Source organism: Acidobacteriota bacterium (genome assembly GCA_028874215.1).
Taxonomy (GTDB): Bacteria; Acidobacteriota; UBA6911; order RPQK01; family JAJDTT01; genus JAJDTT01.
This window is the reverse complement of the sequence record JAPPLF010000006.1, coordinates 1-82026: the sequence shown is the minus strand read 5'-3', so window position 1 is coordinate 82026 and position 82026 is coordinate 1. Positions and strand designations below refer to the sequence as shown.

80 protein-coding genes, 2 tRNA genes, 1 other RNA gene and 1 pseudogene are annotated in these 82026 nt (G+C 63.7%); 47 read left to right on the top strand and 37 right to left on the bottom strand.

All coding sequences use genetic code 11. From position 1 onward, the window contains the following. Nucleotides 1–153: 153 nt before the first annotated feature. Nucleotides 154–441 carry a hypothetical protein gene (locus OXT71_01340; GenBank protein ID MDE2925025.1) on the top strand — a complete coding sequence of 96 codons (288 nt, stop codon included), beginning with the start codon at nt 154–156 and terminating at the stop codon, nt 439–441. Nucleotides 442–461: 20 nt separating this feature from the next. Here the strand turns inward: OXT71_01340 and OXT71_01335 are convergent, their stop codons facing one another. The 10 genes from OXT71_01335 to OXT71_01290 form a co-directional block, all read right to left on the bottom strand. Then, nucleotides 462–755 carry a HigA family addiction module antitoxin gene (locus OXT71_01335; protein MDE2925024.1) on the bottom strand — a complete coding sequence of 98 codons (294 nt, stop codon included), beginning with the start codon at nt 753–755 and terminating at the stop codon, nt 462–464. Between the two features lie 46 nt (nt 756–801). Continuing rightward, nucleotides 802–878 (bottom strand) — tRNA-Ala (locus OXT71_01330). Between the two features lie 38 nt (nt 879–916). Next, a complete protein-coding gene (locus OXT71_01325) occupies nt 917–1918 on the bottom strand; it encodes a P1 family peptidase (protein ID MDE2925023.1) in 1002 nt (333 codons plus the stop codon). Between the two features lie 24 nt (nt 1919–1942). Beyond that, nucleotides 1943–2346, bottom strand: an RNA gene (gene rnpB, locus OXT71_01320) — RNase P RNA component class A. A 101-nt stretch (nt 2347–2447) separates the two neighbouring features. Then, entirely contained in the window at nt 2448–3335 is an 888-nt protein-coding gene (locus OXT71_01315; GenBank protein MDE2925022.1) for a DUF3108 domain-containing protein, read from the bottom strand. Continuing rightward, on the bottom strand, nt 3332–3871 hold the full coding sequence (locus OXT71_01310; GenBank protein ID MDE2925021.1) for an isoprenylcysteine carboxylmethyltransferase family protein: 540 nt from the start codon (nt 3869–3871) through the stop codon (nt 3332–3334). The genes OXT71_01315 and OXT71_01310 overlap by 4 nt, the downstream gene beginning before the upstream one ends. Next, on the bottom strand, nt 3868–4977 hold the full coding sequence (locus OXT71_01305) for a glycosyltransferase family 9 protein (GenBank protein ID MDE2925020.1): 1110 nt from the start codon (nt 4975–4977) through the stop codon (nt 3868–3870). The genes OXT71_01310 and OXT71_01305 overlap by 4 nt, the downstream gene beginning before the upstream one ends. Nucleotides 4978–5006: 29 nt before the next feature. After that, on the bottom strand, nt 5007–6059 hold the full coding sequence (waaF, locus tag OXT71_01300) for a lipopolysaccharide heptosyltransferase II (GenBank protein ID MDE2925019.1): 1053 nt from the start codon (nt 6057–6059) through the stop codon (nt 5007–5009). Between the two features lie 22 nt (nt 6060–6081). Next, entirely contained in the window at nt 6082–7122 is a 1041-nt protein-coding gene (gene lpxK / locus OXT71_01295) for a tetraacyldisaccharide 4'-kinase (GenBank protein MDE2925018.1), read from the bottom strand. A 6-nt stretch (nt 7123–7128) separates the two neighbouring features. Then, complete coding sequence (locus tag OXT71_01290) at nt 7129–8517, bottom strand: 3-deoxy-D-manno-octulosonic acid transferase (GenBank protein MDE2925017.1); 1389 nt, start codon at nt 8515–8517, stop codon at nt 7129–7131. A 228-nt stretch (nt 8518–8745) separates the two neighbouring features. Between OXT71_01290 and rpsL the strand changes: the two genes are divergently transcribed. From rpsL to OXT71_01105, 37 genes and pseudogenes are all read left to right on the top strand, one after another. Beyond that, nucleotides 8746–9120, top strand: coding sequence for a 30S ribosomal protein S12 (gene rpsL / locus OXT71_01285; protein MDE2925016.1), 375 nt, complete (start codon nt 8746–8748; stop codon nt 9118–9120). Between the two features lie 69 nt (nt 9121–9189). After that, on the top strand, nt 9190–9660 hold the full coding sequence (gene rpsG, locus OXT71_01280) for a 30S ribosomal protein S7 (GenBank protein ID MDE2925015.1): 471 nt from the start codon (nt 9190–9192) through the stop codon (nt 9658–9660). A gap of 52 nt (nt 9661–9712) precedes the next feature. Beyond that, nucleotides 9713–11821: an elongation factor G gene (fusA, locus tag OXT71_01275; protein ID MDE2925014.1), complete on the top strand. Its 2109-nt coding sequence runs from the start codon at nt 9713–9715 to the stop codon at nt 11819–11821. 64 nt (nt 11822–11885) lie between these two features. Continuing rightward, nucleotides 11886–13073: an elongation factor Tu gene (tuf, locus tag OXT71_01270; protein MDE2925013.1), complete on the top strand. Its 1188-nt coding sequence runs from the start codon at nt 11886–11888 to the stop codon at nt 13071–13073. Between the two features lie 10 nt (nt 13074–13083). Then, nucleotides 13084–13410 carry a 30S ribosomal protein S10 gene (gene rpsJ / locus OXT71_01265; GenBank protein ID MDE2925012.1) on the top strand — a complete coding sequence of 109 codons (327 nt, stop codon included), beginning with the start codon at nt 13084–13086 and terminating at the stop codon, nt 13408–13410. A gap of 2 nt (nt 13411–13412) precedes the next feature. Beyond that, nucleotides 13413–14060, top strand: a complete 648-nt coding sequence (gene rplC, locus OXT71_01260) for a 50S ribosomal protein L3 (GenBank protein MDE2925011.1) — start codon at nt 13413–13415, stop codon at nt 14058–14060. Then, nucleotides 14057–14698, top strand: coding sequence for a 50S ribosomal protein L4 (gene rplD, locus OXT71_01255; GenBank protein ID MDE2925010.1), 642 nt, complete (start codon nt 14057–14059; stop codon nt 14696–14698). The genes rplC and rplD overlap by 4 nt, the downstream gene beginning before the upstream one ends. Beyond that, on the top strand, nt 14695–14991 hold the full coding sequence (locus OXT71_01250; protein ID MDE2925009.1) for a 50S ribosomal protein L23: 297 nt from the start codon (nt 14695–14697) through the stop codon (nt 14989–14991). The genes rplD and OXT71_01250 overlap by 4 nt, the downstream gene beginning before the upstream one ends. Nucleotides 14992–14996: 5 nt before the next feature. Next, entirely contained in the window at nt 14997–15821 is an 825-nt protein-coding gene (gene rplB / locus OXT71_01245) for a 50S ribosomal protein L2 (GenBank protein MDE2925008.1), read from the top strand. Between the two features lie 8 nt (nt 15822–15829). Next, the gene (gene rpsS / locus OXT71_01240) at nt 15830–16114 is read left to right on the top strand and encodes a 30S ribosomal protein S19 (GenBank protein ID MDE2925007.1); all 285 of its coding nucleotides are present in this window, start codon (nt 15830–15832) and stop codon (nt 16112–16114) included. Between the two features lie 39 nt (nt 16115–16153). Beyond that, nucleotides 16154–16501, top strand: coding sequence for a 50S ribosomal protein L22 (gene rplV, locus OXT71_01235; protein MDE2925006.1), 348 nt, complete (start codon nt 16154–16156; stop codon nt 16499–16501). 10 nt (nt 16502–16511) lie between these two features. Continuing rightward, entirely contained in the window at nt 16512–17165 is a 654-nt protein-coding gene (gene rpsC / locus OXT71_01230) for a 30S ribosomal protein S3 (protein MDE2925005.1), read from the top strand. A gap of 18 nt (nt 17166–17183) precedes the next feature. Further along, nucleotides 17184–17600, top strand: a complete 417-nt coding sequence (gene rplP, locus OXT71_01225; GenBank protein MDE2925004.1) for a 50S ribosomal protein L16 — start codon at nt 17184–17186, stop codon at nt 17598–17600. After that, nucleotides 17597–17794, top strand: a complete 198-nt coding sequence (gene rpmC / locus OXT71_01220; protein ID MDE2925003.1) for a 50S ribosomal protein L29 — start codon at nt 17597–17599, stop codon at nt 17792–17794. The genes rplP and rpmC overlap by 4 nt, the downstream gene beginning before the upstream one ends. A gap of 61 nt (nt 17795–17855) precedes the next feature. After that, nucleotides 17856–18134, top strand: coding sequence for a 30S ribosomal protein S17 (gene rpsQ, locus OXT71_01215; GenBank protein MDE2925002.1), 279 nt, complete (start codon nt 17856–17858; stop codon nt 18132–18134). 7 nt (nt 18135–18141) lie between these two features. Continuing rightward, nucleotides 18142–18510, top strand: a complete 369-nt coding sequence (gene rplN, locus OXT71_01210; GenBank protein MDE2925001.1) for a 50S ribosomal protein L14 — start codon at nt 18142–18144, stop codon at nt 18508–18510. Nucleotides 18511–18529: 19 nt separating this feature from the next. Beyond that, a complete protein-coding gene (gene rplX, locus OXT71_01205) occupies nt 18530–18850 on the top strand; it encodes a 50S ribosomal protein L24 (protein MDE2925000.1) in 321 nt (106 codons plus the stop codon). A 33-nt stretch (nt 18851–18883) separates the two neighbouring features. Beyond that, complete coding sequence (rplE, locus tag OXT71_01200) at nt 18884–19447, top strand: 50S ribosomal protein L5 (protein MDE2924999.1); 564 nt, start codon at nt 18884–18886, stop codon at nt 19445–19447. A gap of 77 nt (nt 19448–19524) precedes the next feature. Continuing rightward, the gene (locus OXT71_01195; protein MDE2924998.1) at nt 19525–19710 is read left to right on the top strand and encodes a type Z 30S ribosomal protein S14; all 186 of its coding nucleotides are present in this window, start codon (nt 19525–19527) and stop codon (nt 19708–19710) included. A 55-nt stretch (nt 19711–19765) separates the two neighbouring features. Beyond that, entirely contained in the window at nt 19766–20164 is a 399-nt protein-coding gene (gene rpsH, locus OXT71_01190) for a 30S ribosomal protein S8 (GenBank protein MDE2924997.1), read from the top strand. 53 nt (nt 20165–20217) lie between these two features. Next, on the top strand, nt 20218–20778 hold the full coding sequence (gene rplF / locus OXT71_01185; protein MDE2924996.1) for a 50S ribosomal protein L6: 561 nt from the start codon (nt 20218–20220) through the stop codon (nt 20776–20778). 5 nt (nt 20779–20783) lie between these two features. Then, complete coding sequence (gene rplR / locus OXT71_01180) at nt 20784–21149, top strand: 50S ribosomal protein L18 (GenBank protein ID MDE2924995.1); 366 nt, start codon at nt 20784–20786, stop codon at nt 21147–21149. A 13-nt stretch (nt 21150–21162) separates the two neighbouring features. Further along, on the top strand, nt 21163–21654 hold the full coding sequence (gene rpsE / locus OXT71_01175; GenBank protein MDE2924994.1) for a 30S ribosomal protein S5: 492 nt from the start codon (nt 21163–21165) through the stop codon (nt 21652–21654). Then, a complete protein-coding gene (gene rpmD, locus OXT71_01170) occupies nt 21655–21876 on the top strand; it encodes a 50S ribosomal protein L30 (GenBank protein MDE2924993.1) in 222 nt (73 codons plus the stop codon). Continuing rightward, nucleotides 21873–22322 carry a 50S ribosomal protein L15 gene (gene rplO, locus OXT71_01165; GenBank protein ID MDE2924992.1) on the top strand — a complete coding sequence of 150 codons (450 nt, stop codon included), beginning with the start codon at nt 21873–21875 and terminating at the stop codon, nt 22320–22322. Before rpmD ends, rplO begins: the two co-directional genes overlap by 4 nt. Beyond that, a complete protein-coding gene (secY, locus tag OXT71_01160; GenBank protein ID MDE2924991.1) occupies nt 22322–23728 on the top strand; it encodes a preprotein translocase subunit SecY in 1407 nt (468 codons plus the stop codon). The genes rplO and secY overlap by 1 nt, the downstream gene beginning before the upstream one ends. A 21-nt stretch (nt 23729–23749) precedes the next feature. Beyond that, complete coding sequence (locus OXT71_01155) at nt 23750–24397, top strand: adenylate kinase (protein MDE2924990.1); 648 nt, start codon at nt 23750–23752, stop codon at nt 24395–24397. Nucleotides 24398–24441: 44 nt separating this feature from the next. Beyond that, entirely contained in the window at nt 24442–25248 is an 807-nt protein-coding gene (gene map, locus OXT71_01150; GenBank protein ID MDE2924989.1) for a type I methionyl aminopeptidase, read from the top strand. Beyond that, complete coding sequence (rpmJ, locus tag OXT71_01145) at nt 25245–25358, top strand: 50S ribosomal protein L36 (GenBank protein ID MDE2924988.1); 114 nt, start codon at nt 25245–25247, stop codon at nt 25356–25358. Before map ends, rpmJ begins: the two co-directional genes overlap by 4 nt. Nucleotides 25359–25391: 33 nt before the next feature. After that, on the top strand, nt 25392–25766 hold the full coding sequence (gene rpsM / locus OXT71_01140) for a 30S ribosomal protein S13 (protein MDE2924987.1): 375 nt from the start codon (nt 25392–25394) through the stop codon (nt 25764–25766). 153 nt (nt 25767–25919) lie between these two features. Beyond that, on the top strand, nt 25920–26327 hold the full coding sequence (gene rpsK, locus OXT71_01135; GenBank protein MDE2924986.1) for a 30S ribosomal protein S11: 408 nt from the start codon (nt 25920–25922) through the stop codon (nt 26325–26327). 67 nt (nt 26328–26394) lie between these two features. Then, the gene (rpsD, locus tag OXT71_01130; protein MDE2924985.1) at nt 26395–27030 is read left to right on the top strand and encodes a 30S ribosomal protein S4; all 636 of its coding nucleotides are present in this window, start codon (nt 26395–26397) and stop codon (nt 27028–27030) included. 159 nt (nt 27031–27189) lie between these two features. Continuing rightward, nucleotides 27190–28173, top strand: coding sequence for a DNA-directed RNA polymerase subunit alpha (locus tag OXT71_01125; GenBank protein MDE2924984.1), 984 nt, complete (start codon nt 27190–27192; stop codon nt 28171–28173). A gap of 5 nt (nt 28174–28178) precedes the next feature. Beyond that, nucleotides 28179–28526 (top strand): annotated as a pseudogene (gene rplQ, locus OXT71_01120) (50S ribosomal protein L17). Nucleotides 28527–28530: 4 nt separating this feature from the next. Further along, entirely contained in the window at nt 28531–30828 is a 2298-nt protein-coding gene (locus tag OXT71_01115; GenBank protein ID MDE2924983.1) for a DPP IV N-terminal domain-containing protein, read from the top strand. Between the two features lie 74 nt (nt 30829–30902). Beyond that, nucleotides 30903–32219: an aspartate aminotransferase family protein gene (locus tag OXT71_01110; protein MDE2924982.1), complete on the top strand. Its 1317-nt coding sequence runs from the start codon at nt 30903–30905 to the stop codon at nt 32217–32219. Between the two features lie 13 nt (nt 32220–32232). Continuing rightward, nucleotides 32233–33156: a hypothetical protein gene (locus OXT71_01105; GenBank protein ID MDE2924981.1), complete on the top strand. Its 924-nt coding sequence runs from the start codon at nt 32233–32235 to the stop codon at nt 33154–33156. A 185-nt stretch (nt 33157–33341) separates the two neighbouring features. On the opposite strand, the gene OXT71_01100 is transcribed toward OXT71_01105, so the two are convergent. Both OXT71_01100 and OXT71_01095 read right to left on the bottom strand, forming a co-directional pair. Next, nucleotides 33342–34346, bottom strand: a complete 1005-nt coding sequence (locus tag OXT71_01100; GenBank protein MDE2924980.1) for an exodeoxyribonuclease III — start codon at nt 34344–34346, stop codon at nt 33342–33344. Nucleotides 34347–34415: 69 nt separating this feature from the next. Further along, entirely contained in the window at nt 34416–35474 is a 1059-nt protein-coding gene (locus OXT71_01095) for a Gfo/Idh/MocA family oxidoreductase (protein MDE2924979.1), read from the bottom strand. Nucleotides 35475–35554: 80 nt separating this feature from the next. On the opposite strand from OXT71_01095, the gene OXT71_01090 reads away from it, so the two are divergent. From OXT71_01090 to OXT71_01075, 4 genes are all read left to right on the top strand, one after another. Then, entirely contained in the window at nt 35555–38353 is a 2799-nt protein-coding gene (locus tag OXT71_01090; protein MDE2924978.1) for a PSD1 and planctomycete cytochrome C domain-containing protein, read from the top strand. 111 nt (nt 38354–38464) lie between these two features. Continuing rightward, entirely contained in the window at nt 38465–39913 is a 1449-nt protein-coding gene (locus tag OXT71_01085; protein MDE2924977.1) for a DUF1501 domain-containing protein, read from the top strand. A gap of 43 nt (nt 39914–39956) precedes the next feature. Further along, complete coding sequence (locus OXT71_01080; GenBank protein ID MDE2924976.1) at nt 39957–42521, top strand: PSD1 and planctomycete cytochrome C domain-containing protein; 2565 nt, start codon at nt 39957–39959, stop codon at nt 42519–42521. 106 nt (nt 42522–42627) lie between these two features. After that, on the top strand, nt 42628–44115 hold the full coding sequence (locus OXT71_01075) for a DUF1501 domain-containing protein (GenBank protein ID MDE2924975.1): 1488 nt from the start codon (nt 42628–42630) through the stop codon (nt 44113–44115). Between the two features lie 12 nt (nt 44116–44127). Here the strand turns inward: OXT71_01075 and OXT71_01070 are convergent, their stop codons facing one another. The 6 genes from OXT71_01070 to OXT71_01045 all read right to left on the bottom strand — a co-directional run bounded on the left by OXT71_01070 (nt 44128) and on the right by OXT71_01045 (nt 50754). Then, entirely contained in the window at nt 44128–45759 is a 1632-nt protein-coding gene (locus OXT71_01070) for a PQQ-dependent dehydrogenase, methanol/ethanol family (protein ID MDE2924974.1), read from the bottom strand. 5 nt (nt 45760–45764) lie between these two features. Beyond that, nucleotides 45765–46574 (bottom strand): c-type cytochrome, encoded by an 810-nt coding sequence (locus OXT71_01065; protein ID MDE2924973.1) that lies wholly within the window; start codon nt 46572–46574, stop codon nt 45765–45767. 178 nt (nt 46575–46752) lie between these two features. Next, on the bottom strand, nt 46753–47796 hold the full coding sequence (locus OXT71_01060) for a Gfo/Idh/MocA family oxidoreductase (protein ID MDE2924972.1): 1044 nt from the start codon (nt 47794–47796) through the stop codon (nt 46753–46755). Nucleotides 47797–47803: 7 nt separating this feature from the next. Continuing rightward, a tRNA-Gly gene (locus OXT71_01055) sits at nt 47804–47878 on the bottom strand. A 153-nt stretch (nt 47879–48031) separates the two neighbouring features. Then, complete coding sequence (locus OXT71_01050; GenBank protein ID MDE2924971.1) at nt 48032–48754, bottom strand: Abi family protein; 723 nt, start codon at nt 48752–48754, stop codon at nt 48032–48034. Nucleotides 48755–49107: 353 nt separating this feature from the next. Continuing rightward, complete coding sequence (locus OXT71_01045) at nt 49108–50754, bottom strand: TolC family protein (GenBank protein ID MDE2924970.1); 1647 nt, start codon at nt 50752–50754, stop codon at nt 49108–49110. A gap of 213 nt (nt 50755–50967) precedes the next feature. Here OXT71_01045 and OXT71_01040 point away from each other — a divergent pair, with 213 nt between their 5' ends. The 5 genes from OXT71_01040 to OXT71_01020 all read left to right on the top strand — a co-directional run bounded on the left by OXT71_01040 (nt 50968) and on the right by OXT71_01020 (nt 59068). Continuing rightward, nucleotides 50968–53286: an efflux RND transporter periplasmic adaptor subunit gene (locus tag OXT71_01040; GenBank protein ID MDE2924969.1), complete on the top strand. Its 2319-nt coding sequence runs from the start codon at nt 50968–50970 to the stop codon at nt 53284–53286. A 91-nt stretch (nt 53287–53377) separates the two neighbouring features. After that, nucleotides 53378–55636: a hypothetical protein gene (locus OXT71_01035; GenBank protein ID MDE2924968.1), complete on the top strand. Its 2259-nt coding sequence runs from the start codon at nt 53378–53380 to the stop codon at nt 55634–55636. Nucleotides 55637–55694: 58 nt separating this feature from the next. Continuing rightward, nucleotides 55695–56999: an efflux RND transporter periplasmic adaptor subunit gene (locus tag OXT71_01030; GenBank protein MDE2924967.1), complete on the top strand. Its 1305-nt coding sequence runs from the start codon at nt 55695–55697 to the stop codon at nt 56997–56999. A gap of 4 nt (nt 57000–57003) precedes the next feature. Further along, the gene (locus tag OXT71_01025; GenBank protein MDE2924966.1) at nt 57004–58239 is read left to right on the top strand and encodes an ABC transporter permease; all 1236 of its coding nucleotides are present in this window, start codon (nt 57004–57006) and stop codon (nt 58237–58239) included. Nucleotides 58240–58300: 61 nt separating this feature from the next. After that, nucleotides 58301–59068 carry an ABC transporter ATP-binding protein gene (locus OXT71_01020; protein MDE2924965.1) on the top strand — a complete coding sequence of 256 codons (768 nt, stop codon included), beginning with the start codon at nt 58301–58303 and terminating at the stop codon, nt 59066–59068. Here OXT71_01020 and OXT71_01015 read toward each other — a convergent pair. The 19 genes from OXT71_01015 to OXT71_00925 form a co-directional block, all read right to left on the bottom strand. After that, nucleotides 58988–59989 carry a KpsF/GutQ family sugar-phosphate isomerase gene (locus OXT71_01015; GenBank protein MDE2924964.1) on the bottom strand — a complete coding sequence of 334 codons (1002 nt, stop codon included), beginning with the start codon at nt 59987–59989 and terminating at the stop codon, nt 58988–58990. The two genes, OXT71_01020 and OXT71_01015, sit on opposite strands and share 81 nt — an antisense overlap. Then, the gene (kdsA, locus tag OXT71_01010; GenBank protein ID MDE2924963.1) at nt 59979–60833 is read right to left on the bottom strand and encodes a 3-deoxy-8-phosphooctulonate synthase; all 855 of its coding nucleotides are present in this window, start codon (nt 60831–60833) and stop codon (nt 59979–59981) included. Before kdsA ends, OXT71_01015 begins: the two co-directional genes overlap by 11 nt. 125 nt (nt 60834–60958) lie before the next feature. Continuing rightward, nucleotides 60959–62611 carry a CTP synthase gene (locus tag OXT71_01005; protein MDE2924962.1) on the bottom strand — a complete coding sequence of 551 codons (1653 nt, stop codon included), beginning with the start codon at nt 62609–62611 and terminating at the stop codon, nt 60959–60961. Between the two features lies 1 nt (nt 62612). Further along, nucleotides 62613–63386 (bottom strand): 3-deoxy-manno-octulosonate cytidylyltransferase, encoded by a 774-nt coding sequence (gene kdsB, locus OXT71_01000; GenBank protein MDE2924961.1) that lies wholly within the window; start codon nt 63384–63386, stop codon nt 62613–62615. A 42-nt stretch (nt 63387–63428) separates the two neighbouring features. Further along, nucleotides 63429–65144, bottom strand: coding sequence for a VWA domain-containing protein (locus OXT71_00995; GenBank protein MDE2924960.1), 1716 nt, complete (start codon nt 65142–65144; stop codon nt 63429–63431). 11 nt (nt 65145–65155) lie between these two features. Further along, nucleotides 65156–65941 (bottom strand): hypothetical protein, encoded by a 786-nt coding sequence (locus OXT71_00990; GenBank protein MDE2924959.1) that lies wholly within the window; start codon nt 65939–65941, stop codon nt 65156–65158. Between the two features lie 125 nt (nt 65942–66066). Then, nucleotides 66067–67167 (bottom strand): DUF697 domain-containing protein, encoded by a 1101-nt coding sequence (locus OXT71_00985; GenBank protein ID MDE2924958.1) that lies wholly within the window; start codon nt 67165–67167, stop codon nt 66067–66069. Nucleotides 67168–67275: 108 nt separating this feature from the next. After that, nucleotides 67276–69561 carry a primosomal protein N' gene (gene priA, locus OXT71_00980; protein MDE2924957.1) on the bottom strand — a complete coding sequence of 762 codons (2286 nt, stop codon included), beginning with the start codon at nt 69559–69561 and terminating at the stop codon, nt 67276–67278. Between the two features lie 93 nt (nt 69562–69654). After that, entirely contained in the window at nt 69655–70305 is a 651-nt protein-coding gene (locus OXT71_00975; GenBank protein ID MDE2924956.1) for a uracil-DNA glycosylase, read from the bottom strand. Nucleotides 70306–70378: 73 nt separating this feature from the next. Then, nucleotides 70379–71269 carry a GTPase Era gene (gene era / locus OXT71_00970; protein ID MDE2924955.1) on the bottom strand — a complete coding sequence of 297 codons (891 nt, stop codon included), beginning with the start codon at nt 71267–71269 and terminating at the stop codon, nt 70379–70381. 7 nt (nt 71270–71276) lie between these two features. Then, nucleotides 71277–72482, bottom strand: a complete 1206-nt coding sequence (coaBC, locus tag OXT71_00965; protein MDE2924954.1) for a bifunctional phosphopantothenoylcysteine decarboxylase/phosphopantothenate--cysteine ligase CoaBC — start codon at nt 72480–72482, stop codon at nt 71277–71279. A gap of 6 nt (nt 72483–72488) precedes the next feature. After that, nucleotides 72489–72722: a DNA-directed RNA polymerase subunit omega gene (gene rpoZ / locus OXT71_00960; GenBank protein MDE2924953.1), complete on the bottom strand. Its 234-nt coding sequence runs from the start codon at nt 72720–72722 to the stop codon at nt 72489–72491. Further along, complete coding sequence (gene gmk / locus OXT71_00955) at nt 72719–73345, bottom strand: guanylate kinase (GenBank protein MDE2924952.1); 627 nt, start codon at nt 73343–73345, stop codon at nt 72719–72721. The genes rpoZ and gmk overlap by 4 nt, the downstream gene beginning before the upstream one ends. Before the next feature lie 66 nt (nt 73346–73411). Continuing rightward, complete coding sequence (locus tag OXT71_00950) at nt 73412–74284, bottom strand: YicC family protein (GenBank protein ID MDE2924951.1); 873 nt, start codon at nt 74282–74284, stop codon at nt 73412–73414. Nucleotides 74285–74300: 16 nt separating this feature from the next. Then, nucleotides 74301–76085, bottom strand: a complete 1785-nt coding sequence (locus tag OXT71_00945; GenBank protein ID MDE2924950.1) for an ABC transporter ATP-binding protein — start codon at nt 76083–76085, stop codon at nt 74301–74303. 161 nt (nt 76086–76246) lie between these two features. Then, on the bottom strand, nt 76247–77242 hold the full coding sequence (locus OXT71_00940; GenBank protein ID MDE2924949.1) for a phosphoglycerate dehydrogenase: 996 nt from the start codon (nt 77240–77242) through the stop codon (nt 76247–76249). A gap of 44 nt (nt 77243–77286) precedes the next feature. After that, entirely contained in the window at nt 77287–78537 is a 1251-nt protein-coding gene (locus OXT71_00935) for an FAD-dependent oxidoreductase (protein ID MDE2924948.1), read from the bottom strand. 116 nt (nt 78538–78653) lie between these two features. After that, the gene (locus OXT71_00930) at nt 78654–80306 is read right to left on the bottom strand and encodes an HAD-IA family hydrolase (GenBank protein MDE2924947.1); all 1653 of its coding nucleotides are present in this window, start codon (nt 80304–80306) and stop codon (nt 78654–78656) included. Beyond that, a complete protein-coding gene (locus OXT71_00925; GenBank protein ID MDE2924946.1) occupies nt 80303–81571 on the bottom strand; it encodes an amidase in 1269 nt (422 codons plus the stop codon). The genes OXT71_00930 and OXT71_00925 overlap by 4 nt, the downstream gene beginning before the upstream one ends. Nucleotides 81572–82026: the final 455 nt, after the last annotated feature.

Below are 82026 nucleotides of genomic sequence, written 5' to 3'. Positions count from 1 at the left end.
AACCAGGATCACGTCAGGCAGCCGACCGGCGAACCGCAACGCGACGCGGTGCCGGGCAAGAGGAAATAGTGGACTCCGTTCACACCGCACGTACGGACGGATTTCGAGATCGGTTCGCCAGCCCATCTGCTGGTCAGGATGGGGCCGGCGAAGGTGCGAATCACCGAGACCGTCTCCGCGTTCGAAGCACCCCGGCTCATTGCTTGGGGCAAGATATTCGGAGCGCGCTGGCTCCTGGCTGCAGTGCGGGAGCAGCATCTGGAACCCGTGAGCGAGACGAGCTGCCGCTACCACAACACGGACCGGTTGACCGGTCTGCTTGCGCCGCTGGTGTTGCTTTGTGCTGGCGGTTATATGCGCGTCGGTTTCACCGATGTTGGCGAGGGATTGAAGCGTCAATCTGAGGCGCTGTACAAGAGGTCGAATTCGCGAGGCAGATGATCTTCGAGGGGAACCACCGATTACCGGGGCTGGACACGCTCGGCAATCCGGCGGCCAGACTCGATTTCTTCCCGCCGCAGCTCCCAGGTCTTTTGCAGGTTCAGCCACACCTGCGGGATTGTCCCGAAATAACGCGCCAAACGCAATGCCGTATTGGCCGTTACACCCCGCTGCCTATTCAGGATCGCCGTAATTCGATTCACGGGCACATCCAATGCCTTCGACAGCGCATTGGCCGACATCCCAAGCGCATCCAGTTCATCCCGTAAGATCTCTCCCGGGTGCACCGGTCTCATCCCATTCCTGAAGCTCATCGCCTCGACCTCCGGACTCCGGCGATCCCATGCTGATTGAAAATAATGGTGGAGACGATGGGATTCGAACCCACGACCTCCTGAGTGCGATTCAGGCGCTCTTCCGAGCTGAGCTACGTCCCCACCTGAGAGGGGGGCTATCTTACCAGAAAGGGGAATCCCTACAGGTAGTCCGACGCGCAAGGGTACCCGGGAAGCGGCTCCGCGTGGAGGACGGCGCGGACCACGGCCCTGGCGGTGACCTGGGCGGCCAGTGCCCCCACCAGACCCAGTTCCTGCCCTCGCACCGATTCGGTTGAGAGGGCGAAGACGGTATCACCGTCCGACGGCATGTGCACCGGCCGGACGGTCCGGGCCAGTCCGTCGTGGGCCATCTGGGCAATCTTGGTCAGCGACGCCTTGTCGAACTCGGCGTTGGTGGCGACCACGCCCAAGGTCGTGTTCTCGCCCTCGCCGGAGCGGCGCTTTGGAAGTCCCCGTTCCTTCAGGACCGCCATGGTGTCGGCGAATCCTCTCCCGCCGGCGCCGCGGGCACCGGCAAGGATTCTGCCGGTCTCCGGATCGAGGACGTCACCCACCGAGTTGACCGCCACCAGGGCCGCCACCACGAGGGGTCCGGTCCGGATGGCCGCCGAACCCAGGCCGCCTTTCATGGCGCGTTCGTGACCCAGTATTTTGCCTACGGTAGCCCCGGCTCCCGCGCCGGCGTTGCCCTCGGGGACCGGTCCGGCCGCGGCGTTCCGGCAGGCTTGGCGTCCCAATTCGGGACCCGGGCGGACGGATGCGTCTCCCAGCGCCAGGTCGAAGAGGATGGCCGACGGCACGATGGGGACCCTGGCCACCGGCGTTTCGTACCCCACCCCCCGTTGCTCCAGGTACCGGACCACTCCGGAGGCCGCGTCCAGACCGAAGGCGCTGCCGCCGGAGAGCACCAGGGCGTGGATGCGCTTCACGGAGCGCACCGGATCCAGCAGGGCCGTTTCGCGAGTGCCGGGAGCGGAGCCGCGAATGTCCACTCCGGCCATCACTTCCCGTTCCGGGAGGACGACCGTGACTCCCGTGGGCCGCCGCGGGTCTACGGCGTGCCCGACACGAATTCCTTCGATGTCCGTGAGGCCCCCCTCGTAGGCGGGGGACCCTGATGAATGCGAATCACTGCTCATGCCGGAAGTGGATCAATGCAGGTCCTGAAAAGCAGGGCTGTAAGCCGAATTCTGTACCCCGCCCGAAAGGACGGGGTGGCGATCATTCCTCTGGGAGCCGGGTCGCCCCGGCCCTCGGGCGGCCTACCCGCTCCGCTTCCGCCCGGCCCGGGGGCCGGCGAATGAGCCGGGCCGACTCGTACGGAGCCTATTTGGCCTTGCACCGCGTGGGGTTTACCGTGCCTCCGATGTCACCATCGAAGCGGTGGGCTCTTACCCCGCCATTTCACCCTTACCCGCGGTCCCGGTGACGGAACCGAAGGCGGTATCTTTTCTGTGGCACTTTCCGTAGGGTCACCCCCCCTTCCCGTTAGGAAGCACGCTGCCCTGAGGTGTTCGGACTTTCCTCCGTCCGGCGGCTGCCGGAAGGCGATCGCCCACCCTGCTTTTCAGGCCGGCGACATTCTATCACCGGAAGATCGGATGGAACCCGCTTGACCCGGCCGCCTCGACCTGCCCACCCGCAAAATCCCGCGGATCGGGCACGCGGCTACCGGCTCCGGATCAGCCCCCGCCCCACGGCGCCCGCCTCCAGCCCGATGAGTTCGCCGTAGACCCGGCCGAACTTGACCTCGGCCTCGAACTTGACGGGAACTCGAAGACGGTCCCGCGAGTACCAGACCCGGAGCGTCCTGCCCTTGGAGAGGATTCCCTCCTCGACCCGGAGCCGGACCGTGTCGAAAGCCCCGACCCGGAGTTCGACTCGCTCCGTATCCTCCACCCGGACCAGCATCTCCTTGAACTTGCCGCGCTGGGCCAGATGCGCACGGTATCGGCTCCCGTCCTCCAGCCGATGGAGCCGCGCCACGTAGATGACCGAAAGCAGGTCCGCGACCGGCCCCGGTATCCCATCGGAAGTGCGGTTGTGAAGCTCCCGCGGCGGATCTTTTGACACGTCCAGGTCACGGAAGAACGCGGTGTCCCTGCCGTAGTCGAAGACGGAGAGCAGATCGCGCTTGCGTCTTCCCTCGCGATGCTCCCGGAAGATCCGATAGGAATGAAAACTCCGGGCGTCGACAATGGACTCGAAACGATTCCGCACCGAGATCTTGGCGACTTCCACCAGCCGGCCGGCCGATATGGCCTCCATGGTGATGGTCCAGGCCGGCCTCTTTCGATACCGGGAACGTTTCACGGTGAAGGCCAACTCCCCCGCCTTGAAGGCCGGAGAGGCGAACAGGGGCTTCCAGTTGACCTCGTATCGCAGGCTCTCTCCGGCTTGGAAAGGGGCGCTGTAACGAGTCCCCCGGTCCAGGAGCGGCCGTGGCGCCCCGGGCCCGGCCGGGAGCGGGAAGCAGTAAAGGGCGGGCGCCAGGATCAGGGGGAGGACCGGCAACAGGCGCGTCCACCGCCGGGAGTCGGGCATTGGGCGCTTCATCCCATTTTCCAGAAGAAAAAGATCGCTGCCAGGACCACCGAGATGAGAAAACGGTATTCCCGGTTCCGGAGGAAGAGCTTCCACTGGAAACGAGCGATCGCGCCGGCTCCGGCGGCGATGGGGCCCGGGAACCGAACCGGACAGAATCGGGGCACGCCGGCGGCATACCCGGCGTAGTCGTCCCCATAGTGGCTGAGCATTTCCCGCTCTTCACGAAGTATCACCGGCCAATAAATGCCCGGGAACAGGACGAGATAGACCAGGAGCAGCCAAAGCTCCGCCGCCGCCACGGTGAAACCGAGCCCGGCCAGAAAGGACCCCAGGTAGAGAGGATTCCGGGTCAGGCGGTAGGGTCCCGTCCGCGCCACCCCGCGCCACTTGTCCAGGTATCCCGAGGCCCAAAGGCGGATGCCGGCTCCCAGCGCCGCCACCGGCATTCCGAGCCAGAACAGGTCATGACGCGGCTGGGCGAACACGAAAAGCAGGAACCCGAAGGCGAGACCCGCGGGGACCCGGATTCTCTGAACCACGGTCATGGGGATGCCGGTCCTTCCACGGCCGCCGACAACCGCCGGCGCACGGCCCGGAAGACCTGTTCCACGGAAATGTTCATGCAGATGAACTCCCCGCAGCTCCGCTTGTTGCAGTCCGAGCAGTAGAGGTAACGCTTGACGATCCGGTCTTCCGGGTGAAAGGGTCCGTTGCGCCGGGCGATGGAGGGACCCATCACCGCCACCGCCGGGGTTCCCACCGCCACCGCCAGATGCAGGGGACCCGTGTCCCCCGCCACCATCAGGCAGGCGCGCCGGCAGAGCGCCGCCAGTTCCAGGATCGTGGTGGGAAAGGTGACCACGGACCCGGGCCGGGAGCAGTCCCGGATCTCACGGACCAGTTCCTCCTCTCCCGGACCGTAGGTGATGAGCACGGGAAGATCCAGGCGCCGCCGGATCTCCGCGCCCAGACGGGCGAACCTGCGGGCGGGCCAGAGCTTGGTGGGCCATCCGGCGCCCGGATTCAACAGGACCGGACGGACGTTGCCGACCGCCTGCAACCGGGAGTCGACATAACGCTTCGCCTCGGCGGGGATCCGAAAAGGCACCCGGGCCGTGGACTCTCCGGCGCAGCCCAACGACCCTGCCAGCTCCAGGTTCAGATCGATGACGTGGCCGATTCCGCTGGTCGGGACGGTGTCGGTATAGAAACCGGCCGCCGCCGGCTCGCGGCATCGTTCCCGGCAGAATCCCATCCGCCTCCCGGCGCCGGAAAGACGGGCCAGGAATGCCGACTTGATCAGGCCCTGAAAGTCCAGCGCCAGGTCGAAGCGCTCCCGCCGCAAGGCCCGGATCAGGTGGACCAGATCCCACGCCGTCCGGGGCCGGCGCCGCCAACGCTTGGTGTCGGCGGTCCAGATTCGATGGATTCCGGGAACTGTCTTCAGCAGGGCGCGGTAGTGGGGCTCGACCAGCCAGTGAATCTCACAATCGGGGAAGCGGCGGTGGATCTGCTGTTGGGCCGGCAGGGCGTGAACGATGTCGCCCAGCGCGCCCAACCGGACGATCAGGATCTTTTCCGGGCGGTTCAGCAAGGTAGAGGACGCGGGGCGGGTGCTGCCGGAAGCAACGGAAGAGATGTTTCGGAGCATAGGGCCCCTCGAGACGGAAGGCCATCGTATCACGGGCGTCCCGGAGCCTGATTTCGGGTCAACAGCCTTCGGGCCGCCCGGTAGACCTCCCCGGAGTGAATGCGATCGAAACAGCGCAGGTCGATGGGACACTCCCGGAGCAGGCAGGGGCTGCACTCCACGTGCTTGTGGATGACGGTCGCCTGGGGGCTCAAGGGTCCCGTGGCCACTTCGTCGGTGGATCCGAATACCGCCACCAGCGGCACTCCCAGCGCCGCCGACAGGTGCATGGGACCCGAATCGTTTCCCAGAAACAACCGGCACCGGGCCAACACGCCGATGAGGGCGGAGAGCGAGGTCCGTCCCACCAGGAATCGGGGAGTCTGTTTCATCTGCTCCCGGACCCGGACCGCAATCGGCGTCTCCGAACTGGAGCCCAGGAGCACGACCTCGGCGCCCGCCTCCTCGATCAGGCGATCGGCCACTTCCGCGTAGCGCTCCGGAAACCATCGCTTGGCGGAACCGAAGGCGGCTCCCGGATTCAGGCCCACCAAGGGCCTGCCGCTCTCGACGCCCGCCTCGCCGAGCAGGGAGTCGGCCGACTCCAGTTGCGCCCGGGAGGGCGTGAGATGGATGTCGGGCCGGAACGAAGAGTCTTCCAGGTAGTCGATGGAAGAGACGCCCGCCTGGAACAGCAGGTCCAGATAGTAGTAGGTCTGGTGACGGCCAAGGTCCTTGATTCGGGGGCGCACGCCTTGAGTCAGCAGGAGCCGCCGTCCGTCGGTGGTGTAGCCGATCCGGTTCGGAATGCGCGCCGTCAGCGCCAGCAGCGCCGCCTCGAACGCGTTCTGGAAGAGAACCGCCGTATCGAATCCACGGAGCCGCCGTCCCACACGGAATACTCCCCGTACCCCCAGGGACCGGTTCTCGAGCGTGACCACCTGATCCGCGACCCCTTGCCCTTCGAAGATCGGGGCCACCCATTCCCGGGCCAGGAGAGTCAGCCGGGCCTGGGGCTGCAGCCGGCGCAGCTCCCTCAGGGCCGCCAGCGACATGACGGCGTCTCCGATCCAGTTGGTGCAGCGAACCAGGACCTGCTTCATCGCTCCTGTCCGAGGCCCTCCTTCAGTGCGGATTGGGAAGGCCCGCCACCTCATCCAAGAGAAACTTGCGGTACTCCGCCGGGTCTTCGGGCAACGCTTCGATCTTCAACACGTAGATCTGTCCAGCGCCGAATTCCAGGCCCTGGAGGCGGACCGCGTCCTTCTCCGTCGTCATCAACGCCTCGGCTCCGTGTTCGTCCAGATTTTCCAGGGCCTGGTCCAGATCGCTCTGGCTGTACGGATGATGGTCGGGGAACAGGAGCTGGCGCCGCACGTCCATCTGGTAGTGCTCCAGGTCCTGGACGAAGATTCCGGGATTTCCGATGGCCGCCAGGGCGATGACCCGCCTTCCCACGAAATCCCGGGTCCGGAATTGCGTCCGGCTCTTGAGATCGAAGACGCCGACGGCATCGTGATAGAAGTAGGAAATGGGAGTCAGCTTGTTGTGTCTCCGGATGACCGCTTCCAGATCGTCCATCTCCCCCATCAGGTGGGACCGCGTGATGACCACCAGATCGGCGCGTCCCATGGCGGCCAGGGGCTCCCGGAGCCTCCCCGCAGGCAGGAGTTGACCGCCGCCGAAGGGATCGGTGGCATCCACCAGCAGAATGTCCAGGTTGCGCTTGAGCTTCAGGTGCTGGAAACCGTCGTCCAGAATGTGGATGACCCTGCCGACCGCGTCCTTTTCCACCAGCGTTCCTGAACGGTGCCGATTCTTTCCGACGGCGACCCGGACTCCGGGAAGCTGACCGGCCAGCAGAAAGGGCTCGTCCCCGCTGCTGGCCGGGTCGCACAGCACCTTCCTGCCGTCGCTGACCACCAGGGTCGAGTGCTCGGCCCTGCCCCGGTAGCCGCGGCTCAGGACGACCGGCTGATAGCCCGCCTTCTGGAGAACGCCGGCCAGATAGGCCACGAAGGGGGTCTTTCCGGTCCCGCCCACGGTCAGGTTCCCGACACTGATGACCGGGTTGCGGAGGCGGTTTCGCGAAATGAGGCCGCGCCGGTAGAGCAACGCTCTGAGCCGCATGACCAGGGAGTAGAGTTGGGAGAGAAGAACCCACATGCGTTCTCAGGATCCGGCGACCGGAGTCAGGTACTCGTCCACGATGCGGGCCGTTCGGGCCACGGCGCCTCGATTCTCGCGAAGGATCCGCCGGGCGTTTTCGCCCAGCCCCCGGCGAGCCGCCTCACTTTCCAGGAGTTCCCTCAGCCGCCGGGCCAATTCCCGCGAGTTTCGGACCTGCAGCGCAGCGCCCCCTTCCAGGAAATTGCGAGCCATTTCCCGGAAATTATGCATGTGAGGCCCCACCAGTATCGCCTTGCCGAAGTGCGCCGCCTCGATGATGTTGTGTCCCCCCCACGCCACCAGGCTGCCCCCCACGAAAACCACCTGGGCCAGTTCGTAGAGATGGGCCAACTCGCCGATGGTGTCCAGGACCAGCACATCGGGCCGGACGGGCGGGCCCGCATCCTGGAAACCGTTGAGACCGCTGCGTTTCAGGTGGACGACGCCCCGCTGCCGAAGCAGGCCGGAGATCTCGTCCGATCTCCGCGGGTGCCGGGGAGCCAGAACCATGCGGAGATCGGGGAATTCCCGCCGGGTCTCCTGGAAGGCGTCCAGAAGCTGCTCCTCCTCTCCTTCGCGGGTGCTGCCGCAGATCCAGATGGGGTCCGCTCCGAACAGGCTTCGAATCCGCCGCGTCAATGCCGCCGGTCCGGCGTCCGGGCCCAGGCTGTAATCGTATTTCAGATTTCCGACGGAGCCGGTTCTGGAAGCAACGGATCCCAGTTCGACGATCCGGTCCCGGTCTTGGACCGACTGCATGCAGAGACGATCCAACTGCCGGAGAAAGGGCCGCAGCGGGCGCCGGAAGCGCCGGTAGCGAGCGAACGACCGGTCGGAGATCCTGCCGTTGACCAGGACCACGGGTACGCCCGACTCCCGGGCGGCGACGATGAACCCGGGCCAGATCTCAGTTTCGACCACCAGTACGGCCGCCGGATCCAGCCTCCTGAGATACTTCCTGCAGAGCCAGGGCCAGTCCAGGGGAAAATAGAAGATCCGGGCCCGGTCCCGGAAAAGCTGGCGGGCCAGACGCTGCCCCGTCTCGGTCGTTGTGGAAATGCACAGTTGAGACGATTTCAGGTTCAGCGCATCTATCAGGGGGCGAATCGAGTTGACCTCTCCCACCGAGACGGCGTGGACCCAGAGCCGGGCCCGGCCGGAAGGGAGCGGCGAGACGCAATCGGGAACCATCATCCTTTTCCTGAAGGGAACGGGACGATGGCCCCGGAGATAACGAAGGAGGCGCAAAGGGAGCCACAGGATCAGGCCGAGCGTATAGGCCAGCGCATAGGCGGCGATCAGCGGCGTCGGAACGGCCGTGGGGCCGCTCGAGTCCCGGCCGGGACGCTTCGGAGCCGTTCCGGCGTCTCCGTCGCCGGCTCCACGGATCATCCGTGGAGCATGTTTTGTCAAGGCGGTCACGGACGCATATAATAACTTGTTTCCCGGCTTGACAGGGGGCCGGCCCTGAGGCTAAGATTCATCCGCCTATCACGGCGTGGGTGGGTCGAGTGCGGATGCCTCAAGGGCATCCTTTTTTTGTCTTATAGGGTTTGTTCTGCTCTCACGCCAAGCGTCGAAAGCGGCGGCGGCGGGCAGTTCCAGGAGTGGATGGCATCGATGCCGACGTTCAATCAGTTGGTGCGCAAGGGTCGCAAACCGGTGCGGACCAAGACCAAGAGCCCGGCGCTGCAGGGTTGCCCTCAAAGGCGCGGAGTCTGCGTGCGTGTGTACACGCAGACGCCGAAGAAACCCAACTCGGCGCTTCGAAAGGTGACCCGGGTACGGTTGACCAACGGGATCGAAGTGACCACTTATATTCCGGGTGAGGGACACAATCTGCAGGAGCACTCCATTGTGCTCATTCGTGGCGGCCGGGTTAAGGACCTGCCGGGCGTGCGATACCATGTGATCCGCGGGACCTTGGACACGGCCGGCGTAGACAACCGTAACAACAGCCGGTCCAAGTACGGCGCCAAGCGCCCCAAGGGTTAGCCGGATCTCCAACAACTGCATCGACGCCGAGTTCCATCGCAGCTTGCTTCGTGTCCAGGAGCCATCGAGATGTCTAGAAGAAGGGATGTTCCCAAGAGAGACGTGGCTCCCGATCCCGTATTCAAGAGCCGCCTGGTGAGCCGATTCATCAATCAGGCCATGGTGCGGGGAAAGAAGAGTGTTTCCGAGAGAAATTTTTACGCCGCCATGAACCTGATCCAGGACAGGACGGGAGAAGATCCATTGCGGATCTTCAAGAAGGCGGTGGACAGGGTCAAGCCCATGGTGGAGACCAAGTCCCGCCGCGTGGGCGGATCGACCTATCAGGTCCCCATCGAAGTCAGCACCCGGCGGCAGACCTCGCTCGCCATTCGCTGGCTGGTGGGCTATGCCCGGGCCCGTCACGAAAAGACCATGAGGGAGAGGCTGGCCAACGAGCTCGCAGACGCCGCGAATGACCGCGGCGGAGCCGTTCGCAGGAAGATGGACGTGCACCGGATGGCCGAGGCCAACCGTGCCTTCGCACACTACCGATGGTGAGAGGGAAGGACTCGATTACCAACGGAAGCTGCATCCAGGGAAAACCAGTACAGTGGCAACTCAGTCTGCGCTCGAAAGGACGCGAAATATCGGCATCATGGCCCACATCGATGCCGGTAAGACGACCACGACCGAGCGGATTCTCTACTACACGGGAATCACCTACAAGCTGGGTGAAGTGCACGAAGGCACCGCCACCATGGACTGGATGCCCCAGGAACAGGAACGGGGCATTACCATCACCTCCGCCGCCACGACCTGCCTCTGGAAGAATTTCCGCATCAACATTATCGATACCCCGGGCCACGTAGACTTCACGGCTGAAGTCGAACGATCCCTGCGGGTTCTGGACGGCGCCATTGCCGTGTTCGACGCCGTCGCGGGCGTCGAGCCCCAGTCCGAGGCCGTCTGGCGCCAGGCGGACAAGTACCGGGTGCCGCGGATCGCCTTCATGAACAAGATGGACCGGCTGGGAGCCGATTATTTCGCGGCCATGGAGTCCATGACCCAAAAGCTGGGCGCAAATCCGGTCCCGGTCCAGATTCCGTTGGGACAGGAGGAGTCCTTCGAAGGCGTCATCGACCTGATCTCCCGCAAGGCCATCCGCTACGAAGCCGAGACCCTGGGCGCCAATTTCGTGGAGGGCGACATTCCGGAGGAATGGCGGGAGGCGGCGGAGCACTGGCGCGAGAAGATGGTGGAGACGGTCGTCGAGGTGGACGAGGAGCTGCTGGAAAAGTACGTGCACGGCGAGCCCATCGATCCCGGCTCCCTCAAGCGCGCGCTGCGATTGGGAACCTGTCAGGGCAGATTCACACCCTGCCTCTGCGGCGCCGCTTTCAAGAACAAGGGGGTGCAACCCTTGTTGGACGGCATCGTCGATTTCCTGCCCTCACCGTTGGAGGTGCCCCCACCCGAAGGAACCGACCCGGTCACGGGAGATCCGGTGACTCCCCGAGCCTCCCAGGACGACCCTTTTTCGGCCCTCGTATTCAAGATCATGGGCGACCCCTTCGTCGGCAAGTTGGCCTTCGTCCGCGTCTATTCCGGATGCCTGCAGGCCCGCTCGAAGGTCTACAACCCGGTTTCCGGGCGGGCGGAGCGGGTGGGACGGTTGCTCAAGATGCACGCCAACAAGAGGGAGGAGCTCAAGGAACTCGGCGCCGGGGACATTGCTGCCGTGGTCGGACTCAAGACGGCGGCGACGGGAGACACGATTTGCGATCCGGTCCGGCCCGTGTTGCTGGAATCCATGGAGTTTCCGGCGCCGGTGATCTCAGTGGCCATCGAGCCCAAGACGCGTCCCGACCAGGATCGGCTGGGATTCGCGCTGGAGAAGCTGGTTCAAGAGGACCCGACGTTTCGGACTCACACCGATCCGGAAACCGGACAGACCCTGATCTCGGGCATGGGAGAGCTGCACCTGGAGATCATCGTAGATCGCCTGCTGCGCGAGTTCGGCGTCGGCGCCAACGTGGGCAAGCCGCACGTGGCGTACCGGGAGAGCATTCTGGGGACAGCCGAAGGGCACGGGCGCTACATTCGCCAGACCGGAGGCCGGGGCCAATATGGGGACGCCAGGGTCCGGGTCGAGCCGCTGGAACCGGGCGAGGCCGAAAACGGGTTCCTGTTCGAGGACCTGAGCGTCGGCGGCGTGATCCCTCGAGAATTCGTTCCGGCGGTGAAGGCCGGTGTGCGGGAGGCCATGGAGGGCGGAGTCCTGGCCGGCTGCGAGATGCAGAACGTCAAGGTGACCCTTCTGGACGGCTCCTACCACGACGTGGACTCGTCGGAGATCGCGTTCAAGATCGCGGGCTCCCTCGCCTTCAAGCAGGCCGCGCGCAAGGCCGGGCTCGTCCTGCTGGAACCGGTCATGAAGGTGGAAGTGGTGGTGCCCCAGGAATACATGGGCGATGTCATCGGCGATCTCAACGCCCGCCGGGGCCGGGTCGCCCAGTTGGAACCGCGGGGAGGAAGCCAGGTGATCACGGCCTACGTGGCCTTGGAGACCATGTTCGGCTACGCCACCGGACTGCGGTCGCTCACCCAGGGGAGGGCGACCTACACCATGCATTTCGAGCAGTACGAGCAGGTCCCCAGACAAGTGGTGGAAGAGCAGGTGGCGCGTACCCACGGCCGGATTTTGACCCGGTCAGGTTGAACCGTCCCGAAGGGACACGAAAGCGACGTCGATCAGGATCGACTGAATCGGAAAAGAGGACGAGATGGCGAAGGAGAAGTTTCAGCGCACGAAGCCGCATGTGAACATTGGAACCATCGGGCACGTGGACCACGGCAAGACGACGTTGACGGCGGCCATCACGCAGGTGTTGAGCGCCGAGAATCCCAGCGTGGAGATCCGGGATTTCGATTCCATCGACAACGCGCCGGAAGAGCGGGAGCGGGGGATCACCATCGCGGTGGCCCACGTGGAGTACGAGACGGCCGAGCGCCACTACGCGCACGTGGACTGTCCGGGACACGCCGACTACATCAAGAACATGATCACGGGAGCGGCCCAGATGGACGGGGCGATCCTGGTGGTCTCGGCGGCGGACGGGCCGATGCCGCAGACCCGCGAGCACATCCTGCTGGCGCGGCAGGTGGGAGTGCCCTCCATCGTGGTCTTCCTGAACAAGGTGGACATGGTGGATGACGAGGAGCTGCTGGAGCTGGTGGAGCTGGAGGTGCGGGAACTGCTGAGCCAGTACGAGTTTCCCGGGGACGACATTCCGGTGGTGTACGGGAGTGCCTTGAAGGCGATGGAGGGAGACGCGGGGGCGCAGGACCAGATCCGGGAGTTGATGGACGCGGTGGACGGGTACGTGCCGATGCCGGAGCGGGACGTGGACAAGCCGTTTCTGATGCCGATCGAGGATATTTTCTCCATCAGCGGCCGGGGCACGGTGGTGACGGGCCGGGTGGAGCGCGGGAAGATCAAGGTGGGGACGGAGATGGAGATCGTGGGGATCCGGCCCACGATGAAGCGGGTGGTGACGGGCGTGGAGATGTTCCGCAAGCTGCTGGACGAAGGTCAGGCGGGAGACAACGTGGGGTTGTTGCTGCGGGGGACGCCGAAGAACGAAGTGGAGCGTGGACAGGTGGTGGCGGCCAAGGGGTCGATCACGCCGCACACGAAATGCCAGGCGGAGGCGTACATATTGACCCGGGAGGAAGGCGGGCGGCACACGCCATTTTTCACGGGGTACCGGCCGCAGTTTTACTTTCGGACGACGGACGTGACGGGGAACGTGACGTTGCCGGACGGGACGGAGATGGTGATGCCGGGGGACAACGTGACGATCGAGTTCAACCTGATCACGCCCATCGCCATCGAGCGGGGCCTGCGCTTCGCCATCCGCGAAGGCGGCCACACGGTGGGCGCCGGCACCATCACCCGGATCCTGGAGTAGGCCCAAGAGAATGAACAACGAGAAGATCCGCATCCGACTCAAGGCTTACGACCACCGGGTCCTGGACCACTCCACCGGTGAGATCGTGGACATCGCGCGCCGCACCGGGGCCCGGGTTTCGGGTCCGATCCCGCTGCCCACCCGCATCGGCCGCTACACCGTGCTGCGTTCTCCCCACGTGGACAAGAAGTCCCGGGAGCAGTTCGAAATCAGGACCCACAAGCGCCTTGTGGACATCCTGGAGCCGACGCCGCAGACGGTGGACGCCTTGATGAAACTGGATCTTCCGGCTGCCATCGACGTGGAGATCAAGGCCTACGGAGCCGAGAAGGAATAGCCATGCTCCAGGGGATGATCGGCAGGAAAGTGGGAATGACCCAGCTCTTCGACGAAAGGGGCCAGGTCATTCCGGTGACGGTGCTTCAGACCGGCCCTTGCATCGTGGTCCAGAAGAAGACCCCTGAGAAAGAGGGCTATTCCGCACTTCAGTTGGGTCTCATCGAGCCCGGAACCCGGTCCCGGCGCCTCACCCTGGGCGAGAGGGGGCATTTGCGTCAGGCAGGTTCGCCGCCGACCCGGATCCTGCGCGAGTTTGCGTACGAAGAGACTGAAGGGACGGCATTGAAAGTCGGCGATGAAGTTCTGGCCCACCAGGTCTTTCAGGCCGACGACACCGTCAACATCGTGGGCACCAGCAAGGGCCGCGGATTCCAGGGCGTGATCAAGCGCCACGGATTCGGCGGCGGCCGGGCGACCCATGGATCCATGTTTCATCGGGCTCCAGGCTCCATTGGCCAGAGCGCTTCGCCCAGTCGAGTCTTTCCCGGGACCCGCGGGCCCGGGCGGATGGGGAACAAGCGGGTCACCATCCGAAACCTGCAAGTGGTCAAAGTGGACGAAGAGAACCACCTCTTGCTGGTCAAGGGGTCGGTGCCGGGCAGCCGGGCCCACACCCTCGCCATCGTCCGTTCGGGGAGGCGGAATTGACTGAGTCGTCGCCGGAAATCCAGGTCAGAAACCTGAGCAACGAGGTTGTGGAGACACTGCCCCTCTCCCGCCGGGTCTTCGACTACCAGGCATCCGAATCCCTGTTGTGGGAAGCGGTGACCGCCTTTCTGGCCGGACGGCGCAAGGGTTCCCATTCCACCAAGACTCGCGCCGAAGTGCGGGGAGGCGGCCGGAAACCATGGCGGCAGAAGGGCACCGGACGGGCCCGTGCCGGGACCATCAGGAGTCCCCTCTGGAGATCGGGAGGCGTGACCTTCGGTCCCAAGCCGAGAAACTACGCACAGTCGCTGTCCAAGAAGAAACGGAGAGGCGCCGTCAAGCTGGTCCTCTCGGACAAGCTGAAGAACGATAACCTTCTGGTTTTGGACTCGTTGGAGATGTCCAGCCACAAGACCAGGAACTTCGTGGAGGTCATGGGCGCCTTCGACCTGACCCGGAAGCTGCTGGTGGTGGATTCGAGGGAGAACCGGAACTTGTTCCTGAGCACTCGAAACCTGCCGGGAGTCAAGATGGTTCCGGCCCTCGGCGTCAACGTCTACGACCTGGTGAACGCCGAGGTCCTGATGATCAGCAAGGCTTCATTGCTGGAGCTGCAGGAGGTGTTGCTGAGGTCATGAGCAGTTACGATATTCTCAGGCTCCCCCACATTACCGAGAAGGCCGCCATTCAGAAGGACGATCTCGACGGCCGGGTCGTGGTCTTCAAGGTCCGGCCCGAGGCCACGAAGCAGCAGGTGAAGGCGGCGGTCCAGAGGATTTTCGACGTCGAGGTCAATTCCGTTCGAACCGCCAACTTCAAGGGCAAGGTCAAGAGAATGGGCAAGTACCGGGGACGGCGGGCCGCTTGGAAAAAAGCCTATGTGACTCTGAAACCCGGCCAGGATATGCCGGAATTTTTCGACACGGTGTAGAACCGATGCCATTGAAAAGCTACAAACCCACGTCGCCCGGCACCAGATTCCGAACCGTTCAGACCGGCGAGGATCTGACCGACATCAAGCCGCTCAAGCGCCTGACCCGGGGCAAGAAGCGGATCAGCGGCCGCAACAGCGACGGAAAGATCTGCGTCCGGCGCCGGGGAGGCGGCCACAAGCGGCGCTATCGAGTCATCGACTTCAAGCGAAACAAGGATGACGTGCCGGCGCGAGTCGCCGCCATCGAATACGACCCCAATCGGAGCGCCCGCATCGCCCGGCTCCATTATCTGGACGGAGAGAAGCGGTACATCCTGGCGCCCAACGGGCTGAAGGTGGGCGACGAGGTGATCTCGGGACCGGCGGTGGACATCATGCCGGGCAATTGCCTGCCCATCGCCAACATCCCGCTGGGAACCATGATCCACAACATCGAACTGACCCAGGGGCGGGGCGGCCAGATGGTTCGTTCCGCCGGCGGAAGCGCACAGTTGCTGGCCAAAGAGGGGAAATACGCCCAGATCAAACTGCCTTCGGGCGAAGTGCGCAAGGTCCATGTCCTCTGCCGGGCGACCATCGGCCAGGTGGGGAACGTCGATCACGAGAACGTCTCCCTGGGAAAGGCGGGAGCCAACCGTTGGCGCGGCCGGCGGCCCAAGGTCAGAGGCGTGGCCATGAATCCCGTCGACCATCCCATGGGCGGCGGCGAAGGGAAGAGTTCGGGCGGACGGCATCCCACGTCACCCTGGGGCTGGAAGACGAAAGGCTACCGGACCCGGAAGAACAACCGGACCGGAAAGATGATTGTCCGGCGGAGAAAGAAGTAGGAGGCTCCATGCCCAGGTCGGTCAAAAAGGGTCCCTTCGTGGACGCTCACTTGGTCAAGAAACTGCGCCACCTCAATGAGACCAACGAGAGGGCGGTGATCCGGACCTGGTCCCGGAGGTCGACCATAACGCCGGAGATGGTGGGACACACGATTGCCGTTCACAACGGCAAGAAGTTCATTCCCATCTACATCACCGAGAACGTCGTGGGCCATAAGCTGGGAGAATTCGCTCCCACGAGAAATTTCAGGGGACACATTCGCAAATCCGAGCGCATGGCCAGGATGCGGTAGCTTCATGAGGATGAATTCGAAGGTTCCGGAGCAGAACTAGTGGAAGCATCGGCTACGGCAAAATTCGTAAAAGGGTCGCCCCAGAAGGCGCGTCTGGTCATCGACCTGATTCGGGGCCGGAAGGTGGAGGCGGCGCTGGACATCCTCCGATTCTCGGGGAGGAGGGCGGCTCGCTCCATCTCCAAGGTGTTGCGTTCGGCCATCGCCAACGCCGAGCAGAAGGAGCCGATGGTCGACGTGGATGATCTGTTCGTGAAGGAGGCCTTCGTCGACCTGGGACCGACCAAGTGGCGTTTCAGAACGCGCCCCGTTCCCATGGGGCGGGCCTTCCGCGAGCGCCGGCGGCAGAGCCACATTACGATCCGGGTTTCGGACGGAGAGTCATAGGAGGCGAATTTTGGGTCAGAAAGTCCACCCGTACGGGTTCCGCCTGGGTTACATCAACACGTGGCGCTCCCGCTGGTATGCGGAAAAGAACTACGGGGATCTGCTGCACGAGGACCTTCAGATCAAGAAGAATCTGAAGCGGCAGTTCTACCATGCCGGGATCTCCTCCATCGAGATCGAGAGGATGGCGGCCAACAAGCTCACGGTCATCGTGAGAACGGCTCGGCCCGGGATCATCATCGGCCGCAAAGGCAGCGAAATCGACAGGTTGAAGAGTGATCTCCAGGCCGCCACCGGACGGGAGGTCTACATCAATATTCAGGAGGAACAGAAGCCTGAGACGGATGCCCAGTTGGTGGCCGAGTCCATCTGCCAGCAGCTCTTGCGCCGCGTGGCCTTCCGCAGGGCCATGCGCCGCGCCGTCGAGACCGCGGTGCGATTTGGAGCCCAGGGGATCAAGGTCCGTTGCGGCGGCCGGCTCAACGGCGCCGAGATCGCCAGAGCCGAGTGGTATCTCCACGGCCGGCTGCCTCTCCATACCCTGCGGGCCCGGATCGACCATGGCTTCGCCGAAGCCTTCACCACCTACGGCGTCATCGGCGTCAAGGTGTGGGTCTACAAGGGTGAGGTCTTCGGGGACGAGGAAACGTCCCGGTCCAATTGAACGGGAGTCATAGCAGTCATGTTGATGCCGAAGAAGATCAAGTACCGGAAGCAGCAGAAGGGGAGAATGACGGGCAAGGCCATCCGCGGCAGCACCATGTCGTTCGGCGAATACGGCCTCAAGGCCGTGCAGCCCGGTTGGATCACGGATCGGCAGATCGAGGCGGCCAGAATCGCGATGACCCGTTATGTCCGGCGGGGAGGGAAGATCTGGATCCGGGTCTTTCCCGCTAAGCCGATCACCAAGAAACCGGCGGAGACCAGAATGGGCAAAGGGAAAGGGGCTCCCACGGGATGGGTGGCGGTGGTGCGGCCCGGAACCATCCTCTATGAAATGGAGGGGCTGCCCCACGACATGGCGAAGGAAGCCATGCGGCTGGCAGCCAACAAACTGCCGTTGCGGACTCGCTTCGTGACCCGTCTGGATTCGGCATGAACCCATCCAAGCTGAGAGAAATGTCATTGGAGGACCTGGAGTCGGAGGGGCAGGCGCTCTCCGAGCAGATCTTCCGGCTGCGGTTCCAAAAGGCCACGGGACAACTGGAGAACCGCACCAGGATCCGTCAGATCCGGCGGGATCTGGCCCGGGTCAAGACGATTGTGGCGGAGAGACGGCAACAGCGGCAGTGAGTCGAGACGGGGCGGAGTTGCCCGGAACCATCCGCTCCAGGGTCTATCGAGGGAATGAGTCATGGCGACTGAGTCGGTGGAAACGCGAAGGCGAAAGAGGAATCGGAAGACCGGACGGGTGGTCTCCGCCTCCATGACCAAGGGAATCGTCGTGGCCGTCGACCGTCTGGTGGCCCATCCCCTCTACAAGAAGACCATTCGGCGCACCAGCAAGCTCATGGCCCACGACGAAGAGAACGCGTGCCGGCCGGGCGACAAGGTTCTGATCGAGGAAACCCGGCCTTTGAGCAAGCGGAAGCGCTGGACCCTGGTGCGGGTCGTGGAGAAAGCCAAGGGGTAGGTGGATCATGATCCAGATGCAGACCGTTCTGAACGTTGCCGACAATTCGGGAGCCCGAAGGATTTCCTGCATCTCGCCCTTGGGCGGAGACGTGGGACGGGGCGCCAGCCTGGGAGAGGTCATCACGGCCTCGGTGAAGGAGGCCAGCCCCAACGGCGCGGTGAAGAAGGGACAGGTGGTGAAGGCTGTGGTCGTCCGGATGCGCAAGGAGAACCGGCGGCCGGACGGCTCTTACATCCGCTTCGACGAGAACGCGGCCGTCGTCATCAACAACGCGCGGGAACCGGTGGGAACCCGCGTCTTCGGTCCCGTGGCGAGAGAATTGAGGGAAAAGCGATTCATGAGGATCGTTTCGTTGGCTCCCGAGGTTTTGTGACCGGAAGAGGGTTTTTCGGATGCTCCACGTGAAGGCGAATGACCAGGTGCTGGTGCTGGCCGGGAAAGACCGCGGCAAGACGGGGCGCGTCCTCCAGGTATTGTCCGATGGGAAACGAGCCGTGATCGAGAGGATCAACATGATCCATCGGCACACCAGGCAGAATCCGCAACAGAACGTGCAAGGCGGAATCCTGGAAAAGGAAGCCCCCGTGGCTCTCTCGAATCTGCAGGTGATCTGCGGGGAGTGCAACCGGGCGAGCCGGGTGGGATATACGCGGCTCTCGGACGGAAAGAAGGTCCGAACCTGCAAGAAGTGCGGAGGCACCATCGACAAGTAGCGTCCCGGCGGGGCGGCAGCAAGGGTAGAAACAGTGGCTCGGCTCAAACAGAAGATCAAGGAAGAGGTGGTCCCGAAGCTGGTGGAGGAGTTCGGCTATGACAACGTCATGGCGATCCCCAGGCTGGTGAAGGTCGTGGTCAATCTGGGCATGGGACAGGCGATCCAGAATATTCGCCTGCTGGACTCGGCGTCGGCCGAGCTGACCGCCATCACCGGGCAGAAGGCGGTGGTGACCCGCGCCAGGAAATCCATCGCCGGGTTCAAGCTGCGCCAGGGGATGCCCATCGGAGTGATGGTCACGTTGCGCGGCAACCGGATGCTCGAGTTCCTGGACCGGCTCATCAACATCGGTCTGCCCCGGGTCCGGGATTTTCGAGGCGTTCCACCCAACGCTTTCGACGGACAGGGCAACTATACGCTCGGAATCCGGGAGCACTTGATCTTTCCGGAGATCGACTTGGGCCGTGCCGAGACGACGCACGGAATGAACGTCACCATAGTGACGACCGCCAAGTCGGATGAAGAGGCGCGCGTCCTGCTGGCGGGACTCGGCGTGCCCTTCGGCCGGGAGGAGGACCGCCAACTGATTTTTTGAACCGCCAGGGGACTTTCGCAGGCGAAAGTCTCGACTCTGGTTCGTTGCCGGCACGCCGGCAGGGGAGGTGTAGGAGGATGGCCCGAAATGGTTTGATTGCGAAACAAAGAAGACCAGCCAAGTTCTCCACGCGGCGCTACAACCGATGCCGGCGTTGCGGGCGTGCTCGCGGTTATCTGCGCAAGTTCCAGCTCTGCAGGATCTGTTTCCGCCAGTTGGCTTTGTTGGGAGAGATTCCGGGAGTGATCAAGTCCAGTTGGTGACGCCGCTGCAGCGGCGTCCGACGACGATTGCGGACGAAGGCGAAAGTAGATTCTCATGTCAGTCACGTATCCCATAGCCGATCTTCTCACCCGGATCAGAAACGCCCTCGTGGCCCGGCACGATGCGGTCCGGATCCCCCACTCCAGGCTCAAGGCGGAAGTGGTGAAAATCCTCCATCAGGAAGGCTACATCTCCGGCTACACGACCGACGGAGAACCGCCGTTCCAGAAGCTGACGGTCCGCCTCAAATACGGTCCCGACAAAATGCCCGTGATCCAGGTCCTTCGCTGTGTCAGCACTCCGGGGCGCCGCAGATACGTGGGCAGGAACGAGATTCCCCTGGTTTTGGAGGGACTGGGCATCAACATCCTTTCCACCTCTCAGGGAATCCTGACCGGCAAGAAGGCCCGGGAGTCGGGTATCGGTGGAGAGTTGCTCTGCGAGGTGTATTGAGCCGGCCAGCCCGGCCGGTTTACGGCCGTGTCCAAGATTGTGAGTAAGACGTCATGTCGCGCGTAGGCAAAATGCCCATCCCCATACCCAGCGGGGTGAAGGTTTCGGTTCTGGGTGGTCAGGTTCGAGTCCAGGGCCCGCTGGGGTCCATGTCGACCGCGGTTCCGCGAGGGATCACCGCCGCGGTGGAGAACGGCGAGCTCCGAGTCCGGAGGGGCGGCGAGGACAAGACCTCCCGGTCGCTGCACGGATTGGCCCGGTCGCTGCTGGCGAATTCGGTGACGGGCGTCACCAAGGGCTTCCGCAAGGAGCTGGATATAGTCGGAATCGGTTTCCGTGCCGAACTGCGAGGCCGATCTCTGATCCTGTCGCTGGGGTTTTCCCATACCATCGATTTCCCCGTCCCGGACGGCATCACCATCCGGGTGGAGCGGACCAACCGCCAGATCCAGAACTACGTCGCGACGATTCAGGTCGAAGGGGTGGACAAGTACCGTGTCGGACAGGTTGCCGCCGACATCCGCGCCCTGAAGCGGCCGGATGCCTACAAGGGGAAGGGGATCCGGTACAGAAACGAGCAGATTCACCTGAAGGTGGGCAAGAAGGGAGCCTGAGGGGAATGGCGAAGCAGGCGAGTCGGACTTATCGAAGATCCCGGATCCACCGCCGGATCCGGAAGGCGCTGTCGGGAACGCCCGAGCGGCCCCGCCTTTGTGTCTTTCGCAGCCTGAAACACATGTATGCCCAGATTATCGACGACCAGCACGGCCGGAGTCTGGTGAGTGCTTCGACCTTGAAGGTGAACGGCGAGAAAATGCCCAACGGAGGCAATATCGACGCCGCTCGCCGCGTCGGGACCAGCATCGCCCGACAGGCTCTCGCCTCCGGGATCAACGAGGTGGTCTTCGACCGCGGCGGGTACAGGTATTTCGGCCGGGTCAAGGCTCTGGCGGACGCCGCCCGGGAGGTGGGGCTCAAGTTCTAGACACGGAGTGCTCATGGCGCATAAGGACTACAACGACGAACTGAAGGATCAGGTCATCTCAATCAACCGGGTCACCAAGGTGGTGAAGGGAGGAAAAAACCTCAGCTTCGGCGCACTGGTGGTCGTGGGAGACCAGAACGGGAAGGTCGGTTGGGGCATGGGCAAAGCGCGCGAGGTCCCGTCGGCCATCAGAAAAGGAATGGAGAAGGCGAAGAAATCCATGATCGGCGTTCCGCTGAAGGGGTCGACGATCCACCATGGCGTCAAGGGACGTTTCGGCGCGGGACTGGTCATTCTCAAACCGGCTCCGGAAGGGACCGGCATCATTGCCGGCGGCCCGGTTCGGGCAGTGATGGAATCGGTCGGGATTCGAGACGTGGTGACGAAGAGCGTGGGAACCACCAATCCCCACAACGTGGTCAAGGCCACTTTCGATGGGTTGTCCCAGTTGCGCAGTCCGGAGGCGGTGGCCCTGAGCCGCGGCATTTCCGTGGAGGACCTCTAGGTGGCTGAAGAGAGGGAGCCGCAGGGACGCCGGACGGGGACCATCCGAATCCGCTACGTTCGCAGCGCCATCGGGCGCTCGAAACACCAGAAGCTGGTGGTTCGGGGATTGGGCCTGAGGAAGTTGCATCAGGTGGTGGAGAGGCCCGACACCCGGGAGATCCGGGGAATGGTGGCCAAGATTCCCCACCTGGTGCAGATCGTCGAGGGGAACGAGCGATGAGTCATGCACTCCACACTTTGAAGCCGGCTCCGGGGACGCGTCACGTTCGCAAGCGGGTCGGCCGCGGACCGGGCTCCGGAACCGGAAAGACCGCCGGCCGCGGTTTCAAGGGTCAGAAGTCCCGCTCCGGATACTCGGCCCGGGCCGGTTTTGAAGGCGGCCAGATGCCCCTCTATCGAAGGATTCCCAAGCGCGGTTTCAAGAACCCCTTCCGCAAGCGGTTCGCGGTGATCAACGTTCGGGACCTGAATCGTTTCGAGGACGGAACCGCCGTCGGTCCCGAGCAGCTCATGGAGCGGGGTATGATCAAAAAGTTGGGTGACGGCCTGCGCATCCTGGGCGAAGGGGAACTGGAACGCAAGTTGACGGTTCGCGCGCACCACCTCAGCCAGTCGGCCCGGGAGAAGATCGAGCAGGCCGGAGGCAATGTCGAGGTTTTGAGCTGATGGCCGATTTCAGTCCGGTTCTGGGCAGTTTCCGGAACATCTTTCATATTCCCGATCTGCGGAGGCGGGTCCTCTTCATGCTGGGGCTCCTGGCCGCGTACCGGGTGGGGAGCTGGATCCCGACTCCGGGAGTGGACAGCGGCGCCCTGGAACTGGTCTTCAACCAGCAGGCCGGGACCGTCCTGGGCTTCCTGGACATGTTCTCGGGGGGCAACCTGAGCCGGTTCTCCATCTTTGCCCTGGGCATCACTCCCTACATCACCGCGTCCATCATCCTGCAGTTGCTGACGGTGGTCTGGCCCTTCCTGGAGCGGCTCTCCAAGGAAGGTCAATTGGGCCGGAAGAAGATCAATCAATACACCCGGTACCTGACCGTGGGCCTCTGCCTGTTCCAGAGCCTGGCTTCCGCCTCGGTGCTGGAGCGGATGGAGGCGGTCCCGCCGGTGGTGCCGCATCCGGGCTGGGGCTTCCGGCTCATGACCATGCTGACCCTCACCACCGGAACGACGCTGGTGATGTGGCTCGGCGAGCAGATTTCCGAACGCGGCATCGGCAACGGGATCTCCCTGATCATCTTCGCCGGCATCGTGGTCGGCCTGCCGTCCGCCGCCTACTCCCTGTGGCAGGACTGGATGCTGGGAACCCGGTCCGTCTTCACCATCATCCTGCTCCTGGTGATGATGATCCTGGTGGTGATCGGGATCGTCATCGTGGAACGGGGGCAGCGGAGGATCCCCATCCAGTACGCCAAGCGGGTGGTGGGCCGGAGAATGTACGGCGGGCAAGCCACGCACCTGCCTCTCAAGGTGAACTCGGGCGGAGTCATCCCGGTGATCTTCGCCGCCTCCATTCTCGCCTTCCCGTCCACCATGGGCCTGGTCTTCGAGGCCGAGTGGGTCCAGAGCCTTGCCACGCAGCTTCAACAGGGCTACCCCCTCTACAACCTCATCTACATCGCCGGGATCATGTTCTTCTGCTTCTTCTACGTGAGCATCATCTTCAACCCGGACGAGGTGGCCGACAACATCCGCAAATACGGCGGCTATATTCCGGGGATTCGGCCCGGCCGGCGAACCGCACAGTACATCGACCGGACCTTGAGCCGCCTCACGGCGGCCGGCGCCGTCTACCTGGTTCTGGTCTGCCTGCTCCCTGAATTCCTGATGACCGGATTCAAGGTCCAGCCGATTCCCTGGGTGGGTCCGGTTATGGACAACTTCCTGATCGACAACAATCTGGATTTCTTCACCAACGGGTTGGGGGTGACCTTCTATTTCGGAGGAACGTCTCTCCTCATCGTGGTGGGAGTGGGGATGGACACGGTCAAACAGATCGAGTCGCAACTGATCATGAGGCACTACGAGGGCTTCCTCAAAAAGGGCCGGATTCGGGGACGAAGAGGGTAACGGACCGGAGATGCGATTCTGATGTCCGAGAATCCGGTGACCATTCTGCTCGGCCCCCCCGGAGCCGGGAAAGGGACCCAGGCCAAGCGCCTCGCGGGCCGCTTCGGCTACCTGCACGTCTCCACCGGGGACATCCTGAGAGAGGAAGTAAGGGCCGGCACCGATCTGGGCGGCCGGGTGGAAGCCATCATGAACTCGGGAGAGTTGGTTCCGGATGAGTTGGTGGCCGAGATCGTGGGAAAGACGCTGGCGCGGAACACGGGCAACGGAATCCTGTTGGACGGATTTCCCCGAACCCTCGCTCAGGCCACCTACCTGAGTCGAATCAGCAACGGTCTTCCGCCCGTGGTGATCAATTTGAAACTGGAGGACGCGGAGGTTGTCAGGCGCCTCAACGGGCGCCGCCACTGTGTCGGCTGTGGTAATATCTACAACCTGTATTACTCCCAGCCCCGGAAGGAGGGCGTCTGTGATTCGTGCGGCGGGGAATTGGTGCTCCGTCGCGACGACCGCGAATCGGTGATTCGGGAGAGACTGCGAGTCTACCGGGATCAGACTCAGCCGCTGGTCGATTACTACAAGACAAAAGGCCGTTACGGAGAGGTGGAGGCTTCCGGAGGAATCCGCGAGGTCTTCGACTCCGTCGTCGAGACCATGTCGCGGAAGTGACGTTCGGTCTTGCGGATTCGTTTCGCATCAGGAACCCGATTGGGATGATCGTCTGCAAAGGCGCTAAGGAACTGGACAGGATGCGCGAGGCCAACCGCCTGGTGTCCAAGACATTGGACCTTCTGGGGACCATGGTCCGGCCCGGCATGACCACGCGGCAACTGGATGCCGCCGCCGAGGACTTGATCCTCGGGAGCGGGGCCAGGCCCGCCTTCAAGGGCTACCGGGGATTCCCCGCCAGCGTCTGCGCCTCCGTCAACAATCAGATCGTCCACGGGATTCCCAACGACCAGCCTCTCGAAGAGGGAGATATCCTGTCCCTGGACGTCGGCGTCTACTACAAGGGATTCTACGGCGACTCCGCCTGGACCTTCTGCGTGGGCGAGGTTTCGCCCGAACTGAGGAAGCTGTTGGACGTGACCCGCGAGTCCCTCTACCTGGGGATCGAGCAGGTGGTGGTGGGAAACCGCATCTCCGACATCTCTCATGGCATTCAGAAGTACGTAGAAGCCTACGGTTTTTCGGTGGTGCGGGAATTCGTAGGACATGGGATCGGCAGATTCCTGCATGAGGAACCGCAGGTTCCCAACTACGGCGATCCGGGAAAGGGCCCCCGATTGAAGCCGGGTATGGTTCTGGCGATCGAGCCCATGGTCAACAGCCGGGGCCCCGGCGTCAGAGTGTTGGAAGACCGGTGGACGGCGGTGACGGCGGACGGGGGTTACAGCGCCCATTTCGAGCATTCGGTCGCCGTCACTGAAAACGGCCCCTGGATCCTCAGCAACTCCAGCGGCAGGACCCGCCTCGGCGCATCCAGTCCCGATTCGGCGATGGCAGGGGGCGAAGAATGAAGGTTCGAGCTTCGGTCAAGAGAATCTGCAGGCAATGCAAGATCGTCCGGCGCAAGGGTGTGGTCCGAGTCATCTGCAGCAACCCGAAACACAAGCAGCGTCAGGGGTAATCGTCCAGCGACCACGGAGCGGGGATCGGCACAATGCGGCTAATTGGAGTGAACATACCGGACAGGAAACGGATTCTGATTTCGCTGACCTACATCTACGGAATCGGACAGTCCCGGTCCCGGAAGATCCTGGACGCGGCGAGAGTGGATGCGGACAAGAACACCGGGGACCTCACCGAGGAGGAGGCCACCCGGCTCCGCCGCGTCATCGAAGACGCGGGGCGGATCGAAGGGGACCTGCGCAAGGAACTCCAGATCAACATCAAGCGTCTCATGGACATCGGCTGCTACCGGGGGCTTCGGCATCGCCGGGGACTCCCCACCCGGGGCCAGCGAACCCACACCAATGCCAGGACCCGAAAGGGCCCGCGCAAGATCCGCATCATGCGGAGAAAGAGGGGGCGCTAGAGGCTTTCGAAAACCGCGGGCGCCGGGGTCCGGCGATGACCTGCTCCGCAGGTTTGCCGACGGCGCATGTCCGCACGGAATACGCGGGGAATTCGCGCACGGAGCCGGTGAACGGCGGACTCGAACCAGGGGACCGATCAGAGGAACAGGCAGATGGCCAAGGGTAAAAAGACAAAACGACGGAAGTCGGTCAAGAGGAAGGATCGCCGAACCGTTCTTCACGGCATCGTCCACGTGAAGGCGACGTTCAACAATACGATCATCACCATCACCGATCAGGACGGGAACGTTCTATCGACCGCCACCGCCGGTATGCAGGGCTTCAAGGGGAGCCGCAAGAGCACTCCCTTCGCCGCCTCTCAGGCCGGGCACACGGCAGCCAATCGGGCCCGCGACCTGTACGGAATTCGCACCTGCGAGGTCTGGGTCAAGGGACCCGGCGGAGGCCGCGAGGCGGCCGTGCGGGCCATTCAGTCGTCCGGAATCGATATCAAATCAATCCGGGACGTGACGCCGATCCCCCACAACGGTTGCCGTCCACCCAAGCGGCGCCGGGTTTAGGGGTCTTTGGCAACGGACCGGGAGTACTGCATGTCATCGGCAGGTGAGTTCGGGAAGGAGAAAGAGCTTGGCACGCTATAAGGGCCCTGTCTGCCGTCTCTGCAGACGCGAGGGGATGAAACTGTTCCTGAAGGGAAATCGCTGCTTTTCGGACAAGTGCGCCATCGAGAAGCGGAACATCGTTCCGGGAGAGCATGGGCGCGACATGCGGGGCCGGCCCAGGATCATGGGTTACGGCCAGCAACTCCGTGAAAAACAGAAGGTCAAGCGAGTCTACGGCGTCCTGGAGCGCCAGTTCCGCAGCTATTTCGCCAAGGCCGCCAAAAAGAGGGGCGTCACCGGCGAACTCCTGTTGCAGTTTCTGGAACGGAGACTCGACAGCGTCGTCTATCGGCTCGGTTTTGCCTCCTCCAGGAATCAGGCCCGGCAGTTGGTCCGGCACGGCCATATCCGGGTCAACGGACGGCGGGTCGACATCCCGTCCTTTCTGGTCAAGGCGGGGGATGAAGTCTCGCTGCAACAGAAGATCTGGAACAATTTGCTGGTTCGCGCCGCATTGGACGCCGCCGCCGGACGCGGGGTTCCCGCGTGGCTGAGTCTGGAAAAAAATCAATTCAAGGGCCAGGTGTTGGAGCTGCCGACCCGGGAACATATCTCGCTGGCTATCGAGGAGTCCCTGGTGGTGGAACTCTATTCCAAGTAGCCGCCGGCCGGCGCCGGCCCGCTCGGACAGATTCCCCATGATTTCGTCTGGGCTCTGCCGGCAGCCGCAGGTTTGAGTCATGCCCCCCGCGAGGGCGGTGGGCGCGGACCGGAGCCTCGTCGAGGCGGCAGTTTAAAGAATCGTCGGAGAATTAGATCCATGAGAGAGTTTCAAAAACCGAACAAGCTCTTTTATGACCCGGATACCTTGACCGCGACCCTGGGCCAATTCCATGCCCAGCCGTTCGAGCGTGGCTTCGCCACCACGGTTGGGCATTCCCTGCGGAGGGTCCTGCTCTCCGCTATCGAGGGAGCGGCCCTGACGGCGGTCAAGATAGACGGAGTCCTGCACGAGTTCTCGTCGATCCCGGGTGTCCGGGAAGACGTGACCGACATCATCATGAACCTGAGGCAGATCCCCTTGATTCTGCACTCCGGTGAGCCCAAGACCCTCTACCTCGAGGCCGCGGGAGAAGGGGAGATCAAGTCCGGAGACTTCAAGCCGGACCCGGACGTGGAGATACTGGACCCGGACGTCCACATCGCCACCCTGAACCAGGAAGCCAGCATCAGCATGGAGGTGCGGGTCAAGAACGGCCGGGGCTATGTCCCGGCGAACGAGAACCACGATGAGGACTTGAGTCTGGGATACATCGCCATGGATTCGGTCCATTCGCCGGTTCGGCGGGCCAACTTTCATGTGGAGGCGGCGCGCTTGGGGCAGTCGACCGAATACGAGCGACTCAATCTGGAAGTGGTGACCAATGGGAGTGTCGCTCCGCAGGATGCCGTGGCACAGGCCGCGCAGATCCTCAAGGAGCACCTGTTCATGTTCATCAATTTCGAAGAGGACTCGGAAGAGGACGTGGTCGAGGAAGACGAGGACCAGGCCGTCAACGAGAACCTGATCAAACCGGTCGAAGAGCTGGAGTTGTCGGTTCGGGCCTACAATTGCCTCAAGAACGCGAGTGTGGAGACCATCGGCGAGTTGGTCGTCAAGACCGAAGCCGAGATGCTCAAGACCAAGAACTTCGGGCGGAAGTCCCTGAGCGAGATCAAGGAACTGCTGGCTGAGATGGGCCTGTCGTTCGGCATGAAGATCGACAGCAAGGGGCGGCTGGTCCGCGAAACCACGGAGGTCTGACGGTCATGAGACACCGTCGAAAGGGAAAAAAGCTGGGGCGGACCGCGAGTCACCGGAAAGCGATGATGCGCAATATGGTGACCGAGTTCCTGGACAACGAGCGGATCGTCACCACCATTTCCAAGGCCAAGGCGTTGCGTCCGGTGGCCGAGAAGATGATCACGTTGGGCAAGCGGGAGAACCTGCATGCCCGGCGGCGAGCTCTGAGCTTCATCCGGCGCAAGGAGGTGGTGTACAAACTCTTCGACGAAATCGGCCCCCGTTTCTCCGAGCGCAACGGCGGCTACACTCGCATTCTCCGCCTCGGGTTCCGCCAGGGAGATCAGGCGGAGATGGCTCTTCTGGAGCTGGTGGGGAGTGAGTTTGAACCGGTGGTGCCCGACAAGAAATCGAAGTAAGCGGCCAACTCGAAGAGACACGTCTCGTATTGACCCGCCCGATTGGAAATCGTCCGCCGGACCCTTCCCAATTCTCCCGATTCGCGGCTGGCTGGCGTGTTTCCTGTTTCTCTCCCTCTTCTCTTCTCTCGCCGGATCGCAGAAGTCCCGCCTGACCCTCCAGCATCTCTACGATCCCCGCACCAAGCTGGACTTCACCGGCTCGCCTCCCGGAGATCTGCGTTGGACGCGGGACGGACGGCACTATCTCCACCAGGGCAGGAAATCGCGCACTCTGTTCAAGACGGATGCCGTCACGGGAAGCGCGACGACCGTGCTGGATGAGACGCGAATTCGAAAATCGCTCTCGGAACCCGGTCTCGACACCCCGAACCCCGAATCAGCCGCGCTCGGCTGGTTCCGATTGAGTCCCGGCGAAAAGACCCTCCTGTTCAAGCACGCCGGGGACCTCTTCCTTTACGACCTGGAATCCGGAACCGCGACGCGGCTGACCCGTTCCTCCGATCGGGAGGAACTGGCCGAGTTCAGCCCCGACGGACGCCTGGTGAGCTTCGTTCGCGGCCAGGACCTCTACATCGTCCAAGTCGAAAACGGCCGCGAGTCCCGCCTCACTCAGGGCGGCGGCGGTGAAATCTCAAACGGCAAGCTGAATTGGCTCTACCAGGAGGAGCTCTACGGCCGGGGCAACTACAAGGGTTACTGGTGGAGTCCCGATTCCTCCCACCTGGCCTTTCTGCAGTTGGACGACTCCCCGGTGCCGGCCTTCACGCTGCTCGACTACGAGCCGCTCTACCCGTCCACACGGACGACCCGTTACCCCAAGGCGGGAGACCCCAACCCCCGGGCGCGCATCGGCGTCGTCGCGGTCTCCGGAAAAGCGGTCCGCTGGATCGAAAACGAGCCCGAAGACGACCGCCTGCTCGTCCGGGCCGGTTGGAGCCGGGATGGAGGCGCCGTGGTTTTTCAGGAGCAGAACCGGATTCAGACCCGGTTGGACCTGAAGCTGCACCGGCTCTCATCGGCGGTGACGACGACGCTGTTGCGGGAGGAGGGCGCGGCCTGGGTCGACGTTCTGGCCGAGCCGCGCTGGCTGCCGGACGGTTCCTTCCTCTGGATGAGCGATCGCACCGGATGGCGGCACCTGTACCGTTACCGGGCCGACGGCACCCTCATCGGACCGGTCACCAGCGGACAATGGAACGTCCATGAACTGCTCCACCATTCCCCCGGAAACGGGCGGATCCATTTCACGGCGGACCGGGACGGCTCCGGCGAGAGACACCTTTACCGCTCGACTCTGAGCGGTGGACCGATTGCGAGAGTCTCCCGCGAACCGGGCACCCATCGTCCCCGGTTCAACGACCAGGGCTCACTCTATCTCGACACCTGGAGCGACATCGACACCCCTCCCCGGTTGAGCGTTCACGACGCGAACGGAACGCTCTTGAGGGAAATCCACCCCAGCCGCCGCGAGAACCTGGATCAGTTTCGACTCTCTTCTCCCCGGTTTCTGCAGGTGCCCACCCGGGACGGGTTCGTCATGGAGGCCATGATGATCCTGCCCCAGGAATTCGATCCCGCCCGAAAGTATCCGGTTCTGGCCTATGTCTACGGTGGACCGGGACTGCCCAGGGTCAGAAGGAGATGGGGAGGAACCAACCACCTCTGGCACCAGCTCATGGCCCAGGAGGGCTATCTGATCTGGGTCTGCGACAACCGAAGCGCCAGCGGGAAGGGCGCCCGTTCGGCGTGGCCGGTGCATCGGAACTTCGGCACCCGGGAGCTGCGCGACCTGGAAGACGGGCTGGAATGGCTCCGGGAGCGCCCCTACGTGGATTCGGACCGAATCGGAATTTGGGGTTGGAGCTTCGGCGGCTACCTGGCCAGCTATGCGTTGACCCACAGCGACAGCTTCCGGATCGGCATCGCGGGGGCTCCGGTGACCGACTGGAGGCTCTACGACACCATCTACACCGAGCGGTACATGGGGCTTCCCAAGGACAATCCGGAGGGCTACCGGAAGAGCTCGGTGCTGGAGGCGGCCGGCAACCTGAAGGGCAAGCTGCTTCTGATCCACGGCGGCCTGGACGACAACGTCCATCTCCAGAACACCCTCCGGCTGGCCCATCGCCTCCAGGAAGAGGGAAAGGACTTCCAGATGATGATCTACCCCCGAGCCCGGCATGGAGTGAGGGGCCCGGAGCAGGTCCACCACCTCCGGAGGCTGATGACGCGATTCATCCTGGACAACCTCTGAGCCAAGGAGGGGACCGTCCCCCCACATTGACCGGTTCTCTTGCCCGCCGGGAAAGGCCCTGCAAGAATGTCGCGATGACCCTTTCAGAGTGGCAGGCCAGGATCGAATCCCATTACCGCGAGCGCACGCCCAAGTCACGCGAGTTGTTCCGGGAAGCCCGGCGTTTCCTTCCCGGCGGCGATACGCGGCTGGGAACGTGTTTTCCCCCGCATCCTTCCTATTTTGTTCGGGGCGAGGGAAGCACCCTTCATGACGTGGACGGCAATCGAATCCTGGATTTCACCAACAACGCCACGACGCTCATCCACGGACATTCCCACCCGGAGATCTCCGCGACCATTCGGAGGCAGGCCGGGCGGGGCACCGGGTGGATGGCCCCCAACCCCCACCAGGTGAAGCTGGCCCGGCTGCTCTGCCGCAGGCTGCCCTCGGTCGACCGCATCCGCTTCTGCAATTCGGGCACGGAAGCCAACATGCACGCCATCAAGGTGGCGCGGGCCTTTACCGGGCGCGACGTCATCCTGAAGATGGCGGGCGCCTACCACGGCACGTACGAGGGAACCGAGTTCACCCGAGCGGATGACGGGAGTCCCCTGGCGCTGGTCACCGGCATTCCGGGCAACGAGAGCGACAACGTGCTGGTGGCCCCCTTCGGCGACGAGGCGGCGGCCCGAAACCTGATGGAGACCCACCGCGACCGCCTGGCGGCCGTCGTCGTGAATCCGGTCATGACGCAAGGAGGCCTGGGGCTGCCCCCGGAGGGTTATCTCCAGTTCCTGCGGGAAACGACGCGGCGCCTGGGCATCCTGCTGGTTTTCGACGAGGTCATCACCTTCCGGGTCGCCTCCGGAGGGGGTCAGGAACATTACGGCGTGGTCCCCGATCTCACGGCCCTGGGCAAGATCATCGGCGGCGGGCTCCCGGTCGGCGCCTTCGGGGGGAGAGAAGACATCATGGCCCTCTTCGCCGATGGCCCGACACCCTCCGTGTCCCACGCCGGCACCCTCAACGGCAATCCCATGACCTCCGCCGCGGGCTTGAAGGCCATGGAGATGCTGACGCCCGAGGCCTTCGAACACCTGAGCCGCCTCGGCGGGTCGCTCCGTGACGGGCTGCAGCGGATCGTCCGGGACCTCCGGCTCCCCTTGGAGGTGAACCGGGTCGCTTCCCTGGTCAGCCTGGACCTGGACGCTCAGGTTCGATCCGACGCGGCGGCCCTGGAGCGGGGCTCGCGGATCATGTCGCTGGTCCACCTGGCCCTGCTGAACCGCGGCATCAAGCTCTACGCCCTCTTTGCCCTCACCACGGTCATGGGAGAGGCGGAAATCCGCATCCTGACCGGCAATATGCGGGAAGTCCTGGAGGAAGCGCGTCCCCTGTTTTCCTGCTGAGCGGAGGAGCTCCATGTCGATTCAGACCGTTCTCGGCCCCATTGAACCTGCGGACCTGGGCGTCACCCTCATGCACGAGCACACCCTGGTGGACGCCTGGGAATGGGGAGGGCGACTGGGATACGACAGCACCGTGGATGACGAAGAGTTGCTGGTGGAGGAACTGGCCTTCTATCGCGACGCCGGCGGTTCCGCCCTGGTGGACGTGACCCCCATCGGACTCCGGCGCGACCCGTGCGGGATGCGAAGACTGGCCCAGGCCACCGGACTCCACATCATCATGGGGTGCGGCTGGTACCGGGAACGAGTCTATCCGGCCTACATCCATGAACTCAGCACCAATGCCCTCGCCGGGATGCTGGTGAAGGAGCTGGAAGAGGGGGTGGAGGGCGGCATCCGGCCCGGCATCATCGGCGAGATCGGCACCGAGCGCTTCCACGTCACGCCGGCGGAGGAAAAGGTGTTCCGCGCGGCCGCCAGGGCCCAGCGGGCGACCGGCGCCACCGTGACCACCCACACCACCCATTTCGGCGACCTGGCTCACGAGCAGATGGACATCCTGAAGGAGGAGGGGGTTCCGCCGGAGCGGATCGTGATCGGACACCTGGGAGAACGGCGCGGCGTCAAGGGCGAGCTGGCCATCGCCGAGCGGGGCGTCTACGTGGAGATCGACCACGTGGGCCGTCCCGCCAGCGCCGGGACTCAGCCGGAATGGAGAAGAGCCCGAAATGTTGCCGAGCTGGTTCAGGCAGGCTACCTGGATCGGGTCCTGATCTCCATGGACATCTGCGCCAATTCCCTGCTGCGCTGGAACGGAGGACACGGTTTCGACTACCTCCTGACCACCTTCGTCCCCCTGCTCCGGGAGGAAGGCCTCACCGACGAACAGATCCGCGTCATCCTGGTGGACAACCCGATCCGGGTCCTGGATTTCTGAGGAAGGGCGATTTCCAGTCGCCCGGTTCCCCTCGTTCGCCGACGCCCGAAGAATCGGCGGTTGGGAAACCGCCGCTCCGGTGTTCGGAAGGGCGATTTCCTAATCGCCCGGTCCCCCTCGTTCGCCGATGCCCGAAGAATCGGCGGCTGGGAAACCGCCGCTCCCCTGTTCGGAAGGGCGATTTCCTAATCGCCCGGCCCCCTTCGTTCGCCGATGCCCAAAGAATCGGCGGTTGGGAAACCGCCGCTCCCCTGTTCGGAAGGGCGATTTCCTAATCGCCCGGTTCCCCTCGTTCGCCGATGCCCAAAGAATCGGCGGCTGGGAAACCGCCGCTCCCCTGTTCGGAAGGGCGATTTCCTAATCGCCCGGTTCCCCTCGTTCGCCGATGCCCAAAGAATCGGCGGCAAGGAAACCGCCGCTCCAAGGTCGGCGACGACCGGGCAATGGTCCGAGGCGGTCATGCCCTCTTTCTTCTTCCGGTAGTCGCGGTCGATCTCAACCCGTCGCAGCCGTTTGGCCAGCGCCGGGGTCGACAGGAGGAAATCGATTCGGAGCCCCCGGTTCCGGTGGAAGGCTCCGTACCGGTAATCCCACCAGGAGAATTTCCGTTCCTGCGGGAAGCGCTCCCGGTAAAGATCCACCAGTCCCCAGTCCAGCAATCGCCGGAACCGGGTTCTTTCCTCGTCGGTGTGGAAGATCTTCCCTCCGAGCTCCTCTTCGTTCCAGGTGTCCAGCGGAGTGGGACAGATGTTGAAGTCGCCGCACAGGACCAGGGACTCGGAAACCTGGTGCCGCTCCTCCAGGTAGGACAGGAGCGCATCGAACCAGAAGAGTTTTCTGGGGAAGTCGTCGTGCCCCACGTGCTTTCCGTTTGGACAGTAGACGGTGATGAAGGTCACGCCGGTCACGCGGGCACTCACCAGGCGGGTGCCCAGGTGCTCCTGCCCCGGCAGCCCCGACTGAAGAATGGTGGCTGGTTCCCGGCTCAGGATGGACACGCCGTTCCAGGCCTTGGACGCATGGACCGCCGCCCGGTAGCCCCGCGCCCGGAACTCGGCATGAGGGAAGAGGTCCTCGTGCATCTTCAACTCCTGCAGTCCCACGAGGTCGGGACGGCGGGAATCGAGCCAGTGAAAAACGTAGTCGAGTCGGGCCCGAAGCCCGTTGATGTTCCAGGTGGCGATCCTCATGCCTGCAGCCCGGCGGCCAGTGTATACCGCAACCGGTGGGAATGCCGAACCCGGAATCAGGAATGGAGGTCAGGATTTGCTGCCGGCGCTGCGGTCCGGAAGGTGGATCACGGTCCCGGCTCGTGACGCCTCCAACATGGCGGTGACGGCCGCCACGCCGGCGCGCCCGTCCCGACCCGATCCGATCCGGCTGGACCTGCCTTCGATGGCGTCGCCAAAGGCCCGGAGTTGGCGCTCGTACGCTCTGAGGCGCGCCGGGCTGAGGGGCACCTCGGCGGCAATGAACCGGGCCGCGGGCTGGGTGGAGACGGTGCGCCAGGTTCCGCCGGCCGCCAGTTTCAGGTCCCCGAAGGGATCCAGGTCCATCAGTCCCTCCGAGCCCATGATCCTGAGGCGAAAGGATTCTCCGGGAAATCCCGGGTCCGGCATCAGGTTGGTGGAGTAGAGGCTGAGCAGGGCGCCGTTGTGGAAACCGAGCAGCGCCAGCGTCGTGTTCTCCACCGGGGCCCGGGTCAGAAAACCGCGGGAAAGGGCGCTCACGGCGGCGACTTCCGTCCCCATGCACCAGCGGAGCAGGTCGATGCCGTGCGGCGCCGAGTTCAGCACGTGGCCCAGGCTGGCAGGATCGTCCCACCATTCCCATCCTCCGCCGTCCCGGAGAGAGGCCTCGGTCAACATGGTCGCCTGGACGGTCAGGATCCGGCCGATGGCCCCCTCCCGAATCAGCCTCCGGGCCTCCACGTTGTTCCTGCGAAACCGTTGATGGTAGCCCACGGCCAAGGTCACGGAACGCCGTCGCGCCGCAGCGATCATGCGGTCGCAGTCGGACACGGTGGTGGCCAGGGGTTTCTCCACCAGCACGTGCTTTCCCGCGGAGATGCAGGCCACGGCGTCATGGACGTGGACATGGTGGGGAGTCGTGACAATGACGGCGTCCACGTCGGCACGCCGAACCAGGCGTTGCACATCCGGCTCCAGATCGGCTCCGAACCGTTCGGCCAGACCTTGCGCACGGCCGCCGCTGGTCACCGCAACCAGCCTGAACCCGGGCACGGCGCTCACCGCCTCGGCATGAGTCCGTCCCATGAATCCCGAGCCGGTGATTCCAATTCCGAGATCACGCCTCATCGACGCCTGAGTCTACCAACCTGCGGCATTTTCGGGAGCAACGGAACCTACGGCTTTTGGTATACTTTCCGCCAACTGTCATGCGTGCATTTCTGTTTCTTCTTCTTGGTTTCACGGTTTCCACATCTACTCTGCCGGGTCAGGATGCGGCGGCGGAGTACTTCGAGAAGCGGGTCCGTCCGGTTCTGGCCAACAAGTGTCAAGCCTGCCACAACTCCGGCCTCAAGACCGGCGGACTGGATCTGTCCAGCGCCGAGGGATTCGCGAAGGGCGGCCAGAACGGCCCCGTGGTTTCCAGCGAGGCGCCGTCCGAAAGCCGGATCCTGGAAGTCATCCGGTACCAGGAGCGAATCAAGATGCCTCCCGGCGGGATGCTGCCCCAGGATGAGATCGCCGCCCTGGCGGACTGGGTCAGGACCGGAGCTCACTGGCCGGGAGCCCCCGTTGCGGACAGACCGCCGGTTGGAGCCGAAGGGGGCGGCCGATTCACGGCGGCCGAGCGGAACTTCTGGGCTTTTCAGAGGATCGAGGATCCAAAACCTCCCCAGGTGAACGATGTGGACTGGGTCCGGTCCCCGCTGGATCGTTTCGTGCTGGCCCGGCTGGAGGCGGCGAACCTGCGTCCGTCCGCTCCGGCTTCCCGGCTCGCACTGTTGAGGAGAGCCAGCTACGACCTCACCGGGCTGCCTCCCAATGAGAAACAAATCGCCGATTTTCTGAGTGACGAATCGCCCCGCGCTTTCGAGAAGATGGTGGACCGGATGCTGGCTTCTCCCCGGTACGGCGAACGCTGGGGGCGGCATTGGCTCGACGTGGCCCGGTACGCCGACTCCACCGGCAACGACGAGGATCACCGCTACCCCTACGCGTGGCGTTACCGCGACTACGTGGTTCAGGCGTTCAACGACGACCTGCCCTACGACGAATTCATCACGGAGCAGTTGGCCGGCGACCTGCTCCACGCCGGCGCGCCCGTCGAGAAGCGGCGCCGCGGGATCGTCGCCACCGGATTCCTGGCCTTGGGCCCCAAGGCGCTGGCGCAGCAGGACAAGCAGCGGATGCTCTACGACGTCTGGGACGAGCAGTTGGACGTGGTCTCCAAGGGTTTCCTGGGGCTCACCGTGACCTGCGCCCGCTGCCACGACCACAAATTCGATCCCATTCCCACCAAGGACTACTACTCCCTGCTCGGCATGTTCGCCAGCACCCGCAGCTTTACGGCCATGGGAAGGACCGTTTCCAAGCTCCTGTTCACGCCGCTGGTCCCTGCGCACGAGTACCAGGCGTACAAGGACCACAAGGAGTCGATCGGCAACAAGAAGTTCGAGATCGAAGACGTCGTGGACCGGGAACTACAAGCCTACGTGTCCAAGCTGAGTCCCCGGTTGGCCGACTACATGCTGGTTGCCGGCAATGCCGGCGGAGACGAGCAGGCCGAAGCGCTGGCGGCGGACCACGATTTGCAGGCTCCCATATTGCGGAAGTGGATCGATTACCTCCGGCCGCGCGAGGTCCGAAGACCTCATATGGACGAGTGGCGCCAGGCTTCCGATGCGAACCGGTCGCAGACGGCGGCCGCTTACCAGAAACGGTTCCACGAGCGCCTGGAGGAATGGAACGAAACCCTCCGGAAGTGGCGGGAGCGGGTCCGCCGCATGCTCAAGGAAATGAACATGCCTCCGCCGCCAAGGCCCAAATTCGAGCCGGGGGAGGACCGCTTTTTCCACGAAGTCTACTTCGCCGGCAAAGGACCGTTCTTCCTGGGGGAGAAGGCCCAGGAAAAGGTCTTTTCCCAAGAATCCAACCGGCGTCTGGAACTCTACCGACAGGAACTGAAGCACTTGGAAGAGACCTTGCCTTCCGAGCCGGCCATGGCCTGCGCCGTGGAGGACGGAGATCCGGTCCGGCAACGGGTCTTCGTCCGGGGGGACTACAACAACCTGGGCGAGGAAGCGCCCAAGCGCTTCCCCCAGATTCTGGCGGGGGCGGACCAGGATCCGATTTCCAAGGGCAGCGGCCGCATGGAGCTGGCCCGCTGGTTGACCGGTCCGGACCATCCACTGACGGCCCGGGTGATGGTCAATCGCATCTGGCAATGGCACTTCGGACAGGGACTGGTGCGAACACCCAATAACTTCGGGAAATTGGGCACTCCTCCGACCCATCCTCAACTGCTGGACTACCTGGCTCGCCGCTTCGTCCAAGAGGGTTGGTCCATCAAGAAGATGCACCGTCTGATCATGACTTCGGCCACCTACCGAATGGGTAGCGGGACCACCCCGGAGAAGAATTTGCGGGACCCGCAGAACCAGCTTCTGTCCCGCTTCGAACGGCGGCGCCTCGAGGTCGAGGAGATCCGGGACGGTCTGCTGTCCATGGACGGTTCCCTGGACCTGACCATGGGCGGAACCCTGCAGTCCGGGTTCGGCACCGACACCGAGAACAGCAACGACCGCCTGAGTTTGAATCCGGAGACGGTCCGCAGGAGGATGGTCTATCTCCCCCTCCGGCGCGCCAATCTCCCGACGCTCCTGAACCTGTTCGACTTCGGCGACGCCACCACCAGCATGGGCAAACGGGCGCACACCAACGTCGCCCCCCAGGCCCTGTTCATGATGAACAGCGAGTTCGTGGCCGACCGGGCCCGGAATCTGGCGGCCCGGCTGGAAAAGGAGGACGCCGGTCCGGCCGAGCGGATCGACCGGGCCTACCTCATCACCCTGAACCGGATACCGGAGGTGGAAGAGCGGCAAGCTGCGCTGGCCTACCTTGGTGACTTCACGGGGAAATTCGAAGGGGCGAAGGCGCCCGGTCTGGATGCCTGGGGCAGCTTCTGCCGGATTTTGATGGCGTCCAACGACTTCATGTATGTTGACTAGATCAGAATTCGGCGGCAAGATCGGGACAGACCCGCTCGACGCGACGCAAGTCCCGGATCCGGAACCAGGATCGGGCTTGCTACGGGATTGAACCATACTCGAGGTGATCTCATGATCGAGAATCCATGGAAGAATTTGCAGCGGCCCCCGCTGTTGACGCGGCGCTCCATGCTGAGAGACACGGCCTGCGGCTTCGGAGTTCTGGGACTGGCAGGACTCCTGTCCGAGGCGGACCGGCTCGCCGCCGCATCCGCAGAGGCCAACCCGCTGGCCGTCCGGAAGCCGCATTTCGAGCCGCGGGCCCGGCAGGTCATCTTCCTGTTCATGCACGGCGGACCCTCCAGCGTCGACATCCTGGATCCCAAGCCCCGGCTCTACCGGGATCACGGGAAACCGCTCCCCATCAAGCGTCCCCTGGCCTTCGACGAGGATCCTCCGGGACCGCTGATGAAACCGCTCTGGGACTTCAAACGAACCGGCCAGAGCGGCATTCCCATGAGCGACCTCTTTCCCCACGTCCGGACCTGCGTGGACGACCTCTGCGTGATCCGGTCCATGGTGGGAGAAGGCGTGGACCATGGAGCCGCGCTGCTGCAGACCTTCACCGGCACCAGCACCTTCACCCGCCCGTCGCTCGGGTCCTGGGCCCTGTACGGCCTGGGCACGGAGAACCAGAACCTGCCCGGCTACATCACCATCAAGCCGGCGTTGGCCCACGGCGGCGCCAAGAACTGGAGTTCGGCCTTCCTGCCCGGGGCCTACCAGGGCACCGCCATCGGTCACTCGGGGCTCAAGGTCAAGGACTTTCGGGGAGAACCCATCGAGTACCTGGTTCACCGCGGCTTCACGCCGGAGCAGCAGCGCTACGAGCTGGACATGCTCCAGAACATCAATCGGCGCCATGCTCAACTTCGACGGCACGATGCCGAGCTGGAGGCCCGCATCCAGGCCTTCGAACTGGCGTTTCGAATGCAGATGAGGGCGCCCGAGGCCTTCGAAGTCGAGAAAGAATCGGAGGCCACCCGGAAGCTCTACGGCCTCGACCGGGAGGAAACCCACGAGTTCGGCTGGCAATGCCTGCTGGCGCGGCGCCTGGCCGAGCGGGGCGTGCGCTTCATCCAGTGCACCCACAGCTACAAGTGGGATCAGCATTCCCAACTCTACGAGAAGCACACCGAGAACGCCCGGGAAGTGGACCTGCCCATCGCCGGTTTGCTCAAGGACCTGAAGTCCAGGGGCATGCTGGAGGAGACGCTGGTGATCTGGGCCGGAGAGTTCGGACGCACCCCGGTCTCCCAGGGAGGAGACGGCCGCGACCACAACCCCTACGGCTATTCCATCTGGATGGCCGGCGGCGGAGTCAAGCCCGGATTCGTCTATGGCGCCACCGACGACATCGGCTACCACGCGGTGGAGGACCGGATGCACATCCATGATTTCCATGCCACCGTTCTTCACCTGCTGGGGCTGGACCACGAGAAGCTGACCTTTCACTACACCGGACGCGACTTCCGCCTGACCGACGTCGCCGGCGTGGTGGCCGAGAAGATCCTGGCGTAGCGGGATTTTCGCCCGGAGGGTTCTCCCTCAAGCGGAATTCGTCATGATCAAGCGTGGACTGGCATTGGCTGTCATCGCGGCCGCCTGTGGCTTGGTTCACGCTTCCGAACCGGCCCCCCGGTTCGACTCCCAGGTCCGCCCCCTCCTGAACCGGTATTGCCTTCAATGCCACGGCGAGAGCCTCCAGATGGGAGACCTGGATCTGCGGACCGTCTACTCCATGGAAAAGGGAGGCAGCCAGGGTCCGGCTCTGGTGAAAGGGAATGCCGGCGGGAGTCTTCTCTACCAGCGGGTCGCGGACCACAGCATGCCTCAGGGGGAGGAGAAGCTGGAACCGGAGGAGGTCCGGCTGCTGGCCGATTGGATCAATGCCGGTGCTCCGTGGGATCCGCTTCCGGAGCAACCCGATTTGGAACCGGCCGCGGCGCATCTCCCGTCCCATTGGTCATTCCGCCCGATCCGGAAACCTCCCGTCCCGTCCGTCAGGAATCGGGATTGGGTCCGGACGCCCGTCGACGCCTTCATCCTGAGCCGGTTGGAGGAGAAGGGCATCCAACCCGCGGCCCTGGCGGACTCCAGAACCCTCATCCGGCGGCTGACCCTGGTCCTGACCGGCTTGCCGCCGTCTTTGGAGGAGTCGGACCGGCTGACCCTGGGTCCGGGCGATCCCGCCCACACCCGACTGGTGGACGAACTTCTGGGCGCACCCCAGTACGGTGAACGCTGGGCCCGGCACTGGCTTGACGTGGTGCGTTATGCCGAATCCAACGGCTACGAGCGAGACGGCACCAAACCGCACGCGTGGCGTTATCGCGACTACGTCATCGACGCCTTCAACCGGGACAAGCCCTACGATCGCTTCCTCACCGAGCAGTTGGCCGGAGACGAAATCGACGGCACCGACGCCGAAACCCAGATCGCCACGACATTCTTGCGTCTCGGGACCTGGGACGACGAACCGGCGGAGGAACGCCTGGACCGCTACGAACAACTGGACGACGTTCTGGGGACCGCCAGCAGCACCTTTCTCGGCCTGACCCTGCGTTGCGCCCGCTGCCATGACCACAAGTTCGAACCCTTCAGCCAGGAGGACTACTATCGCTCGCTCGCCTTTTTCGAACCGCTCAAGCGTCCCAAGAATCTCCTGAAACCCCGCGTCGATCTGGACCGGATGGTGGGCACGCCGGAAGAACTGGAACGGTACCGGGTGGCCTCCATGAATCTGAGGATTCAGATGGAGGACCTGCAGGCGGAGAAGAAGAAACTGAGCCGGAAGATATTGAATCGGCTGCTCTCCGGCGGGGACTCCGACCGGGATCTCAGCTGGGCGCACCACGCCGAAACCGTCCTGGCATTCCGGACCCGGGAAGAGGACCGGACCGACGAGCAGAAGTCCCTGGTCCGCAAGTTCGAGGAACGCATGGATCGGGAGATCCTGGCTGAAGCCACCACCGAAGAGGCCGGAAACCTGAGTCGATGGGAGCGGGAGATGGCCCGGGCGAAGGCGAAGACCCCCGCCGAACCTCCTCGGGCCTACGTCTGGTATGAAGACACTCCTTACCCTGCCGCCACCCGGATTCTGCTGCGCGGCGACCCGGGGACGCCCGGGGAGGAGGTTCACCCCCTGGTTCCCACCATCCTGGGCCGTCCGGACCTCTTGTCCCGGCTCGGACCCGTAGAGCCGACCGTCGACACCAGCGGACGGCGGCGCTGGCTGGCCCGGTGGATGAGTCACCCCGAAAATCCCCTGGTGGCCCGGGTCATGGTGAACCGGATCTGGCAGTGGGTCTTCGGCGACGGCCTGGTGGCCACCGAGAACGATTTCGGCGTCGCGGGGGACACCCCCAGCCACCCCCGGCTGCTGGACTGGCTGGCCTCCGAATTCATCGACTCCGGCTGGAGCGTGAAGCACCTGGTCCGGCTGCTGGTCGGCTCCTCCACCTTCGCCCAATCGTCCGACTGGAACCCGCAGGCCGCCGGCGCGGATCACCAGAATCGCCTCCTCTGGCGGTGGCAGCCCCGTCGCCTGGAAGCCGAAGCCGTCCGGGATTCGATGCTGGCCGTCAGCGGCAGTCTCAATCACTTCATGCACGGTCCCAGCATGTTTCCCCGAATTCCCGACTCGGTCCTGGCCGGACAGTCGATGCCGGGACTCAACTGGGGAGACCCCGATCCGGAGCAGAACCGCCGGCGGAGCATCTACATCTTCGTCAAGCGCTCCCTGGCCGTTCCCGAACTGGATTTGCTGGATTCACCCGACACCACCTCCAGTTGCGAGCAGCGCCGGGTCTCCACCACCGGGCCCCAGGCCCTGACGTTTCTGAATGGAGACTTCGCCCATGAGCAGGCGCGGCGCCTGGCGCAAAGAGTGATGCGCACGGCCGGCGACGAACGGGACAACCAGGTCCGGGGCGCTTTCCGGATGGGACTGGCCAGGGGACCCAGCCCCGAGGAATTGGAAGCGGCGCTGGACTTTCTTCGGGTCCAGGAAGCGCAGATCCGCGATGACCTGACCGGGACCGAGACGACCCCGGCGATCAAGGCGCGGGCCCTTCAGTCCTTCTGCCTCACTCTGCTGAACACCAATGAGTTCTTCTACTTGAACTGAGATTCGCTGGGCGGAGTGCAGCGAGGCCGCGCGGCGGGGGCGAAATTGCAAGTGAACCGCCGAAGAACTACCCTGGGACATCGCCCTTTTCGCGAAGGCCATGGAAATGCAATCTGAACCCCAGAACCTTCAACCGGGAAACGGACGTCGACTCACCCCTTGCGGACAGACCCGGCGCGAGTTTCTCTGGGAGGCGGGAGGCGGATTCGCCGGCACCGCTCTGACGTTTCTACTGGCGCAGGACGGCTTTTTCGGGCATACGGTCCACGCCGCTCCCGGAAAGCCGCCGGCTCCGGATACCGGCGCCCCCCACTTTCCGCCCAAGGCCCGGGCGTGCATCTTCCTGTTCATGTACGGCGGTCCCAGCCAGATGGACCTGTGGGACCCCAAGCCGGAACTGAACAAACGGGACGGCCAGCCCATGCCCGGCCTGGATGCGGACCCGCTCCTGAAGCTCCGCAAGAAACGCATCGGCGGGCTCATGGGAACGCCCTTCAGCTTCCGGAAATGGGGCGAGTCGGGGATCGAGGTTTCGGAACTCTTCCCTCATCAGGCCGAATGCGTCGACGAAATGGCCGTGTTCCGCGGCACCTACGCCGACAGCTTCGCCCACGGTTCGGGACTGCTGCAGATGAACACCGGATTCCTTCGCCAGGGGCATCCCAGCCTCGGTTCCTGGGTCACCTACGGCCTGGGCAGCGAGAACCGGAATCTGCCCGGCTATGTGGTGATGGTGGATCATCGAGGGGGCCCCATTTCGGGGCCGCCCAACTGGAGCTCGGGCTTCATGCCCGCCACCTACCAGGGCACGCAGCTTCGCTCCGAGGGAGACCCGATCCTCTTTCTGAAGCCCCAGGAAGGAGTCACCCCGGCCCAGCAGGGCCACCAGTTGCGGCTGCTCTCTCGCATGAACCGGATGCGCGGCGCGGCCGGGCCGGAAAACGGCGAGTTGATGGCGCGAATTGCCAGCTACGAGCTGGCGTTCCGGATGCAGCAGTCCGCTCCCGAAGCCGTGGACCTGGCCCGCGAATCCCAGGCCACGCGGCGCATGTACGGACTGGAGGACCCGGAGACGGAGAAATTCGGCCGCAAGTGCCTGATTGCCCGGCGGTTGGTGGAACGGGGCGTCCGCTTCATCCAGGTCTATTCCGGCGGCGGCCACGGCGACGACACCTGGGACGCTCACAGCAACGTGGTCAAGAACCACACCGCGCACTGCCGCCAGACCGACCTTCCTATCGCAGGCCTGCTCAGGGACCTGAAGAGCCGCGGACTGCTGGAGAGCACTCTGGTGGTCTGGGCCGGCGAGTTCGGCCGGACTCCCACCAGCCAACGGGGCAAAGGCCGCGACCACAGTCCGCGAGGGTTCACCACCTGGATGGCGGGGGGCGGCGTTCGCGGTGGACAGGTCATCGGCGCCACCGACGACTTCGGCTACGAGGCGGTGGAGGACAAGGTCCACGTCCACGACCTGCATGCCACCATCCTGCACCTCATGGGACTGGACCACGAACTCCTCACCTATTTCCACGGCGGCCGCGAGATGAGTCTCACCGACGTCCACGGCCAGGTCATCCGCAAGGCGCTGGCCTGACCGGCCTGACGGTCATTCCAACTCGAAGCTGAAGAGTGTGGTCCCGGCGGTGATGGCCAGGTGCTGCTTGCCCTGGTTGAGGTAGGTGATGGGATTGGTGGCGATCATGCCGCCCAGTTGGGCGAACCAGAGCTGCTCCCCGGTGCGGGCGTCCAGGGCGAAGAACTGGCCGTCGGTGGTCCCTCCGAAGGCGAGGTCGCCGGCGGTGGTGAGAACACCGGCCCAGGGGACGGTCAGCATTGGATACTCCCACTTGAGCTCGCCCGTCTCCGGGACCAGGGCCCGGATCGCTCCCCTTCCCGGCGGCTCTTCGGACGCTCCTTGAACCAATCCGCCCCAGTAGGGAAGCCCCGGCGTGTAATCGGCTTCACCCTTGTAGAAGAGATTGGGCAGCTCCCAGACCGGCACGTAGAAGAGATCGGTGCGGGGACTGTAGGAAGGAGAGTACCAGTTGGTGCCCCCCTGGACGCCGGGATAAACCAGCGTCCCCTCCTCGGTGGGCTCCATGTTGGGGACCCGGACCGGGCGGCCGTTCTCGTCGATCCTCTCCGCCCAGGTGACCTTGACGTAGTTCTTGGCCAGGAGAAACTCTCCGGAGGTCCGGTCAAGCACGTAGTAGAACCCGTTCCGGTTGGCGAAGTACATGAGCTTCCGCCGGACTCCGCCGAACTCGCCGTCCACCAGCACCGGGATCTGCACCGAGTCCCAATCGTGGACGTCGTGGGGAGTGAACTGGAAATACCAGCGCATCTTTCCGGTGTCGGCCTCCACGGCCACGACCGAAGAGGCGTACAGGTTGTCCCCCAGCCGAACGTCGCCGTTCCAGTCGGGGGCGGGATTCCCCGTGCCCCAGTAGATGAGGTCCAGTTCCGGATCGTAGGAACCGGTGATCCAGGTCGGCGCTCCACCCTGTTTCCACGAGTCGCCGGACCAGGTCTCGTTCCCCGGTTCTCCGGGACCGGGAATGGTGTAGAAACGCCAGGCCCGCTCGCCGGTGGCGGCGTCGTAGGCATCCAGGAATCCCCGGATGCCATATTCCCCGCCCGAGATGCCCACGATGATCTTGTCCTTCACAGCCAGCGGCGCCACCGTGATGCTGTAGCCCTCGTCGTACTCGGCCACCTTCGCCTTCCAGACGACGGCTCCCGTCTTGGCGTCCAGGGCCACGAGTTGGGCGTCCAGAGTGCCCAGGTAGACCCGGCCGTTCAAAATGGCCATTCCCCGGTTCACCTGGCCGCAGCAGACGCTGACGCGTTCCGGCAGTTTGTGCCGGTACTCCCAGTAGGGCCGGCCGGTCCGGACATCCAACGCCAGGGCGTCGCTGGGAGGCTGCGTCACGTACATGACGTCGTTGACCACCAGCGGCGTGGTCTCCACCTTCTCCAGGCTCTTGAACTGGAACGCCCAGTCCAGGCGGAGGCGGTGGACATTGGCGGTGTTGACCTGGTCCAGGCCGCTGTAGCGCCAACTCCGGTAACCGCCCGAGTAGGTGAGCCAGTGTCCCGGCAACTGGTCCGCCGTCAGCAGTTCATCGGAGGTCACCTCTCCCGAGAGGACCGCCGCTTCCTGTCTGGAAACCGTTCCGCCAGGCTGGCAGGCCGCCGCCAGCAACAGCACCAAACAGATCGCCGAATGCCGTTTCATGGACGCTATTTCCTTTTCAGAGAAGCGAGATAGGCCACCAGGTCGTCGACTTCCGCCTCGGAGAGATCGTCCTGATAGGTGGGCATGGCCGAGACCTGGCCCCTGCGTATCTCTTTCAGGAGCTTCTTGGAATAGGAGAGGAGGCGCTCTTCCTCGTCCATGACCTGGATCGAATAGGTGTCTTCATTCAGGACCACCCCCTGAACGGAGTCTCCGTCGGCCAGGGTGAGGGTGACCGGCCAGTAGCGGCGGGTGCCGTCCACGAAGGTCTCGGAACTGTTTCCGATCTCCGCGCTGGGTTCCAGGATGGACTCTTTCAGGAAACTGCCGGACCGCTTCCAGCCCACGTCGCTCAAGTCGGGACCCAGACGCCCTCCCTGTCCGTCGACCATGTGACAGCGGGAGCAGTCCCCTTGCTCCTCGAAGACGACCTTGCCCTTGGCGGGGTCGCCGGAAAGCGCTTCGGGCGCAAAACGGCGGTCCAGCGATCGAATATAGGCGACCAGTTGCCAGACCTCCCGATCGGTGAACCGGTGGGCCGCCATGCTGGTCCCGGTGATCCCCTGGCTGACGATGCGGAACAGGGCCGAGTTGCTGTTCCCATGACGATACTCGGATCGGGTCAGATCCGGCCCCGATTCGCCCGTGGCGTCCAGGGCGTGACAGATGGCGCAGTGGTTCCGAAAGTTCCGGGCGCCGTTATTCAAGTCGGCGACCGAGGTGTAAGGGTTCTCGGCGACCGGCTGTTGCGCCGGCGACTCGTGTGTCAGCGTCAGGAACAACAAACCGGCGGCGAGGAGGTTGGTATTTTTCAAAACGGTTTCAACGTTGTGTTTTTCCTATCCGAACCCCTGTCGGAAGTCAAGGCGCGAGACGGAAAAGGAAGACGTCAACGCCAAAGGACGCCCCTCATATTCTTCCGTAAGAGGATCACTATTGTCTTTGTATGATGAATATTGGTCCGTATTTTACTATCTATAGAAAATCTCTTTCCTACGGGAATCTGCGGGAGAGTGTTTCCCGGGCCTCGATCCTGGCCTTCTCCAGCACGTCCTGCAGGCGAACCGGCGCCCCGCCGCGCCGTTTGCTCTCGTCGGCGGCTTCCATGAAGACGTAGATTTCCAGCGTCGTGGCAGGATCGACAGGTACAACGCGAGTCTCGAAAAACTCCACGATCCGGGCGACCAGGGGAGGATAGCCGGTGAAGCCTCCCAGCGGCGCGATGGCGTCGCTCCCGAAGACGGTCCCGCCGAATCCCCGCTTCCCGGTCCGGCGCCCCCGAAAGGTGCCGAGCCGCCCGTCGGACCACCTTCCCACCACCACGTCGTCACTCGCCGTCGTCATCCGGCTCAGCTCCACGCAGCCGGGCCCCAGGACGGTGTAGAGGGTTTCCACCCCATGAATGCCGTACCAGAAGAGATCCGGGTGGGTCGGCTCCAGGTTGCCGGGACCGTAGGCGTCGCAGGCCAGGATCTTCCCCACCTTCCCTTTGACCACTTCCTGGACCCCGGCGGCATAGCGCAAAGCGGACGAGGAGAAGACCGGTGTCCCGTAGCGTTTCGAAAGCTCGTAGATGGCAATCACGTCCGCCAGGCTTCCCGCCACCGGCTTGTCGATGAAGACCGGCTTGCCCGCCTTCAGGACCGGCGCGGCCTGCTCCAGGTGGGGACGCCCGTCGTTGGTCTCCAGCAGGACCACGTCCACCTTCTCCAGGAGCGCCTCGATGCTGGGCACGATTTCGACGCCCATCTCCCGGACCCGGCGCGTGTATTCCGGGACCCGCCGCACGCTCGACTCGATGTCGGGGCTCCCCTGGGGGTACGCGGCCACCACCCGGCAGCCCGGGACGTGGTTCTCGTCCTCGGGATCGTTGAGGATCCGGGTGAAGTGGACGGAGTGGGACGTGTCGAGGCCGATGATCCCGGCCCGCAGCGGCGCGGCCCGCACTCCGGCATCTGTCGACGCCGCAAGGAAGAAGAGCAGAAACAGGAGCGGCGAACCGATTCGAGCCGGGTTCACTCCACGTATGAGACGCATGAAAAAGTGGAGCGGGAGACGGGAATCGAACCCGCGACGTCCAGCTTGGGAAGCTGGCATTCTACCGCTGAATTACTCCCGCTCGCCCATCATTCTAGCACCCGGCAGAAAGAATGAAACGCCGTCCGCAGAAACTCGGCCACCTTACTGATCACCGCACCCGCTGTTACGTCCATTGCCAAGCACCGAGCCTCCGCCAAGAGGAATTCGGCGACAATATCAAGAGTTGGGCCGCTTAAAAGTAGATTCCCATCTTGTCTTTTGGCGTCTTGAGCAAAGCTGGAACTCGGCTATGGTGCTCAATCCACTCTCGTGTTGGGGGTGAAATCCACCCGGTCACCTTGAGAATGCTTTGGTGATCTTTCCTGAGGTTTCTCGCAAAGATGGGTTCGTGATGGGCGATTCTATTCCGAAGCATTCTCAGGTAATTGAGCGGCTTGTGCGCCTGTCGCCGCGTTAGAGTCTTACAGTATGGGAACACTTTGCGTAGCGCCGGCCGCCACAATGTCATTTCATAGTTTGCTCTGTAGTCCGAACCTCGGATCTGGCCACCGGGTCCTAGCAGAGAGACCCAGAAACCAAACGGCAATACCGCCACGATCTGGGATGGACTAACGGCGTAGCCGTCGCGCCTTAATCTCAGCTTCGCCTTTGCGATCCGCGCCCGGCAACCGTCGTCAAGCCCGGCATTTGGATTCTTGTACCATGTCGCGCCGTAACTCCTCCCGATTTGACGATGCATGGCATTGCGCAACGCCACCTCCAACCCTTGAAGTGGCCCATAGAAGGCGCCGCTGACTACCGTATTCCAAGTGTAGAGCAGAGCTGCCCTTTCGATGTCTCCCCGGGTCACCCTTCGATACGTGTCCATGCGCTCGGACGAGAGCGATGTCTCGAGTTCCTTGAGAAAACCTTCGGTGTACAAGAAGGTTTTGACGCGTCGCCGCTGCTCTGCCATACTTCCTCTCGTACACCCCGGACCCGCCTCTGCCATCGGTATGCGTCCGGGGTTCAGCCTTTCAGGAGTCTGAATTGATTCGCCGTCACTGTCTGTAACCGCGTCGCGAGACGGCCTTACGGGCTACCCTGATCTTTTCCTCTACCTCGCGGAAGTCTGGCTCAAGATTTTTCAAGCGGTCTACAAGCCCACCGAGATCATAGAAGTTTGTCCGCTTCCCGCCATGTCTGGACCTTCGTTCAATCCGCTGGACCAGTCCGGTTGTTTCGAGGTCTGCGATATGGCGCTGCACTTGGCAAGGACGCGCTCACTGGGGGTCCAATTCATTTGCACAAGATTCTGAGGATAACGAGCTAATTGGAATTCGACCCTTGGGCAACCGCCATGTCCTGGGCGTCGATGATGGTGTTCATGGCCTTCCGCAATCCGGTGAGCGCCAATTGATAGTCGATCTGGGAGCGCAGTTCCACGAGCCGGGCCTCGGCCACGTCCCGCTGGTACTGCAGGAGCTCGAAGTTGGTGGAGAGTCCCGCCTTGAACCGCTTGGTTTCCAGTTCCAGTTGTTCTTCGGCAAAGCGAACCGCCAGCGCGGACATGTCCAGTTCCCTCTTTTGAATGCCGAGACGTTCGTAGGCGTTGCGGACCTCCTCCACGATGACCTGTTCCTGCTCCCGAGTCTCGTGCCGGAGACGGCGCTCGGCGATGGCGGTTTCCGCCATGAGGCCCTCGTTGCGGCGATTTCTCAAGGGGATCTCCACATCGACGAAGATCCCGTAGGAGATGTAGTCGAACCCCAGCGCCTGTCCCATGGAATCGCCGAAGTTGCCGTAGAAGGGGTGCGCCGGATCCGGCTCGCGAGTCAGAGCCCCGAAGAAATCCACGTTCTTGAAGACCTGTCCGGAACGGCCGTACGATCCGACGTTGGCCCTGAGGTTGATTCGTGGCTTGCCTTCCCTCTTGTAGTAATCCCTGTCGACCCGGTTCTTTTCCAACTCCAGGTTCAGGCGCTCCAGCTCGGGGCGTCGCTTCAAAGCCTGTTCGATGGCCTCCTCCAATTCGATGGCCAGGGGCCGGATTCGAGGCCGGTCCGTGGGGATCAACGTCAGATTCCAGAGGGCAGCCGACCGGTCGGGCGTGAGGAGCTTCTTGACGGCATTCTGCCGGATGACAATCTGGACTTCGGCCTGAATCGTGGCCTGCTCCCGTTTGGACACCTCCGCCCGGGTCCGGCTGACCTCCATCGGAGCCGAAATGCCCACGGCGACCCTCCGCTTGTTGAGCTCGTGCTGCAGGACGGCCTGTTCGCGGGATTGGCGGCGCGTCTCGTGGTTGTCGATGGCCGAGACCAATTCCCAATACTCGGTCTGGAGGCGCAGGATGATGGCCGACACCCGCTCCTTGAACTGGCTCTCGTTGATGTGACGATCCAGGTTGTAGAGCTTCAACTGCCGCTCGGTCTGAGTCTGCCGGAAACCCCGCCACAGGGGTTGGCTGAATGAGAAGTTGAAGTAGGACTCGAAATTGGGATTGATGATGGAAAAAGCACTGTTGGTGGAGTTGCGATTGTTGTTCAAGGTCATCTGGAGGGTGCCGCCACCTTTGACCGGCTGTTGAACCGATGAACTGAGCTCGAACCCTCGCCGCAGGGAGGTGGGGACGTTGCGGCCCGCGTCCAGAATGCTGGTGGCCGGCCACTCGTTGGAATTCCAGCCGGTGGTGAAGCTGAGCATCGGATCGTAGTCGCCGCGAGTCTGGAATATCCGTTGTTCGGTCAGGTCTTCATTGAAATCCTCGATGGCGATCTCCAAATTGTTGGTCAGAGCCAGACGGACGGCCTCCTTCAAGGAGAGATCCATGAATCTTCCCTCGCTTCGAACCCGGTCCACGTAGGGTTCGCTGGCAGGGAATTCCTGGTCCGTATCGGAAGAGCCTTCGGCCGGAAACAATCCGAGCCAGAGAACGGCCAACAGGGAAAAAGGGGTGCGAACGGCAAACATCATTGAACTCCTCGCGTCGCTGTTGCATCTTCAAGTCAGAGGTTCGTCTCAGTTAGAGATGCGTTCGAAGTCCATAAGGATCGGCCGATCCCGATCAGGCCCGGGCACACGGCCGGATTTCAGCGGAGAGCAGCGTGCCGGAATGGCGTGTTTCCGGACGCTGCTCCCTGTAGACATATTATCCCTCAGACCGTCCTCCCTCCGGGGAGAGTGTTCATGAGAAACACCCTCTTGCCGCTTGTTCTTCTGTCCTGCACGGCCCTGGCGGCGGCCAACGACCTGGACGGGACCACCCGCATCGTCACGGTCCAGCAGCGGCCCTTCGTCAAGTTCGTGACCCTCACCGGCGAACTCCAGGCCGGCGATTCCCTGATCGTCTACTCTCCCAGGATTCCCCACCATTGGAACCTGAAACTGAGTCATCTGGCGGACCAGGGATCCAAGGTCCGGAACGGGGATCTGCTGGTGAAGTTCGACGGCTCCAGCCTGGAGACCGAACGGTTGGACCTGGAGAAGAAACGGGAGGAAGCGCGGCTCAAGATCGCCCGCAGGGAAGCCGAAATCGGGTCCCAACGGCAGGAGCAACTTCTGCAAAGGGCCACCGCCGAAAAGGAATTGAAGGTCGCCCGGGTCTACGCCGGGATTCCGCCCGACCTGGTGCCTCGGGAAGATTCCGAAAAGTACCGGTACGACGTCTCGCAGGCCAGGATCAAGCTGGACAAGGCCGACCAGCAACTCGCCAGTCAACAGGAAACCGGACGGGCCGAGTTGGAGGTTCTCGAACTCGACTACCAGCGGGCCGATCTGCAACTCAAACACCTGCTTCAGTCCATGGACCGGCTCACGGTCCGGGCGCCCTCCTCCGGACTGGCCGTCCGGGCGCGGCACGACCGGGAAGAGCGCAGGCTCCAGCCGGGAGACGCGGTCTGGGGAGGGCGTCCGGTCCTGATGCTCCCCAACCTGGATCACCTGGAAGTTGCCGCCGTCGTCTACGACTCCGAGCTCGGCCTGCTGCAGGAAGGGATGCCTGCCGAGGTGACCCTGGATGCCTATCCCGCCCGCCGCTTCCGCGGACGAGTGCTGCGGGTTTCGGAAGCGGCGAAGGCCAGGTCGCGGAGATCCCGGCTCAAGGTCTTCGAGGCCCGCGTATCCCTACTGGAAACGGATCTGGGCATCATGAAGCCGGGAATGACGGCTCGAGTGAGGATTCCGGTGCCGGTGGGCGAGCGAATGACGGCGCCCCGGGAGGCGCTCCACCTGGGGCCCGGCGGCGAGGTCTTCGCGTGGGATGAGACGGGGCGGAAGCTGCCGGTGAAAGTCCTGGATACGACGGACCGCTGGGCGTCGGTGGCCGGACTGGATGCCGGACAGAGACTCCTCCTGAATTTGGGCACGGACCCGGGCCGCCAATCGGAGGGGGATTGGATCCGGATGAAACGGGAGGACTTCACCCTCACCGCGCCCGGCAACGGAGTACTCAATGCGGCGTTGGCGACTTCGATCCAGTCGCCGGCTCTTCCCAACACCTGGAACTACAAGGTCACCCACTTGGCGCCCGAGGGAAGCCCGGTGGAAAAAGGGGACGTCGTGGTGCGCTTGGACCCGACGGAAGTCGAGAAGAAACTGCGTCAGGAAACGGCCAACGTCGAGAAGGCCCGGGAAGAGTACGAGAAGACCAAGGCGTCTTTGGAGCTGTCGGCACGGGACCTGGACCTGAAGCTGGAGGAAGCCCGGGCCGATGCTCAGAAGAAGGAGAAACAACTGGTGGAAGCCAGGGAGTTCCAGTCGATCCTCGACGTCAAAAAGGCGGAATACGAGGCGGAATTGGCTCGCCGCAAGGTCGAGACCCTGGAACTGCAGCGGAGGTTCGTGAAGCAGGACGCCGACCTGCAGCTCAAGATCCTGCAAGACAGCCGGCGGCTCTATGAAGAGAGAGCCTCCCATCACCGAAAATCGATCCAGGCCATGGAAATCGTCTCACCCCGGGCCGGCACCGTCCTTTACCAGAGGAACTGGCGCAACGAGCCGGTGCGGGTGGGAAGCGACGTGTACGCGGGCAGGACCATCATGAGCCTCCCCGACCTGTCGAGCCTGGTGGTGGACGCCCGGGTCGCGGAAATCGACGCCGGAAAAGTCCGCGTCGGCCAGGAAGTCAGAGTCGACCTGGACGCCATTCCGGACCGGACCTTCAAGGGAAGGGTCGCGTCGGTGGCCACCCTCTTCTCTCCGGCCAGCTTCGATCGGCCCATGAAGGTCCTGGACCTCACGGTAGAGCTGGAGCGCGTGGACCAGGAGAGAATGCGTCCGGGCATGGCCACCCGGATCCGGATCGTCGTCAACCACTTCCAGGATGTCCTGACCTTGCCCCTGTCGGTCATTCAGACGGAAAATGGCGAGTCCTTCGTCTGGGTGAATCAGGAGGGCGGGCCGGTCAAGCGATCCATCAAGTTGGGGCGGGGCAACGGTGTCGTCGCCGTGGTCAAGGAAGGGCTGACGGAGGGAGAGGAGGTCGCCAATGTGCCGGATGCGGGGTGACAGCCCGTGGCAAAAGTCGTCACGGCATTCGACCGGGTCTGCACAGGTGCGGACTGCTCGGACAGCGCCGACAAGAACGCGGATCGATTTCATGAAAATCCTGCCCGGCCTGCTACTGCTTTCTTGCGCGGTGGCTTCAGGACAACCTCTCCATTGCGACTTCACCGACTACCGTCCCCTGGAGGGGCTGAAGGCCGAGAGCGTCGACGGAGACGTGGTCTTTGAATGGACAGGCTCCGCAGCGCCGGTGCCGGCCGGCGGCGGAACCTCAGCCGGGCGGCTCCGGGCAAGTTTCGGCCTGGCGGGCGCCCAGCCGGTCATACGGCAAATGGCCGCACTTTCCGGGGAGGGGCACTGGGTGCCGCTCGTGCAGGACGCCCGTCCACAGTTTCATGTAGCGGAGGGAAAGCGCCGCATCTCCCACCAGCAGTTGCGGCCCATGCAGGCCCTGGGCCGGGAGGCCACGCCTGAAGTCGTGGAGCAGGAGAAATGGAAGGTCTTCTGGGACGCCCCGCTGAATGTGCCGGGCCGCGAAGGCGTGAACCCCGGGCTCCCCAGGGATCCCTCGGAGGTGACGCGCAGCGAGGTCCGATACAACGTCAAAGCGTGCCGGGTGCGCCGGGACGGGGTGCGGCTCCAGGTTTCGTTTGACGGTTTGACGTTGGGCTCGTTCCAGGGGAGCCTTCGATTCACCGTTTACAAAGGGTCCAACCTGGTTCGCCAGGAGGCCGTGGCGGCGACGGCCAGGCCATCGGTCGCGTACGTCTACCGCGCCGGGCTGGGCGGTCTGAAGAGCGATGACTACCGGCGTCTGCGCTGGAGGGACATCGCCAGGGACTGGCAGCACTATCGCTTCGGTGGTGGTGTCAATGACGGTCCCGTTCCGCTTCGCGCCCGCAACCGGATCCTCCTGCTCGAGCAGGAGCGCGGTACGCTGGCGATCTTCCCCCCCTCTCACAAGTTCTTCTTCGCGCGTGAGATCGAGATGAATCTCGGTTACGTCTGGTACCGGCAGTCAGAGAAGGGGCGCTTCGACGCCGGCGTGCGCCAGGCCGAGCGGGAAGAGATGTTCCGCCCGTGGGGCGCTTCCCAGGAAATCTGGGAAAAGCGGGTCCGTCAATCGCGCGCCTTCGCGGAAGGCAACTTCGCTCTCTACAACGCTCCGCCGGGAACGCTGCAGCGGATGGCCGTCTACTACTACCTGGGACCGCGGGACGCGGAGTCCACCCTGAAAGAAGTGCTGGCCTACACCCACGGCGACAAGTACAAGCCGCTGGAGGGCCACCAAGTGGCGGTCAGCCATTTCCATACGCACTTCGCCGAGCAGCTGGTCGACCTCGGGTCCCTTGACGCGAGGCCTCCGTGGGTTTCGGCATTCAAGGGCCTGGGGATCAACATCGCGATGATGTCCGATTTTCATGGCGACGGGCACCCGGCGGACGAAGGTGAAGTCCGGTTCAGGGAACTGGACGAGTACTTCGAGGCCTGCCGGCGTCACTCGGACAAGGATTTCCTGCTGCTGCCCGGCGAGGAGCCGAACGTGCATCTTGGCGGGCACTACACGCTGGTGTTCCCGAGGCCGGTCTACTGGTCCAAGGTGCGCGGGTCCGACAAGGCGTTCCGGTCAAGCCACCCGGATTACGGGACGGTCTACCGCGTGGGCTCGGCGGGCGAGATGCTCTCGCTGCTGGAAACGGAGAAGGGCCTGATCTGGCAGGCGCACCCGCGCACCAAGGGTTCGACGTTCTATCCCGATTCCGTGCGAGAGGCGCCCCACTTTCTCAGCGACCGCTATCTGGGAGCAGCCTTCCAGACCCTCCCGGCGGACCTGTCGACGCCGAGGATCTGCGAGGAACGGTGCTTCGGAACCCTCGACGACATGAACAATTGGGCAGGGCCGAAGTACATGATTGCGGAGGGCGATACTTACACCAAGTATCCCGAGGACGAAATCTATCCGCACTTGATCGTCAACTATGTGCGGTTGAACGAGTTGCCCGCTTTCGACGAGGACTGGAGCCCCATCACCGGGGCAATGAGGCGGGGAGAGTTCTTCGTCTCGACGGGGGAGGTCCTGATCCCGTCCCACGAGGTCGAAGGATTCGAGGACCGCAAGACGTTTGTCGCCGAGGTCGAATGGACATTCCCCCTCGAGTTCGTAGAACTCGTTTGGGGCGATGGCAAAGCGACCGGCCGGCAGGTGCTGGCGACAACCGGTCTCGGTTCGTTCGGCCGCAAGACGTTCCGGATGGAATTCGATTCACCGGGCAAGAAGTGGGTGCGGTTTGCCGCCTGGGATTCGGCCGGCAACGGGGCGTTCACCCAGCCGGTCCACCTGTCGGGACGGTGAAGGCGCAAGGTGCTCTGCGATGGGCATTCATGTCCGTTCCCGGGGCGCCGGAGGGCCGATGAAAAAAGTCTACCTGGCATTGTCGCTCCTGGTCGTCGCGGCGGGCGTCGTTTTCCATTTCCGGGACGCGGGCAGACAGTGGTTGGCCACCCTGATGGATCCCCAGGAGAACGAACCCGTACCCCTGATGCGGGTGACTCCCCAAGACTATCGGGTCCTGGTTCGGGCGGACGGCGAACTCACAGGTCTACAGGTCACACCGGTCCACGCCCCCATGGTGAAGACCGGCTCGCTGAAGTTGGCCTGGCTGGCCGATGAAGGCCAGATCGTCGAGCAAGGGGACACCGTCGTCGCGTTCGACCAGACCGACGCGGTGCTGACCCTGCAGCAGAGCCATAACACCCTCGACACTCAGAATCACCTCATCGAGAAACAGAAAATGGAGGCGCGGAGCCGGGCCGCGACTCTGAAGCGGGACCTTGAGAGCACGGATTTGGAACTGGATTACACGCAGGATCAGATTCGAAAGGACGAACGGATCTTCTCTCGATGGGAGATCCGGGAATCGATCATGAGCGCCGCCCTGGCCCGGTACAGAAAGGGACACTTGAATCGCAAGGGGGAGGTGGAGCAGGGGCTCTCCGAAGCCGACCTGCGCCTTCTCCAGGTCGACCGGAAAATGGCGGAAACGGAGATGGAGATGGCCCGGGAGACCCTCTCCTCACTCGAAGCCAAAGCTCCTCTCGGCGGGGTGGTCCTCTACCGGCGGAGCTGGACCGTTCTCGAAGTGGGCTCCGAGGTCTGGCCCACACAGCCCTTGATGGACATCGCCGACATGGAACGCTTCCGCGCCCGGTTGTTTGTCCCGGAAAACCAGATTCGGGGAGTGCAGACCGGAAAGAAGGTCCAGGTTCGGCTCGATGCGTTTCCCGGGGAGAACTTCTCGGGAGAAATCGACAAGGTGGACAAGATCGCCCGGCAAAGGCATCCGCGCGACCCCCGGAAGTTCTTCCTTTGCGAAGCTCGGCTCCATGTCTCACCCGAATCCATGGAGAAGCTGAACCCGGGCATGCGATTCTCCGCCGAGATCGAGCTGGGGGAACAAACCGGCGTTATCGTGATTCCCCGGAGCGCGGTCATCAAGAAGGATTCGGAGTTCGTGGTCTTCGTCAGGGAAGGCGGCGAGTACCTGGAGAAAAGAATCGAGATCGTGGACAGCGACTTCGGCTTCCACGTGGTTCAGGGCCTGGCTGCAGGGACCCGGATCTGCCTGCGCCACCCCCTGGAGGACCAGCGCCTCCACCTTCCCGACTTCAGCTCTCCCACGGCGAGCACTCAGCGGCGCCGTTACGTCCCCTTTTGAGCGCATGTTCTTCGCCGAGTCGGTCAGGATCGCGCTTTCCAACCTGCTGCTGCACAAGCTCCGCACGTCTCTGACCATGCTGGGAATGATCTTCGGAGTGGCCGCCGTCCTGTCGATGCTCTCCATCGGGGCCGGAGCCGGACGGGAGGCTCTGTCGCTGATCCAAAAGATGGGGCTGCGAAACGTCCTGATCCGGGCCAAGGCATTCGAGGAAGAGGAACTCCGTATCATCCGGCAGGACTCTCCCGGCCTGACGCGCCACGATGTCCAGGCGCTGGGGCAGGTGCTTCCGGCCGGGACCCGAATCCATGCCAGGAAGGAACACAAGACCTACCAGATCGCGTCGGCGCTGGGCCGGGCGGACTCGCGGATCCTGGGAGTCGACGCCGGATACCCTCTCGCCGCCAATCTGGAAGTGGTGGAAGGCTCATTCTTTCTGCCCACGGACGGACTCAAGCGCCACCAGGTCTGCGTCTTGGGAAAGACGGCCCGCCGCAAGCTCTTCGGACTGAATCCGGCACTGGGAGAACCGGTGAAGATCGATGCGCTCTGGTTCACCGTGGTGGGAGTGCTGGCCGACCAACTACTGGAAAAGGACGAGTTCGAAGGCGTCAGGATCGAAAGCGTGAACAACGACATCTACGTTCCGCTGGAGACCCTTCTGGCCAAGTACGAACGCAAGCCGGTGGAGAACGAACTGGACGAGATCGTCGTCCAGCTTCCCCAGGGCCAGGATCTCTCCGAGCAGGCCGCCGTGATCTCCGGCATGGTCGCAAGCACCCACCGGAACATCGACGACTTCTCCATCGTGGTTCCGGAGCGCCTGTTGGAACAGAGCCGCCAGACCCAGCGGATCTTCAACCTGGTCATGGGCGCCATCGCTTCCATTTCCCTGCTGGTGGGAGGAATCGGGATCATGAACATCATGTTGGCCTCGGTCCTGGAACGGACCAACGAAATCGGCCTGCGCCGGGCGGTGGGCGCCCGCCGCCGGGACATCGGCCGGCAGTTCCTGCTGGAGGCCCTGGCCATCAGCCTCAGCGGCGCGGCCCTGGGCGTCCTGCTGGGCTCCTCCATCTCCAGCGCGGTCTCCACCTACGCCGGTTGGCCGACGACCATCACCGGCGTGTCGGTCCTGCTGGCGGTCGGGGTCTCGGCATCCGTGGGGCTCGTCTTCGGGATCTACCCCGCCCGAAAGGCCTCCCGCGTCTCTCCCATCGAAGCCCTCCGCTATGAATAGTGCTCCCCTCCACGAAGCTCCTGAAGCAACGGCGGCAGGCCGCGACCGCACTTCCAAAGTGCTGATTCGCGCCGTCGAACTGTGGAAGAGCTACCGGATGGGCACCCAGGTCGTGCACGCCCTGCGGAACCTCAGCTTCCAGGTCGAAGAGAACGAGTACCTGGCCATCATGGGGCCGTCCGGCTCCGGCAAGTCCACTCTGATGAACGTCATCGGCTGCCTGGACACGCCGACTCGCGGGCAGTACTTCCTTCACGGGAAACTGGTGAGTTCGATGAACGATGACGAGCTGGCGCGGGTCCGGAACCAGGAAATCGGCTTCGTCTTCCAGACCTTCAACCTGCTGGCCCGGGCCTCCGCCTACAAGAACATCGAGTTGCCGCTCATCTACAGCCGGCTGCCGGCGTCACGGCGCCGTTTCAGAACCCGTGAGATTCTGGCTCAGGTGGAACTGGAGGACCGGGCCCACCACCGGCCCAACGAATTGTCCGGGGGGCAGCGCCAGCGGGTCGCCATCGGGCGGGCTCTCGTCAACCGTCCGTCGATCCTCTTGGCCGACGAGCCGACCGGCAACCTGGACTCGCGCACCGGCCGGGAGATCCTGAACCTCTTCGATGCCCTCCACCGAAAAGGCAACACCATCGTTCTGGTCACCCACGACCCCGGCATCGCCGAGCGCGCTCATCGCGTGATCGAGTTGCTCGACGGCAAGATCACACGGGACGAGAAGCTGCGCGGACCAGAAGGATCAGAACATCTCGGTCCGCCAGAGGTCATGGAGGTGAATGATTCCCACGAGCCTTCCGTCGCCGTCCGGCACCGGCAGTGAAGTGATTCTCTTCCTCTCCATGAGGTTCAGCGCCTTGGTGGCCAGCTCGTCGCCTCCGATGGTGACGGGGTTCGGAGTCATGCACTCGGCGGCGGTGCAGGCGAGGATCGATCCGCCTCGACTCTGCAGCATGCGGCGCAAGTCACCGTCCGAAATGACCCCCGCGAGCCGGCCGTCTTCCGCCACGATTCCGGCGATGCCCAGTCCCTTCCGGCTGATCTCGTCGATCACCTCCTTCATGGAGGTGGACGCTGCGGCCTTGGGAATCTCATCCCCCCGGTGCATGAGATCGGACACCAGAATCAACCGGCTGCCCAGCCCCCCGCCCGGATGGAGCCGCGCGAAGTCCCGTGGCCGCAGTCCCTTTCGCTCCGAGAGAACGACGGCCAACGCGTCCCCCAAGGCCAGGGCGGCGGTCGTGGATGCCGTGGGGGCCAGGCCGAGCGCGCAAGCCTCCCGGTCCACTCCCACGTTCAGAACCACGTCGGAGTAGTGGGCGAGCGTCGATTCCATCTCTCCCACCAGGCCGATAAGGGGAACGCCGAGCCGCTTGAGGGTGGGAAGCAAACGCACCAACTCGTGAGTCTCGCCGCTGTTGGAAACGGCAACGGCCAGATCCCTTTCGGCCAACATGCCCAGGTCGCCATGGATGGCGTCGGCGGGATGGACGAACAGGGCGGGCGTCCCGGTGCTGGAGAGGGTCGCGGCGATCTTCCGGGCGATGATGCCCGATTTTCCCATGCCGGTGAGAACCACCCGCCCGGTGCAGGAAGCCAGCAGCTCGATGGCCCGGTCGAAACGATGGTCGAGACGGGGAATGAGAGCCGCGACCGCCTCGGCCTCCGTCTCCAGGACTCTCCGGGCCGTCTCCCGGGACCGGCTGGTCCCGGCATTTCGACTCGGCGCGGTCTCAGCTTGCACGACCGTCCTCCCCAGGTTTCAACGGCTCGAATCCGGCTTCCCTGGTCAGTGCGTCGAGCCGGCAAAGTTGCGTCAACATACCTTTGAGCAGATCGATCTGCAATGCGTTGGCGCCATCGCTCAGGGCCCGCTTCGGCTCCGGATGCACCTCCATGAAGAGCCCGTCCACACCCACCGCCACAGCCGCGCGCGCCAGATAGGGGATGAAACCGCTCTCGCCGGAGCTGGATCCGCCGGCTCCACCGGGCAGTTGGACGCTGTGGGTGGCGTCGAAGACCACCGGTACGCCCAGTTTTCTCAGCAGCGGGAGCGACCGGAAGTCGACAACCAGGTTGTTGTATCCGAAGCTGGTTCCCCGTTCGGTGACGAACAGGTCCCGATTGCCCGTGCTTCGGGCCTTCTCGACCGCGTGAACCAGATCTCCGGGCGCCAGAAACTGTCCCTTCTTGATGTTGACCGGTCTTCCCGTGGCGGCCGCCGCGACGATGAGATCGGTTTGACGGCAGAGGAAAGCGGGAATCTGCAAGAGGTCCAGGACTTCCGCCGCCGGGCCCACTTGTCCGGGTTCATGCACGTCGGACGTGACCGCAACACCCAACTCGCGGCGGATTCGTCCCAGGATCTCCAGGCCGCGGCCCAGGCCCGGGCCCCGAAAGGAGCGAATGGAAGTCCGGTTGGCCTTGTCGTAGGAAGCCTTGAAGATGAAGGGGACGTCCAGAGCGGACGTGATTTCCCGGAGCCGGGCGGCGACACCCAGGGCGTGTTCTTCGCTTTCGATGACGCAGGGACCTGCGATGAGAAAAAAAGGCTGCCGGGCGCCGAGCCGCCATTTGCGGAAGTCCATCCGTCTTCTCACGGCGACTCCAGATCATACCGCAAAGAGAGAGGGGAAAGGGGTCGCACTGCGGCGGACTGATCCGGCAGACCTTGCCGGGATCCGGAACCCGGAACCGGAAAGGAAGGCTTCGATCAAGTCACGGTCACGGCTTCTTCCAGACTTCGGCGCATGGCCGTTGCCAGCCGCGATTCCTGCCGGTAACGGATGGCCGCCTTGATGAAGCTCGCGAAGAGCGGGTGGGGGCTCAGCGGCTTGGACTTGAATTCCGGATGGAACTGGCAACCCAGAAACCAGGGGTGATCCTCCAACTCCACGATTTCCACGAAATTCCCGTCGGGAGAGTTGCCGGACACCTGGAGTCCGTAGCTCACCAGGATCTCCTCGTATTCGCGATTGAACTCGTAGCGATGACGGTGTCTTTCGGAGATCTCTCTATCCCCGTAGATTCGGCGCGCCAGTGAACCCTCGTCCAGCAGGCAGGGATAGGCGCCCAGCCTCATGGTGCCGCCCATGGCATCCACTCCCAGCAGGTCCCGCAGCTTGTAGATGACCCGGTGCGGGACCGCGGGATCGAACTCGGAACTGTTGGCGTCCAGGGAACAGACGTTGCGAGCGAATTCGATCACGATGCATTGCATCCCGAGGCAGATTCCGAAACAGGGCATCCGGCGGACACGAGCATGCCGGATCGCCCGGATCATCCCTTCGATTCCGCGGATTCCGAAGCCGCCCGGAATTAGAATGGCGTCCAGACCTTCCAACCTCGATTCGTAGTCGTCCCCGGTCAGGCCTTCTGAATCGACCCACTGGAGCCGGACCCGGGTCCGGGCCGGAAGTCCGCCGTGGATCAGGGCCTCGCTGAGGCTCTTGTAGGACTCCTCGAAGCCCACGTACTTGCCGATGATCCCGATAGTCACTTCTCCTTCGGGACTTCGGATCCGGTCCATGAGATCTTCCCAGGGACCCAGTTCGATGGGGCGCTCCGGCAGGCGGAGGAGATCGGCAATGATGGCGTCCAGACCCTCCTTGCTATAGACCAACGGGACTTCGTAGATGCATTCCACGTCCTTGGCCGTGATGACGGCGTCTGAAGCCAGATTGCAGAAGAGGGCGATCTTCTGCTTGATCTGCTTGGGAAGCAGTTGCCGGGTGCGGCAGAGAAGAATGTCGGGCTGAATTCCGATCTCTCTCAACTCCCGCACCGAGTGCTGGGTCGGCTTGGTCTTCAACTCTCCGGCCGTCTCGATGAAGGGCACGAGGGTCAGGTGAACGAAGATCGAGTTCTCGTGTCCCACGTCGATCCGCATCTGCCGGATCGCTTCCAGGAAAGGCAGGCTCTCGATGTCCCCGACCGTTCCGCCGATCTCCACCACCACCACGTCGGCCCCGTTCGCCACCCGCTTGATGGTGGCCTTGATCTCGTTGGTGATGTGCGGGATGACCTGGACCGTCTTTCCCAGGTACTCTCCCTGGCGCTCCTTCCGGATGACCGTCTGGTAGATCTTGCCGGTTGTGGAGTTGTTGTCCCGGCGCATCTTGGCGCTGGTGAACCGCTCGTAGTGACCCAGGTCCAGATCCGTTTCGGCGCCGTCGTCGGTCACGAACACCTCGCCATGCTGGAACGGACTCATGGTTCCAGGGTCGACGTTGATGTACGGGTCCAGCTTGAGGAGTGTCACCTTCAGGCCGCGTGCCTCCAGGAGGCACCCGATGGCCGCCGACGCCAGACCCTTGCCCAGCGAACTCAACACCCCGCCCGTCACGAAAATGAACTTGGTCGCCATCCTAGCTCTCCCCTTCCGCCGCTAAGTTCGCGCTTCTCGAATTTGGAAATAAAGAGCCATTTTCAAAGAATGGTCTGACACGTTCCAGATCTTCCCGCGTATCGATTCCCACGCTGTCCTCTTCCACCGTGGCGACCCGAATCGGAATCCGGTTCTCCAGGAACCGGAGCTGTTCCAGCTTCTCGATCTCCTCCAATGGAGACCGGCGAAGCCGGGGCAGATTCAGGAGCAACCGGCGCCGGTAGCCGTAGATCCCCAGATGCTTGAAATAAGGAGCCTCGCCCTCCCGCGCGTAGGGGACCGGGGCCCGGGAGAAGTACAGTGCCCGGCCCTTCGTGTCGGTCACCACCTTCACCACGTTGGGGTCCAAGGCTTCTTCCGGATCCTGAAGAGGAACGCAAGCCGTTCCCACCTGAACCTCCGGATCATGGTCGAAACAGGCACAGACCCGGTCGATGGTCGCGGGCGGGAGCGCCGGCTCGTCACACTGGAGATTGATGAAGACGTCCGCCTTTATCCCCTGCGCCACTTCCGCCACCCGTTCGGTGCCGCTGCGATGCCGGTCCGAGGTCATGACGGCATTGCCGTCCCAGGAACGGACGGATCGAAGAATCCTCTCATCGTCGGTAGCGACCAGGATCCGGTCCAGCCGAGTCGACTGCAATGCGCTCAGATAAACCCAGTGGACCAGGGTCTTGCCCGCGACTTTGAGCAGCGGTTTTCCGGGAAGGCGCGTGGATGCGTACCGGGCCGGAATGACCCCTACGAAGCGCATAGGGAAAGGTATCCCAGCCCGCCGGCCCCTGGCAAGGGGTGTCTATTCGGATGGATTCGAGTCCGTGTCGATCATGTGGGTCGCGGCGGACAGCATTCCGGTCCGTCTCTGGCGCAGCACCACCACCAGGTTCCGGGCGTCCTCCGGAATTGCCGTCTCCAGCGAGGGACTGAACGTCTCGTACTGTCGGAAAGAGACGAGTTCCTGCTCCGAGAAATCCATTTCGAGCGCCTTGGCGAACAGGAAGTTCTCTCCCAGCGGTTCGCCCGATGCGTCGAAGGGAATGCCGAATATCTCCAGGTCGCAACGTTTTCGGCCGGCATCGTCGGAGAAGGTCAGCGCCTGCTTGGGAATAAGAGGTCGCACCACCCATTGTCCGCCGTCGCGGCGGACGGCGAGCCGGAACGGAAAGTCCCGGTAGAGGTCGGGAAACTTGAAGGCGTTGCTCAAGTTGGACTGGGCCGCCTTCTCCGGAGCCACGGTCTCATATCCCCGGCGGTACCGGAGCTTCAGGCCCTTTCGTTTCACCTTGACTTCGATCCGGTGAAACTTGCCGTCCTCCAACTCGGCATCGGGAACGTAACCCAGAAGGTAGTAGGACCGGCTGTCCCGATAGGCCGTCCGTATGGGATCGACGAGTTCGTTTTCGTTGGTGAGAAGGAGGCCTCCCGTGTCGTCGGACAGGGTGGCCAGGAACTCTTGAGTCGACTCCATGTCTCCGATGTCGAAGTACGTGCTGTGCTGGAAGGGCGCCAGCATCAGGCCCCGGGGGTCGATGCTGTAGACCGACACCTGGTTGCGATTGGCCTGATCCACGGCGGAGCGGAGGCTCCTGGCGTAGATGGAGGCCATGTTGCCGATCCTGAGCTTGGACAAACTGGCTGCCCGCGGCCTGTGCAGCCCACGATGCAATTGGTCTCTCCTTCGCTGGATGATCTCCGACACCCTGTGGTAGGCATTGACGGCATAACCTCTCGAGAAGTAAAGCACCCGCTTTCTCCCCGGAAGGGAACCCAGGTATCGGGAAAGGGCGGAGATCGCCCGGCAGGACAGATCGAGGCGGGTTCTCAGGTCCGCGAGGTACTGCTGCGCCTCCATTTCCGCGTAGGATACGGGCACCTCCGGGGGAATATCCCTCCCGAAGCGATTGAAGATCTCATCCACCCGTTCCGCAAACTCCTCCAGGCTGGCCTCTTCACGGCGATAGGGAACCTGATCCAAGGCGGCGTCCAGCTTCTCCAGCTCCCGGGTGAACGGTTGGTCCACCTGGAAGGCGGGCCGAATCGTGACCAGCATGGCCAGGTCTTCACGATCCATTCCCGAGTGCAGAAACTCCCGAATGGCTCCCTTGCTCCGCTCCGCCGAGTCCAGGTCCATGGTCTGGAGATCCAACAGGAAAACGACGTAGCCGCCCTGGCCCCGCTTCGGAACGTCCCGGAGCGAACGGGACGCGCCGGGAGACGGCTCTCCCGGTTGTCCGGCGGGAATTTCTCCCTGTTCCAGCCTGAACAACTGGATCTTCCGGCGCTTCCCGTCCTCCCGAACCTCGACTTCATCCTGACGGATGTCGGCGACGAATCGGCCCTTGCCATCCGTGGCCACGAGGTCGACCAGCACCAATTCCGATTCGGCGCGAAATCTGGGGACCGTGTCCTGCCGCCGCCCGGATTCAGGCCACGCCAAAGTCCCCGGGAGCAGGAACACCACAAGCAGATACGCCGCGAATGAGAAGCCGGCATTCCGCTGAACGCTCCTCACGCCGTGGGCTCTCAAAAGGCCAACTTCCCCTCAAAGACCATGTCCTTGAGTTTGAATTTGCGAGATATTTTCTGGTCTGAAATTCTGGTGACGAACTCGATCGTCTTGTCGCGCAGTTCGACTTCCCGGGCTCTCTCTCTGGGAAACAGAAGGTACAACGCCACCCACCGCTGTTTTTCTCCCAACCTGGCGCCGGCGGGCAGCCATCGCGCTCTTTTTCCGGCCTTGAGATACGACTGCGACCTGACGCCGTCCAGGAACCGATCTTTTTCCGCCGCCTCAACCGGGATCATCCGCGGCGGCAAACCCGACACGCTGACGACAACATGGCTCGAATCCTTCCCCGTCCACTCCCCGTCGTCCGTTTTTGACCTCACCCGGCTCGATTCCGGGATCCGCGACCATGCCCGCTTCACAGGCATCGCGGTTTCCCAACGGACGGTCACCGGAACAAACGAACCGAAGGCGCCGCCGGTACTGTCGAACTGCCTGGACACCGTCTGGTCCTGCACATAGACGGACGCCCCGCGGGAGGTGATCCCCACGGACCCTGGTGAGCCTGCGCGGCGGCCTTCCAGGTCTTTTTCCAACGAGCGATCGTCTGCGGGCCGATAGGACTTCTCGAGCTTGGCTCGTGAGATGTGGAACTGGCGGGCCCAAGGCGACTGGGTCAGGATCTTGGAGACCTGCTCCCGGCTCCATTCCTGGTGGGGAACCTTTTCCCAGAACTTCTTGGCGCCGAGTGTCGGCCCAGCCATCATCAGACCGGCCACCAGACTCAAGATCCAGGACTTCAAGCTGACCCTCGCGTCTATTGGACGGGCAGACCCGGCGAATCGTTCACCACGGCACCGGAACCTTTCCGCGGGAGCGGGGCTCCACACGAACCCGCAGGGCCTCCCCGGCGTCCAGATTGGACCGGTCAGGAATTGACCAGTCTCAATTCCCCGGGGGCGCCACCGCCCAGGCGCTGGGTGTGACGGCGCATTTCCTCGAAGTAACGGACCGCGATCTGGCCGGCGAGAAAGGTCCAGACACCGGCCAAGGAAACGCGCAAGAGGTGCTGCTTCCCCGGAAACCGCCGCAGCAGCCGGTCGCCTCCCTCCCGCACCAGGGCGCCGGACACCAGAAGCGGCAGCAGTTCCCGGGCCCGGCTCCGATTCAGCGGATAGCCGAAGGCTCTGGCGACCTTCAGGATCATGGCCGTCTGAATGGCGCTCAGCGGCAACATGTCGCTGACCGGTATGGGTACGGCTCCCACCAGGGCGGCAGAGAAGGACGCCTGGGTCACGATGGAATTGCAGATGGTCCGGCGGAACCCGGGCAGGCTTCGCGTCAGCGGATAGAGGGCCTTGGGGAGGGCCGAGACGATCGATTTCAGAAGCCGTTCGAGTCTCTCCGGCTGGGCCACGGAAACCGGGAACACGGAGGTGCCCAGAACGCCTCTGGCGGACCGGACCATCCGGCTCGGCTGCCGGACAAGATCCATCTTGCTCAGGACCACCAGCAGCGGCGTCCCGTAACCCTGAAGCCGCTCCAGGAGGCGCCGCGTGGAGAGTGTGGCTTCGAAGCGGCCGTCCAGAACCAGCAGAATGAAATCCGCCTGCTGCAGGTCCCGGGTCAGGTCCGGCGTCCGGTATCCGACGAACTCTTCCACTCCCTGGATGCCGACGGGATGAAAGATGGGCCGCACCGTTTCGTCCTGATCCCGGGTCAGGGCCCGAATCAGCGTCGCCTTCCCCGATTGGGGCATCCCCACGACACTGATCCGCAACTCCTCCTCCGACTGGATCTCCCGCCACTGCCCGCGGACCACCTCCAGGACCTTCTGCATGTTGTCCCCCTGGCGCGGGAGGGTGTCCATGACCGTCTTGAGGCGATACTTGATGTCGTCCGGCAGAAGGAAAGCCAGTTGGTCCAGGAGGTCGAGGACCGGTTCGGGAGCCCAGCCCCGGATACTGCGGAAGATGTCGTCCGGGTTCGGATAGGCTTCAGAAGCGCCCAATGGCGATGACTCGGCCATGAGTCAATTGTATCTCTCGTCTGGAACCGGTTCCAATCTGCGGCGCGGACGGCGCGCCGCAGAGGACACTCGCGCGGCCGGCCCCTATTGCGATCAGATGAACGGATTTCACATCAGGTTCACCGGGTCCACGTCCACGGAGACCTGCTTCAGGTTGGCCCCTTTCCGGGAGAGCTCCTCCCGGCTCGAACGGACGACTTCCAGGGCTTCCGGACGGCGGACGGCCTTGATCAGAATCTGGAATCGGTATTCCCCCTTGATCCGCTCCAGCGGCGCCGGGGCCGGCCCCAGGATCCGCAGCCTCTGATGGGCGCCGATTCGTTTTCGGTGCTCCAACAGGCTCCGGCCGAGCCGGTGGGCCAAATCGAGTGTCGAACCCCGGTCCCGACCCTGGACCAGAAGGCTGACCAGGGCCGAGAAGGGCGGGTATTGGAATCGGCGCCGGAACTCGATCTCCTCCTGAAAGAACAGTGGGTAGTCCTGCCGGCGGGCCGCCTTGAGACTGTAGTGGTTGGGATAGTAGGTCTGGATGACGACCCGGCCGGCACGCTCCCCCCGGCCGGCCCGGCCCGCCACCTGGGTCAGGAGTTGGAAGGTCCGCTCGGCGGCTCGGAAGTCGGGCAGCCTCAAGCCCTGGTCCGCGCTCAGTACGCCGACCAGCGTGACTCCCGGGAAGTCGTGCCCCTTGGCGATCATCTGGGTGCCCACCAGAACATCGGTCCGGCCCCGGCGAAAGTCCGACAGGATCCGTTGCAGGCTTCCTTTGCGCCGCACCGTGTCCCGGTCCAGGCGGCCCACCCGGGCCTCGGGAAACAGTTCCTGGAGCGCCTCCTGCACCTTCTCCGTCCCTTCCCCCAACAGGTGGATGTACCGCTTGCCGCAATCCCGGCAGCGGGCGGGGAGCGAACGGGTGAACCCGCAGTAGTGGCAGAGGAGCCGATTCCGGTCTCGATGGTAGGTCAGGCTGATGCTGCAGTTCCGGCAGCGCTCGGTGTTCCCGCAGCTCCGGCAGAGCAGAGCCGCGGAATAGCCCCGGCGATTGAGCAGGAGCAGCGCCTGGTCGCCGCACTCCAGGCTCTGCCGGAGCGAATCCCTGAGCAGGTCCGAGAGGATCAGCGCCTTGCCGTGCTTCTGAAACTCCAGCCTCATATCCACGACCTCGACCTGGGGCAGGGAGCGGTCCAGAACCCTGCGAGGCAGGACCTCCGGCCGGGGGCGTCCCCGGTCCCGGGACACGTGGTAGATCTCCAACTGCGGCGTGGCGCTTCCCAGCACCACCAGGGCCTGCTCCAATTGTCCGCGTTTCAACGCCGCGTCCCGGGCGTGATACCTGGGCATTTCCCCCTGCTTGTAGGAGGAGTCGTGCTCCTCGTCGACGATGGCGATTCTCAGGTCGGGGACGGGAGCGAAGACCGAAGACCGGGTGCCGATCACGACCCGGGCCTTTCCCTCCCGAATACGCAACCATTGGTCGAACCTCTCCCCCTCGGAGAGGGCGCTGTGAAGAATGGCCACCTCCGAACCGAACCAGCCCCGGAACTGGTTGGAGATCTGGGGGGTCAATCCGATTTCCGGAACCAGCATCAAGGCGCTCCCGCCGGTTCGAACCACCTGGGAAATGGCGTTGAGATAGACCTCCGTCTTGCCGCTTCCCGTGATTCCATGGATGAGCATGCTGTGAAAGCCGCCACCGGACAGCCGCCTTCGAATCTCTTCCAGGATCCTGCTCTGATCCGGGTTCAACGAATGACGCTTGACCGGCGGGGGCGGGTCCGAATCGAGCCACGGGGAGCGGTAGACCCGCTCCGGCTTCAGCACCACGGCGCCCCGTGCCGCCATCGCCTTCAGCGTGCCGCGGGTGGTGCCGGCCTCCCGGACGAATCGGGACACCGCGACCGGGAGCTTCCGGGCGCGCAACAGTGCCAGGAGCTCCCGCTGCCGCCTCGTCAGACCGGATTCCCGGGAAAGATCGACGCTCCGGATCGCCATCCGGGTCTTGACCGGCCAAGACCGGGAGACCGTGGAGGAGGGCTTCGACAGCAGGCCCGGGGGAAGCATGCTCTGCAGGACTTCTCCCAGAGGCGAGAAGTAGTAACGCGCCACCCATTGGCCGAGACTCAACAGTTGGGGAGAAAGGATGGGGTCCCGATCCAGGACCCGCTCCAGATTCTTCAACTCCAGACCGGTGACCCGGGGTGAACCGGAGACGACGATGCCCACCAGTTTCCGGTGGCCGAAGGGGACCAAAACCCGGGTGCCGGCGGCCGGCGGCGTCTCCATCCGATCCGGAACCCGGTAGGTGAACTCCCGGAAGAGCGGGAGAGGTACCGCAACCTGGACGTTCCGGTCCTGCTCGGGGTCTCGGCCGGGGGCAACTTGGGGGCTCGCGGGCATGAGAAACTCGGCCAAGTGCGAAACGTCCCGCCGGCGCCGGCCCTGGTCAAACCAAGGCCGATCCCGGAGCCGGGATCGAACAGGCTACCGGGGTCACGGTGCGTAGTAGGAGCTTCCCAGTTCGGTCAGCTTGGCCCGGATCGCCTTCATGTCCTCCCAGACCTCCCGTTTGGCCCTCGGGTTGCGAAGCAGATAGGAAGGGTGGAACGTGGGAATCAGAAGACCTCCCCGGTAGGGATAAAACTTGCCCCGGATCCGGGATATGGCGGTCTGGGTCTGAAGCAGCGTCTGGGCCGCGTACCTGCCCAGGGCCACGACCAGGAGCGGATCGATGGCTTGGATCTGCTGGAAAAGAAAACCCTCGCACGATTCGACCTCGTCCGGTTGGGGATCCCGGTTTCGGGGCGGCCGGCACTTGAGGATATTGGCGATGTAGACCTGTTCCCGCTGCAGGCCGATGGACTCGATGATGCGGGTCAGGAGCTGGCCGGCCCGGCCGACGAAGGGGATCCCCTGGGCGTCTTCGTCGGCTCCCGGAGCCTCTCCCACGAACATGAGGTCGGCTTCGGGGTTGCCGACTCCGAACACGATGTTTTGGCGCCCCCGGTGCAGTTTGCACCTCGTGCACTCTCCCATCTCCTCCCGGATTTCCGGAAGAGTCGGAACCCGATTCAGGTTTTTCAGGTTGAGATGGGTCACTCCCAACTCGCTGAAGAAGTTCAGTTGATGGACCAGTTCACGCATGCCGGCCGATTCCTCGGGGAAACCTTGGGTTCAGTCTACTACGAGGTGGTGCCAAAACCGCGTGGGAAAGCTTTTAAACCACACCGAACCGATCCAGGAGCCCCTCCCGGTTCCTCCACTCGGGCGCGACACTGACCTGCAACTCGAGCGCAACCCTGCGAACGCCCAGGAAACGCTGGATCTCCTTGCGGGCCCGCGTCCCGATGGTCTTGATCATTCGGCCCGCCCGGCCGATGACGATCTTCTTCTGACTCGCCTTCTCCACCACGATGGAGGCCCGGATCACCACCAGGCCGTCGGTCCGCCGTCCTTCGTCGAACTCCTCCACCAGGACGGCGGTGGAATAGGGAAGCTCCTGCCGGGTGCAATCCAACACCTTCTCCCGAATGAGCTCTCCCACCAGGGATCGCTCCGGCTGGTCCGTCAGGTAATCGTCCGGATACTCGAATTCCCGTTCGGGCAGGTTCCCGGCGATCCGGTCCAGCAGGACCGCCAGGTTGTCCCCCTTGAGAGCCGAGATGGGAATGATCTCCCGGTAGCCGTGACGCTGGTGGTAGAACTCCATCATGGGAAGCAACCGCCCCTTGTTGATGAGGTCGACCTTGTTGAGCAGGAGGAGCGCAGGTTGCCGGATCCGGCGAATCAGGTCCAGGACGTACTTCTCTCCCTTGCCGAAGCGCTCGGAGGCATCCACCATGTGGAGCACCAGGTCGACGGACCTCAGCGCTTCGTAGACCGCCCCCATCATCCGTTCGTTGAGCCGATAGCCGGGGCGATGGACTCCGGGAGTATCCACGAAGATGATCTGGGAGTCCGCCCGGGTCAGGACCCCCAGAATCCGGTGCCTCGTGGTCTGAGGTTTGTCGCTGACGATGGAAACCTTGGAACGGATGAGGCGGTTCAGAAGGCTGGACTTCCCCGAGTTGGGGCGGCCGATCAGGGCGACGAATCCTACCTTGGCCACGTGCCGCTCACGCCACCTGTACCGGGCGGGATGCCAGCCGGTCCTGGATTCGATCCCACAGGAAGGCGGCCACCCGTCTCTTGGTGAGCAGCGGAGATTTCTCTTCCGCTCCCTCCGGGTCCAGCAACAGCACCTGGTTGTAGTCCGACGCGAAACCTCGATCCGGACGGGAGATGTCGTTGGCGACGATCAGGTCCAGACGCTTCCGGCGCAGTTTTTCGACGGCGTTTCGCCGGAGACCGCTGGACTCGGCGGCAAAGCCCACCAGGAACTGGCCGGCTCGTTTCTTCTCTCCCAACTCCATGAGGATGTCCCGAACCGGTCGAAGCCGGAGCGTGCCGAGAGTGCCTTCGTCTTTCTTGATCTTCTCCCGGCATCGGCGGACCGGCGCGAAGTCTCCCACGGCGGCGGCCATGACGACGATCTGCGACCGCTCGAAGCGCCCGCCGACGGCGGCGGCCATCTCTTCGGCCGACCGGACGGCAATCGATTCCACGCCCGGAGGAGGAGGCAGATGAGTCGGCCCCGAAACCAGAGTGACGCGAGCGCCGCGGGACTGGGCCTCCGCGGCGATGGCGTACCCCATCTTCCCCGAGGAACGGTTCGAGAGGAACCGGACCGGATCGATGTCCTCGACCGTGGGCCCGGCAGTAACCAGCACCCGCTTGCCTTCCAACCCCTTCCCCCGGCTCAGGATCCGCAGCGCCCGTTCGACGATGACCTCCGGCTCGGCCAGACGCCCCTCCCCCACTTCTCCACAAGCCAGGTAGCCCGCTTCCGGCTCCACCACGGAGACTCCGCGCCCGCGCAGAATCTCCAGATTGGATTGCGTCGCGGGATGGCGCCACATCTCGACGTTCATGGCGGGAGCCACGACGGTGGGAGTGACGGTGGAAATATAGAGGGTGCTCAAAAAGTCGTCCCCGATGCCGTGGGCGAACTTGGCCAGCGTGTTGGCCGTCGCCGGCGCCACCAGCAACAGTTCGCTGCTGCGGGCCAGGGCGATATGTTCGATGGCCGCCGAGGAATCCCGGAACAGGCTGTCCACAACGCGGTTCCCCGAGAGCTTCTCCAGGGTCAGTGGCCCCAGGAATCTCTTGGCATGCTCGGTCATCACCGGGAGCACCTCGCACCCCCCCTCCTGAAGCAATCTCAGGATGACGGCGGATTTATAGGCCGCGATGCAGCCGGTGACGCCCAGAACGATTCGCATGGGAACTCAGTAGGCTTCGCCGCCGTCGAATTCGATCTCGTCCGCTTCCTCGTCCGCTTCCTCCAGGATTTCCCAGGTGATGAGTCCCTGTTGCGCCTCCTGGATAGCGATGTGGGCCGGCTTCGGGGACTTCTCGTCGACCATGGGAGGGTAGCCGTTCTGTAGCTGCTTGGCTCTCTCGGCCGCCACCAGAATGAATCGGAACTTGCTGTCGTACTCGTCGGGAATGTCTATGATCATTGGGCCTCCTTGAACGTTCCTACCACCTCTTGGATCCGCCTGGTGTTCCGGACCGGGGCGCCGGAATCGGATTCGTGGGAACCGACCACCGATTTCAACTCCAGCAAGGCGTCCTTGAGGGAATCGTTGATTATAGCGTATCGGTACTGGTTGTAGGCGCCAACCTCCTCGGCCGCCCGCTCCATGCGCCGCCGGATGACCGCCAGGCGATCCTGCCCCCTGTGGGTCAGGCGGCGCTCCAGTTCCCGCCTGGATGGCGGAAGGATCAGGATCGTCAGCGCGTCCCGAACCTGATCCATGATCTGGCGAGCCCCTTGCACGTCGATGTCCAGTAACACGTCCTTTCCCGAATCGAGACAGTCTCTGACCCACTCACGGGAAGTGCCGTAGTAGTGGCCGTGAACCCGGGCATGCTCCAGAAACCGGTCACGGGCCACCATCTCGCGGAATTCGGGTTCGGAGACGAAAAAATATTCGACGCCGTGACGTTCGCCCTGCCGCGGCTGCCGCGTGGTGTGACTGACGGAGAAGCGGATCCGCTCGACCTGCTCCACCAGGGCCCGGCCCAGACTGGTCTTGCCGGCTCCCGAGGGGCCGCTCATAACGATCAATCTGCCTGCCATGGCGTGGATTTCGCCTCCGAAACGCTCGATGATCGGCCGGGCTCCCCGACGCCGGACCGCGAACCGTTATTCTACATTCTGGACCTGTTCCCGGACCTTCTCGACCTCGCCCTTCGCCTCCAGGGCCAGGCTCGAGACGTGGGGCAGAGAGCTCTTGGCCAGGATGGTCGTCACTTCCCGGTGCATTTCCTGGCACAGGAAATCCAGGTTCTTTCCCCTGGGTTCGGATCCCGGCTCCCGGAGCTGATGGGAGAAACGGCCCAGGTGGCTGCGCAAGCGGGTGATCTCCTCGGAGATCTCCGCCCGGGCGGCATAGTACGCGATCTCTTCGGCCAGGCGGCCCTGATCCGGAGAAAAGGAGAGGTTCATCTCCTCCAAGCGTTTCGTCAACTTGGCGCGAGCCAGATCGAACACCTCTGCGGCGTGTCCTCCAATCTCCTTGACCGTCCTTTCGAGGGACTGGATCCGCGCCGTCAGGTCTTCGAGCAATCGCGCTCCTTCCGCCTGGCGGGCTTCCACGACCCGATCCAGGGCCTCGCCGGCCACTGCCAACAGATCGTCGGCGCATTGTTGGATCTCGGCTCCCGGCTGGTTGGCAACCAGCGTGCCGGACAGCCGCAGACAGTCGGCCGCGTCCAGCTCTCCGCCGACGCCCAGGGACCGGAGGCGCTCCACCATCGCCAGGTAGTTCTTCACCAGGTCATCGTCGATCCGGTAACGGGCCTGGGATTTCCAGGTGATCTCCAGCGACAGGTCCACCCGGCCCCGGCCCAGTTTCCCCCGGACGACCTGGCGCATTCGTGCTTCCAGGAACCTGGCTCCGCGCGGGAGTCTCAGCTTCATGTCCAGGTATCGGCCGTTGAGGGTCCGGACCTCCACCGAGACTTCCATGGTCTCGAGGGTCCTTTCCGCTTGTCCAAAACCGGTCATGCTGTACATGGTCTCTCCGTCGGTTTCATGCTTGCGGTTCAGACTGCAGCCTGTGCAGCCGGCGGTAGGAGGCGGAGCGCTCCAGAAGAGTCTCATGGCCTCCCACGTCCACGATCCGGCCCTCCTCCATGAGTGCGATCCGATCCGCCAGGAGCACTGTAGACAGGCGGTGAGCGATGACCACGGCGGTCCTCTCGCGGAGGAGATTCAGAAGGGCTTCCTGGACCAACCGCTCCGACTCGGCGTCCAGGGCGGAGGTCGCCTCGTCCAGAATCAGGATGGGGGCATCCTTCAGCAACGCCCGGGCAATGGCGACCCGCTGCCGCTGGCCCCCGGAGAGCCGGGTTCCCCGCTCGCCGATACGGGTTTCGTAGCCTGCGGGCAGGGTTTCGATGAATTCATGGATGAATGCCATGCGGGCCGCTCTTCTGACCTGGGCATCGCCGCAGCCGGGAAGCCCGTACGCGATGTTGTTCCGGATCGTGTCGTCGAACAGAAAGGTCTCCTGGGGAACGAGGGCGATCTGCCGCCGCAGGGAATGGAGGGAGACCGTCCGGATGTCCGTGCCGTCGATGGAGATCCGTCCCGCAGAGGGGTCATGGAAACGGGGAAGAAGGCTGGCCAGTGTGCTCTTGCCGGCTCCGCTGGTCCCCGCCAGCGCCAGGATCTCGCCGCGGGCCAGGTTCAGATTGATCCGCCGCAGCACGGAAACGTCGCCCTGCCGGTAGCGGAAGGAGACGTTCTCGAAGGCGACGGATCGGGAAAACGGGGCGATTTCAACGGCCGCGGGAACGTCTTTCACCCCGATTTGCGAGCCCAGCAGGTCGAAGATCCGGCTGGACGCTGCGAAAGCCTGTTGAAAATTCAGGTGCATTCTGGAGAGTTTCCTGACCGGCTCATAAAGGCGAAACAGGGCCGCCAGGAAAACCACCAGGATCCCGATCCCCAGTCCTTCCTGAACCTGCCGGTTGGCGTAGAACAAAAACGGCACGAAGGAAGCGTATCCGAGGAACTCGACCATGGGCGATGCCAGGGCCGAGAGCCGGGCCCCCTTGAGATTGGCGTGGACCAGGTCGCCGATGGAGCGGCGAAAGCGTTTCTTCTCGTAGTTCTCCATGCCGAAGGCCTGGACGATCTTCTGGCCGGCCAACGTCTCCTGCAACAATTGGGACAGCCGCGCCAGGTTTTCCTGGCTCTCGTGGCTGACGCCCTTCATCTTCCGTCCCAGGCGTGCCGCCAACCCCAGAACCACCGGAGCCATGAGCAGCGCCAGCACGGACAACACCCAGTTGATGTAGACGATCAGTCCCAGGAAGAACAGCAGGAGAAACACCTGGCGCAGGAAGTCGGTCAGCGACTTGCTGGCCGCTTCCAGCACCCGTTCGGTGTCGTTGAGCACCCGCGACATGAGCTGTCCGGTGGGTTGATCGGAAAAGAAGGCGGCGGACTGGTGAAGCAGCCGCCCGTAGAGCCGATTCCGCAACAGGGCCACCACATTCTGCCCGCTGTAACTCATGAGGTACTCGGCAAAATAGAGGAGGAATGCCTTGAGCAGGGACAACCCGACCAGGAGAAAGGCGATCTGGCGAAGGCTGCCGGCGCCGACGCCCAGGTGTTCCTGCAGAAAATCAAACTTGGTCTGGACCGCCCCTGCCGTTCCGGCCTCCGGAGCCAACTGGTCGAAGATCGGCTTCAACAGCACCGTGATGAGCCCGTCCAGACCGCCGCTGACGAACAGCAGAACGAAGCCCAGGAAAAGCCAATGGGCGGTCGGCAGGATGTAGGGAATCAGCTTTCGCAGGTCCGGCACGCAGGGATTCTAACCGGAACGGGAAAAGGAGGGGCGATTTCCAAATCGCCCGCGGGACACATTTCGCAATGTTCCAAGAATGGGCGGTTGGGAAACCGCCGCCCCGGTGTGGGAATCGGCGGTTAGGAAACCGCCGCCCCGGTGGGAAACCGCCGCTCCCGTCACCACTTCCAGCCGGACTTCAATTCGTCGTTGATCACCGCCCCTTCGGGCCAATCTCCCTGCCACAGGGCGATGACGCACTCGGCGGCTTCCATCCCCATGGCGATCACCGAGGCCTCGTCGCCGCCGGCCTGGTGAGACGTGACCAGAACGTTGGCCATCCGCAGCAGGGGATTGTCCGGATCCGGCGGCTCCTGCTCCATGACGTCGAGGCCGGCAGCCCGAAGCCGCCCCGACCTCAAGGCTTCCAGCAAGTCCGTCTCATTGACCAACGGACCTCGAGCCGTGTTGATGAGAATGCTCCCCGGCTTCATTCGATCGAACGCCTCCTTCCCGAAGAAGTGCCGGGTCCGGTCCGTCAGCGGACAGTGCAGGGTGATGAAATCCGACCTCTCCAGGAGTTGTTCGAAACTCAGCAGTTCGATGCCGTGGGCGCGAACGAATTCCTGGTCCGGGAAGATCTCGTGGGCCACCACCTTCATGCCCAGCGGGATGGCCCGGACCGCCGTGCTGCGGCCGATCCGCCCCAGCCCCACGATTCCCAAGGTTTTTTCTCTCACCGTGCCCAGCGTCCGGCGCGGCCATCGTCCCGCCGCGATCTGCCTGGAAGTGGAGACGATGGAGCGGACCGTGGCCAGCAGCAGGGTGATGGCGTGCTCGGCCACCGCCTCATGATTGGCCGAGGGCGTCACCGTGACCGGGATTCCCCGCCGGGTCGCGGCGGCGACGTCCACCCGGTCGAAACCGACGCCGGCCCGGGCGATGACTCGCAGTTCCGGTAGACCGTCCAGGACCGCAGGCGTGAAATACTCCCCGCCCGCGATGATGGCCTCGATCCCCTTCAACTGACGGATGGTCTCCTCGTCACCCGTCAGACCCATGACCAATTCCGGGTTGGTGGGATAGCGCACCTCGAAGCCGGCCCGTTCCAGAAGGCCGGCGAAGGGAGAAGGCCGATGCTGCATGCTGGTGGGGGTGATCATTACTTTCGGCATGGTTTTTTCCTCGATGAATGGTCCGATTCACTTGCCGCGGGACTTCAATGGAAGCGCTCCGGTTCCAGGCGGGACAGGTCCTGGCCGGCGCCCTCCCCGGCGGCGATTTCCGAGATCAGTTTTCCCGTGACGGGCCCCAGAGAGATGCCGATGGTGGAGTGGCCCGTCGCCAACAACAGGTTGTTCCACTTCCGGGTCCGCCCGATGAAGGGAAGCCCGTCCGGAGTCAGCGGCCGCAGGCCTCTCCAGATTTCGTGCAGGTCCAACTCCTTCATGCCGGCCAGATGCGTCCGGGCGGCCCGCAGGATAGCCTGGACACGGGGAAGGTTCACCGAAAGGTCCAGACCGGCCAGTTCCAAGGTTCCGCCGAAGCGCAGCTTGTCTCCCATGGGAGTGGCGGCCACCTTGGCCTCCGCCAGCATCAAGGGGACCCGTGGCGTGTTGGCGGGAGCCCTGACCGTCACGCTGTACCCCTTGGCGGGCTGCACGGGGACATCCAGCCCCACGGTTCGAGCCACCAGGGGAGACCAGGATCCGGCGGCGAGCACCACCTGTTCCGGCCGCAGGTCCCCTCTCGTGGTCACCACCCGCGTGACCCGCGTCCTGGAGGTCTTCATTTCCAGCACTTCGGTCCCGGTCCGGAAGACCGCCCCCGCGCGGCGGGCGGCATCCGCCATCTGGTGGACGAACCGGTGCGGGATCAGATGGGCGTCTTCGGGAAAGTGGATTCCGGCGATGATGGACGGCTGCACGTTCGGCTCCATCTCACGCACCCGAACCGTGTCCAGCAGAGTGGATTCGAGACCGAACTCCCTCAGGAGCCGGGCTTCCGCCAGGGCTTTGGCCAGAAGCCGCTCGGACCGGAAGATCTGCAGCCACCCCTTTTGCCGGAAACCGAACTCCAGTTCTCCCCGGTCCGCCAGGCCCCGATACAATTCCAGGCTGGCATTCGAGAGATCCCGGAGAACGGGGATCCCCTTCCTCATTGGTTCGTCCCGGGAGGCCTGTTGAAACCACCAGAGCCAGCGCACCAGGTCGAGGTCGAGGCGGGGCTTGATGTAGAAGGGGCTGACCGGGTCCAGCAGCCATCGAAGACCCTGGCTCAACACCCCCGGAGCGGCCAGGGGGACCGAGTGGCTGGGGACGATCAGCCCGGAATTCCCGTAGGAACTCCCGGAGCAGATCTCTCCCCTTTCGACCAGGGTGACGGCGCATCCCCGCTGTGCCAGGAAGTAAGCGGAGCAGACGCCGATGACGCCGCCGCCGATGACGAGAACGTCGGTTTTCTCCGTCATCCGCCTTTCACCTTCGATCTTGGCCTCAACGCCCGCGCAACCTACACCCGGGACGGTTCCAAGACAAGCCCTCGAACCGCGGGAGATGAGACGGGGAGGCGTTCGTCCGCCATTCCTCAGATCTTGATCCGCTGCAGTTTCTCGATGGCTCGCGGCAGTTCGTCGGTCTCGAAATGAGGCCAGGGGAGGGATTCGCCTTCGCCGTCCACCGCTTCGACTCCGGCACCGGGACCCAGAACCTCCCCCACCCAGGTGGCCTGAATGCCCCGGTCTTCCAGTGCTCCCTCCAGCCGCTGGCGCGAATCGGCCCGGCAGACGATGATGAGGCTGCCGGAGCCGATGAGCCCCAGGGGATCGATGCCCAGCAGGCGGCAAATCCGGGCCGTCTCGGGGAAGACGGGAATCCGGTCGGCCCGGACGCGAATGCGATGGCGCCCGGCACGGGTCAATTCGTCCAGGGCCGTCGCCGCTCCTCCTTCGGTCACGTCGTGGAGAGCCGAAACTCCTCCCGACTCCAGAACCGTCTCCGCCTCCTCCAGGACGCTGATTCCGGGGGAGAAGAGGAATTGTTCGCAACGGGAGACCTCGTCGGCGGGAACTCCCAGGCTTTCCAGGGCCGGACGGAATTCACGGGCCAGGATGGCAGTCCCCTCCACCGCCAATGCCTTGGTCAACAGGATCTGGTCACCGGGGCGCATCCGGCTCTTGTCCACGAGCCGGCTCCGGGTGGCGGTTCCCACCATCTGCCCGACCGCCACCGGTTTGGTGACCGAGTCGGTGACCTCGGTGTGCCCTCCGCAGAGAGTCACTCCCAGCCGGCCGCACCAGCGCCGGAGACTCGCCATGAGCCGTTTGACCTGTTCGCCGGTGGTTCCCGGAGGGAACAGGAGCGTTGTCAACAGCCAGCGGGGAGTGCCCCCGGACGTGGCCACGTCGTTGGCGTTGACCACCAGGGTGTAGTACGCCATCTCGTCGGTGGCGAAGGTGATGGGGTCCGACTTCAGGATCAGGACCTCATCCTCCCTGCCCAATGCCACGGCGGCCGTATCCTCTCCCACGCCGGGACCGATGAGAAGCGAAGGATCACCCGGCTCCCGCTCATTCAGGATCCGGTCGAGCAGTTCGTTGGGGAGCTTTCCCGCCGCCAGGGGAGACCGCTCGCGGACCAGGGCCCCCACCTGGGACAGATTCTCGACCACGTAGTCCGGGGCCGGGGTCCCGGGCGGCTCCATCCGGCCATTGGTGAGGAAGACCGTGGGGGACCCGGCTCGGAAGCCGGCGGTTATGTCGAAGTGGAAATCTCCCACCACCAGCGTCTCGGCGGCACTGACTCCCATTTTCCCGGCTGCGAGCCGGATCCCCTCGGGGTGCGGCTTGGGCAGGATGTCATCGTCCCGGGTGATGATGACGTTGAAATCGGAGAGGCCGATGGAGGGAAAGTTTTCCAGCGCACGGACGACCGCACCGCGGCTGTTCCGGCTCACGACGGCCAATGGCAGCCGCCGCGCCTGAAGCTCCCGAATCAACTCCTCGGCGCCTTCATTGGGCCGCGACCGGACCGCGCCCTCCGTCTCGAAGCGGTCGAGGACACTCAAGCAGTGCCGGCGGCGATCCGGAGGCAGTCCCTGAATGTATTCCAATATGGGGGCGCCCGCCGGACTCGCCAGTTCCTGCCGCAGTTGTTGGAAGTCGAGGGAACCCGGCCGCGTGAGAGTGCCGTCGAAATCGAAGAGGATCGCCCGGATGGTCCGAATCGGAGTGTCCTTCACTCGCCTGCACTACGGCGGGCCGCCGTCTCGCCATGAAGCCTCAAGGGATGCCGCCTCGCGAATTCGAAGACGGCCTCCATTTTTCGGCCGATGGCCAGAAGGTCCGCCTCCCGGTTCGGGGGCGCCACCAACTGGAAGCCCAGGGGAAGTCCCGCCTCGGAGAGGCCATAGGGCAGAGTCAGCGTGGGCAGCCCCGTATAGGTCCAGATCAGGCTGAAGCGAGGGTCTCCGGTGGCTTCGATTCCGGCCGGCGCCGCTCCCGGCGCCGAAGGACACAAGAGGACATGGAACTCACCGAAGAGGCGTTCGACCTCCGTCCGGACGCGTTTCCGGTGGCTCCGGACCCGCTCCAACTCCGACGCCGCGACCCTGGCGCCCCTCCGGATCAAGGCCCTCAATTTGGGAGGATAGGAATCTCCAAAGACCCGGTACAGGCCACCGTGCACCACCGCAGCTTCGGCCGCCACCAGCGTCCAGTGGTTGTCGTGGGCCTCCTCGCAGCAGGAAGGCAGCTCGGCGGAAGACACTTGCAGTCCCGCCGATTCCAGCCGGCGTCCCACCTGCGCCAAAGCCGAGAGCATCTCCGGATCGGCGGCCTTCACCTTCTGGTCGGGCAGCAGGCCGACCCGGATCGACGCCGGCGGCGACGCCGGCGGCTCGCCGGAGAAGACCTGGTATGCCTCCAGGGCATCGGCAACATCAGCCGTAAAGAACCCGAGGGTGTCGAAGCTGGGAGCGAAGGGGAAAACGCCTTCGATGGGAATCCGCCCATAGGAAGGCTTCAGGCCCACGACCCCGCAATAGCTGGCGGGCCGGTTGACGGAGGCGACCGTTTGACTCCCCAATCCCAAGCGGATCATCCCGCAGGCGACGGCGGCGGCCGAGCCGCTGCTGGAGCCGCCCGGCGTGTGATCCGGGTTCCAGGGGTTTCCGGTGGGTCCGGGATCGAAATAGGCGAACGTGGTGGTCACCGTCTTGCTGAGGACGAAGGCGCCGCGGGCCCGGAGGGTTTCGACCACGGCGGCGTCCCGGGCGGCGGGGCGCCAGGGAACGAAGCCGGCGTTGGAGCGCGTCACCAGCCCCTCCACGTCCACGATGTCCTTCACACCCAGGGACCATCCCGCCAACGGGCCGGACCCGGCCGCGGCAAAGCGCTGCCGGGCGGACGCCTCATTCCAATCCACCAGAGCCCGCACTCGGGGCTCCCAGGCCCGAACCGCCTCCAAACGGGATTCAAACTCCTTCGGATCGCTTCCCGGAATCATGACATTCACTCCAGTCGAACCAGTTCTCGATATTCGCGCTCAGCAGTCCGTGGTGAAAGTCCCGCCAGTACCGGGACCGTTCCTGCACCCGCCGGACAAGGCGTTCCGGAGGGAGTATACCGGGAGTATGTGGTGTCGGCCGACATCGACGCAGTCCTCGGGCTGCATTGTTTTTCGCGGGTCTTGGATTGACGGGTTGTGCTCAAAGATGGATATTCGGTAACAGTTCTCCGGAAAGCCGAGGCGGGCGATGCGCCGGGGTGCAACCGCACATTTCCGAAATGGAGGTCGTGATGCAGGCTTGGTTCGGAAAAACGATGGCAGGGGTTCTCATGGGTCTTTGCGCAAGTGGTGCACACGCCCAAACCGGGAGCCAGGCGTACAGTTTGTCGGCCAAAGTTCTTAGGGAAGGTCTGAACAAGTCGATTCAAGGGACGTGAGAGCCGTTATTGTTT

Bases quoted from the DNA above. Each gene is read 5' to 3' on its own strand.
- priA (MDE2924957.1), bottom strand. From the start codon at position 69,561: ATGCCCGCGAGCCCCCAAGTTGCCCCCGGCCGAGACCCCGAGCAGGAC.
- waaF (MDE2925019.1), bottom strand. From the start codon at position 6,059: ATGAAGCAGGTCCTGGTTCGCTGCACCAACTGGATCGGAGACGCCGTC.
- OXT71_01025 (MDE2924966.1), top strand. From the start codon at position 57,004: ATGTTCTTCGCCGAGTCGGTCAGGATCGCGCTTTCCAACCTGCTGCTG.
- rpmC (MDE2925003.1), top strand. From the start codon at position 17,597: ATGAACCCATCCAAGCTGAGAGAAATGTCATTGGAGGACCTGGAGTCG.
- OXT71_00950 (MDE2924951.1), bottom strand. From the start codon at position 74,284: ATGTACAGCATGACCGGTTTTGGACAAGCGGAAAGGACCCTCGAGACC.
- secY (MDE2924991.1), top strand. From the start codon at position 22,322: ATGGCCGATTTCAGTCCGGTTCTGGGCAGTTTCCGGAACATCTTTCAT.
- rplF (MDE2924996.1), top strand. From the start codon at position 20,218: ATGTCGCGCGTAGGCAAAATGCCCATCCCCATACCCAGCGGGGTGAAG.
- tuf (MDE2925013.1), top strand. From the start codon at position 11,886: ATGGCGAAGGAGAAGTTTCAGCGCACGAAGCCGCATGTGAACATTGGA.
- rpsJ (MDE2925012.1), top strand. From the start codon at position 13,084: ATGAACAACGAGAAGATCCGCATCCGACTCAAGGCTTACGACCACCGG.
- rplO (MDE2924992.1), top strand. From the start codon at position 21,873: ATGAGTCATGCACTCCACACTTTGAAGCCGGCTCCGGGGACGCGTCAC.
- OXT71_01070 (MDE2924974.1), bottom strand. From the start codon at position 45,759: ATGAAACGGCATTCGGCGATCTGTTTGGTGCTGTTGCTGGCGGCGGCC.
- OXT71_01090 (MDE2924978.1), top strand. From the start codon at position 35,555: ATGCGTGCATTTCTGTTTCTTCTTCTTGGTTTCACGGTTTCCACATCT.
- coaBC (MDE2924954.1), bottom strand. From the start codon at position 72,482: ATGCGAATCGTTCTGGGCGTCACCGGCTGCATCGCGGCCTATAAATCC.
- OXT71_01040 (MDE2924969.1), top strand. From the start codon at position 50,968: ATGAGAAACACCCTCTTGCCGCTTGTTCTTCTGTCCTGCACGGCCCTG.
- rpsG (MDE2925015.1), top strand. From the start codon at position 9,190: ATGTCTAGAAGAAGGGATGTTCCCAAGAGAGACGTGGCTCCCGATCCC.
- OXT71_01035 (MDE2924968.1), top strand. From the start codon at position 53,378: ATGAAAATCCTGCCCGGCCTGCTACTGCTTTCTTGCGCGGTGGCTTCA.
- rpoZ (MDE2924953.1), bottom strand. From the start codon at position 72,722: ATGATCATAGACATTCCCGACGAGTACGACAGCAAGTTCCGATTCATT.
- OXT71_00940 (MDE2924949.1), bottom strand. From the start codon at position 77,242: ATGCCGAAAGTAATGATCACCCCCACCAGCATGCAGCATCGGCCTTCT.
- OXT71_01305 (MDE2925020.1), bottom strand. From the start codon at position 4,977: ATGCTCCGAAACATCTCTTCCGTTGCTTCCGGCAGCACCCGCCCCGCG.
- OXT71_01100 (MDE2924980.1), bottom strand. From the start codon at position 34,346: ATGAGGATCGCCACCTGGAACATCAACGGGCTTCGGGCCCGACTCGAC.
- rpsM (MDE2924987.1), top strand. From the start codon at position 25,392: ATGCGGCTAATTGGAGTGAACATACCGGACAGGAAACGGATTCTGATT.
- OXT71_01060 (MDE2924972.1), bottom strand. From the start codon at position 47,796: ATGCGTCTCATACGTGGAGTGAACCCGGCTCGAATCGGTTCGCCGCTC.
- OXT71_01315 (MDE2925022.1), bottom strand. From the start codon at position 3,335: ATGAAGCGCCCAATGCCCGACTCCCGGCGGTGGACGCGCCTGTTGCCG.
- OXT71_01085 (MDE2924977.1), top strand. From the start codon at position 38,465: ATGATCGAGAATCCATGGAAGAATTTGCAGCGGCCCCCGCTGTTGACG.
- rplP (MDE2925004.1), top strand. From the start codon at position 17,184: ATGTTGATGCCGAAGAAGATCAAGTACCGGAAGCAGCAGAAGGGGAGA.
- OXT71_01045 (MDE2924970.1), bottom strand. From the start codon at position 50,754: ATGATGTTTGCCGTTCGCACCCCTTTTTCCCTGTTGGCCGTTCTCTGG.
- OXT71_01050 (MDE2924971.1), bottom strand. From the start codon at position 48,754: ATGGCAGAGCAGCGGCGACGCGTCAAAACCTTCTTGTACACCGAAGGT.
- rpsK (MDE2924986.1), top strand. From the start codon at position 25,920: ATGGCCAAGGGTAAAAAGACAAAACGACGGAAGTCGGTCAAGAGGAAG.
- OXT71_01195 (MDE2924998.1), top strand. From the start codon at position 19,525: ATGGCCCGAAATGGTTTGATTGCGAAACAAAGAAGACCAGCCAAGTTC.
- rpmJ (MDE2924988.1), top strand. From the start codon at position 25,245: ATGAAGGTTCGAGCTTCGGTCAAGAGAATCTGCAGGCAATGCAAGATC.
- rplC (MDE2925011.1), top strand. From the start codon at position 13,413: ATGCTCCAGGGGATGATCGGCAGGAAAGTGGGAATGACCCAGCTCTTC.
- OXT71_01105 (MDE2924981.1), top strand. From the start codon at position 32,233: ATGTCGATTCAGACCGTTCTCGGCCCCATTGAACCTGCGGACCTGGGC.
- gmk (MDE2924952.1), bottom strand. From the start codon at position 73,345: ATGGCAGGCAGATTGATCGTTATGAGCGGCCCCTCGGGAGCCGGCAAG.
- OXT71_00925 (MDE2924946.1), bottom strand. From the start codon at position 81,571: ATGATTCCGGGAAGCGATCCGAAGGAGTTTGAATCCCGTTTGGAGGCG.
- rplN (MDE2925001.1), top strand. From the start codon at position 18,142: ATGATCCAGATGCAGACCGTTCTGAACGTTGCCGACAATTCGGGAGCC.
- OXT71_01030 (MDE2924967.1), top strand. From the start codon at position 55,695: ATGAAAAAAGTCTACCTGGCATTGTCGCTCCTGGTCGTCGCGGCGGGC.
- map (MDE2924989.1), top strand. From the start codon at position 24,442: ATGATCGTCTGCAAAGGCGCTAAGGAACTGGACAGGATGCGCGAGGCC.
- rpsQ (MDE2925002.1), top strand. From the start codon at position 17,856: ATGGCGACTGAGTCGGTGGAAACGCGAAGGCGAAAGAGGAATCGGAAG.
- OXT71_01125 (MDE2924984.1), top strand. From the start codon at position 27,190: ATGAGAGAGTTTCAAAAACCGAACAAGCTCTTTTATGACCCGGATACC.
- rpsS (MDE2925007.1), top strand. From the start codon at position 15,830: ATGCCCAGGTCGGTCAAAAAGGGTCCCTTCGTGGACGCTCACTTGGTC.
- OXT71_00975 (MDE2924956.1), bottom strand. From the start codon at position 70,305: ATGCGTGAACTGGTCCATCAACTGAACTTCTTCAGCGAGTTGGGAGTG.
- OXT71_01250 (MDE2925009.1), top strand. From the start codon at position 14,695: ATGAGCAGTTACGATATTCTCAGGCTCCCCCACATTACCGAGAAGGCC.
- OXT71_01335 (MDE2925024.1), bottom strand. From the start codon at position 755: ATGAGCTTCAGGAATGGGATGAGACCGGTGCACCCGGGAGAGATCTTA.
- OXT71_01080 (MDE2924976.1), top strand. From the start codon at position 39,957: ATGATCAAGCGTGGACTGGCATTGGCTGTCATCGCGGCCGCCTGTGGC.
- rplR (MDE2924995.1), top strand. From the start codon at position 20,784: ATGGCGAAGCAGGCGAGTCGGACTTATCGAAGATCCCGGATCCACCGC.
- kdsA (MDE2924963.1), bottom strand. From the start codon at position 60,833: ATGGACTTCCGCAAATGGCGGCTCGGCGCCCGGCAGCCTTTTTTTCTC.
- OXT71_01325 (MDE2925023.1), bottom strand. From the start codon at position 1,918: ATGAGCAGTGATTCGCATTCATCAGGGTCCCCCGCCTACGAGGGGGGC.
- rplX (MDE2925000.1), top strand. From the start codon at position 18,530: ATGCTCCACGTGAAGGCGAATGACCAGGTGCTGGTGCTGGCCGGGAAA.
- OXT71_01290 (MDE2925017.1), bottom strand. From the start codon at position 8,517: ATGATCCGTGGAGCCGGCGACGGAGACGCCGGAACGGCTCCGAAGCGT.
- OXT71_01005 (MDE2924962.1), bottom strand. From the start codon at position 62,611: ATGGCGACCAAGTTCATTTTCGTGACGGGCGGGGTGTTGAGTTCGCTG.
- OXT71_01095 (MDE2924979.1), bottom strand. From the start codon at position 35,474: ATGAGGCGTGATCTCGGAATTGGAATCACCGGCTCGGGATTCATGGGA.
- rpsL (MDE2925016.1), top strand. From the start codon at position 8,746: ATGCCGACGTTCAATCAGTTGGTGCGCAAGGGTCGCAAACCGGTGCGG.
- rplB (MDE2925008.1), top strand. From the start codon at position 14,997: ATGCCATTGAAAAGCTACAAACCCACGTCGCCCGGCACCAGATTCCGA.
- rpsE (MDE2924994.1), top strand. From the start codon at position 21,163: ATGGCGCATAAGGACTACAACGACGAACTGAAGGATCAGGTCATCTCA.
- rpsH (MDE2924997.1), top strand. From the start codon at position 19,766: ATGTCAGTCACGTATCCCATAGCCGATCTTCTCACCCGGATCAGAAAC.
- OXT71_01155 (MDE2924990.1), top strand. From the start codon at position 23,750: ATGTCCGAGAATCCGGTGACCATTCTGCTCGGCCCCCCCGGAGCCGGG.
- kdsB (MDE2924961.1), bottom strand. From the start codon at position 63,386: ATGCGCTTCGTAGGGGTCATTCCGGCCCGGTACGCATCCACGCGCCTT.
- OXT71_01110 (MDE2924982.1), top strand. From the start codon at position 30,903: ATGACCCTTTCAGAGTGGCAGGCCAGGATCGAATCCCATTACCGCGAG.
- OXT71_00935 (MDE2924948.1), bottom strand. From the start codon at position 78,537: ATGACGGAGAAAACCGACGTTCTCGTCATCGGCGGCGGCGTCATCGGC.
- OXT71_01075 (MDE2924975.1), top strand. From the start codon at position 42,628: ATGCAATCTGAACCCCAGAACCTTCAACCGGGAAACGGACGTCGACTC.
- lpxK (MDE2925018.1), bottom strand. From the start codon at position 7,122: ATGTGGGTTCTTCTCTCCCAACTCTACTCCCTGGTCATGCGGCTCAGA.
- OXT71_01310 (MDE2925021.1), bottom strand. From the start codon at position 3,871: ATGACCGTGGTTCAGAGAATCCGGGTCCCCGCGGGTCTCGCCTTCGGG.
- OXT71_00985 (MDE2924958.1), bottom strand. From the start codon at position 67,167: ATGGCCGAGTCATCGCCATTGGGCGCTTCTGAAGCCTATCCGAACCCG.